Here is a 115,343-nt window from a genome sequence, read left to right on the forward strand (position 1 = left end):
GAAAGCCCCGGCCTTTTGGCCGGGGCTTTTGCGTTTGGGGCGGTCAGAGCATGTAAGGGGTCGTTTGAATAAAATGACTATCCATGAATGTGCGTCACCACCCCCTAAGAAAACATCCTGGACTTTGGTAGACGTTCTGGTTCGTCCTAAGAAAGCTTAATTTTAGTTTTTAACTAAATTGAACTTTTGCATTTGGGGCGGTCAGGTTATTTTTGGGGTTGCCTGAATAGAATGACTATCCATGAATGTGCGTCACCAACCAAACCCTCCAAGCAGAAATAATAAGTTGAGGGATTATGCTATGTACTCAAAGTGAGTGGCCTTGATAGCTTACAGCGTTGGGTACCCGTAATTGGGTTATTTTCTGCCTTCGAGATAAGCTTCTATGCCAGTGATGGAAAAAGATGAGCCATAAAAATCTATATTGTCTTCGCTCAGGATGAGCCTGTAACTGCGACTCAAGTTCATCAGGGAAACGAAGTAAGCGACAGAATATCCGAGAACACAAATGAACAGGTAATGTCACAGAGCGGTGGGGTTAATCAATCCATTTTAAGCATGACTGAGTCTGAAAGCCATGAAGCGGCTGCAAAACAAGTACCACATGAGTTGCTTAAAGAGCCTGTAATTAAAAAGAAAAACGCTGAACCACGCTCTTTGGTCAGGCAAAATGAAAATACTCAGCCCAGAGCCGTGACAATTAATCCACATGCAAGCATTGAGCAGCTCCTTCAAAAAGAAGAGGCGTTATTTTTTAAGTCTCGTCAGTTTGACACACAAACCGGTGCGCCGGTGAGACGATTCAAGACTCCGCAACTACACAGTGAGCATATGTCAGGTAAAAAAACTGTTTTATACACAAGTGGTGACAAGCGGCTTGTTCGTGGAAAGACAAATGTTATTTGTTTGATGAAACCATCACAAATGGTAAAAGCGGATATGCTGTTTTCTTCTGATAAGCGTTGTCGTGGCGAGAAGCCCAATAATGAGATTGTATTGAAGCAATCGCTCGATAAATATAGATAGTAATCTTGTCTGCTTTGTTACAAGTGTAGCTATCAGCATTCTACACTGTATCTGCTGGCGCAATTTATTGCATTCAGTTGGCGCACTTATACGAGTGACTGTAGAAAAGTTAGCGCATTTGCATCACAATGAATCCCCATTTTCCATGTTGTAAATTTTGCGTTTTTGTTTCCAGGTGGTTTGTAAATTGTTGACCATTCGGGTTTGTTGGGTTACCTTTTCTGGTGAATTTTTGAACTGCAATAAATAAGGATAATCCGATGAAATTAAAACTCAATAAAAAACCAATTAAAGCATTGTCTAAGAACCCGGCTTTTTTGCCTGCAGAAATGACCCCTGAAGTTGCAGGGGGCACAGGTATAACCACGTTACTGGGTTGCAATAATGAATCTGAAGAGTGCGGGAGAACGCAGTCCTGTGTCCGCCATTGTTTTTCTCCTGACGGTCATTAACAACAAGTGAACACGCTATTTGGCGTAGTTTACAGAGTAATATAATTCTTAAATCACCCGTGAAAAGCGGGTGTTTTTGATCTGTTGTTGCAGATAGGCATCAAAGCACATGCAGATGATGCGGATAAACAGATTACCCTTAGCCGTGACTTCAATACGTTGCTCGGTGAGGTCCACCAGGCCATCTTCAGCCAGGGGCTTGAGTGCCGTTAGCGCATCGGCAAAGTAGTCGTCAAAGTCGAGATCATGCTCAGCGGCAAAGGTCGCTTTGTCGAGCTCGAAGTGGCAAATAAGTTGCTTGATCGCGGCGGCACGAATTTCATCGTCGCGGGTGAGCTTGACGCCTTTATGAATGGCGCTATGGCGCTCAGTGACGGCCTGGTAGTAGGGCCTCAGATCTTTTTCATTCTGTAGAATGGCATTGCCGATCTGTGAGATAGACGATACGCCGAGACCGAGCAAGTCGCAGTTACCATGGGTGGTATAGCCCTGGAAGTTTCGGTGCAGGTGATTATGTCGTTGTGCCACAGCCAGCTCGTCATCGGTTTTGGCAAAATGGTCCATACCGATAAACTGGTAACCGGCATCGCTCATCTGTGTCAGTGTTTGCTTAAAGATCGCGAGCTTTTCTTTGGCGTTGGGCATATCGGCCTCTTTCAGCTTGCGCTGGGCGGCGAATCTGTCCGGCAGATGGGCATAGTTAAACACCGAAACCCGATCAGGGCCCAACTCAATGAGCTGCGCTATGGTATCGCGATAGGACTCAACGCTCTGATGAGGCAGGCCGTAAATCATGTCCATATTAATGGATTTAAAGCCCAGCTCGCGGGCTTGCTTTAAGAGCGACAGCACTTCTGCAATCTGTTGCGGGCGATTTACTGCGGCCTGTACCTGATCATTAAAATCCTGCACCCCGAATGACACCCGATTAAAGCCGAGCGTTTTCAGTGCTGGCAGCATGTCTTCGGCCAGTGATCTGGGGTCGATTTCAATGCCGCGCTGGGCAGCTGGTGTGAAGGTGAAGTGCTGCTCCAGCATGGTGACCAGGCGTGACATTTGCGCTGTGGTCAGAAAGGTGGGGGTGCCGCCTCCCAGGTGCAATTGCTCAACCTGATAAGCTTTAAAGAGCGGTGCCTGAGCGGCGATTTCCAGCTCCAGATGGTCGAGGTATACATCGGCCTTGGACTGATGTCGGGTAATAATCTTATTACAGCCACAGTAATAGCAAAGCTGGTGACAGAATGGGATATGAATATACAACGACAGTGCACGGGTGTCTGAGTGTGCGATGGCATCAACCAGATCGGCCTGAGTATAACCTGATTCAAGTGACAGGGCTGTTGGATAAGAGGTATATCTGGGGCCTGAGATATTGTATTTGTTGATGAGGGAGTCATCCCACTGAGGTAATTTAATCACGATCGCACTCTCTTTGCTATTGAGAAGGCTAGTGTAAGCAAAGTTGTGCGTTGGGGCGTTGATCTAAAGCAAAAGGAAGGGCAGGTAATGACGCTCACTGCCCCATCTTGTCGGGCCCTACAGCCTAAATTGGTCCACCAGGGTGTTCAGTTCACGGGCTATGTGGCTCAGTGCCTTGGCGTCCTGAGACACTTGCTGTGCCCCTTGCGCTGTTTCTGCGGCACTCTCACTGACATGGGTGACACTTTCAGATATTTGCATTGAGACCGTATTCTGCTCCTCTGATGCGCTGGCAATTTGTAAATTCATTTCGCGGATGGTGCTGATTGAGCCGCAAATTGCTTGTAACGTTGCGCCGGCATGTTCGGTTTGCTCCGCGGAGTTTTCCGCATGGTCAACATTGCGCTGCATATGCTCTACTGAGCGTTTTGCCTCGTTTTGTAAGCGCGAGATCATCGCCTGGATCTCTTCGGTACTTTGCTGCGTACGGCTGGCCAGGCTGCGTACTTCATCAGCCACCACGGCAAAGCCCCGACCTTGCTCGCCAGCCCGCGCGGCTTCGATCGCCGCATTGAGTGCCAGCAGATTGGTTTGGTCTGCAATACTGCGGATCACATCCAAAATGGAGCCGACCGACTCCGTTTCGTTTTCTAACTGGGTAATGGCCTCGCTGACTTGTTGAATACTGCCCACCAGTTCACTCATGGCTTCACGAGACGTTTGTACCACTTGGATCCCGGTCTGGGATTGCTGATCAGCTTCGGTAGCCGCGTCAGCAGCCAGTTGCGCGCTCTGCGTGATCTCATGTACGGTCGCACTCATTTGTTGCATCGCTGTGGCACTTTGGGTCAGCTGATCTTGCTGTTGATCGGTCTCACCTTTGGTTTTCTCAGTGATTGAAATCATGGCACCGGTCGTATCATTCAATGTGGTGGTAGCAGATTTGATTTTACTCACTATGTCTCGCAATGTGGTTGTCATTTCGGACATCGCCCGATATATGCCTGTGGTGTTCGTGGTCGCAAATTGATAACTGAGATCGCCTTTGGCGATAGCTTTGGCCAGTGCTTCGATTTCTCTTGGCTCACCGCCAATGGGCTCGCGTAGTAAATTGCTGACATACCAGCTCAGGAACGCGCCCGCGAATACCACCAACACCGATACTGTGGTAACCAGCATCACCGCCTGCTCACTGGTGCTTTGCGCTTGAGGGCCAAGCTCGTCCTGGCGGTTTTTAATATCTAGCTTAATCTCTTCCAGTGTATTAGCCACCTGAGGGCCTATGACATTGAGTTTTTGTGAGATTAATTGGTTACGTTGCAATATGGTCTGGTTCACGGCTTTGACGGCAGTAATGTAATCGAGTTTGTGCTGTAAGAACTCAACGAGCATGCCCTGAACCGGTTGCCATACAAATGCCCCGGCCTGTTCGTCTAGCAGAGCTGCCAGTTGGCTAAACTCCTCAATGGCGCGTTGGTAATCCTTGTCTGTGTTTGTCACCAGGAATTTGACCACGTATAAACGGCCGAGTAACAGCGTTTCCTGCAACCGGGCTGCTGCGAACAAGGCTTCATTATTGCTTTGTTGATGTGCATTGTTGATCACATCACTGAGTATGGTGCGCATTTGTACGCCTTTGACATCCAGCTGGTTGGTTACTATGTCATTGCGCTGAGCGTATAACTGCACAATCTGCTCGAATGCCCGCCGATATTCTTCAATGTCGCTTGCACTGTTAGTGAGTTGGCTCTGGTAACTGGTATCCGAGATACTTGCCTGGGCCTGATCCATGAGTTCCTTGAGCAAATCAAAACGCTCGTTAAATTCATTAATGTTGGTTGTGCTCTGCTCTTTCAGGTATTTGAGTGCGTTGAGGCGCACCATCAGTAAATTCGCCTGCAGACGGCCGCTTAAATTGGCATTGCGTGCCAATGTACGATATTCGACGAAGTTGTTATAACCGGTATTCAGTCCAAGGTAGGCAGAGATAGAAATCACCGTCATCAGAGCGATGAGGGCGCCAAATGAGTACGCAAGCATCTGCGCTAGTTTGAGGTTTTTAAACATAATTAAGCACTGATCCGCAAAGAGTCACCTTATAAGTGATCGTCTGCAACTGTGCATTAGTCAAGTTTTGGCAAGACAGAAATAGTGGGGAATGTGTATGCAGGCGGCCCGGGAGCCCGGGCCACTCAGACGCTACAGTTTAAATTGATTTACGGTGTTATTAAGTGCTTTTGCCAGACTATTCAGGTCACGGGCTTCATCGGCCAGCAAGTGTGCGTGGTTCGCTGTGCTATTGACCAGGTCATTAATGGCATTGAGGCTATTATTGATATCCTCAGCAACGACTGTTTGCTCTTCCGTTGAGGTCGCAATCTGGTGACTTTGATCTTGTACCGTACTGACCGACTCCGTGATATTACGCAGTGCATCCAGCACTTCCTGCGTTTGTCCTACAGACCCTTCTGCACGCTCCTGGCCCTGCTGCATCATCACAGAAGCTTGCTGAGCGATCTGTTGCAGGCGAGAGATCATATTACGGATATCATCTGTCGACTCCTGGGTACGACTGGCCAGGCTGCGTACTTCATCGGCTACCACGGCAAAGCCACGGCCTTGCTCACCCGCGCGGGCAGCTTCAATGGCGGCGTTGAGTGCCAGCAGGTTGGTTTGCTCTGCGATGCCATTGATCACGTCAATCACGGCCCCAATGTTGCTGGTTTCCTGTTCCAGACCGGCAACCACTTTGGCCGCCTCTCCAATGTGACCAGCTAGCTGAGTCATGACTTCTTGTGCCTGACCCGAGCGCGCAGCACCGTCATTGGTCATACTCTGAACCAGATCAGCAGCCCGGTTTGTTTCATGGGCATTACGGGAAATCTCGGTGACTGTGGCTGCCATCTCCGTGACAGCGGCGCTCACACTGTCAACTTGCTCTTTCTCTTGTTGGATCTCGTTGTTGGTGTTGGTCGACACATCCTGTAATTGGGACGCAGCACCACTAAGTTGCTGTGCTTGTGCAGCGGTGTCGAGCATCATACTACGTAGCTTGTCGATAAAGGTGTTCATGTGGTGAGCCAGCTGGCCGACTTCGTCCTGGCTGTTGATATCGATGCGACGCGTCAGATCCCCTTCACCTGAGGCAATATCCCGCATGGTATTGGTCAGCATGGTGATCGGCGCAGCAATCATTTGTGTGGCCCATAAAATCATGACAACAATAATGGCCAGAATAATGATCACAGCGGTCACTGTGCTCATAACGGCATCATTGACCGGTTCTTCAATCAGGCTGACGGGGATCAGCAATCCCAGGTGCCAATCCAGGATCGGTTTGTCGAGTTTGACGTTGTTGAATACCACATAGTAATCAACGCCTTTGAGGGTAACCATTGCAGCACCAGCACCTTCTGAACGCATTGCGCGATTGAGCTCAGTAAATCCTTCGGTATCTGCAAATTGTCTTTCCAGCGCTTCCAGGCCTTCTTTGCCATTCGCGCCCTCATCAGTAATAGAGAGTTTGTGTCCGGTTCGTTTGGACAGATGGACCACTTTATAATCGTGGTCGAGTAAGAAGCCGTAACCCTGACCATCAAACTGGATCTGCTCAACCAGTTCACTGATCTTGTTAATTTGCAGGTCAACACCCCCTACCGCAACCAGTTCGCGTTGGGCATTGTAGACAGGTTGCTGAACGACGGCAGAGACGGCACCCGTATTGATATCAACAGACACTGCACCGACATACAGACCACCATGACTCAGCGCATCCTGCCACCAGGGGCGCTTGTACGAGTAGTAAGGGCGGCCATCAGAGTAGTTTGAGGTACGCTCATTTTCTTTGAAGTATTCACCTGTGCGTGCTGATGCCATGAAGGCGGAAAGGATATTCTCATCGCTGGCTGAGATGCGGATAAAGTCCTGATTGACTTCCTGATAGCCAAGGTCGGCACTCAGCGGCTTTTCTCGCTGGGTGTAGTCGTCAAACCAATTAACATTATGCGGATTGGTAACAAAGGTCTCCACAATGGCACCGTAACGTGTAAAGAAAGATTCCATGGAGAGCTTCTCGGCATATAAATGACTTTCTGCTTCTCTTTCTATGCCCTCTCGGGAAAGCTGGGCAATGTGGTTAACGAAATACCCTGACGCAGCAACCAACAAAATAGAAATGGTACCGCCAATCAAAAAGAGGATTTTTTTTCTAAGGGATAAATTTTCAAGCATGCGTTTTTCTTTTTCTTGGGATCAGGCAAGCTTCAATCAAACCATATCTCATGCAAGAAGGCTACAAATTACGGTGGTTGATTGATAACACTTGACGAATAATCTTTACATCCCTAATCGGCAATAGGGACAGATACTTTAACTTTTAGCAATAAATCAGCCGTTTTTATTACTTCCTATGTCATCGCAGATTTTTGCCAGTACACAGTGCGCTGTTGCATGATGTACTGAGCTGATCAAACTACAGGATAATGATATGCACAATAAACTCGTTGTTGCCGGCGCGGGCTGGTTGGGAATGCCAGCGGCCGAAGCTGCGGCAGAGCAGGGATGGCAGGTACAGGCAACCCGGCGGCAGCCGCACAGCAGTGCCCTGTCTCGACAATTGGTTCATGATGGTACAAGACTGGTGCATGACGTATCGTTACAGCATGCTTTCTGGCTTTGTGCGATGCCACCGGGTGCGCGTCGTGAAGACAGCAACTATCTGGTGACATTAGAAGCGACGCTGGCGTTGGCGACTGAGCTGCAAATGCAGGGCTTTTTACTGTGCTCGAGTACCGGGGTGTATGCCGACGCTGATGGGGTTTATAGCGAGCAGGGAGCACTGGCTGCAACCGACTCACAGCGTCAACGCATTTTGCAGCAGGCAGAGCAGTTGGTGCTGTCCCATGGCGGCAAGGTGCTCAGACTGGCAGGCTTGGTCGGGCCAGGACGGGAACCAGGACAATTTATCGCTGGCAAGACCTTACGTAGCAGCAGTCAGGAGCTGGTTAATATGGTCCATCAGGCAGATGTGGTGTCGGCCATTATGTCAGTACTGACTCACTGGCCGCAGGCGAGAGCAATTTACAACGTATGCGCTCCGTCTCATCCGTTTAAGCAGGATTACTATCAGGCGCATTGCGCGCAGGCGGGCACCCAACCCCCAAGCTTTGCCAGTGATAACAGCAAAGCGCGGATCATTGACGGCGCGGCCATCAGTGAGTTGGGGTTTAGTTATCAGCACGCCATCTGAGCAGGTTCACTTCTTAAAGGTCAGGTGGCCGCCCAGACGATACTTACTGCCCGGTGAGATTAACCGGGCAAAGCTGACAATGCCGCCTTCAGACCAGGTTCTGCGGATCAGTTGTAAGCAGGGCTCTTCATGAAACATATTTAGCCACTGGCAAATATCCGGGCCGGGCATAATGGCCTCAACGGTATGGCGTGCCTCTGTCAGGGGGGCTATCTGGACCAGGTACTCATGAGGGGTGATTTGCGTGAAGTCCTGTTGCAGGTAGTCAGGTGCCAACAGAGGGTTAACGAAGCGCTCCTCGACTTGCAGAGGTTGTTCATTGTCATGATGCACCAGCACACTGCGGTACACCTGTGTGTCGATCTCAACACCCAGTGCAATGGCGATTGGGGCGATGGCCGCCATAGATTCAAGAGACAGGACCACACAAGTGTAGTCACCACCACGTTCTTTGACCTCATCGGCGATATTGCGGATTTCCAGCAAAGAAGACTGGGATTTGAATCTGGCGACAAAGGTACCCAGGCCCTGGCTGCGGGTCAGGATCCCGGCGTCGGTCAGTTCACTGAGTGCACGTCTGGCGGTCATGCGGCTTACCCTGAATTGCGCGGATAAGGCGTTTTCAGACGGAACTTGTTGATCTTCCTGCCAGATACCACTGCGGATCTGCGTGATGATATGTTGTTTTATTTGTGCAAATTTGGGTTGCGTTGTCACAATCTCATGCCATGGTTAGTAAAGTAAACCCAACTGTCGCGTCAGGCTGAGCGGACATAGCTCACTGATAAACATGGCACACCTCTATTGTATATACAAGTAATCTTGCTACACTCAAAGCAGCAAGTTAGAGATGAGGAATTGACTGGTGATGGAAGTAGATTTAGTGGTTCTGGACGTCAATCTGGCGACCATGGACCCGGATATTGAGCGCCCTTATGGGGCCATTGAGCATGGCGCGATGATGGTCAAAGATGGGGTAATCTGTTGGCTTGGCGCACAAGCTGAACTGCCGGAGTTTGATCCGGTGACCACGCCGACTATCTCAGCAAAAGGGGCTTGGATGACGCCGGGCCTGATTGATTGTCATACCCACATTTTGTTCGCCGGTTCACGCGCTCAGGAATTTGAGCAACGTCTTAATGGCGTGTCTTATCAGCAGATCGCACAGCAAGGCGGCGGCATTGCGACGACGATGAAGGCAACCCGTGCAGCGGATCATGAACACTTGTTTGTGGCCGGTAAAACGCGACTGAATGCCTTGCTGAGTGAGGGTGTCACCACAGTGGAAAGCAAATCGGGTTATGGCCTGGATTGTGCAAGCGAAATTAAGCTGCTGGAAGTCAACCGCATGCTGGATGAACATCACCCTATTAGTGTACAAAGTACGTTCCTGGGCGCCCATGCACTGCCGCCGGAATATCGTGATGACGCCGATGGCTACATCGATTTGGTGTGTGAGCAAATGTTACCTCAGGTAGCTGAACACTCTCTGGCTGATGCGGTCGACGCATTTTGTGAAAATGTCGGTTTCAGCAATGCGCAAACGCGCCGGGTGTTTGCCAAAGCCACTGAGCTGGGTTTAAAAGTGAAATGTCATGCTGAGCAACTGTCTAATCAGCACGGCAGTGAGCTGGTGGCTGAGTTTAATGGGTTGTCCGCCGACCACATTGAATATCTGGATGAAGCCGGTGTCAAAGCGATGGCCAAAGCGGGCACTGTCGGTGTAGTGCTGCCGGGCGCATTTTATTTTCTTCGTGAAACCCAATTACCCCCGATTGAGCTCCTGCGTCAGCATAATGTGCCGATTGCACTGGCCAGTGACTTTAACCCGGGAACCGCGCCACTGTGCTCATTACGTCTGATGTTGAATATGGCATGCACCTTGTTCCGTATGACACCGGAAGAAGCGTTGCTGGGCGTTACTCGCCATGGTGCCAAAGCATTGGGTCTGTCGGATCGGGGGGTGCTGAAAGTTGGCATGCGCGCCGATATGGTGCTGTGGCAGGTCGGTCATCCGGCTGAACTTAGTTATCAGTTTGGCGTAAATGACCTGTTAAATACCTGGATTTCGGGTAAACTTGTGCAATAGTAAGAATTTCACAATGGTCCGCCGATGACGAAAAAAGCGCTGCTAAAACATTGTAACAAAAGTATTATCTTACTTCTGGCTGTGTTTCCCTCTGCTCTAATGGCTGCTGTTGGGAGTGTGTCGGCGGCCTCCTTCTGGCAGGCTACAGGTCACCAATCCCCAATGCTGATGGCCTTTGTAGCAGGCGCACTGCTCAGTGCCAGCATCGGTGCGATTATGGCGAGTCAGCAGCCTTTGCATCGCATTGTGTATGCAACCACGACAGCGGTGGCGCTGGCTTTCCTTGCTGACACCGCACATCTTTTTTCCTATTTACTGGCCCCTCTGCTGGTATTACATATCTGGCTTGCGATCCGCTCTGAGCAACTCAGGTATCTAATCATCACTGGTGTGAGTGCCTGTGCCGCTGCTTTCGCACTGGCCGGCATATTGTTCTGGCAGCTGTCGCCCGGTTTACTGGTGCTGGCGCTGCTCCCGATGTTTTTAGCCGAGTTAACATTATCCAGAGCTTCTCTGGTACCGCCGCCCCCGGCGGGCAGTGAGGAAAGCAAAACGGCGGACATCCTCGAGTTGCCGGACAGAGCAGGGTTTCGCAGTGCGTTTTATGAGTTTCGTCAGCGTGACCCTAGTGAAGCCATGCTCGTCATGATCCGCCTGGAAGGCTTCCAGCAGGTGAATTTTCATCTCGGCCGGGAGTTTGGCGATCTCTTGTTAGCCCAGTCTGCCAATCGAGTTAAACAGCATTTGCAGCATCCGGATGTGATGCCAATCCCGCTTGGCAATGAAGTATCCCGGCTGGCCCACCTTGGCGGTTTGCATTTTGTGTTTGTGTGTAGCCTGGTTAATCAACATCACCTGCATGAACAGATGATCGGTGAAATCATTGAAAGCACTCTGAAACCCTTTAATGTGGGTAACTGCACCATTGAAGTGAAAGCGCGTGCCAGTTATGTGAACTGTGATGAAGAGCAGGGGCTGTTCGAGAACTTATTAACCTGTGCGTTTTTGGCGCTGGATAGCCAGCCTGACAGCCCGATAGCCCCTTATCAGCAGCAGATGCAGATCAACCGGCTGGAGCAACAGGCGCGTCTGGCCGAGTTGGCACACATAGATTTTCGTCAGGAACTGGAGTTGTATTTTCAACCTGTTGTACGTAACGAAGATGGTGATATTGAGTTCCTTGAGTTGCTGTTGCGCTGGCAACACCCCAAACAGGGGATCCTGGCGGCGGGTAAATTTATCGAAGACATTCGCATTGCAGGCCTGGCATTGCCCGTCGCTCAATATGTGATTGAGCGCGCTGCAGAGATCGCACTGGCATTGCGTATGGAAGGCATAGCTATGCCACTGAGCCTGAACCTGTTTGGACCAGAAATGTTGCACGAGGAATTTATCGAGTTTATCGACCACGTGTTACTGGAGCATCAGCTGAAGCCGGGTGATTTGATCATAGAGTGCCCTGCCAGTTTGTTTACCAGCCTCGAGCCTCAGGGCATTGCCATGGTATCGCGGTTGCGATCAATGGGACTGCGCTTGTGTATCGACAGCTTCGGTGAAACCCCGGTCACTTTGTCTAAATTGCCTCAGCTGACTGTAGATTATGTCAAGCTGGGCCGTTCACTGACCTCAGATCATGGCCATCAGGGCACCTTCAAGAGTGTGGTTCGTGGGATTGTGGAAATGCAGCAGATCCAGGAGTGTAAAGTGATTTGTGAAGGGGTGGAGTCCCCGGAGCAGCTTCAGTTCGTGAAAAGCCTTAATACATTTGCGGCGCAGGGGTATTATTTTGCCAGACCCCTGAGCAGTGTGGGCATGATCAGCTGGCTGAAACAATGGCGCTGGGAGCATCCGGAAGACACCCCAGAAACCTTTCAGCCAGACTCACATTAAGCGCCGGGTTTAGGCGCAGCCTGCAAGTAACTACAGACCAGGGAAGCCAGAACCTGACCGGCATCACTGATCCCTTGTTGCACACCTTGTGGGTGATGCTCGGGTGCCGCTTCGCACAAATGCAGATAACGCGCGCGTTCCTGACTCGCCGCTAAATGGACGAAGTGCTCGGCATCATTCACGGTAAAACCACAGTTGGTATACGCGCTCACTGGCATCTGAGATATCGCATCGACATCGACTTCAACACCCAGAGGCGCTTGTCCGGCAAAGCGATTCAGCCCGATCTGGCAGGCTTCAGTCAGTGTCAGTGTGCGGCGTACCAGGATATCCTGATAACTGGCGTAACTGAATCCCGCATTATCCAGTGCTGAGATAATGGTGTGGTTGTTTTTCTGTTCATGCATGCCAACCACGTGATAATCAGACAGATAGCTTTGATTGTGAGCATAACTGAAACCGTTACCAGAGTGGCGGCCTTCCAGCGCACGAAAATCGGCATGCGGGTCGAAGTTAATGGCATGACAAGCCTGCTGAGTACTCTGGGACAATGCCTGTAGCAGACCAAAGCAGTTATTGTGGCCACCACCAATTACGATGGGGGCCAGGCCTGCATCAAAGATGGCCTTCATGACAGTACTGACGCGTTCATCAAGTTGGCCGTTGAGCTCACGCAACTGAGCCAGTTGCTGCGGGTCCCGGTTATCCAGATCGGCGCCTTGCTGTTGCAAATCATCACATCGGACTTCACCTAACAGCAAGACATCGTCCGGGGTTAAAAAGCGATTACAAGGCAGGTTTAAGAAGCGTTGTAAAAATGCTTGCCAGCCCAGATGGGCACCGCCCCGGCCACAATTAGCCCGAGGTCCCAGATCCTCGTTAATGGCAACCAACACATACTTAATACCAAACTGCGCGGCATCGCGCAGCGCTTGGGTTAAATCATCTTTGGGTTGCAGGAAAGCCAGGGTTTGCCAGAAACGTTGTTCATTTTCACGGCTGTGACAATAGGCGGTAATGTCCGCTTCGGTGTATATATGAAGCCAGTGGTTACTCATAATTCAGGTCGATCTATGGGGTTGTGCCGGGCAAAGACGGGCTTTGCCCGGGGAGATTAGAATGCACTAGCGGTATTATTCGCTCTGTTCGTCGTCAACTTCTAGCTGTAGTTCTTCAGCAGAAATAATGATGCCAGTGGCATCCGCATACAGGTAGTCATCATCATAGAAAGATACGCCGGCAAAATTGACCGGGATACCTTGTTCACCGCCGCCATGGCTGTCGGCAGCGACGGGTATTGAGGCGATTGCCTGGATACCGAGATCACACTCTTCCAGTTCCTCAACATGGCGAACTGCACCATAGACCACAATACCCTGCCAGTTATTTTCCATTGCCAGCTCTGCAAGCTCAATATCGATGAGTGCCCGACGTGTGGAACCTCCGCCATCGACCAATAAGATTTGGCCAGTACCATCTTGCTGTAAAACCTGGTTGATCAGTTCATTATTCTCAAAGCACTTGAGTGTTTTGATACGGCCACTGAAGGCGCTTTGACCGCCAAAGTTGATAAACATCGGCTCTAATACATCAACCGCATCGGCAAAATGGTCACATAAGTCGGAAGTGCTGTAATCCATACGGGCGTCCTCGAAAATAACTGAATTCACAATCCAGTATACTCCCATTATGTAGGGGCGCAATGCTTTGAATCAACATACATAATTGTGTCACAAAAATGTCGTGGCAGTGTTATTTAGCTCTTCTATGCTGAATTTGTGAACAAATGTAAGCATGAGCTATGAAAGCACAGATCATCAAACTCGATACGGCGCTCTATTTCGCCCTTTATAAACCCGAGTGTAAGCCCTGGTTCAAAATGGTGATGTTGGCACTGTCAAAAAGCGGAAACGGCGGGCTCTATGTGATACTGGGTATCCTGAGTGCACTGTTTATGGGCTCGGTCGGGCAGCAGTTTGCCTTGTGTGCCGTGGTGGCATTTGCCATTGAGCGGCCGCTTTATCTCTATCTGAAAAACCGCATTGCGCGGGTCCGCCCCTGTGATTGCCTGGCTGTAAAAGCCATGCTTACGCCAAGTGATAAATTTAGTATGCCTTCTGGCCACAGTGCTGGTGCCTGGCTTTATGCCACGTGTCTGATGGAACATTTTCCGGCATTGGCGCTGCCGCTGATGATGTGGGCATCGGGCGTCTCTTTATCGAGAATTGTGGTCGGAGTGCATTATCCGATTGATGTCATTCTGGGTGCGGTGATAGGTAGCGGGTGTGCTGTGTTGGCGATAGGAGTTGTAGGGGAATTATGAAGATTTTATATGGCGTACAAGGGACTGGTAATGGTCATATTACCCGCGCCCGGGTGATGGCAGAGTGTTTTACGCGTTTGGGCGTTGATGTCGATTATGTGTTTTCTGGCCGCCCGGATGAGCGTTATTTTGATATGTCGGTGTTTGGAGACTACCAAACTCGTCGTGGGATCAGCTTTGCGACCCGTCATGGTCGACTACATTACCAGGGGACGCTTCAGCAATTACGTGTCGGACGCTTTGTGAAGGATGTACAACGCTTTGATATGCGAGGCTACGACATGGTCTTTAACGACTTTGAACCCGTGACGGCCTGGGCTGCACGCCGTGCCAAGGTACCTGTGGTTGCAATGAGTCATCAAAGTGCTTTCTTATCACCCAAAGTGCCCATCTTTGGCGGCAACTTTATGTTGCGTTCGCTCATTCGCTGGTTCGCGCCGGCAGACATTCACCTGGGTGTGCACTGGCAACCTTTCGCGGAAAACATCGTGCCGCCTTTTATTCCCTATCAGGTGGGGGATTTTGGCAATCAGTCTATTGCCAATAAAGTGCTGGTGTATCTGCCCTTTGAAGATTTGTCGCATATTGTCGAGTTACTCAAAGACTTTCCTGACCGGGAGTTTTACTGTTATCACCCGGATGCGCACGATACGTCACTGAATCATATTCATCTGCGTGCGCCGTCGCGAGAAGGATTTATTGCCGATTTAGCCAATGCATCCGGGGTGGTCGCCAATGCCGGATTTGAATTGTCCAGTGAAGCGCTTAAGTTTGGTAAAAAGCTGCTGTTAAAACCATTACAGGGTCAGTTTGAGCAACAAAGCAATGCCATGACCTTACAATCGCTGGGATTAGCCCAGGTAATGAATTACCTAAATTCAGAGGCGCTGGATGAATGGTTAGAATCACCGGGTGGACAGCAAATTAATTTCCCCAGTGATGCGACGCCGTTGGCGCTGTGGCTGACAAAGGGACAATGGCATAATGTCAATGAGTTACATGATACGCTCTGGCAAGCGGTGCTCAATAAAGCACCAAAGGCCGCTTAATTAATGTGCATTTAGTAATAAAGTCGTGCAAAAATAGCAAATAGTGCGCGGCGTTGCTGACGGAATAATCTATACTCTATTGCAGGTCTTGTAATAATTGGGTAACCGTATGGCATTTCTGGAAAATCTGACCATCAAGCGGCGCTTGCAGTTAAATGCGCTGGTGGTGGGTGTGGCTTTAGTCGTTATGCTGGCAGTGATCATGATCGAAGCCAGTACCATGCGTAAACTGAATGAAACCATTCAGTATGCTGAAGAGCTTGATATTCATGAGCTCTCAATGCGCAAACATGAAAAGAACTTTTTGTTCTATAAAGATACTGAGGCACTGGATTTATATGCCAAGGACTACAGCGAGCTGCAACGTAAAGCTGGCCTACTGGACGAGATATTTGCTGAGTTCGGTATCGACGACGGCAATTTACGAGAGTTCGAACGTCTTGCGCAAACCTACGTAGATGATTTCAATCACGTTGTTGAGTTACAACAAACCATAGGACTGCATCCAAAGGATGGTCTCTATGGCGCGCTTCGTAGCGCGGTCCACGAAGTAGAGACGATGCTCAAACAGCAATCACGTGATGACCTGCTGGTCAGTATGTTGATGCTCAGACGCGCAGAAAAAGACTTTATGCTGCGACTGGACCTGAAATACCTCAAAAAGTTTGACGATCAAATCAGCAAATTTGAGGGACAGGTCAAAGCGGCTGGCTTTGATGCGCAGTATGAGCGTCAGATCCAGACCCTGATAAAGCAATATCAAACGCGCTTCAGAAATTTAGTTGATGCACAGACCAAGCTTGGCCTGGACCTTCAAAGTGGTGCCCTGGGCAGCATGAAGAAGAGCGTTGAGCAAAGTGATGCAGTCGTCGCACGAATTGTCGATCAGGCAAAGCAAGCTGTCACAGAGAATACGCAAATGGCGCAGATGGCTGCCCTGATCATTTTTGTGGTGGCCTCTGTGGTAGTGATGCTGCTGGTGCTGTCGACCAGCCAGTCAATTATTCGTCCGGTTGAGCGGGTTTATCAGACCATAGAGCGGATCCGTCGTGAGAATAATTTACGCATCCCCATCGAACAGACGGGTAACGATGAAATTACTCTGATGACCAAAGACTTCAATAGTCTGATTGGCGACTTTAAAGAGTTGATTGGCGATGTAAACAGTGCGCTTGCGATCATCAATGATGCAACCCACCATTTATCGGATACCACAGCACAGACCAGTGCAGGTATGACTGAGCAGTTGCACGAGGCCGATATGGTGGCAACGGCGGCCACTGAGATGCAGGCCACGATCCAGGATATTTCGCACAATACCGAAGCGGCGGCAGACAAAGCCGAGTCAACCAACAAGAATGCACAGCTAGGGCGCTCTGAGGTGACTGCAACGATAGAGCACATTATGCAGCTGTCTGAATCGCTCGGTGGTGCATCCGACGTGGTGGGCCAGTTAGAACGCGATGGCGAAACGATAGGCTCGGTACTGGATGTGATCCGCGGTATCGCAGAGCAAACCAATCTGTTGGCACTGAATGCGGCGATTGAGGCGGCTCGTGCCGGTGAGCAAGGTCGAGGCTTTGCTGTGGTCGCGGATGAAGTGCGCTCGCTGGCGCAACGTACTCAGGATTCGACGCAGGAAATCGAAAGCATCATTTCAACCTTGCAACAGCGTACACGTGAAGTGGTTAATATCATGGAGCAGTGTCGTGAGCAGGGGAATGAAAGTGTGGCACAGGCGGAACGCGCAGGCGATTTGCTCGGAATGATCACCGAAGATGTGCAAACAATAATGGAAATGAGCACCCATATCGCCACCGCGATAGATGAGCAAAAACAGGTGGCCTCTGAAGTAAACAAAAATGTTGTGAAGATCCGAGACATTGCCCAGGTGGCGTCAGATCATGCCAGCAGCAATGCACAAAGCAGTGAAGAGCTCTCAGAGCAGGCGCGTAATTTATACGAGTCGGTGGAAAAATACCAGGTGTAGTGCCAACCCGGTTCACTGGGTTTGGTAAAAGAAAAGGCGACCACAGGTCGCCTTTTTTGTGTGTATCACAGTGGGTCAGGGCGTAAACTTAATGGGCACATCGTGGCGTGCGGCCACACGCTGCTGATAAAGTTGCCATAGCTCATCTTCTTGCTCACTGAGTTTTCGCAGGTATTGCCAGCTGAACAACCCCGAGTTATGACCGTCATCGAATACCAGTCTGACTGCATAATGGCCGACCGGCTCAATCTGGCTGATGGCTACATGCTGCTTATTGAGGACCAGTTGCTGTTGACCGGGACCATGTCCCTGGACCTCAGCTGACGGGGAGTGGACCCGTAAAAACTCGGCGCTGAGTGTGTGCGTCAGACCATCATCAAAGTACACATCAAGCTGACTCTGACGGGTGTGGTAATGCAGTTTGGTAACTTGATACATAGGCATAAAAAAGCCCGATCTGTGATCGGGCGGGATTCCGTTAAAGAATAAAGCGGCTCAGGTCTTCGTCCTGCACCAGCATATCTAAATGCTTGTCGACATAGGCGGCATCTATCGTCAGCGACTCACCGGCTTTATCGGAGGCATCGAAAGAGATCTCTTCCATTAGCTTTTCCATCACCGTGTGCAGACGACGGGCACCGATGTTCTCCGTTTTCTCATTCACCTGCCAGGCAGCCTGTGCAATGCGTTCGATGGCATCATCACTGAATGCGATGCTGACGCTTTCGGTGTCCATCAGCGCTTGTTGCTGCTCTGTGAGTGACGCATGTGGTTCAGTCAGAATGCGTTTGAAATCTTTTGCTGTAAGTGCTTCGAGCTCAACACGGATCGGTAAGCGACCTTGCAGCTCAGGGATAAGATCAGAAGGCTTAGCCATCTGGAATGCCCCCGAAGCGATAAACAGAATGTGGTCTGTTTTTACCATGCCATGCTTGGTGCTGACGGTCGAGCCTTCAATGAGTGGCAGCAGGTCGCGCTGAACCCCTTCACGGCTGACATCAGGTCCTGAGGCTTCGCCACGCTTACAGATTTTGTCGATTTCATCAATGAACACGATACCATTTTGCTCAACGGCAAAAATCGCCTGCTCTTTTAGCTCTTCCGGGTTGACCAACTTCGCGGCTTCTTCTTCAATCAACAGCTTGAAGGCTTCTTTGATTTTTAGCTTGCGGCTTTTCTTTTTGTCGCCTGACAAGTTCTGGAACATGCCCTGCAACTGATTGGTCATTTCTTCCATGCCTGGCGGTGCCATGATCTCAACCTGAGGTGCTGTTTCGGCGATGTCAATGTCGATCTCTTTGTCATCCAGCTGACCTTCACGCAGCTTCTTACGGAATACCTGACGTGTAGAGCTGTTATCACTCTGCTGAGTTTCGCCCCAGGCATCTTTGGCTGGTGGCAGCAGCGCATCTAGAATGCGTTCTTCAGCGGCTTCTTCGGCACGGTGTTTGTGCTTTTTGGTTTGCAGCTCGCGCGTCATTTTAAAAGACACTTCGACCAAATCGCGGATAATGGTTTCGACTTCTTTACCCACATAACCAACTTCGGTGAACTTAGTCGCTTCAACTTTGATGAATGGCGCGTTTGCCAGCTTAGCCAGGCGACGGGCGATTTCGGTCTTACCTACACCCGTTGGGCCAATCATCAGAATATTTTTGGGGGTGACTTCAGTACGCAGTTCTTCAGGAAGCTGCATACGACGCCAGCGGTTTCTGAGTGCGATGGCGACGGCTTTCTTTGCTTTGTCCTGACCAATAATATGCTGGTCCAGCTCATGGACGATTTCTCTTGGGGTCATTGCTGTCATGGCAATTCCTATTACAATTCTTCGATGGTTTGGAAATTGTTGGTAAAGACGCAGATATCACCTGCGATTTTAAGGCTCTTTTCCACAATTTCTCGGGCACTCAGGTCGGTGTTCTCAATCAGCGCAGTGGCTGCTGCCTGAGCAAAGTTACCACCACTGCCGATGGCGATTAGATCATGCTCTGGCTGAACAACGTCACCATTACCTGTGATGATCAATGATGCGGTTTCATCGGCAACGGCCAGCAAGGCTTCCAGTTTGCGCAGTGCTCTGTCGGTTCGCCAGTCTTTGGCCATTTCCACGGCCGCACGAGTCAGGTGGCCCTGGTGCATTTCCAGTTTGGTTTCAAAGCGTTCAAACAGGGTGAAGGCGTCGGCAGTGCCACCGGCAAAGCCTGCAAGTACCTTACCGTTGTAGAGGCGACGCACTTTTTTAGCGTTGCCTTTCATTACCGTATTGCCAAGTGATACCTGGCCATCTCCGCCAATTACGACTTTGTCGCCTCGGCGAACACTCACGATAGTTGTCATAGTATTCCTTAATCAGGAGGCACATGCCTCAAGTATAAAATCAATTAGGGTAGAGATAGGGACGATTTCACTAAGATCAAGTCCACTTCCAGATCCCGCAGCTGACGATGTTTATCCGCTCCAGCTTATTTTTATCGCTCTCAGCGCCCCGTTTAGTGTCATAGGGACCCAGACGCACCCGGTACCAGACACCATTAGAACCTTCAGTGCGGCGGATCTCGGCGATCAGCCCGGCAAACGCCATCCTGGCTTTCATTTGTTCTGCCTGCTTATAAGTTTTGAATGAGCCACATTGCATCTGATAGGGGCCCTGGCTCTCTATTTTCTTAACTTTGACTTTCACCTCATGATCTTTAATGTCTTTGATGAAGTCAGGCGGGCGTGGCAGATCTTTTTCGGCTTTCGGTTGCGCAGTTGTCTTTGCGGGCGCTGGGCTGACAGGCTGTGCTTCTGGTTCGCCGTGTTGCTTGATGTACCACAGGCCATAACCAAAGGCACCGATCAACACCAGTGTCAGCGCAGCAAAAAATTTTGGAAAGGGTTTGGCGGTCTTTCCTTTGGCGGTTTTTCTGCCGCCCGGCTTTTTATTTATATAGTCGTGTTGTGCCATAACGTTTTTTAATAGGTATCCATAGGGTCAACGTCAATACTCCAGCGCACCCGGTTGGCGAGTTTATGCTGGCCAATATAATCAGCCAGTTGCGCCAGGTATTGATGCAGTACTTTGCGTTGCGCTGCCTGAATATGCAATTGATATCGGTACTTTCCGGCCAGGCGTTCCATCGGCGCGGGGATCGGTCCGAGTAATTGTATACCAGGGTAGGGGGTGGCTGGAACCAGATCTGATAAAAACGCCATAACCAGCTGTGCGTTGGTGGCTTCCGCACGGATCAAAGCCAGGTGGCTGTAGGGAGGCATCTGGGTTTCCTCGCGTTCGCGCAATGCATAGCGGGCAAAATCCTGATAGCCGTTGTTGACCAGATCTTGTAACAAAGGATGCTCCGGGAAGTGGGTTTGCAACAGCACGGTACCGGCTTCACCGCTGCGCCCAGCCCGGCCAGCGACCTGGGTTATGAGCTGCGCCATGTGCTCCGTGGCGCGAAAGTCGCATGAATACAAGCCGCTGTCGACATCGAGGATCACCACCAGATTGACGTCTGCGAAGTGGTGCCCTTTGGCGAGCATCTGAGTGCCAATGAGCAATCGCGCACCGCCCTGATTAATTTCATCCAGCACGGTTTCGAGGCTGCCTTTACGACGGGTTGAATCCCGGTCTATACGGTGCACCGGAAAATCAGCAAATTGCTGGGATAAAAACTCTTCTAGTTGTTCTGTGCCATACCCGGTGGGCATGATCTGGGTGCTGCCACAGTCAGGGCATTGCACGGGCACAAACGCTTGTTCAGAGCAGTGGTGGCAGATCAGACGGCTAAGGGATTTATGATAGGTGGCGCTGGTACTGCAGCGGGTGCAGTTGCTCAGCCAGCCACATTCATGACAGATAAGCGTCGGGGCAAAGCCACGCCGATTGAGAAATACCATAACCTGTTGTCCGCGTGCCAGTGTGGCAGCCATGGTATCCAGACTGGTCTTGGCAAATCCGGATTGCTCGGCCTGGCCTTTCATATCAACCAACATAAAGCGGTTATCTTGCTGGGTTTGGGCTCGTTTGGTGAGTGGCAGCAGTTGATAGCGGTTTTGCAGGGCCTTTTGCAGGGTTTCCAGTGCCGGAGTAGCTGTACCGAGGATTAAAGGAATGCGGCCTTGTGCAGCACGGTAGGCCGCCAGATCACGAGCATGGTAGCGTAACCCGTCTTGTTGTTTGAACGAGCCGTCGTGTTCTTCATCGACCACTATCATGCCCAATGTCTGAAAGGGCAAAAAGATGGCTGAGCGGGTACCAATCACCAGCGCTGACTCTCCCAGCTCGGCGCGACGCCAGGTGTGTAAGCGTTCGTTGTCGGTGAGATTAGAGTGCCAAAGATCAATGGGCAATCCCTCGAAGCGGCGTTTAAAGCGGTTCACCGTTTGTGGCGTCAGCCCTATTTCTGGTACCAGCACAAGCGCCTGTTTGCCGCTGGCTAAGATGGCTTCGAGGCTTTGCAGGTACACTTCGGTTTTACCACTGCCTGTCACACCTTCGAGTAAAAAGGTGCGAAACCCGGTCTCACTGTTGATGGCACTGCAGGCAGTAGCCTGCTCTGGGTTGAGTCTGGGTTTACTACCGAGCTGCAAAGGTTTGGATTGCCAGTGCGTATCGGTGCGCAGCTCTTCCTGGATCAGTGCTTTTTCTAGCAAGGCTTTGATCTGTGCCTGCGAGAAGCCCAGCGTTTTGAGCTCACTGGCGGTGGCATCTCCGGCACTGCGCAGTTGCTCAAGCAATGCCAATTGTTTTTTTGCTCTGAGCTGAGTGGTTTCACGCCCGGCGGCTGTCAGCGTCAGTACCGGCACCTGGGTCTTATCAACTTGCTCGCCCTCGCGTAGTGCGCCTGGCAGGGCAGTAAATAAGGTTTCGCCCAGAGGGTGACAATAGTACTGGGCTCCGAAGCGCAAAAATCCAAGGTGCTCTGGCGACAGCACAGGGGCAGTATCCAGTACAGACTCAACGGCTTTTATTTTTTCTGCGGGCACATCGCTGTGAGACTTTAAGGCGACGACGATGGCAACACAGGCCCGGTTGGCAAATTTTACTCTGACCCGGCCGCCCACACAGGGCTGCTGTTGTGGCTCGAGGCGGTAATCAAAGGTTCTATGTAAAGGCACTTTTAAAGCGACTTCGGCGAAGCGCATGGAGACTCCGGCATCTGAATATCAAAGTTAAGGACTGGTGCCTGATTGCTATATAGGGTGCTAACAGAACACGGGCTCAGTATACCGTAACAGAGTAAAAATGCATGCCAGTGGTGGGGGAGTTTGGTGTGCTTGGCATATTTTGCGGCTACATTCCGAGATTGCGCAAAAAATAACAGTTAAATTGCATTTATTGCTTGTGGATCATTCCGATTGACCCTAAAATACGCGTCCACAATTTTTGTATAACTACGTATGGTGCCAGACTTCGGGTTTGGAGAGCGATACGGCCTTAACTAGAGGTGTCCTATGAAAGAAGGTATTCATCCTACGTACGAAACAATTACAGCAACTTGTTCGTGCGGTAACAAATTCGAGACTCGTTCAACACTATGTAAAGACATTCACCTGGACGTATGTTCTGCATGTCACCCGTTCTACACTGGTAAGCAGAAGATCCTAGACACAGGTGGTCGTGTTGACCGCTTCAACAAGCGCTTTGGCGCGCTTAGCAGCAAGAAGTAAGTTTTACTTTTGCTGTAGAAAAAGCACCTTCGGGTGCTTTTTTCGTTTCTGGAGCCTGCCACTTTCGATTTTTTGGTATGTCGTATTTTATTATGCTAAGTGGACGGATCAGTGCCGTTTGGTTAGTAAAGTTTCCAGTAATAGGTGACTATCGCCTGTAAATCTGTGTGCTATTGTGCTTGTCAAAACGCATCCATGTGGCAGTCTTATCACAGCGTAAATTTCCCCTGAATGACCATATTCACCTGATTAATATGCATAGCTATCCCTGCTAATGTCTCGCTTTTTGTTATCTAATGTCCGTTAAGTGTTGGTAAAATCCTGTATTTTTCGGCTAAAAGTCGGGAACTTGTTTTTTATTGTTGTTTTATTCATCTGATTTATATTCCGCATAAAAATGACGCTATTTTGAACTGAAAGTGACACTTATCGGATCATTTATTGTGAGTTAAGTTTGCCGAAAAGTAGCAAAAAAGTCGCTAAATATTGCTAACTTCCAACTATCTTTGCTTTAACAGGATAGACCTGATATGGCTTGAATTAATTTTTAAAAAAGGTATGGTTTAAACCAGTTAGCGAATTTTTATCTCACTCTCACTTTCAACTTCTTCGTAGGAAAAAATCGCGTCATGTCAGACTTTCGTGAACAAGCGTTACATTACCATGCCCACCCCGTTCCAGGAAAAATCAGCGTAGAGTTGACCAAGCCTGCAGAAACCGTCAAAGACTTAGCCCTGGCATATAGCCCGGGTGTTGCGGAGCCGGTTCGTGAAATCGCGGCCGATCCCAGCAATGCATACCGTTACACAGGCAAAGGTAACATGGTGGCTGTGATCAGTAATGGTACTGCTATTTTGGGATTAGGCAACCTGGGCCCTTTGGCATCCAAGCCAGTGATGGAAGGTAAAGCCTTGCTGTTTAAGCGCTTTGCTGGCCTGGATTCAATTGATATTGAAGTTAAGCACCGTACCACTGAAGACTTTATCAATACAGTTGCAAACATTGCCGATACCTTTGGCGGTATTAATCTGGAAGACATCAAAGCACCTGAGTGTTTTGAGATTGAGCGTGCGCTGATTGAGCGATGTGATGTGCCGGTGTTCCATGATGATCAGCACGGCACAGCGATTGTCACCGCTGCGGGTATGTTGAACGCGCTGGAGATCCAGGGCAAGAACATCCATGACGCCATTATCGTCTGTCTGGGAGCGGGTGCAGCTGCCATCGCATGTATGGAGCTTTTGATTAAGTGTGGCGCACAACGTGAACACATTTATATGCTTGACCGCAAAGGGGTTATTCATACTCGCCGTGATGATCTCAACGAATACAAGAAGTTGTTTGCCAATAACACGGACAAGCGCACGTTACAGGACGTGATCGAAGACGCTGACGTGTTTGTGGGTGTCTCTGGCCCGGATCTGTTGTCACCGGAAGATCTGAAGTTAATGGCTGATAAACCTGTGGTATTTGCCTGTTCTAACCCGGACCCTGAGATCAGCCCGGAAGTAGCACATGGTGCGCGTGATGATCTGATCATGGCAACGGGCCGCTCCGATTACCCTAATCAGGTGAACAATGTACTGTGTTTCCCATTCATCTTCCGGGGGGCGCTGGACGTGCGTGCTACGGCCATTAACGATGAAATGAAAATTGCAGCGGTAGAAGCAATCCGCAGCATTGCCAAAGAGCCGGTGCCTGCTGAAGTACTCAAAGCGGCGGATGTGGACAGCCTGGAGTTTGGTGAACATTACATTATTCCTAAGCCGATGGATCCGCGTTTGTTGCCGCGTATCGCCAGGGCCGTTGCTGAGGCTGCGGTAGAATCGGGTGTTGCACAAATTGAGATGCCAGAAAACTACATGGCCTAAGCCAGTTTGAGCAAAAAAAAGCCTCACAATGTGAGGCTTTTTTTATCGCTATATTTCACTGTCGCTGCCAGATTATTCTTCATTAATCTCTGGGATCTCCAGACCCATTTCCGTCATGATCTGACGGACTTCCGCCGGGATTTTTTCCGGATTGTCTTTGCGCAGATCTTCGTCACCAGGGAGTGGCTGGCCGGTAAAGGCATGCAGAAATGCCTCACACAGTAACTCACTGTTCGTCGCGTGGCGCAGGTTGTTGACCTGGCGACGGGTGCGCTCATCGGTTAGCACTTTCAGTACGTTGAGCGGGATAGAAACAGTAATCTTTTTTACCTGTTCTGATTTCTTACCGTGTTCTGCATAAGGGTGAATATATTCACCGTTCCATTTAGCCATAGTGATGTACTTGCCTCAGTGTTGTAGATGCAATGCGAATAAGACTGTGTACTGTGTATGGATCCAACCGTGACACGTAGGCTCTCTGTTGGCAATGTTGCACGTCATTTGCCATAGTTTAAGCTCAAATACTCAGTCTTATTAGCATAGAGTTCGCGTTGAGTGGCGAAATTTTATCGGTTTAAAAAAGATAGTCAAATACTAGTTATTTAGCCATTTAGCGGTATAAATGTTTTGACTTCTAACTTTTGTTCATCTAACCTTTTAGACGTCTAAACATCTAATTCATCCAGGTGACCTATGAGCCAAAGCAACAAGTCAACCATAGCGGTACGTACAGGCATAGATGCCGACAAGCATCATGGTGCGGTGGTGCCGCCGCTTTATCTGTCGACTACCTATTCTTTCGCGGATTTTGATAAGAAGCGTGATTACGATTATGGCCGTAGTGGTAACCCTAATCGCGATATTCTTGCGCAAACACTGGCGGAACTGGAAGGTGGCGCTAAGGGGATCATTACCGCAACAGGTATGGCTGCGGTTCATCTGGTGACTCAGTTACTGAATGCTGATGATACCTTAGTGATCCCACACGATTGTTATGGGGGCAGCTATCGCTTGTTTACCTCGCTGGAAAAGCGCGGTTTGCTCAAGGTAAAAGTACTGGATCTGACGCGCAGCGACAGCTTGCAGGAAATTTTGGCCATTAAACCTAAACTGGTCTGGATTGAAACACCGAGCAATCCTATTTTGCGCTTAACGGATATCCAGGCTGTTGTGGATGTCGCGGCACAGTGCGGTGCGCTGGTTGCCGCTGATAACACTTTCTTATCGCCGGCACTGCAAAACCCCATCGCATTTGGCGTCGACATCGTGGTGCATTCCACCACTAAGTATATCAATGGTCATTCGGATGTTGTGGGTGGCGCTGTGATTGCCAAAACCGAAGAGCTGGGTGATGAACTGGCCTGGTGGGCCAATAATATCGGCATCACGGGTGCGCCGTTTGACAGTTACCTGACTCTGCGCGGTTTGCGTACGCTCAATGTTCGCCTTAAACAGCATCAGGAAAATGCGCTGGCGATTGCACGTTACCTTGAGCAATCAGAGTTTGTTAGCCAGGTGTACTATCCCGGGCTGGAAAGCCACCCTCAGCACGCACTGGCGAAACAGCAGCAGCAAGGCTTCGGTGGCATGGTGAGTTTTGATATTAAAGGGGAACTGGCGGATGCCGCTAAGTTCCTGACCAGCGTGAAACAATTCTCCCTGGCAGAATCCCTGGGAGGCGTTGAAAGTTTGATCTGTCACCCGGCAACCATGACGCATGCCGGTATGGACCCGGCTGCACGGCTTGAGGCGGGTGTGGGTGACACACTGATCCGCATTTCGGTGGGGATTGAGGAAATCGACGATTTATTAGCAGACTTTGAGCAGGCATTTGCCGCGGTGAAGGCCGCGCAAGGCAACTCCAGTGACAATGCGAAAGCATTTAAGCTCTCGCCAGCACATACGGCATTGTGGTAGAAGAAATGACAAAAGCAGTACATAAATTCGGCGGGTCGAGTTTAAGCTCGGCTGCTCGCTATCAGGCGGTTGCCAATATCATCATTGGGCAGTGCCAGAGCGGTGACTGTATCGTGGTTTCGGCAGCAGGCAAAACCACCAATACTTTGGTTGCCTTGTGGCAGAGTTATCAGCAGCAGGACGAGCGGGCTTTTAGTGACATCTTGTTGCAAGTGGAAAACCATCAGTTGCAGCTGATTGATGAGCTATTTTCCGCAGCGCAGCAATCCTCGCTGGTTGCTGAATTACGGGATGAGCTGAGCAGCATCGGTCGTCAGGCACAGTCACGCCAGTTGCTCGAAGCCCCGTTGTTGGCGTTTGGTGAGATCTGGTCAGCGCGTTTACTGGCAGCTTTGTTGAACACCTTAAATATTGCTGCGCAGGATGTTGATGCGCGTACTTTGTTTACCCAGCATCAGGGACAACTGATGCACAGTCAAAATCGCAGTGCCTGCCATCAGGCACTTGATCAGGACAAAATTTATGTCGTGACTGGTTTTATTGCCGCGGATAGTGCAGGTAATACGGTCACACTGGGGCGTAACGGCAGTGATTATAGCGCCACATTATTAGCCAGCTATTTAGACGCGGCGTCTGTGTCTATCTGGACTGACACGCCAGGTGTTTTCAGTACGGATCCACGTAAAGTGGGTAATGCAATCAAGTACAGTAAAGTGTGCCGTGCGCAGGCTAATTTATTGGCACGGCTTGGCAACCCGGTTTTGCACGCAAAAACCCTGTCACCACTTAAAGAGACCGCCATTAAGCTCCAGGTACGCAGCAGTTTTGACCCTGACGTGCAGGGCACCGAAGTGGTCAAGCAAGGCTACAGTAAAGAAAAGCGCTTTGTGACCACCTTTGGCGATCTGGATTTATTGCGCGTTGATACCCTGGTTTCTGGCGAAGTCGGGGCGCTTAGTCAGCTGATCCAGCATGGCATCCATCACTTTAACCAAAACGGCGAAGATTACTTGCTGGTGCCCAGTGAGTTCACACATCAGGTTGTTTTGCGCCTGAGTGGCCGGGTCACCATCGTTGAATCGCATCTGCGTGGTTTTGCTGTGGTTGCACCTAGTCCGGACATTACACCGTTAGTGCGCCAGGCACAGGCGGTTCTGGATGAGCAGGCCGTGGTAGTGCGCTTTACTCACAGTGCCACAGACTATGCCTTATTCCTCACGGATCAGGCCATTGACAGTGATGTGTTGGCTATTTTGCACGATAAACTGGTGAATAAAGGACGTGAACTGGCGGTGATTATCGCCGGCCTGGGCAATGTTGGTGAGGTCTTCCTGAGCCAGTGTCAGCAACAGATTGCGCGCCTGCAGAGCCAGTTTGATCTGAAAGTGGTGGCATTGTTGCGCTCACAGAAAATGGTGTTCTGCCCGAGTGGCTTAACATTGTCGCAATGGCAGCAGCAGTGGCAAAGTGAAGCGCAGGATTACTCGCATGAAGAGCTGCTGGAGCGCATCAGTGAGCTGGATTACGAACACAAGGTGGTGATTGATATCACGGCCAGTGAGGCATTTAGCCAGCTTTACCCTGATTTTGCGGCCCATGATTGCCATTTGATCAGCGCCAATAAGTATGCCGGAACTGCACAGCATGACTGGTATCAGGCATTACGTATTCAATTACAAGAACGTAACTTGCTGTGGCGCTATAACACCAGCGTTGGAGCCGGACTGCCAGTCAATTTCGCGCTGGCCGATCTGCAAAATAGCGGCGACAGAGTGGTGCGCATTGAAGGGGTGTTTTCGGGCACTTTATCCTGGTTGTGCAGCAGTTTTGATGGCACTCGTCCTTTCTCTGAGCTGGTATTGGCGGCACAAGAGATGGGGTATACCGAGCCGGATCCCAGAGAAGACTTATCCGGTCGCGATATGCAGCGCAAGCTATTGATCCTGGCGCGCGAACTGGGTTTGCAGCTGGAGCTGGACGACATTGCCTTAGAGGCGCTGATGCCTGAGTCATTGGCTGAAGGCAGCTGGGAAGCCTTTTTAGCACGCAAAGATGAGTTAGATACGTTTTATCAGCAGCGTCAGGAAGCAGCCCAGGCCGCTGACAAAGTACTGAGGTATACCGGTGCTCTGGAGATTGACGCATCAGGAACAGTCCATGCCAAAGTGGGTATTGCGCAAGTTGCTCAGGGGAGCGCGATTGCCAATTTGACCCCGGGAGACAACATTTTTGTGATAACCACTCAGTGGTATGAACAAAACCCTTTGGTGATTCAAGGGCCGGGTGCGGGTAAAGAAGTCACCGCAGCGGGGATCCACTCCGACCTATACTGGTTAACACAACAGTTGAGATAATCTTAAAGAAAGACAAAAAGGCCGGTGATTGACACCGGCCTTTTTGCGTTGTGGCTATTAAAACAGCTCTTCTGTATCCGGGAGTTGCTCTTCAAACGGCGTACTGGAGCCCGTTTCAAGTACGTATTTTGTTGGGGTAGTGCCACGTTCAAAATATTCGAAACGGCTGGTATGGTCGTTGCGCTCACTCAATAGCCCGGTTTTTAAATCGATGCGCACAGACACCAGGCCCGGAGGCGGGTCAATCGGTGCAAGTGGCTCGTCTTTTAATGCTGCGCGCATAAACTGTACCCAGCCAGGTAGTGCTGACGTGGCACCCGCTTCGGCACCGACGACCTGTTGCTTGCCCAGATTGGCATTGTACGCTGCGCGGCCCAGTGACTTGCCCGGATCGTCAAACCCGACCCAGACTGTGGTGAGTACGTTGCGATTAAACCCGGTAAACCAGGTATCGACCGAGCTGTTGGTGGTGCCGGTTTTGCCGGCTAGATCTTTGCGCTTTAGCGCCTGTGCACGCCAGCCAGTGCCAGTCCAGCCGGTTTTGTGTTTCCAGCTGCCACCACCCCAGATCGCGCTTTTCATTGCGTCGGCGATTAAAAATGCATTACGTTCAGAGATGATCCGTGGTGCACAGGTGTACTGGTCGACTTCCCATTCTTCTTCACTACAGATGCTCAGTGGCTGAGCAGCTCCCAGAACATTGCCATAACTGTCAGTGAGTTTTTCAATAAAATAGGTCTCGACCAAGTGGCCGCCATTGGCAAAGGCACTCATACCGCGGGCCATTTCCAGCGGCGTCAGTGATGCACTGCCCAGAGCCAGCGATTCACTGCGGACAATGTCCTCGTTATTAAAACCAAACTTGAGAATATGGTCGGCAGCTGCGTTGAGGCCCATACCCCGTAGCAAGCGCACTGACACAACGTTTTTTGACTGAGCCAGGGCGCGGCGGATACGAATAGGGCCACTGTACACATCCGGGCTATTTTTCGGACGCCAGGCGACGCCCATGCTCTTATCCCAATGATTGATCGGGGCGTCGTTGATGATGGTCGACAACGTGTAGCCCGCTTCCAGTGCACCCGAGTAGATAAACGGCTTGATGTTTGAGCCAACCTGACGCTTAGCCTGAACGGCCCGATTGTACTGGCTTTGACGGAAGCTATAGCCGCCAACCAGGGCTTTAATGCGGCCACTTTGTGGGTCTAATGACACCAGCGCACTGGCAGGCTGAGGTAGCTGGCTGAGCAGCCAATTCTGGTCTTTGTTGCGTACCCAGATCTGCATACCTGGCGCGAGAATATCACTTGCTTGTTTCGGCGGTAATCCCTGACGGCGCTCTGTGATATATGCACGCGCCCATTTTAATCCGGACCAGGGCACAGTGACAGAGGCGCCGTCTTTGAGCAATACTGTGGCACTTTGCTCTTCAAGTGCCGTCACAACACCAGCTTGAAGCGGGTCTATTTCTTTGACACTGCGCAGCTTTTCCAGGATTTGAGTGGTCGACCAGGGGGCTTCCTCTGGTTGCCAGTATTGCGCTTGCGGGCCACGGAAGCCGTGTCGCATATCATAAGCGTGCAGGTTATCGATCAGGGCCTGCTGTGCAGCGGCCTGAACATCGGATTCGACTGTGGTATAAACCTTAAAACCGGAGTTGTAGGCTTGGTCTTCACCATAGGTTTTCACCATGTATGCACGAACCATTTCCGATATGTAAGGTGCATAGAGTTCTATTTCAGCGCCGTGTCGTTTAGCCGTGATCGGTGCCTGAGTGGCCTCGTTGTACTGGGCCTGAGAGATGTAGCTTTCAGTCAGCATCCTGCCCAACACAACGTTGCGGCGTAACTTGGCACGCTGCGGGTTACGGATTGGATTGAGTGCTGAAGGGGCTTTGGGCAGGCCAGCCAACATCGCCATTTGCGCCAGGCTCAGCTCGTGTAGTTCCTTGCCATAATACACCTGTGCGGCTGCCCCTATCCCAAAGGCACGATGACCTAGTTCTATTTTATTGAGATAAAGCTCAAGAATTTCATCTTTATTCAGTAATCGTTCGATGTGTAAGGCGATAAAGATTTCTTTCACTTTACGAATATAGGCCTTTTCCCGGGTCAGGAAGAAGTTTCGTGCCAACTGCATGGTGATGGTACTGGCACCTTGTTTTTTCTCTCCGGTGCTGACCAGGACGATAAATGACCGCACAATGCCGATCGGATCGATGCCAAAATGATCATAAAAGCGGTTGTCTTCGGTGGCCAGAAAAGCCTGGAGTAAAGGCTCTGGAATGTCATTAATTTTAACCGGAATACGGCGTTTCTCGCCAAACTGATTGATCAGTTTGCCGTCGCGGGTAAAGACCTGCATTGGGGTTTGCAGCTGTACATCTTTTAAAACCTTTACACTGGGAATGTCAGATTTGACATAGTAATAAAGGCCGAACAAGGTAAGCAGGCCCAGTGTCGTGCAAAGCAGTATAAGTTGTAGTAATCTTTTTAATAAATTCACGAATTTATCCCTAGCGAGACTCCCAATTACAATCGGACGCTGTTAGTATATCCTGATTAAAAAACGATTAATAATTTTTGCGTAAATTACTTTGTGCCTAATGAAGGTGCATGGGAGTGTGGCCGAAAGTTGGCAAGTAGTATAACGCTTTTCGCCAAACTGTACCTAAATGACTAAACTCTTAATTAACACTGTACAGAATTCTGGATACTTGGGCTAACGGCATGTTGCGTCAATTCTTAAAAAAACAAGCTCCAATGATGGTCGGGGTAGACATAGGCTCACACTGTGTAAAGGCAGTTTTGTTGGCCGAATCTAGTGCTGGGTTCCGGGTTGAGGCGGTTGCCATTGAACCTTTACCTAAAGGCGCAATGAAAGAGCGTGCTATTCAGGATATTGAAGCGGTCGGTAAAGTCATCAGTAAAATACGCAAGCGCTTGCCAAAAACCAGTCACTTTGCTGCTGTAGCTGTCTCCGGCCAAACGGTCATCACCAAAATGATTTTTATGGATGTGTCGTTAAGCGATGCTGAATTAGAATCACAAATCGCGATTGAAGCCGATAGCCTGATCCCTTACCCACTCGATGAGGTCAGTCTGGATTTCGAAAAGCTAACGGTGAATGAGGCGGACCCTTCCAAGGTCAATGTGTTGTTGTCTGCGGCCAGAACGGAAAGTGTACAGGCGCGTGTTAGTGCACTGGAAGAAGCAGGCTTAAAAGCGAAAGTCGTGGATGTTGAAAGCTACGCTCTAGCCCGTTCTGCTGAAGTTTTGTACGGACAGCTGCCCTCTGATGCTTACGATAAAGTCGTCGGGATCATTGATATTGGTGCCGTGGTGACTTTGGTGAGTGTCGTACAGTCCGGTAAAACGCTATACACCCGGGACCAGGTTTTTGGTGGAGAGCAGTACACCAATAGCATTGTGGCATATTACAACAAGAGTTTTGATCAGGCCGAATTGGCAAAAACCACCGGTGATTTGCCGCCGAATTATACCTTTGAAGTACTCGCGCCATTTCAGACCTCGTTGTTACAGCAGGTGCGTCGTGCGCTACAAATGTTTATGACGACCAGTGGCCAGGAGCAGGTCGACTACATTGTTTTGACCGGTGGAACTGCACAAGTGGAAGGGCTCGACCGTTTGCTTGTGGATGAGCTGGGTGTGCATGCGATTGTGGCGGATCCGTTTGCGAATATGGAAATAGCGCCTAAAGTGGATCGAGGTGTACTGAATAATCACAGAGCGCAGTTTGCCATCGCAACGGGGTTGGCACTGAGGAGCTTTTCATCATGCCACATATAAATTTACTGCCCTGGCGTGAGCAGCAACGGCAGGCTTCTCAACAAAAATTCCTGACCATACTGGGGGTCATCGTCGCTGCCAGCTTGGCGCTGATGTACGGCATTGGTGCATTTTATGACACCCTTAAAGAAGGGCAGGAAATCAAGAATCTTTATCTGTCCAGTGAGATTAAAAAGCTGGATAAGCGGATTGGGGAAATCCGCGGGTTGAACCAACAAAAAGAAAACCTGCAGCGTCGGATCCGATTGATTGAAGAGTTGCAGAGCAACCGTAATTTGGGCACGCAGATCATTGATGAGGTGACTCGCGTGGTACCTGCGGGCGTCTATCTGACCAGCCTGGAGCGACAAAAGAACATGATCAAAGTGATTGGTCGCAGTGAATCAAACAATCGCTTGTCACAAATGCTGCGGGCAGTTGAGTCGTCTTATTTGTTGCGTGATCCGTTACTTCAGGGGATTGTCGCTGGTGAGCGCGAAGAGCGTTTACTGAGTAACTTTACGATGAATTTTTACGTTAAAACGTTCGCTCAAATGGAGAAAGAACGCGCCGAGTTAGCTCAGACAACGCAGGCGGAGAACTAGGCCATGAAACTTGATTTGAAGTCGCTGCAGGAGATCGACTGGAACGAAATTGAACTGGATAACATCGGCGAGTGGCCGATGCCAGTGAAGGCCATTTGTTGTGCTGTGGTGGTGTTGATCATGCTGGTCGTAGGCTACAGCATGCTGGTCTCTGCGTCGGTGGCAAGCTTTGAACGGGCGGTTAAAAAAGAAGAAGAGTTGCGCACCAGCTACCGAGTCAAATACGGTCGGGCAAATAACCTGGAGTTATATCGACAGCAAATGCAGGACATGGAAGCGCAGTTTTCTCAATTATTAAGAAAACTGCCAACCTCGAATGAAACCCCGGGATTGCTCGATGACTTAACGTATGTTGGCACGTCCAGTGGCCTGACGTTTCTAAAAATAGGCTGGCTGCCAGAGATTAAAAAAGAGTTTTATACGGAACTGCCAATTAATCTTGAAGTGGTGGGGACGTATCACGAGTTTGGTGAGTTTGTCAGCAAGGTGGCGCAGTTGCCGCGTATTGTGAGTTTGCATGATTTTCGTATCGAGGGTGCAGGCAATAATCAGTTGGTGTTTAGCGTGGTAGCAAAAACCTACCGCTACGAACAGGAGACTGAAGAATGAGGCGTCTGCTGGTTTTGTTTGCGATGATTGCACTGACAGGGTGTAACGATAACACCGCAGAACAAAAAGAGTTTATTGACCGGGTGCAGGCGAATGCCACCCCGAGCATAGACCCTATGCCCGAAATGGCGCGGTTTGAGCATTTCCCCTATAGTGCGGCTCAGCTACGTAGTCCTTTTGTTGCCCCACAACCGGAAGTCATTGAAAGTCGTCTGGTGCAGGTTAAAAACTGTCTTCACCCAGATCCGAATCGTCCCAGAGATCCGCTAGAAAAATACGCGCTGGACAACCTGATGATGAAAGGCACGATCACGCGTGGCGAGACGGTATGGGCGTTGATCAGAGCTGGCGAGCAAGGTTTGTTCAGAATAAAGAAAAATGAATACATGGGTTTGTATCACGGTAAAGTGGTGAGCGTACAAGCCGACCATCTGGAACTGATGGAGCTGATCCCGGACGGAACGGGGTGTTGGAAAGAGCGCCTGAGCAAAGTCGAAATGGTGGAAGCCGAGGACGTCGGTGCCAGTGAAGAATAAAAAAGGTGAAAATATGATTGCGCGCGACGGGATCAAACACGTTGTGAAAACTCTGATGGGTGGCATTTTAATGGGCACAGCGATGCTCGCCCAGGCAATGCCAATGCTGTACGATGTGCGTTATAACCCGGTGCCGACCGGAGAAACCGAGCTACAGCTTGTGTTTGACGAAAAGCTGGCGATTGAACCCAAAGTGCAGGTGTTGAATGAACCAGCACGCATTGAGTTGTTTTTCCCGGATGCAGAATTCGAAGAAAGCCTGGAACTGCTCAAAGTGAACCAAGCCGGGATCGAGCAGATCAAGAGCAGGATGGAGCAGGGTGGATTTGTGCTGAGTGTTGAAATGTCTGCGCTCAAACTCTACCGCACTGAGGTTAAGAACAACCTGGTTTATATCAAAGTCTCAGATCAACCAATTCCGGTTTCTAGCGAGGATGCACAACCTGATGCGCTGCACAGCGAGATGAATCGGATCCAGAATATTGACTTCCGTCGCACAGATAAAGGCGCCGCTCAGATCCTGGCCTTTCTGGACTCCAATCAGGCGGCGATTGATGTGCAGGAGCGAGGCGGACAGATTTACGCAGACTTTCATCATATTGCCATCCCAGACGAGTTATTATATGAGCTGGATGTTGTTGATTTTGGCACCATTGTGAGTACGGTTGAAACCTTCCGTGAAGAGGGAAAAAGCCGTTTGGTGATCAAACCTAATGGCGCTTTTAAGTTCAATTATCAGCAACTAGACAACATTTTTACCCTGACAGTAGAGAAAGACGACCAGGAATTTTCGTATGCGGATACGAAAAATTATCAGGGACAGCCGATCACATTGAACTTTCAGGACATCCCGATCCGTTCTGTGTTGCAGATAATCGCCGATACTAACAACTTTAACCTGGTCACCAGTGATTCGGTGACGGGCAACATTACCTTACGCCTGGATGGTGTCCCCTGGGATCAGGCGCTGGACGTGGTGTTACGGGTGAAAGGGCTTGATAAACGCATGGAAGGGGCTATTTTGATGGTGGCGCCGTCTGAAGAGCTGGCTGCCAGAGAAGCAAAAGAGTTGCAGGCAAAACGTCAGGTCGAAGAGCTGGAACCTTTATATAGTGAATACATTCAGCTTAATTACGCTAAAGCAGAAGAATTCGCTGATTTACTTAAAACGGATGAAAACTCCATCATCAGCCTGCGTGGCAGTGTCTCTGTGGATAAGCGGACCAATACTCTGCTGATTAAGGACACCTCGCGTAGCATTGAAAACGTCAGACGTATGGTCGAGACGCTGGATGTGCCAGTGAAGCAGGTCCGTATTGAATCGCGTATGGTGACGGTGTCAGATAATATCCAGGAAGACTTGGGGATCCGCTGGGGGTTCAGTGATCAGCAGGGAACCGATGCTATTTCTGGTACGCTGGAAGCAACCAATAAGTTATCGGGTGGCACCATCCCTGATTTGACTGAACGGTTAAATGTGAATTTGCCGGTACAAAACCCGGCGGGTAGTCTGGGCATGCACATTGCCAAGTTGTCAGACGGTACTTTGATTGACCTGGAGTTGTCTGCCTTAGAGCAAGAAAACAAAGGTGAGATCATCGCAACACCCAGCATTACGACTGCAAACCAGAAAACGGCGCGCATCGAGCAAGGTACCGAGATACCTTACGTGGAGTCGGCTTCCAGTGGTGCATCGACCGTTCAGTTTAAAAAAGCGGTGCTGAGTTTAGAGGTGACACCGCAAATTACGCCGGATAATAAAATTATTTTGGATCTGGTCATAACCCAGGACACACGGGGTGATACAGTACAAACAGCCAATGGCCCGGCTGTGGCGATAAATACACAAAGGATCCAGACTCAGGTCTTGGTCGAGAATGGTCAGACGGTGGTGTTAGGGGGCATTTATCAGCAGGAAATGACCAATGCGGTGAGCAAGGTGCCTGTACTGGGAGATGTACCCTACTTAGGTGTCCTATTTAGGAACACACGAGAAATCAATGAAAAGAGAGAGTTATTGATTTTTGTGACACCTAAGATCATGCATGATTCACTGTAGTCAGACTAAAATAACAATAATGGGCGTGAAAGTTGCCTTTTGACTTGAAATCACGCATTGATTGCTGAGATAATCCCCTCCTTAATTTTGGGGCCAGGTCGTTAGGCGGGGTTTTATTTCAAATTTTAGAGTTCGTTTGTACTAAAAAGATATGGCTGAGAAACGTAATATATTTCTGGTAGGCCCAATGGGGGCTGGTAAGAGCACGATTGGTCGTCACATTGCGGACCAATTACATCTGGAGTTCTTCGATTCAGATCAAGAAATCGAGCGCCGCACTGGTGCTGATATCTCCTGGGTGTTCGATATTGAAGGGGAAGAAGGGTTTCGTCGTCGCGAAGAGACCGTGATTTCTGATCTTACCGAAAAGCAAGGCATCGTATTGGCTACTGGCGGCGGCTCGGTCATCAGTAAAGAGGTACGTAACAAACTATCTGCTCGTGGTATTGTGGTTTATCTTGAAACCCCAATTGAGAAGCAAGTAGCACGTACCCAGCGCGATAAGCGTCGTCCTTTGCTACAAACAGAAGAAGATTCACGCGACGTATTAGTGCGTCTGGCAGATGAACGTGAACCACTCTATAAAGAAGTGGCGGATCACGTTGTACGCACAGATGAACAAAGCGCCAAAGTGGTTGCTAATCAAATCATTGAGAAGTTAGATTTCTAAACATGTAGGCTAGATAGGAGGTGACGGCACATGCTTGAATTAACAGTAGATTTAAACGAGCGTAGCTATCCTATCTATATTGGCCAAGATCTTCTTACCGATCAGGGGCGGTTATTGCAGCATATTGGCAATGCGCGCCCCGTCATCATCAGCAACGAGACTGTTGCGCCTTTGTATCTGGATACATTACTCACGCAGTTAGAGGGCAAAGCGCCGCTTCATTTTTGCATCCCTGATGGGGAGCAATACAAATCTCTGGAGTGGTTTGAGCGTATTAACGCATTTTTGCTTGAGCACAACTGTGGTCGGGATACCTGTCTGATTGCTTTAGGGGGTGGTGTTGTTGGTGATTTGACCGGCTTCGTTGCTGCTTGCTATCAGCGTGGTGTGCCATTTATTCAGATCCCGACAACCTTACTGTCTCAAGTAGATTCGTCGGTTGGTGGCAAAACAGCCGTCAATCATCCTTTAGGTAAAAATATGATAGGTGCTTTCTATCAGCCTAAAGCGGTGTTTATTGATACCAATACACTGAAGAGTTTGCCGCCACGCGAATTCGCGGCGGGCATGGCTGAAGTGATTAAGTACGGCCTGATTTACGACAAAGATTTTCTGACACTACTTGAAGACAATGGCAATGCCTTGCACGAGTTGGACACCGGCTTGTTAATGCAAGTGATCCATCGCTGCTGTGCCATCAAGGCCGAAATTGTCGCGCAAGATGAGAAAGAAGCAGGATTGCGTGCGCTGTTGAATCTGGGGCATACATTTGGCCATGCCATTGAAGCGCAGATGGGTTATGGCGTATGGCTTCACGGTGAAGCGGTCGCTGCGGGTATGATGTTAGCGGCCCGTCTGGCACAACTTAGAGGCGCGTTGACAGAGCATGAAGTCGCACGTATCGCGGCATTGCTAGAAATGTATCAACTGCCAGTTGCACCGCCCACATCGATGACAACGGCACAGTTTATCTCTCACATGCGTAAAGATAAGAAAAATAAACAAGGTAAGATCCGCTTTATCGTACCTATCAGTCTGGGCGAGTGCCAGCTGGTTGATGACGTATCTGATGACACCTTAGGCCAGCTAATAGGGCACTGATGCAGTCGCAAATCTTACCGAGTCGTGCCGCTCTGGTCGACCGGATTGCAATGCAGTTTGAGTATGGACAAAACCTGATCTGCCTGGTTGGCAACTCAGGGCTAGGCAAAAGTTACCTGGCTGAGTCTTTCATCACAGACAAGTACCCTGACTTTAGCAAAGCCTTTGTTAAGTTGGGCGCACACACTAAAGACACAGAGCTGGTTCAGCAGCTGTTAGAAAATAGCTTTCGTGCACCGCTGGTCGATCATAAGCTGTCCTTAAGTGAGAATTTCTTCGTTCTGTATAATGAGCAACCTTGTGGTCCGTGCCTCTGGGTCATTGATGGTGCACGTCACCTGAGTGATGAACTGATCCAGGAGCTTCAGCTGCTGGCTAAAAAGGCCCCGGACACTTTATATATCCTGGTAACAGGACAGGCCCCTAAGATATTACCTGAAGCGCTGGATATTCATCTGGAGCCCCTGTCATTAATGGAAAGTCGCCGTCTGATGGCGATGTTTTTTACAGAGCTGCCACCTTCAGAAGACCCGATATTTAGTACTTTTTTGAGTGAAGCGGGCGGTAACCCCAGCATTTTGCTTGAATGGCAGCAAAACCAGCATCAATTGACACTGAAATCCAAACAAACGATGAGTAGCCGGCAATGGAAAGGCTTTTTGGGTGCCTTTGTTGTGATTACGGCCTTGTTCCTGGTTGCGCTGTTTTATCAAAAAGATTTGGCCGATTTATTACGTCTGCAACAGGATGTTGGTGTAACCTCGGTTGAGGTATTGCCTGAACCGACTGTGTTGACAGCGCAAGAGGCGCTCTCGGATGAAACCGCGCAGCCTGTCGCTGAGACATTGGCAGAACAATCACAGAGCAGCGACATTCAGGTTCCATTGCAGCATGATGTGCAATCTATACTCGGCGCGTTAACCTTGGGCCAGATTGCTGTGAACGAGCGTCAAATCGAAGCCAGTGAAGAAGATGCTGAACACATTGACGAGTCTGACAGAGATGTACAAGGTGAACCCAATGCGTCGGCAGCGGTCGCACAAGTGCTGACGCAACCAGATATTCAGAGCGGCGATGCTGAGCAAACAGACATGAATGAACAGGTTGAAACACCACAGCCCAACATCATAGCGGAACCTCAGGTGCAACCGGATCCGGTTTCAGGCTTATCAGACAATGCCTGGTTTTTAGCACAAGACAGTAATGCCTGGACTATTCAACTGCTGGCTGTGACTGATGAGTCCGTGGCACGGCGATATATCGAGCAACATAAGTTGTCGCAGATCCGAACCGCTCAGGTTATGCGCGCAGGCAAGGCGTGGTGGTTTGTTACCCTGGCGCCATTTGCAACCTTAGATGACGCGAAACAGGCCCGGACTGAATTACCTGAAGCCGTATTAGCGGGGCAGCCATTTTTTAAACGTATCGTGCAAATTAAGCAACAAATCCAACAGTCACAAACGCAAAAATAGTGTAGAATCGCGCTACTTTGGGGTAACTAGTCAGATCATGCAAAAAAAGACCAGAGCTTTCTTAAAATGGGCAGGTGGAAAATATGCCTTGGTGGAAGAAATTACCAAGCGCTTGCAAGCCGCAAATGAAGAGGCCGAAACTCTGGTGGAGCCCTTTGTTGGGGCTGGTTCTGTCTTTCTCAATAGTCATTTTAAGCACTATATACTCAATGACATTAATGCGGACCTGATTAACCTGTACAAAGAGCTGCAACGCACTCCGGACGAGTTTATTAGTGATGCCAGAAAGTTGTTTGTTGATCTGAATAATCATCCCGATGCTTATTATGCTTACCGTCAGCAGTTTAATGAAAGCGTTGATGTTTATGAGCGGGCGATTCTGTTTTTGTACATGAACCGGCATGGCTACAATGGGCTTTGTCGCTATAACCTGAAGGGCATTTTTAACGTGCCCTTTGGTAAGTACAAGCGTCCTTACTTTCCGGAAAATGAGCTGTACTTTTTTTCAGAAAAAGCACAACAGGCAACCTTTACCTGTTTGAGTTATGAGCAGGTCTTTAGGCGTATTCCTAAAAAGGCTGTTGTGTATTGTGATCCGCCCTATGTGCCGTTGAGTAAAACCGCCTCATTCACAGCTTATGCCAAAGGGGGTTTTAACTTTGACGATCAGGCGCAGCTTGCTAACCTGGCAGAAAAGGCCGCTTTTGAACAGCAAACCCCCGTCCTGATATCCAACCATGATACGGTGCTCACGCGCAAGATCTACAGCCAGGCTCACCTGGATGTGATCCAGGTAAAAAGAACCATTAGTCCTAAAGGCTCAGGCCGTAACCGGGTTGATGAGCTGATGGCCTTATATCACGAATAATCGCATGGAATGGCTGGCATGTTACAATACAATGGCATTAACAAACCAGGCTAAGGCGATAACCAGTGCGATAACAAAACACACGGCCAACAAGGCAAAAGGCCAAAAGTGTTTTTGGCTGAAATCGACACGATATTTAGCGTGGCTTTGCACACCAAACATCGCAGCAAGTACACTTTGAATAAGTATAAAGAATCGTTCTGTCACGGCATCCTGGCTCCTATGTGCAACGAGATACCTAACAGTATAGTGTATGAATACCAACTCGCCTTAAAGACTTGCCCGATGAAAGGCGTCATTAAGCGTGTTGGTATCAATTAGAATTGCGAAAATTGACTCGACGTTTGCTCGTCACCCGAGCCAAGTAGTAGTTCCAGTAGATCAAGGTAGTGAAACTGCGCATTACTACTGCCGCCAGTTAACCAGGCATACCAACTAGTGTGTGACTCCAGCTTACATAAATTTGAGGGTGCGTTGTGGCTCACCTGAGTAGTAGAGCACTGACACATCTCATTTTTTGCGACTAAGTCATCGTCACCGCTGAATGAGACCACGCCAGCAGACAAGACTAAAGCAGCTGTAAGCAAAAGCGTCCGTGTTTTAAGCCGACTTAACATAACCATATCCCCAGTGAATAGTTATCTATAAATAGTACACTATGTATGTTTATTAAACAATCGCTTTGTCCTGCAAAAATGGCAGCTGCTCGCAAATTGTCAGTGTCCAACAATCAGGTGTTTTTAGCGTTCAGATGAGTTACAGTAGCCGCTGACATTTTGTTTCAGGGGGTAGTATGTCGCAGAACAATAATAATTCTGAGTTCTTAATTGCACCATCTATTTTGTCTGCCGATTTTGCAAGGTTGGGTGAAGACGTTGCCAGGGTGTTAGATGCTGGCGCAGATGTCGTGCACTTCGATGTGATGGATAATCATTATGTCCCGAATCTGACGTTTGGCCCGATGATCTGTGAGGCACTGCGCAATTATGGCATTACCGCCCCAATTGATGTGCACCTGATGATCAAACCCGTGGATAGTCTGATCCCGGAGTTTGCAAAAGCGGGTGCAGATATCATTACTTTCCATCCTGAAGCCAGTGAACATATAGATCGCAGTCTGGGTTTGATTAAGGAATACGGCTGTGAGGCTGGATTGGTACTTAATCCGGCAACGCCATTACATTATCTGGATTATGTAATGGATAAAGTGGATCAAATCTTACTTATGTCTGTCAATCCCGGCTTTGGCGGTCAGAGCTTTATCCCGCAGACGCTGGATAAGTTGCGCCAGGTACGCGAGCGCATAGATGCCAGTGGTCGTAAAATCCGCCTGGAGGTGGACGGTGGCATTAAAGTCGACAATATAGCTGAAGTAGCTGCTGCGGGGGCCGATATGTTTGTCGCAGGCTCGGCGATTTTCAATCAACCAGACTACCGGACGGTCATTGATGCGATGCGTTCTGAGCTCGCTAAGGTGGGCTAATGCGCTACCAGGGTATTTTATTTGATCTCGATGGCACGCTGGTCGACAGTGCGCATGACTTGTATATGGCGCTCAATTTGACGTTAACTGAAGTGGCTTTTCCTGTGGTGAGTCGCGCTCAGGTACTGACCTGGGTCGGCAACGGCATCGATGTACTAGTGCAGCGTGGTTTAAGCGGCAGTCATGATGTTAACGCTGAGCTACCGCCGCGTGTGGTCGCTGAGGCGCAGACCCGTTTTGCCGGACATTATAGAGCGCTGGTCGGGCAATACTCTTTGCTTTACGCCAATGTTGAAACGGTACTGGCCGCATTCAGTCACGTGCCCAAGGCCGTCGTAACCAACAAGAGCCGTGAGTTTACAGTACAGCTCCTCGATAACCTCAACCTCAGCCAGCATTTTGATGTTGTGGTGTGTGGTGATGACGGTCAGAAAAAGCCGGCTGCGGAGCCGCTTTTGTCAGCCTGTCAGCAACTTAATATCGAGCCACACACGGCCATCATGGTCGGCGATTCAAAAAGCGATATTTTGGCCGCTCAGGCTGCTGAAATACCTGTGATTGCACTCAAATATGGGTACAATCAAGGACTGGATCTGGCCCAGTTTAATCCACAGTACCTCTGTGAGGGCTTCTTGGATATAATCCCCATTTTAAATCAACCTTAAATCAAACTAGGAGTAAGGGAACACAATGACTAAACCAGTAGTGTTAAGTGGCATTCAGCCAACCGGTGGTATGACAATAGGCAATTATGTGGGTGCCATTAACCAGTGGCTTAAGCTACAGGAAGATCATGATTGTTTCTTTATGCTGGTTGATTTGCACGCCATCACCATTCGTCAGGAGCCAAATGTCCTGCGTGATCGCGTTTTAGATGGGGTTGCTTTGTATGCCGCGTGTGGCATTGACCCAGAAAAGTCAGCGTTGTTTGTGCAATCACAGGTACCAGAGCATGCGCAGTTAAGCTGGGTACTGAACTGCTATGCACAAATGGGCGAACTTAACCGCATGACCCAGTTTAAAGACAAGTCAGCGAAAAACACCAACAATGTGAACGTCGGTTTGTTTGCGTATCCGGTATTGCAAGCAGCAGATATTCTGCTTTATCAAGCTGATCAGGTCCCGGTGGGTGAAGATCAGAAGCAGCACCTTGAGCTGACTCGTGATATCGCGACACGTTTTAACAATCTGTATGGTGATGTGTTCAAAGTACCTGAGCCGTATATCCCTGAGTTGGGTGCCCGGGTGATGAGCTTGCAGGATCCATTGAAGAAAATGTCTAAGTCGGACGATAATCCAAATGCCTATATTATGCTGCTGGATGAGCCGAAAAAGATTGAGAAGAAATTGAAAAAAGCGGTGACGGATTCAGACGAACAAGCGCGTATTTACTTTGACCGGGATGAGAAGCCAGGCGTATCTAACCTGCTGACACTATTGTCAGTGGCGACCAAGCGTGATGTGGCCGATCTGGTACCTGAGTATGAAGATAAAATGTATGGTCATCTGAAAAAAGACACTGCGGATGCCGTGGTGGCTATGCTGGAGCCTATACAGGCGCGTTTCAAAGAGATCCGTGAAGATCAGGCGTTGCTGGATCAGATCATGCGCTCTGGTGCAGAAAAAGCAGGTGCTCGTGCAGAGAAAACACTAAAAGCGGCATACGATGCGCTGGGCTTTATCCCGCGTCCGTAATCAGTCAGGTCGCAACGACAAAAAAGCCAGCTTATACGCTGGCTTTTTGCTGCATGGAGGTCACATACTGCGACCGCACCAGACAATTCTACCCGCAATACCATGCTGTTGGGCATTTTCGGCGTGGATTTGCCAGGCCGGGTAGTCCGGATTGTCACTCACTACACTGATATGATCCCGTTGTTGTTGCAGACGTTTGGCCATCAGACCATCTTCGGTCTGCAGTACATAAACGCCGCGCTTATTCGCGTCACGCTGACTCAAATCAACCAGTACCATGTCGCCATGCTGCAAGGTTGGCAGCATACTGTCGCCCCGGATAGTGACAAACGCCAGCTGCTCACCGTGCACGCCCAGTTGCGTGCTGAGCCAGCGCTTATTCAGGGCAAACTGCTCTGTGATGTCTTCACTGCCATTTATGCTACCAAAACCCGCGCTGGCCTCGACATCCAGTTTGGGCACCATCAGCATTTCCTGACTGCCCGTCATCGACGCGTGCTCTGCGGGTTGTTCACCGGTAAGCAGCCAATTTAGATCAATGCTGAACAGGCTGTATAAATGTTCCAAATAGGCAACGGATGGTCGGCTCAGGCCACGACAAATACGATAAATGTGTGACGGCGACTTGCCGGTGAGGATCGCAAACTGACGTTTGTTACCGGCGCTAAACTGGTCGATCAAAGTAATAAATCGGCGTGAAAATGCTGTGCTCATGACACCCCATACAGGTTACAACAAAGGAAAGGCCTCAGAGTACTTGCCAATTGCGATGCTGTACAGTCGTTGACACCTGATTGCTCAATGTCTGCTCATCCTGGCAGGCAGGAGTAACAAATTGCGACATTTTTAACCAGCTACATAACAGTTTGCGGGTCGCATGTTCCTATAATAATTTATTGCAGTCGACTTGATTGCGACAGCATATCACTCAGGAAAAGAGGAGAAGGAGCGATGAATTATGTGATTAAAAGGGCCTTAGTGCTGGGGATAGCACTGAGTCAATTAACCGCTTGCTCTGGTGGTAGCGGTGATAGTTCAGCACCGAAGGATACACCAGACTTGTTGACCATTTCAGCATATAGCGAAGGGGGTGGAGTGTTGGAGCCGGCAAGCCTTCAGGTTGGCAAGGGCAAAACTGCGGAGTTTGTTGCGAAACCACGGGCGGGTTATGAGCTGGTGGCGCTGAGCGGTTGCGGAGGTAAACGCACGGGGGTTGCTTATCGGGTAGAGCGGGTCGAGCAAAGTTGTCAAATACAGGCACGTTTTTCACCTATCCATTATCGTGTGGATGCGACCGTTAGTCAGGGTGGAAATGTGAACATCAGCACCCAGCAAATTGCGCATGGCAGTGCTGCCGGGTTCGTCTTTACACCGAACAGCGATCATATTCTGGAACGTGTTGGAGGATGCAGTGGTACGCTCGAACAGTTCAATTATCACATTTCCGAAGTGACCGGACCTTGCACTGTGAACGCGTTATTTTTACCTTATCTTCCTGATCCTGAAGCGCTCACACGGATCCGTTTACCGGTCGTCGTACATGTACTGAATAATGGTCATTTTGAACTCAGTGATGCGCAGATCTTATCTCAGTTACGGGCCACGAATTTGCATTTTCGCGGCAAAAATAACGCCGAAATTGAGACTATCCCCGATACCTATTCCCCTTTTGTTGCAGACACTGGGATCCAGTTTTATCTGGCTGACAAAGATCCGGATGGCCAGCCTCATTCGGGGATCGTGCGGGTCGATGCCACAACGAGTGTCTTTGCGCTGGAGGGCTACCCCTTTGCCCGCAGCGATGCGGGCGGATCGGATGCCTGGCCGACAGACCGTTACATTAATATCTGGGTGGGCATGTCACGTACCCGGTTCAATGAACCGGTTTTGGGTGGCAGAGCACATGTCCCGGGCAGTGCGCCTGAGCCTTATATTGGGGTGTCGGTAGAGCAGGGGCTGTTTGGGACCATTGCACCTCGAGAGCCGAATTATGGTCAGGGCAAAACGCTGACGCATGAGCTGGGTCACTTTCTGGGCTTAATTGGCCATACAAATCCTCCATGGAATGAGCAAAATACCCATCGCCACCTGACCTGTGATGGGCTGGCGCAGACGGACTGCCTGAATGCCGAGCTGACGATGAACTTTATGAATACCAATGTCTATGACAACAGGCAGAAGATGTTTTCACTGAGTCAGCGTCAGTTGATGCGTGCCTGGCTGGAAACGGGACCACTACAGGCTTTGTATCTGAATAACCCGCCTTAACGCTTCAGATATTGTCCGGGTGTGGTGCCGAAGAACTTTTTAAATGCGCTGTTGAATGCCGAGCTGGACTCAAACCCCAGTTGCAAAGCGATGGCTTGCTGGGTTTCTCCTGCGGTGAGCATTTCAACCGCACGCAGTGCTCTGAGCTTCTGCTTCCATTGACTAAAGCTCATCGCAAAGCTCTTGTGAAACAGGCGATTAAGGGTTCTGGCTGATGCACCCACCTGCTCTCCCCATTGTTCAAGAGTAAGTGCGCAGCCCGGGTTAGAATACAGTTCACTGACAATTGGCAGCAGGCGCTGGTCATCGGCTTTGGGAATGAAAAATGCACTGGTAGGTGCCAGCTCTAATCTGTCAATGAACACCTGGATAAAGCGTTCGGTCTTATCATCGAGCAAATAATCCTCAGGCCAAGTGCAGATAGTCAGGATCATTTCTTTCAGTAAAGCATCGACCACCAGGGTTTTCGCCTGATCGCCCAGGATGGCGGCATACTTTTCATCAATATAGACACTACGAAAATGCCCGCCATAACGACAAAAAGTTTCATGCTCCACGTTGGGTGGGATCCACAAAGCCTGTTGCGGTGGAATTACGAAGGTGCCTTGCGGTGTGAAAATGGTCATTACTGAGTCGCTGATATAGGTGATCTGTCCCCAGTGATGGCTATGGGGCCGCACATGCTCATTGGCAGGCATCGTGGTGGGCCGGGGGAAGATGGGTCTGCCCAGTACTTTGCGTTTGAATCGGCTGGAAACACTGCGCCAGGATGCATCTGTCCGATTTGATAAACTTTGTGTCATGATCTTCCATATTAGCCAGCGTGAACAGCTCATATACTAACCGGGCCTATAACGGCAATCAATGTGCTTAAGGACTGTGAATGAAAAACCCGACCCGACTTTTTGTGCCTTCGCCGATGAGCTTTATGGTGCTGGCGACCATTGTCATGGCAATGACGTTTTCTGCCTGGAATGCGCTGCTCAATAACTTTGCGATTGAACAGGCCGCGTTTACTGGCGCGCATATAGGTATGTTGCAATCACTGCGTGAAGTGCCAGGCTTCCTGGCCTTTACAGCGGTGTTTGTGCTGCTGGTGCTGAAGGAGCAAACCTTTGCCTTGATCAGTTTATGCTTGTTATCAATAGGCGTGGCACTGACGGGGTTTTTCCCCAGTGTGTATGGTTTGTACGCCACGACGGTATTGATGTCCATCGGCTTCCACTATTTTGAAACACTGAATCAATCGCTGAGCTTACAGTGGTTCAGTAAGGAAGAGGCGCCCGAGCAATTGGGCCGTTTACTGTCGATAAAATCTATGGCCTCTTTGGTGACCTTCGGGCTTATCTGGGTGGCATTTACCTGGTTGGCGACCGATTATGTGTGGGTGTACTTGCTATTTGGCGGGGCCGGGCTGGCACTGACCTTGTTTATGGCACTGACGCACCCGCAATTCCTTCAGCAGGCCACGCAGCATAAAAAGCTGATTTTAAGGAAGCAGTATAGTCTGTATTACGTCCTGACCTTTTTCTCCGGCGCCCGTCGACAGATCTTTATGGTGTTTGCTGGTTTTTTGATGGTGGAAAAGTTCGGCTTTGATGTCGCCGAAATCACGGCGTTGTATATGCTCAACCACCTAGTGAATATTTTCGTAGCCCCGAAAATTGGCCAGATGATCAGCAAGATTGGCGAGCAAAAGGCCCTGACGCTGGAGTACTCAGGTTTGGTCTTAGTCTTTATTGGCTATGCGCTGGTCGAGTCTGCGCAATTAGCAGCGGTATTATATTTGGTGGATCATATCTTCTTTGCGATGGCCATTGCACTTAAAACCTACTTTCAGAAAATCGCCCAGCCGGAGGATATTGCAGCCACAGCTGGCGTGAGTTTTACCATTAATCACATTGCGGCGGTGGTGATACCGGCCAGCTTTGGTATGGTGTGGCTGTATGACCAATCGCTGGTATTCTATTTTGGTGCGGCCCTGGCTGGGTGCTCTTTGATACTCAGCCAGTTCATTACGCCGCACCTGAAAAAAGTGGCTGCCTGATAAAAAAGCCGCCCGGTGCGGGCGGCTTTTAATGTGTGCTTTAAAGTGCCTTAAAGCGGATCGCGGTGCCGCCACTGGTGGCGAGCTTCAGCGTTAAGGTATCCTGTGCCGTGACAATCTGCTTTTGAATGCTCAGATCATAGGGGTTGTATTTCCACTCCGCCTTAGGGCCATCCTGATAGATCTGGGCTTCGAAACGCTGGCCTGGCTCAAGGAAGTCGAGCTTTATGTTAATGCTTCTTGCCTGCTCGTCGGTGATGGCACCTAAATACCAGTCATTACCCGAGTACTTACCGCGTTTGCGTTCTTTACGGGCAAAGACCACATAGTCGCCCACTTCACCTGCCAATGCGATACTGTGTTCCCAATCCGCCGGGACGTCTTTAATAAACTGGAAGGCCTGTGGTTTTGCCAAATAGTTTTCCGGCAGGTCCGCTGCCATTTGCACTGGGCTATACAGCACCACATATAGGGCCAGCTGTTTGGCCAGGGTCGTTTGTGGACGGTTGGTTTTGTCGCCCAGGCCGTTAAAGCCCATATCGAAAATACCCGGTGTAAAGTCCATCGGGCCAGACAACATCCGGGTATAGGCCAGCATGGTGGTATGCTCTGGTGGGTTGGGTGGTGTGCCCCAGGCATTGAATTCCTGGCCGCGTGCGCCTTCCCGGGTGAGCCAGTTAGGGTAAGTGCGGCGTAATCCCGTATCCTTGATTGGTTCATGGGTATTGATGCTGATCTTATGCTTGGCCGCCAGTTTCACGTTGTCCAGGTATTCATTGACCATAAATTGACCGTCGTGCCATTCGAATCGGGCGTGACCGCGCTCATCAATGCGCTTGATATTGCCACCATCGGCAACATAGCCGGTTTTAACCTGACGGACACCGGCTTTTTCGTAAAGGGCAAAGGCATCAGCCATCTGGTCGCGATAATTGCTGACATTGCCTGAAGTTTCGTGGTGACCGATCAGGCGGGCACCCACGTGTTCGCCATGTTTAGCAATGGCATCCAAGTCGAAATCCGGGTAGGCTTCTGTAAAGCTGAATACATCACCATTGAAGAACCAGTCGCCATCCCAGCCGGTATTCCAGCCTTCTACCAGTACACCATCGAAGCCATGCTCTGCTGCGAAACTCAAGTATTCTTTAGTGCGTGCTGTGGTCGCACCGTGTTTTTCACCACTGCCCCAGGTGTTTTTTCCGATGTGCATGCCCCACCAAATGCCGAGGTATTTACCTGGCTCTACCCAGGACACATCGCCTAATTTATTGGGCTCATTCAGATTTAGAATGAGGCGAGAGTTCAGTAAATCAGTCGCCTGGGCGCCTACCTGAATGGTGCGCCAGGGGGTTTTGAACTGGCCATTGGTCTTTACGGCAATGCCGTCAGACCAGGGCGTCAGATCGCTGATAAAGGTACCCGGGCGACGTTGGTTCAGGGTCATAGCAGCATAGTCAACCAGTGCGGCTTCGTGAATACTGACGTGCACACCATCTTTGTTTTTTAATGTGAATGGGGTGTGGACATGGGCTGCATCATGGAGTGCTGTGGTGTTATAGGTATATTCATAGCGGTTCCAGCCGCGGGCTGGGATCCACCAGGCTTGTGCCTTGTCACTGTCAGCGACAGCAAATTCAGTCAGTTCTCTGGTGATATAGCGGGCAGAATCCTGAGCTACTTCATAGCGGAAGCCGACACCGTCATCAAATGCCCGTATTCTCAGGGTATATTGTGTCTGCTTTGACTGACTGTCAGCCAGGGTAACAACCAGTTCATTGTGATGGTCGTGTACTTCTCGTGCCTCACCCCAGGGTTGCTGCCAGCGCTCATCTACGCCGTTGCGCTGGGTTTTGCTGATGATCAGTCCGTCGCGCAGCGAGGGGGCGCGGGCAAAATCGAACCCCAACTTTGAGGGGGCAATCACGGCTTGGTTATTAAACATGACCTGGTAGCTGGGCTGGGTATTGTCATCGCTGACTTGAAAGGTGAGCTTGCCGTCTGGTGAGCTGACACTGTATGTCGCAGCCTGTGTTGCAGTGGTAAATAAACCGGCTAAGAGTGTGACAGCAACGCCTGTTGCACTGAAGACTAATCGCATAAACTATCTCGGTTGCAAATGTGAGTGAATGTTTAGCTTACTGTTATCTTCGTCCGGGCATGAACTGTCTGCATACGTATTCACTTTGAAAATGCGATGAATGGAAACTAACGGTCGTCCGGTCTACATCTGTGGCCTATACTAAATCGAGACCGCAAGGAGCTTTTAGGCAATGACTCAATTAAAACATATTCTTAGTATCACTTTAGCTGCCGTTACTCTGATCTCTGCCTGTGCCACTGCCGCTGAGCAGCTCACTGTTCAGGTGCGGGACAAAGAGGGAAAGGTATTGCCCGGCGCGGCCGTATGGCTCAGCGGTAAAGGGCTTGCTGCTGATCAGGCGGTCCTCACACGCAGCTATAAAATGGGCCAGAAAAACCGCGCATTTACGCCACATTTACTGATTGTGCCAAAACAGGCAGAAGTGTCATTCCCTAACTATGACTCTATTTTGCATCATGTGTACTCCTTCTCTCCCGCCAAGCGTTTTGAGTTTAAATTGTATCGGGATCAACCACAGGCCCTGACGTTTTCTGCGACCGGGGCTGTGGAGTTGGGCTGCAACATTCATGACTGGATGCTGGGTTACATTCTGGTTGTTGACTCTACGCATTTTGCCGTAACAGATACTCAGGGCATCGCACGCATTTCAATACCTGCGGCGCAGCACAATGACGTGACGTTAAAAGTCTGGCACGAGGGGTTTATGGACTTAGATAGTCCGGAAAGTCATGCATTATCCGCCGTCAAGTCGGGTGAACAACTGAATATTCAGTTGCAGCAGTCCCTTGGTATGCTCCAGGAAGATTTCAGTGATGAGTTTGATGATTATGAATAAACAACTTCAAAAGCTGGGGCTGATTGGGCTGAGTGTTGTGGGCATCAGCACTGCACAGGCACAGGACTTTCAGTACAAAGGTGCAATTCAGGCAAGTTGGCAAAATAGCAGTGAATATGCAGCCTGGTATAACCGTGGCGTGGCGGTAAATCGCTTTGGTGCCGACTCTGAGCGACTCAACTTGAGTCGTGCCGTACTGGATATACGCACTGAACTGGGCAGCAAATGGTCTTTGCTAGCCAGTGCCCAATATGTTCCCGATCCGGATAGTAAATTCGGGTTTACTGAATTATTTGCACAGTACCATACCCTGAACAAAGGGCCCCGCCAGTGGCAAGCGCGGCTTGGGGGGTTTTACCCACGCATGTCTCTGGAAAATCCTGATATTGGCTGGTCGTCTCCTTATAATTATAGCTATAGCGCGATAAATTCCTGGCTGGGTGAGGAGATCCGTACTTTTGGTACGGAGGTGAGCTATAAGCACAGTGACAGCCGACTGCCACGTCGACAACGAACAGGTCACAATTGGGAGTTGCTGGGGGCTGTGTATAAAGGGAATGATCCGGCAGGCACTTTACTGGCCTGGCGTGGTTGGGCAATACATGACAGGCAAAGTGTGTTTAATGAAGCCATCCCTTTTGCGCCAATCAACGCACTACAGGCACCACCCCTGGCTAAGCAATCCTGGCGAACTGAGCCTTTTACTGAGGTCGATGGCCGGTTTGGGTATTACCTCGGCGCACACTGGGATTATCGGAAGCGTCACACGCTGAGGCTGTATTGGTATGATAATAACGGTGACCCAAGTGTATTGAACTATCAGACCGGGCAATATGCCTGGGATACTAAGTTTTACAGTGCGGCTTATCGTTTTAAGATCACCCGGGCCACGCATCTGGTCATGCAGGCGATGGCTGGCAATACGGCAATGGGGATCAGACGCGGCATTGATAACGACTTCAGCAGCCAGTTTATTTTATTAACCCATAAATGGCAGGATTATCGAGTGAGTGGTCGGGTGGAGCAATTCGACGTCAAAGATCGCGACTTTTGGGATTTCGATCCAAACACCAGTGAAGGGGGCGCGATAACCGTAACAGGTCGCTGGCAGATCTCTGAGCGCTGGCATGTTGGTATGGAGTTTCAGTATCTGGAATCTAAGGTCGCAAATCGAGCCGATTTTAATTTACCGACGCGTCAGATAGAGCAGCTGTGGCGTGTGAGTGGAGCGCTACGTTTTTAAGGTGCAGCACTCACACCCGGTCGGGTTAGTCACATAAACGGTTCAATCCGTTGAGTGCAGCGACCCGATATGCTTCGGCCATGGTCGGGTAGTTAAAGGTGGTATTGACGAAGTACTCAACATTATTGCCTTTGCCCTTTTGTTCCATGATGGCCTGACCAATGTGAATGATCTCAGAGGCCCGCTCGCCAAAACAGTGTATTCCGAGGATCTCTTTGCTTTCAGCGTGAAACAGTAGCTTCAGTGAGCCGACTTCAGTCCCCGTGATCTGCGAGCGTGCCAGGTGTTTGAATTGTGCTCGGCCCACTTCGTATGGGATTTTGGCGGCCGTCAGCTGTTGCTCGGTTTTGCCCACTGAACTCATTTCCGGAATGGTGTAAATACCCGTTGGAATGTCAGTGATCAGGCGATCATCGCACTTACCGTGTACAATCGCATGCGCCGCAATACGGCCCTGATCAAAGGCGGCGCTGGCCAGACTGGGGTAACCAATTACGTCACCTACGGCGTATACATTGCCTATTTCTGTCTGGTAATGCTCATTGACTTTGAGCTGGCCGCGGCTGTCTGCTTTGAGGCCAATGGCATCCAGATTGAGTGAGTCGGTATTACCAGTTCTTCCGTTGGCCCATAAAATACAGTCTGCTTTAACCTTTTTGCCCGATTGAAGGTGCAGCACAACGCCCGTGTCCAGGGTTTCAACCTTGGCAAACTCTTCATTGTGTCGGATCACGATGCCACTGTTCCAGAAGTGGTAGCTCAGCGCATCAGAGATTTCATCATCCATGAACGACAGCAGCCGATCGCGGGTATTGATGAGGTCGACTTTGGCACCTAAGCCCTTAAATATAGACGCGTACTCACAGCCAATGACCCCGGCACCGTAAACCAGTACACGCTGTGGGTTGTGCGTTAAATCTAATATCGTATCACTGTCATAGACACGTGGATGAGCAAAATCGACGCCGGGTGGACGATACGGGCGAGAACCCGTCGCAATGACGATGGTCTGCGCAGTCAGCAGTTCCTGTGACCCGTCATGATGTTGGACCCGGATTGTGTGTGCATCGACAAAAGTTGCATCGCCCTGATAGAGGTGGATGCGGTTGCGGTCGTAGAAGCTTGAGCGCAGGCTTGACTGTTTGCTGATCACATTACTGGCATGATGCAAAATATCCTGAAACGTCAGGCGTTGTGGGCGTTCGCTAAACCGAAACAGTGGATTCGATTTGTACTCAATCAAACGGCTGACAGAGTGACGCAGTGCTTTGGAAGGGATAGTTCCCCAATGCACGCAGCCACCCCCGACATCTTTTTGTCGTTCAATTACGGCGACTTTACGATTGCTTTTAGAGAGATTCATGGCAGCCCCTTCACCGCCGGGGCCTGTACCAATGATGATCGCATCATACTGATATGATGCGCTTTGACTGGGGTTTTTTGTGGCGGTTTTTTTACTCACGGCCTCACCTTACATAATGACTTGTGAGGCCGTTATTGGGTTAGCTGGTGGCGCCCTTTAACAACCTCGAGTTTAATGCCAGCCATGCCTGTTTTTGCGCTTCCCAGGCCTGTTCCAGTTCTTGATACTGTTTTAACAGGGCCGATTGCTCACATTGTTCGCGCATGGCATGCTTTTTCGTTTCCAGTACCTGCTTTTGCACGGCACAGAAATGCTGAAGCTTTTTCAGCAGTAAATCATACTCTTGTTGTAACAATGTAAGCTTATCCTGCGCCAAAGGCAATTTCGCCAGAGTAACTTTAGTCTTATTCAATAAGGTTTCTGCTTTGGCTTTTTCGATCCGTTCAATGGGCGTCCGTTTCAGCTTGCTGGCCAGGCCCAGATAAGACAGACCCCGTATCATCCACTTGGTTGGATCATAATGGTACCAGCGGATGCCATTGCGATAATCGCTGGCAAAGATGTGGTGGAAATTGTGATAGCCTTCACCGTAGGTGAGTAGTGCCAGAAATCCGTTGTCTCGTGCGGTGTTTTTTTCGGTGTAAGGGCGTTTTCCCCAGATGTGTGCCAGGGAGTTGATAAAGAAAGTAAAGTGCTGGCTGAGCACGAGCCGTAATACGCCGGCTAATAGCAGCATACCCAGGATGTCGCCCAGCATCAGGCCGAGCAGCAATGGAATGCCGATATTAGTAAGTAGTACCAGCTTCAGGTAGTGCTTGTGTTGCCACATCACGATTTTGTTGCGTTGCAGGTCGCGGGCATTGCTGTAGTCACCGTAGTTATCTCCCTGGTAGTCTCTGAGCATCCAGCCGATGTGGCTGTACCAGAAACCTCGTGTTGCGGCATAGGGATCTTTGATTGGGTCGTCGACCTGACCATGGTGAATGCGGTGGTCACTGCTCCAGTGCAGCGCGCTGTTTTGTAGCGCAAAGGCGCCACCCAGGGCAAAGAAAACCTGAACAACAGGATGAACATCATAAGCTTTATGAGCCCACAGGCGATGATAGCCTGCTGTGATTGACATACCGGCGTAAAACATACACCCAACAAACGCAATCCAGTGTGTTGCGCTGTATCCATATTCGAACCCATACCAGGGGACTAATGTTATGGCAGCAAGAAAGGACAGACTAAAGAACAAGACATTAGTCCACAATAAAGGCGGTTTTTTCATTTTTTAAATCTCAGCGTACACTTGTACGCTAAAATAGTATTTCAAACTTGCGTCGTCAAGTATTAGACTCCCACTATTGTCGATCTGAGCTAATAAATTATAGGAATTGCGTCCATGTCAGGTGTTCGTGCCCAGCAAAAACAAAAAACGCGCCAGGCGTTGATAGAGGCAGCGTTTAATCAGCTCAGTGCTGAGCATAGCTTTACCAACCTCAGTTTACGTGAAGTTGCCCGTGAGGCGGGGATCGCGCCGACCTCCTTTTATCGCCACTTTAAAGACATGAATGAGCTGGGGCTGACGATGGTGGATGAAGCCGGCCTGACCTTGCGTCAGCTGATGCGTCAGGCTCGACGTAGAATTGCCAAGGGGGGCGGGAGTGTGATCCACACTTCAGTACTCACCTTTATGGAATTCATAGAAACTTCCAGCAACCAGTTTCGATTGTTGCTACGCGAGCGCTCTGGCACGTCACCGGCGTTCAGGGCGGCAGTCGCCAGAGAGATCAAACATTTCATCATGGAGTTGTCTCATTATCTGGAGACCGAAACGCCTTGTGATGCCAATCATGCCTACATGCAGGCGGAGGCGATGGTGACCTTGGTGTTTAGCTCCGGCGCAGAGGCCCTCGATCAGGATGCACAGCAGCGAGCAGAGTTGACCGAGCGGTTGATCTGGCAACTCAGATATATTGTTAAAGGGGCGTCGGGTTATCAAAAAGAAAGTCAGATACAGGCGATCACCAAGGCATCAGCTCAGTAGCCTGATCCGGCTTTATGGCATGATACAATCAGATTTAAACCGCTTTAATACGACATCACAAGGATAGCGCAGTATGCTACTTATGATAGACAATTATGATTCTTTTACGTTCAATTTAGTGCAATATTTTCAACGCCTTGACCAGGAGGTTGTGGTGCATCGTAATGATGCGCTGTCGATCTCTGACATTCGTGCACTCAACCCGGATCATATTGTGATTTCTCCTGGCCCTTGTTCGCCTAATGAAGCGGGTGTATCCCTGTCGGTCGTTGAGGCTTTTCAGGGGCAAATTCCCATTTTGGGTATTTGCCTGGGGCACCAAACTATTGCACAGGCTCTGGGGGCACGCGTCGTACGTGCCAGGCAAGTCATGCATGGTAAAACCTCAACGCTGGTGCATAATCAGCGGGGCTCATTTAACGGGTTACCCGCGCGCTTTGAGGTGTGTCGGTATCATTCTTTGGTCGTGCAACAAGCGAGTTTGCCAGACGCTCTTGAGGTGACAGCCTGGACGCAAAATAGCTCGGGTGAACTAGATGAAATCATGGGCTTATGCCATACTGAGCGGGCGTTGGAAGGTGTTCAATTTCACCCAGAGGCCATTCTGACTGAGCATGGTCTGCGGCTACTTGATAACTTTATAAGTCGCTTCTAACCTTAGAAAAGTAACCCCCGACAATACCGGAAAAGAACATAATTGATGACTGATGACATTAGGCAACTTAGGATCGCACAAGCGCTGGCAGAGCGTGCCCATGATGTACTAATTAGCCATAACTTTGCGCAGCAGCAGATTGGCTATATTCATACCTTTGATATGAATTTTGGCGAGCGGATACCACAACGAACTATGCTTGAGGTAGAGCTTGCTGCGGCCGCCAAACGTCAGGAGCGCAGTACCAGTCATCATAAATACATTGCCAAAGCCAGCACCCACCTGCATCAGGTCATCGAAACCGCCATTAATACCCAGCTGGAAGATTTAGATACGATTTATCATGAAGTGGTGGGTATTCAGGAGGCAGTGCCAACGGTGTTAGACATTTTGGCTGTGAAGTCGGCATCGGTTGGGCGCCTGGAGCCATTGGTCAATGACTTGTCCTGGATGGGGCGGGATCTGGTGTCTTTGGTGAACCTCCCTCAATATCGTAAAAAAAGCGCGAAAGGCACTGCGGTAAAGGTGGATACACCGGCACTGGCGTTACGATACCTTGGTCTGGAAAATTTGCAAATGGTGATCCCCACATTTGCCGTGCGCCATTGGATGCCGCATTCAACCGAACCTTTTCCATTATTAAAGCGAAAGTTGCGTGATATGAGTATGGCAACCTCCATAGCAGCTAAAACCCTGGCCCCGCTGTATGGCGTAAAAGAGCAGCATGCGTTTACGCTGGGAATGTTGTTGGATGTCGGCAAAATTGCCCTGACGCGATTATATTTGCGTACCTTTGAACGGGTCTGGCAAGGCAAAGTAAAGATTGCCCGTGACAAAAAACAAAAAGATTTGCATACCGCTCTGGTTGGTCTGGAGCCTGATCCCCTGTTCCTGCGTAATTTACTGCTGGAGCACTCCGCTACCGTGTCTCAGTATCTGATTGAACGGATGGAGTTTCGTTACTTGCCGTTTAATGCCGCGATAGAAGAGTTTGCGCAAAGCTATCTGCCAAAGGCGAATAATCATGCTGCCGATCAATTACCACTCACTCAAGTGGTGCGCAAAGCGTATTGCTATGCACAGTATCAGGTCTTAAAAGACACCCATTTATTGGAAGCCGATGAAGCCAAAGATTGGCTTGCCTTCAATCAACTCACCCGCGAAGAGCAAGATCTGCTGTCAAAAACAGCACTGCAAAGCCTACAATTGACTATCCTGTAAAAAAAGCCACACTTTTTTCCCGCTTATTCATTCATCTTAGGTAAGCGGGGGATCTCAGTAAACACCTTGAAGTTATAGGGGCGTTAATTTTAAGCGCCTTAATAGTTATTCACTGAGAATGAAATTATATACTAATCCCTTGAATATAAAGGGCTAGCACGGTGTTTAATATGAGACAAATGCGCTTTTTTTTGAAATAATGAGCGTATGAATTTTGCACCAATTGGGAAAAATTCAGGTCTTTTACATCGCTGTCGCTGAGATTTCATGTATCACTGCCTGCCCCGGTTGAGTGCTGTACTCACCAAAATGAGGAATCAAAATGACTATCAATCGTGAACTTTTCGATCAGGTAATGGTGCCTAACTATTCACCTTCTGCAGTAATCCCGGTTAAGGGTGAAGGTGCGCGCGTATGGGACCAAAATGACAAAGAATACATCGATTTCGCGGGCGGTATCGCAGTAAATTGTCTGGGTCACTGTCACCCGGCACTGGTTGCAGCGCTGAAAGAGCAGGGCGAGAAAATCTGGCACCTGTCTAACGTAATGACCAATGAGCCGGCACTTCGCCTGGCGAAAAAACTGACTGATGCGACCTTCGCAGACAAAGTTTATTTTGCAAACTCTGGTGCAGAAGCAAACGAAGCAGCATTAAAACTGGCGCGCCGTTGGGCTTTGGACAAATTCGGTGAGCAAAAATCACAAATCATCGCATTCAATAAAGGCTTCCATGGCCGCACTTTCTTCACTGTGACTGTCGGCGGCCAGGCTGCATACTCTGATGGTTTCGGTCCTAAGCCGGGCGATGTTGTACACAGTGACTACAATGATTTGGCTGCTCTGGAAGCGCTGATCTCAGACAGCACTTGTGCCGTTATGATGGAGCCATTACAAGGTGAAGGCGGGATCATTTCTCCAGAAGCAGACTTTGTGAAGGGTGTACGTGCACTGTGTGACAAGCACAACGCATTGTTGATCTTCGATGAAGTACAAACGGGTGTTGGCCGTACTGGTGATCTATATGCTTATCAGGGACTGGGTGTAACGCCTGACATCCTGACGACAGCTAAAGCGCTTGGCGGTGGTTTCCCGATTGGTGCAATGATCACAACTGCTGAGATTGCAGAGCACCTTAAAATTGGTACGCACGGTTCAACCTATGGCGGTAACCCGCTGGCATGTGCAGTTGCAGAAGCTGCGCTGGACACGGTAAATACACCAGAAGTGCTCAATGGCGTGAAAGAAAAAGAAGCCTTATTCCGTGAGCTATTAAACGACATCAACGAGAAGCACCAGGTATTCAGCGAGATCCGTGGTAAAGGTTTGCTACTGGGCGGCGTACTGAACGACAAGTATCAGGGCAAAGCAAAAGAGTTCCTGGTTGAAGGTATTAATCAAGGCGTCATGTCTTTGGTTGCCGGTGCCAACGTGGTGCGTTTCACGCCGTCTTTGGTTATTCCTGATGCGGATATCCGTGAAGGTATGGCACGCTTTGAAGCGGCTGTCGCGCGTGTGGTTGCAAACAACGCCTAATTTCAGTCGGTGACATGTGGGTCGCACCCGTGTGTGCGACTCAGCTATCTACATTTTTTGAGGAGTAAGCGGGCTCATGATGATCCTTCGCCCAATCCAGAAAAGCGATTATTCAGCGCTTTTGAACATTGCCCAGGAGTCGGGGCATGGCTTTACTTCATTGCCGGTCAATGAAGAATTGCTGCAAAACAAGATCGAACGTTCAGTTGCTTCATTTGCCAAAGAAACAGATGTGCCTTTTGATGAAGGCTACTTATTTGTACTTGAAGACAGTGAAACAGGCGAAGTCGTTGGCACCAGCGCCATCGAAGCCGCAGTGGGTCTTGATGATGCCTTCTATCACTACCACTTAAGTAAAGTGATCCACTCATCGCGGACTTTGAATGTTTACAAAGCAGTGGATATTCTAACCCTGTGTAATGACTACACCGGTGCCACTGAGTTGTGTACTTTATTCCTGCGCGATAAATACCGTCGTGGATTAAATGGCAAATTATTGTCAAAGTCACGCTTCATGTTTATCAATCAGCATCGTGACCGTTTTGCAGAAACGGTGATTGCTGAGATGCGTGGTGTCTCTGATGAAAATGGCGACAGTCCATTCTGGCAGTGGCTGGAAGAGCACTTTTTCTCGATGGATTTTCCAACCGCAGATTATCTGACAGGCATTGGTCAAAAAGTATTCATTGCTGAGTTGATGCCAAAGTACCCGATCTACGTCAACCTGCTTAGCAAAGAAGCGCAGTCTGTGGTCGGTGAAGTACATGACAACACCCGCCCGGCGATTGAATTACTTAAGAGCGAAGGCTTTACGTTCAATGGCTACGTTGATATTTTCGATGCCGGTCCAACCGTAGAGGCCAAAGTCGACAATATCCGTACCGTGCGTGAAGTGCGCAAGTATACAGTCCGCATTGATGATCAGGTCAAGATCGATGCAGAAGGTTCCCCCGTGATGATAGCTAATGATAAACTAGCGGGATATCGTGCGACGGCACTGACGTTAGCGCTACCAGAAAAAGCAACGGAAGTTGCCATCCCTGGTGCGGTAGCTAAGGCCCTTCAGATCGCTGACGGTGATACCGTTAGTATTGCAACTCTTTAATTGGGAAAGAATTATGACAACACACGCAGCACAGTTTATCAATGGTGAGTGGCGCTTAGGCGAAGGCGCAGCATTTGCGTCGGTAAACCCGGCTAATAACGAAGAGATCTGGCGTGCAAACGCGGCAACCGCAGCGCAAGTTGATAGCGCCGTTAAAGCCGCACGTGAAGCCTTCTATACCTGGAGCGAGCTGGCGTTTGAAGAGCGTCTTGCTGTGGTTAAGCGTTTTGCTGAGCTACTGAAAGAAAACAGTGAAGCCCTCGCTGTCGCCATTGCTCAGGAAACAGGTAAGCCATTGTGGGAAACGCGCACTGAAGCGGGTGCCATGGTCGGTAAAATTGCCATTTCTGAAAAAGCCTACCACGAGCGTACAGGTGTGGTTGAAAACCCAATGCCAGTGGGGCGCGCTGTTATTCGTCACAAAGCCCATGGTGTGGTTGCCGTTTTTGGCCCTTATAACTTCCCAGGTCACCTGCCTAACGGCCATATCGTGCCGGCATTGCTTGCAGGTAACACTGTGATCTTCAAGCCATCAGAGCTGACGCCTCATGTTGCAGAGCTGACATTGAAACTATGGGAGCAGGCAGGTCTGCCAAACGGCGTGGTTAACCTGGTACAGGGTGAAGTGGAAACGGGTAAAGCATTGGCGTCACACAAAGGCATCGATGGCTTGTTCTTCACTGGTTCTTCTCGTACCGGTCACCTGTTGCATGAACAGTATGCCGGTCAGCCTGGAAAAATTCTGGCCTTGGAAATGGGCGGTAACAACCCACTGATCGTGAAAGATGTCGCAGATACCAAAGCGGCCGTACATGACATCATCCAGTCTGCATTCATTTCAAGTGGTCAGCGTTGTACTTGTGCGCGCAAACTGTTCCTGCCTGAAGGTGAGCAGGGTGATGTGATCCTGGCGCAACTGCTTAAAGCGACTAAAGCGATTAAGATTGGTAACTATGATGCTGAAGATCAGCCGTTCATGGGCTCTATGATCTCTAACAATGCCGCTGCTGGTATGGTTGCAGCACAGCAACAGCTGGTTGAGCTTGGTGGTGAGATTCTGCTTGAGCTGACGCACACAGAAGGCACAGGTTTTGTAACACCTGGTATCATTGAATGTAGCAAAGTGACTGACTTCCCCGATGATGAGCACTTTGGTCCGTTGCTGAAGGTTTTCCGTTACAACGATTTTGATGCGGCGATTGAAAAGGCCAACGACACCAGCTTTGGTCTGTCTGCCGGTTTACTGGGTGACAATCAGGCGGATTACGAGCACTTCCTGCGTCGTAGCCGTGCTGGTATTGTTAACTGGAACCGCCCTATCACTGGTGCTTCGAGTGCAGCTCCGTTTGGTGGTATCGGTGCATCTGGTAACCACAGAGCAAGTGCCTACTATGCAGCAGACTACTGTGCATACCCTGTGGCTTCGGTAGAACTGGACAAAGTAACTTTGCCAGGTACCTTGAGTCCGGGCCTGACAATCGAGTAAAATCCTAAATGGTGAGACTCCCCTTTATTACTAAGGTGGATTACCGTTAGATTCTCACTCTTTAGTATTGGAAAAAGCAGCCTTGCGTAAAACTTGGCTGCTTTTTTGTTGGTCAGCAAATATCAAAAGTAGCAATCAAAACTAGTTTCTGCTTAAATCAATAGGAGATGTCATTGATACATTCAGGTGGGCAATATATGGTTTTAGATAAACAAGGATACGATGAGTTAGTCATGTACCTAACGCAACACTTAGCCTTGTTTGAGAAGCCGGGTGTGGTGAAAGCCAATGCACCTAAGGTGTTGGAGTTAATAGAAGATGTGATTGCTGAGCACGTGATCCGCCTCTGTGAGCAACAGACCGGATTGACGACCGAACAACGTAGCCTGATTGTCAGAGAAGTTGACGGCATCGTGTATGATTTGCAGGAAGTACTCTCCAGCGTCACTGAGCAACGCGTAACCGAAGAACAACGAGAATTTATTGAAGAATTTGCCGGGTTAGTGAAGAACCTGTTCGATAATGCAATTAACTGACGCTGTTTTGGCTGTCAGGAATTAAAGATAACACCGCCTTATGGCGGTGTTATTAGTTTTAGGAACTAGAGGAATAATAAACATGCAAGCAAGTGTGAAGTGGGTTGACGGCGATACTTTTATTGGGCGATCTCATTCTGGTCATAATGTGGTTTTTGATGCTGGTTCTGACAGTGCCGCACCCAGCCCGATGGAAATGGTGTTGATGTCAGCAGGTTGCTGCTCATCGGTGGATGTGGTGAGTATCCTGAAAAAAGCCAAACAGGATGTCAGTGATGTCACTGTGGAACTCACGGCAGAGCGTGCTGAGAGCGCACCTAGAGTATTTACAAAGATCAATCTACACTTTGTAGTAACTGGCAATAATGTGTCTGAAAAGCACCTGGCACGGGCCGTACAATTGTCTGCCGAGAAGTACTGTTCTGTGGCCTTAATGCTTGAAAAAGCAGTAGAAATTACCCATAGCCATGAGGTGGTTGAAAACAGCGCAAAATAGTGCTTTTTCGAGACGCTATTTTCGTATAAAATCCGCGAACTTTTATTTCTGCAGCGCAGATTTTCACGTTTTAAGGTGGGTCTATCGTGAACAAGCCCTTTGATAAAATTAAACTCCATGGCTTTAACAACTTAACTAAGAGTTTAAGCTTTAGTATCTATGATATTTGCTATGCAAAGACCGAGCAGCAGCGAAAAGAATATCTGGAATACATCGATGAACAGTACAGTGCAGATCGTCTGACCGACATTCTGCGTGATGTTGTCGATATCATTGGTGCCAATGTACTAAATATTGCGCGTCAGGATTATGACCCTCAGGGGGCGAGTGTCACCATCTTGGTATCAGAAGAGCCAGTAGAACAACAGACATTCGACAGCAATGAAGCGCCTGGTCCGTTGCCGGATTCGGTTGTTGCGCACCTGGATAAAAGCCATATCTGTGTGCACACCTATCCTGAAGCACATCCGCACGATGGCATTTGTACGTTCCGTGCCGATATCGAAGTATCGACCTGTGGCATTATTTCTCCGCTGAAGGCACTCAACTTCCTGATCCATAAGCTGGAGTCAGATGTTGTGACCATAGATTATCGTGTACGTGGTTTTACTCGTGACGTGAACGGCGTAAAACACTACATAGATCATGCGATCCACTCTATCCAGAATTATATGACGGAAGACACCAAAGAGGCGTATCACATGGTGGATGTGAATGTGTATCAGGAAAACCTGTTCCACACTAAGATGATGCTAAAAGAAACCGATCTGAATACCTATTTATTCGGCATCACAACGGATGATCTGAATACTGAAGAAGAAGAGCAGATCCGTGAGCGTCTGAATCGAGAAATACAGGAAGTATTTTACGGTCGCAACCTACCGGAATAATGACTTGATATTATTCGTTTGGAATATAAAAAAGGCGCTCATCGAGCGCCTTTTTTATTAGGCTTACAGATCGTATGTGAATGTCAGGCCAAATACCCGAGGCTCACCATACTGAACATAGTTTCTCGTCGTGTAGCCATCACGTGGATCATTACCAAAGTAAAACCCTCTGACGGGCACGTCACGATCGGCCAGATTACGTCCCCAGGCAGTCAATGACCATTGTTCACCGTAATAACTCACACTGGCATTGATCAGATTTTGGCTCGGAGCCTGCTCATTGTGGCTGTCCGAGAAGAAATAATCATCTTTCCCTTCCAGGCCCAGTGTGACCACCAGGTTTTCCAGAATGCTGTAGTCTGCTGCGAACGCATATTGATATTTGGGTGCCTGTGCTTGCTCACGGCCGTCGACGTTATCACCTGATGTGGTGATAAAGTCTTCAATTTTAGTGTCCAGATAACCCAGACTGTAGTTTAGCGTCAGCCTATCTGTGATGAGACGCTGGCCTTCGATTTCCAGACCGTAGTTTTCACCTTTACCTGCATTACTGATAAAGCCCGCAAATTGCACACCATCAATTTGCCATTGTTTAAGCTGCATGTCTTCGCGTTCCATATAGAAGGCGGTGACGGCAAGTGTGTGCTTTTTATCTTCAGATTGGCCTTTCACACCGAATTCAGCATTCCACAGGTACTCGGGTTCAAAAGAGAACGCTGAAGCGGGGATATTGAACCCTTCATCTTTCGCTTTTGCCAGTGCTTCACCATTGGCACCACCGACTTTATAGCCGCGGCTCAGGCTGGTGTAAACCATGGTACGTGGCACCACCTGATACTCCAGAGCCAGCTTACCACCCATCATAGTCTCATCCTGATCTATGGTGAAGCCGTTAGTATCTATGTATTCACTGTCATAGCGCTCAACTCGTAGCCCGGTGATCAAGCGGGTCTGTTCATTCAGGTGCGTGACTTTTTGGCCAAATAGCGCCTGGCTGGATACATCATAGCTGGAGCGAAAATCATTGTTTAGCCAGGTATATTGACGAGTCAGGTCAACGTCACGACGCTGTGCGTAGGCACCCACAACCCAGTCGCCTTGTTTGTCTTTGAGTTTTACTTCCAGACTGCCGCGTTCATGATCGCGCAGGTACTTGTCGAAGCTGACATAGTGATCTGGGTGTAATCCGGCGGCGCACAGCTGAGGTTGGGTTGCGTCATGGCAAGTCCAATCCTCATCGTAGCTATACTCAGTATCTGCTTGTAATCCTGTCCCCTGAACTTCTACATCAAAGGTGCTCAGACCCGTATACAGTGTACTGAGTGCAAAGGCATCACTGTTTTGCGTGTCTTTACCTGGCTGGTTGGCTACGCTATTACGCGTATTATCCAAAGTGAATCCATCGTAGCCGTTGTCAATATCAATGTGGTGCACAGCCAGATTTACAGCCAGTGTGTCTGTAAGCTGGCTGTTCAGTTTCAAACGTGCCAGTCGTTCCTGTTGGTCCTGAGTCGGCTTATTCAGATACAGGTTATCGACATATCCGTCTGAGCCTCGCTGATACAGACTGACACGAGCGGCCGTGTTGTCTGTTAATCCGGTACCCGCAGCCAGACCCGCTTCATAGCTGTTATAATTTCCTGCGCCGACGCGCAGTTTAAGGGCTGTATCTTGAGTGGGGGCATGAGATTGAAGATCGATGATGCCGCCCATCGCATCGGCGCCAAAGCGGGTGCCCTGAGGCCCACGATATAGGGTGACCTGATCAATATCGAATAGCAGCGCGCTGCCACCCAGGCCTGAGTAATTAATACCATCGACCAGCATACCAACACTGGGGGTGATTGGGTCGACAAACTGAGAGCGCAGGCCCACTCCGCGGATCTGTACAAAGCGGCCGCGTGATGCCCCTGCGGTAAAGTTAACATTGGCTGTGCTGTTCAGCAGCTCATCGAGGTAACTGGCACCGCGGTGGGTCATTTCTACTTCACCCATCACGCTTGCACTGGCACTCAGTGTTTGCAGAGATTCTGTTTGAAAGTCGCCGGTGACTTCAATGGTTTCAAGGGGCGTGGCTGTGCGTGATTCGTCAGCCACGGCTTGGTATGACAGGGCAGCCAACAGGCTGGTGCTAAGCAGAGAAAGTTTAAGCTTCATGTCTTATCTTGTTCCATTTTTGATTGCGCACAGTGTAGCAAAAGCCCGACCAGTTAACAGTTAATATGTGTTATAAATTCGGCAACTTAGTGAAGAGGAAAAGCCATGACATTTAAGCTTGATTTCAAAGTCAGGGATTACGAATGTGACTTACAGGGCATTGTGAATAACAGTGTTTATTTTAATTATCTGGAACATGCCAGGCATGAATTTTTGATAGCTAATGGCATCGATTTCGCTGCGCTGGCTGAACAAAAAATCAACCTGGTGGTGATCCGCTCTGAAATGAATTATAAAGACTCGTTGAAGCCAGGTGATGCTTTTTACGTTGAAGTTGAAACTCTGCGCATCAGTAAACTGAAGTTTGCGTTTGTTCAGCGCATTATCCGTGCCCAGGATGATAAACTCATGCTGGATGCCGTTGTCACTGGCACATCGGTGAATGAACGTGGGCGTCCGTTCCTACCTCAGGAAATTGATCAGCTTTTCGGCTGATTTTTTTACTAAAAAGGCAGAAAATTACAGATTTTTACTGCCTTTTCCATACCGCCTGACGTTATAATATTAATCATATTTTAAGCAGTTGGTTTACCATGAAAATTTCCATTCTTTTATGCCTAATGTGCGTAATATTGATGGCATGTTCCAGTACAGGGAAGGTAACCAGGGAACAGCTTAAGCACTCTCACTGGCAGTTAACTCAGGTTGATGGGCGCAGTGTTGCAGATGCTACTGCCATCGAAATCGAATTTCTTGATGCTTTACAGGTGGTTGGATTCTCGGGTTGTAATCGGTTTTTTGCTGAGGGCAATATAGAGTCTGATGTGCTCAAATTGGCTCAGTTAGGCATGACTCGCAAGTCGTGTGGCGATGAGCTGGATGCACAGGAAATGCAGTTTCTGGAGATGTTACAGCAGGGCGTGACCGTGACCATCCAGAATCGCAAGCTACACCTGCAAGGCCAGAAGACCTGGCAATTTAAAGCGCTGGACGCAGAGTCTTTGACTAACTAGGCGCGATTCAGTACACTTTTTCACAGTTCGTTACTTGTCGGAGTGCCCATCTGGGCTGAGATCGCAGTATTGCGGGATCCGTGGACCTGATCAGGTTAATGCCTGCGTAGGGAACAAGCTACCTAAGTTGGTATATCGTAAGATATCTAGGTTGCCAGCCATGTTGTGCCTGTGCCAACATGCTCCACTGAATGAAATCAGCACACAGTGTTTACTGCTGTGAGTTTGGTTTGGACCCTTCTCGCTCCCTTTGTGGAGTTCTGACAAGACACCTTAACTTAATAATGAGGCATGTCATGTCAAACAACAGTAGCAAGTTATCACGTCGTGAGTCGCGCGAAGCCGCGTCGGACTTTATTTATAATCTTACCGGACAACCCTTTCCCAATTCTGAGAAAGTCTATGTTGATGGCGAGCAGGCGGGTGTGCGTGTCGGAATGCGTGAAATTACCCTGAGCGATTCTTTTATTGGTGGTACCGAAGAAGATCCGATCTATGAGCAGAACGAGCCGGTTCGTGTTTATGATACATCGGGCCCTTATACTGACCCTGAATTTAAGCTGGATGTGCGCACTGGATTGCCGAAATTCCGCGAACAGTGGATTTTGGACCGGGATGATACCGAGGTGCTGGAGTCGGTCACCTCGCAATTTTCTCAGCAGCGTATGGCAGATGAAGGGTTAGACCATATTCGTTTTGAAAACTTGCCTAAAATACGCCGCGCTAAACCCGGGAAAAACGTTACGCAAATGCACTATGCGCGTCGTGGTATTGTGACCCCGGAAATGGAATATGTCGCGATCCGTGAAAATATGGGACGTGCTAAGATCCGTGAAGAGTTACTGGCGCAGCAGCACAAAGGCCAGTCTTTTGGTGCGGAGATCCCGGATTTCATTACCCCAGAGTTTGTTCGCTCTGAGATTGCTCGTGGTCGCGCCATCTTGCCAAACAACATCAATCACCCTGAAACAGAGCCAATGATTGTAGGTCGTAACTTCCTGGTGAAGGTGAATGCCAACATAGGTAACTCGTCGGTGACCTCTTCTATTGAAGAAGAAGTGGAAAAGCTGGTGTGGTCAACACGCTGGGGCGCAGATACGGTGATGGATCTGTCTACTGGACGTTATATTCATGAAACTCGTGAGTGGGTAGTGCGTAACTCTCCCGTGCCGATCGGTACGGTACCGATTTATCAGGCGCTTGAAAAAGTAAATGGCGTGGCTGAAGATCTGACCTGGGAGATTTTCCGCGATACTCTGATTGAGCAGGCAGAGCAGGGGGTGGATTACTTCACAATCCACGCGGGTGTACTGCTACGCTATGTACCCATGACAGCTAAGCGTGTCACCGGTATCGTGTCACGTGGTGGATCTATCATGGCGAAATGGTGTCTGGCGCACCATAAAGAAAACTTCCTGTACACGCACTTTGAAGACATTTGTGAAATCATGAAGCAGTACGATGTCTGTTTCTCTCTGGGTGATGGTTTACGCCCAGGGTCAATCGCCGACGCCAATGACGAAGCACAGCTGTCTGAGTTACGCACTTTAGGTGAGCTGACCACGATCGCCTGGAAACACGACGTACAAGTGTTTATTGAAGGTCCGGGCCATGTCCCTATGCACCTGATCAAAGAAAACATGGATGAGCAATTAAAGCACTGTCATGAAGCGCCTTTTTACACGCTTGGCCCACTGACCACAGATATTGCACCGGGTTATGATCATTTCACATCGGGTATCGGTGCGGCGCAAATTGCCTGGTACGGTACGGCGATGCTGTGTTACGTGACGCCGAAGGAACATCTGGGTCTGCCAAACAAAGAAGACGTGAAAGAAGGTTTGATCACTTACAAGATTGCGGCGCATGCAGCGGATCTGGCGAAAGGTCACCCTGGCGCACAAATTCGCGACAATGCCCTGTCTAAAGCACGTTTTGAGTTCCGCTGGCACGATCAGTTCAATCTGAGTCTGGACCCGGAACGCGCGTTGTCTTATCACGATGAAACACTGCCGCAGGAATCGGGTAAAGTCGCACATTTCTGCTCTATGTGTGGTCCTAAATTCTGCTCAATGAAGATCACTCAGGATGTACGTGACTATGCTAAACAACTGGAAGCTGAGGGCATAGATCCAAACAATGCAGGCGAAGCCATCGCGATAAAAATGATCGACGTGGAAGCCGAAATGAAAAATAAATCACGCGAGTTCAAAGAGACGGGCTCAGAGCTTTACCATAAAGCATTGTGATTGAAGACGGCGGGCCCAACCGGGTCCGCATGGAGGCAAGATGTCCCAGACAAATAAACCGCGCGTTGCCATCGTCGGTTTTGGCCTGATCGGTCGGGTGACTGCGCTGATGTTGGCCGAACACTATCACCTGAGTATCTTTGAACGTGACCCGGTCTCGGCGCCTTCCAGCGTCGGGACTTTAGCTGCGGCCATGCTCGCACCTATGGCTGAATCTGTGATTTGTGAGCAAGATCTGGCGGAGCTGGGCTTAGAAGCGATGACCCTATGGCCTGAGTTGCTGGCCAAACTTGATACGCCGGTATTTTTTCAGCAGCAAGGGACCGTGATTGTTGCACACCAGCAAGACAGGGGGGATTTACTGAGTTTTCAGCGTCGTCTTAAGCCTCTGGCTGGTCATCAGGCACAAAGCCTGGATGGCCGTGGCATTGGCGCGTTAGAGCCTGAGTTAGCTGGTCGATTTCATCAGGGGTTGTATTTACCCTGTGAAGGTCAACTCGATAATCTGGCGTTCTTTGCGGCGAGCCTCAGTACACTACAGAAAATGGGCGTGTGTTTTCATGAGGGGGCTGATGCACAGATCGAACAGGGCCGCGTAAATGATGAGGCGTTTGACTGGATCATCGATTGCCGCGGGTTAGACGCAAAAGCACAGAGCCCGGGGTTACGTGGCGTGCGGGGGGAAGTCGCACGCATTTATGCGCCTGAGGTGAACTTACAACGCCCAGTGCGTCTCATGCATCCGCGTTATCCACTCTATATTGCACCTAAGCCAAATCATGAATTTGTGATAGGTGCCACCGAAATTGAGTCTCAGGATCGGGGTGATATCACAGTACGTTCGACGCTGGAGTTGTTATCGGCGGCTTATACGGTGCACAGTGGTTTTGCTGAGGGGCGTGTGATGTCATTACGTGCAGGGTTACGCCCTGCATATAAAGACAATCGCCCACAAATCAGTGTTACAGACAATGTGATCCGAATTAATGGTCTGTATCGACACGGCTTTTTGCTGGCACCTGCTGTGGTGCAACAAGCGTTACAACAAGGGGTATTATGAATATTAATTACAATGGCCAGGCACTCACGTTGTCGCAGCCACACTCTCTGTTAGAGGTAATTGAAGCACAGGGGGCGAAAGCACCTTACGCGGTTGCACTCAACGGCCAGTTTGTACCGCGCAGTGGACTGGCGGAGCAGCGATTGCAAGAAGGTGACAGCATTGAGTTGTTATCGCCTATTCAGGGAGGCTGATGATGCAGACTGATACGCCTTTCACGGTTTATGGAGAGCAGTTTGACAGTCGATTGTTGATAGGCTCTGCACTTTATCCCTCGCCGGAAGTGATGCAGCAAAGTTTGCTGGCTTCTCAGGCACAAATCGTGACGGTTTCTTTACGGCGACAAAATTCTGTATCTGCCGGGGATGATTTCTGGCAATTGATCAAGGATACTGGTTTGCGGGTATTACCCAATACAGCCGGGTGTCACAGTGTCAAAGAAGTGGTGACGCTGGCGCAAATGTGCCGCGAAGTATTTGCCACTGACTGGATAAAGTTGGAACTCATCGGGGATGAATACAATTTACAGCCTGATCCGATCGCGTTGCTTGAAGCCACCGAGATTTTAATAAAGCAGGGGTTTAAAGTGCTGCCCTACTGCACCGATGACTTAGTGGTGTGTCAGCGCCTGGCGGATCTGGGCTGCGAAGTTTTGATGCCCTGGGGTGCCCCCATAGGTACTGGTAAAGGCTTACTTAATCCCTATAATTTGCAAACCATTCGTGAGCGTTTGCCCAATCATACTTTGATTGTCGATGCGGGGCTGGGCTTGCCATCTCATGCCGTTCAGGCGTTGGAGCTGGGCTATGATGCGGTGTTGCTCAATTCGGCTATTGCGGGTGCCGGGTGTCCGGTGACTATGGCCAGCGCCTTTCATCACGCGGTGGTTGCCGGGCGTGCTGCCTATGTGGCGCAGGCGATGCCTGAGAAAGAGGTGGCGGCACCTTCTACCCCAACTATGGGTATGCCTTTTTGGCATCAGAATTAAACACACGTTTACGTGTCGTGAAGACTGTGTGGCGTATTACACTTAATCTTACGCCCATGTTCAACAGAATAAGTAGGAGTAATTGTGGCTGAACTGGTATGGACCATTGCAGGGTCGGACTCGGGTGGGGGAGCAGGCATACAGGCTGATGTGAAAGCTATGCACAGCTTTGGTGTGCAAACCTGCACGGCCGTAACCGCACTGACGGCGCAAAATAGCCTCGCGGTAGAGGAAATTAACGCAGTGTCCAGTGAAGTGCTGGAATCTCAGTTGCTGGCGCTTGAGGCTGATCTAAAAGCGACCGTGATCAAGATTGGCATGCTGGCCAATAGTTCGCAGATCCAGCTGGTGGCAGAACACCTGGCCCAGTACAAAAGCCGTTGGGACAATCCACCTGTGATTGTGTTCGACCCGGTTGCCATTGCATCTAGTGGTGATGCGCTGACGGAAGAAGACACTCTGGATGCCCTGAAAAAGTACTTACTGCCATTGGTAGATGTGATCACACCCAATACTCAGGAAACGCAAGTATTGACTGGCGTATATCTGATTGGTCCGGATGCCGTCAGAGATGCTGCCCGTAAGCTGCGTGAATTTGGCGTCAAATCAGTGATCATTAAAGGGGGCCACTGGGATTACCCCAGCGGTTATTGTATCGATTATTGCTGGAGTGAGGGGGAAGAGTACTGGCTAGGTAACGAGGCGATACAAACACCACACAGTCATGGCACTGGTTGTAGCTTTGCATCCTCTGTTGCCGCGTGCCTGGCGAAAGGCTACCCGATCAAAGATGCGTTTATTCTGGCCAAAGCCTATATCAATCAAGGGCTGAAAGTGGCACAGCGCTTTGGTGAGGGCAGGGGTCCCCTGGCTCATGGCGGATTTCCAGAGAATATCTCAGACTTTCCTCAGGTGATAGAGCCTGGCAGCTGGCTGGGTGATGAACTGGAGTTTGCGGTTAGCGAAGAGTTTAACTTTGCTGCAGGCTTTGCACCGGTGGGAGAAGAACTGGGGCTCTATGCCGTCGTTGATTCAGTAGACTGGGTGGAAAAGTGTCTGGCTGAGGGCGTGAAAACCGTGCAACTCAGAATAAAACAGGCTGACGAGGCTACGCTGGAAGAAGACATCCAGTGTGCTATCACTCTGGGGGAAAAGTATCAGGGCCGGGTTTTTATAAACGACCATTGGGAGCTGGCCATTCGCCACGGGGCTTATGGTGTTCACCTTGGCCAGGAAGATTTGGATTCGGCCAATCTGGTTGCGATTCAGCAGGCGGGGCTACGCCTTGGGGTATCAACACATGGCTTTTACGAAATGCTCCGAGCCCATAACTACCGCCCCAGCTATCTAGCATTTGGGGCGATATACCCGACCACGACGAAAGACATGACAGGTCAAATCCAGGGGCTGGAGAAACTCAGGCATTTTGTGCCTCTGATGCGTGAGACTTACCCCACGGTGGCCATCGGGGGGATCGACCTGACTCGCGCTCCTCAGGTCGCTGCAACGGGTGTCGGGAGTGTCGCTGTAGTGCGTGCCATTACCGAGGCCAGTGACCCCAGGCAAGCGATTATTGACCTTAAACGGGCCACTGGCGAATCATGAGTACAGAGCTCAGTGACAAAGAGCGGCTGAGATACAGCCGCCACTTGCTGCTCAATGCGGTATCTGAAGCTGGCCAGATCCGGCTCAAAGATGCCCGAGTGGCCGTAATTGGGTGTGGTGGCCTGGGAAGCCCTGCGCTGTTTTACTTAGCGGCAAGCGGTGTTGGTCAGTTGACTTTTTGTGATGATGATGCGGTTGAATTATCGAATTTGCAAAGGCAGATATTGTATAAGATCAATCACATTGGTCAGTCAAAAGCAAAAGCAGCTGGGAAAGTCTTAGCGAGTCTGAATAATCAAATATCACTTATCCCGCTGTCATTGAAGCTCGACACGAGTAACATAGACACGGTGCTGCAAGACAGTGACTGGATCCTTGATTGCAGCGATAACTTCGCCACGCGCTACTTACTGAATCAGTATTGTCTGCGTGAGCGTAAAGTACTTATCTCTGGTGCAGCGCTGGGCACTCAGGGACAGTTTATGACTTTTGATTTCAGAACATCGTCTCCTTGCTATCATTGCGTCTTCCCTGAGTCGCCAGCGCCTAGCGAATTAAATTGTCAGAATGCCGGAGTCGTCAGCCCTTTACTTGGCATGATTGGCTCTATGCAGGCGATGAAAGCGGTCAGTTTGATTGTCTCTGGTGTACCAGACAAGGCGAGTGAGATGCTAGTGGTTGATGCGTTAAGTTTGCAGCAGAGGCAATTTGCACTGGAAAAAGATCCCGCCTGTACTGTGTGCTGCTAATCTTGTCATGTCACTGTGTTTTTGTGTTGTCGATTTATTCATCAATAAGGAAATGTTATGAAAATCACACTCTCTAAAAAGAAGCTCAAACAATTAAGCTCGCAAAGACGTGAGATAAACCCGCAGGAAACCCCTAAAGTTGCTGGTGGGGTGTCGGTACTTGCGCCTTGCTATACAGGTCCGGCTGGTTCGTGCGTCTGGTCTGTGTGTACGCTGATTGGATGTCCTTAACGCTCAGTTTAGCACCCATATCAGGGTACTCTGACACTAAAAAGCCCGCATGTGCGGGCTTTTTAGTGTCTTACCTGGGTGGGGTTAGTCACGAATGGTCGCGAATGGCGTGCCCATGCGGGTAACTGTTTCTGGCAACTGGTTTGCCAGGAAGTCCGCTTTATCTTCTCCCCAGGCCAGGATCACAGTTGAGCCCAGCTTAAAGCGACCCATTTCGTCGCCTTTTTTCAGCTTAACGGCGTTGTCACCCTCGGCCGGGTAATCCCAGCTGAAGACGTCTTTGCCTGCGGGTGGAGTCACAGTGCCTGCCCAGATGGTTTCAATGCTGGCGACTATGGTTGCGCCCACCAACACCATGGCAAGGGGACCGATTTCAGTGTCGAAGATGGCCACAACGCGTTCGTTACGTGCAAACAGGTTCGGGACGTTTTGTGCTGTCAAAGGGTTTACAGAGAACAGATCGCCAGGCACGTAGATCATCTTTTTAAGCGTACCATCAAGGGGCATATGAATACGGTGATAGTCTTTGGGTGCTAGGTAAATAGTGGCAAATTTACCACCCAGATACGGCGCTACGTCTGACTCTTTGCCACCCAGCAGGGTTTGCAGGCTGTAGTCATGACCCTTGGCCTGAATGATCTGACCATCTACCACATCGCCCAGCTGGCTGATGGCGCCGTCAACCGGGTGTGCCACGATGCTGGCTTCCTCAGCAAGCGGGCGGATCCCAGGCTTGAGCGGGCGAGTAAAGAATTCATTAAAGGTTTTATAGTGAGCTGGATCTTCATGCCGCGCTTCACTCATGTCTATCTTGTATTGTTTGATAAACAGTTTAATTAAGGTGGTTGTCAGTGCACCCGCTTCGGCTGCTGCCAGTTTTCCCACCAAACGTGATACGGCATGTTTGGGTAAAGCATATTGCAGGGCAATTTTTAGTTTATCCAAGTTCACTTTTATTATTCCTGAAAAAATTTTGAAGATAGTATCAAACTCTTGGCGCGCGCGCACCTGCACGGCCATCTGCCATTGACTCCAGAATGCGGTGATAGCTGTCGAAGCGCAGTTCGCTTATTTTGCCTTCGTCAACCGCTTCCAGGATCAGACAACCAGGATCGTTCAGATGTTTGCAGTCTCGAAAACGGCAGCCACCGATAAACTCTCGGAACTCTTTAAAGCACCAGGTCACGCGTTCTACTTCGAGATGCCACAGACCAAATTCACGGATCCCCGGGCTGTCTATCAGGTTACCGCCACTGGGTAAATGATGCAGTTTAGAGACGGTTGTGGTGTGCTGGCCCAGGCCACTGTTTTCAGACACTTCCTGGGTGAGGATGGCTGCATCAGGCAATACCGTATTGACCAGCGTTGACTTCCCGACCCCAGACTGACCAACGAAGATATTATTCTTATCTGTTAGCAGGGCTTTGAGCTCATCGATCCCTTGGCCTGTCTTGTTACTGACCAGTAAGACGCGGTAGCCTAAGTCGCGATAGATATCCAAGACTTCATCGACATAGTCGAGGCCTTCGTCATCGAGCAGATCGATTTTGTTGAGCAACAGAATTGGTTCAATGCCCATGTCTTCACAGGCGACCAGGTAACGGTCAATGATCTGTGGGGTAAATTCAGGCACCACGGCGGACACCATTAAAATCTGATCTACGTTGGCTGCTACTACCTTAACGCCATCATAAAAATCCGGACGGGTAAGCTGAGAGCGTCGAGGCTCGACGGCTTCTATAACGCCGGCCAAATCGCCTTCACTCACTTTGGCGCGACGGAAAATCACTTCGTCACCACACACTAAGCTGGTGACGGTACGGCGGATATTGCAGCGTAGCACGTCGCCATTTTCGCACTCGACATCGGCATGTTGCCCAAAGCGGCTGATCACCACTGCAGGTTCTGTGGGGCCCAGATTGTCTGTTTGCCAGCTAACCTGAGTGTCGGATTGTTGTTTCGCTTTATGCAAGCGTTTTTGATGATTGGCACTGATCCGTCTGGATTGGCCCTTACTGAGTTTTTTGCGTTTTGCCATATCTAATAAACTCGCGACACGATTTATTGCTATCGAGTGGTATACAGGCCAATCATGGACTATAACTCAATAAATTGCCCCGCTTTGTAAAAAAAAGCTTTTGGTCGAGTGATGAAGCTAATATGATATATCTAATTGCATTGGATCTAAAGGAAAGTACCGTTAGGTAGTGTATGTCTTTTCATGAATCAAACCTGATCTGGCTCGACTTAGAAATGACGGGTCTGGAACCTAAAACAGATAGGATCCTCGAAATTGCCACTGTGATCACAGACTGTGATCTTAACGTTCTGGCTGAGGGACCTGTAATTGCTATCCATCAAAGTGATGAATTACTTGATAATATGGATGAATGGTGCACAAACCAGCATGGCCGCTCAGGCCTTACTGCGCGTTGTAAGGCCAGTTCTCATTCTGAATCTGATGCAATCAAACAAACCTTGGACTTCCTGAAGCAATGGGTGCCGCCGGGCAAATCGCCTATGTGTGGTAATTCGATTGGCCAGGACCGTCGTTTCCTCAATAAATACATGCCTGAGCTGGAAGAATACTTCCACTACCGCAACCTGGACGTTAGCACGATTAAAGAGCTGGCACGTCGCTGGAAGCCTGAGCTGTTAAACGGGATCCACAAAAAGAGCTCTCACCTGGCTCTGGACGACATTAAAGACTCCATTATGGAGTTGAAGGTCTATCAGCAAAAATTCTTCAATCTTTAAAAAATTTAGAAAAAGTACTTGCAATGCTTTTTCTATCTTGTAGAATCCTGCCCCGCTCAAGACGGCAAACATTGTTTGTTGCTTGTGCGTGATGCGGCACTAGCTCAGCCGCTAAAACGTTAGACGCGACCTCAAGGTTGCGCCCAGCGGGAAACTAAGAGCTACATTATGATGCGGCACTAGCTCAGCTGGTAGAGCGCGACCTTGCCAAGGTCGAGGTCACGAGTTCGAACCTCGTGTGCCGCTCCAACACTTCTTCAGGTGTATAAACCAGATACTTTTTATGAAGCAGTACTAGCTCAGCTGCTAAAACGTTAGACGCGAACCTTCGCGCTCCAGCGTTTGAAACATGAGTAATCAGGAATGCGGCACTAGCTCAGCTGGTAGAGCGCGACCTTGCCAAGGTCGAGGTCACGAGTTCGAACCTCGTGTGCCGCTCCAACACTTCTTCAGGTGTATAAACCAGATACTTTTTATGAAGCAGTACTAGCTCAGCTGCTAAAACGTTAGACGCGAACCTTCGCGCTCCAGCGTTTGAAACATGAGTAATCAGGAATGCGGCACTAGCTCAGCTGGTAGAGCGCGACCTTGCCAAGGTCGAGGTCACGAGTTCGAACCTCGTGTGCCGCTCCAACACTTCTTCAGGTGTATAAACCAGATACTTTTTATGAAGCAGTACTAGCTCAGCTGCTAAAACGTTAGACGCGAACCTTCGCGCTCCAGCGTTTGAAACATGAGTAATCAGGAATGCGGCACTAGCTCAGCTGGTAGAGCGCGACCTTGCCAAGGTCGAGGTCACGAGTTCGAACCTCGTGTGCCGCTCCAACACTTCTTCAGGTGTATAAACCAGATACTTTTTATGAAGCAGTACTAGCTCAGCTGCTAAAACGTTAGACGCGAACCTTCGCGCTCCAGCGTTTGAAACATGAGTAATCAGGAATGCGGCACTAGCTCAGCTGGTAGAGCGCGACCTTGCCAAGGTCGAGGTCACGAGTTCGAACCTCGTGTGCCGCTCCAACCTACAATCAGTTTACTCGACTGACTAAATAACGAGTTTGTATTGGATTATATTTCCATACCCTGTGATGCGGCACTAGCTCAGCTGGTAGAGCGCGACCTTGCCAAGGTCGAGGTCACGAGTTCGAACCTCGTGTGCCGCTCCAACACTTCTTCAGGTGTATAAACTAGATACTTTCTATGAAGCGGCACTAGCTCAGCTGCTAAACGTTAGACGCGACCCGTCGCGCACCAGCGTTTAAATTCAATCGGGCAAATAATAAAGCGGCACTAGCTCAGCTGGTAGAGCGCGACCTTGCCAAGGTCGAGGTCACGAGTTCGAACCTCGTGTGCCGCTCCAACACTTCTTCAGGTGTATAAACCAGATACTTTTTATGAAGCAGTACTAGCTCAGCTGCTAAAACGTTAGACGCGAACCTTCGCGCTCCAGCGTTTGAAACATGAGTAATCAGGAATGCGGCACTAGCTCAGCTGGTAGAGCGCGACCTTGCCAAGGTCGAGGTCACGAGTTCGAACCTCGTGTGCCGCTCCAACACTTCTTCAGGTGTATAAACCAGATACTTTTTATGAAGCAGTACTAGCTCAGCTGCTAAAACGTTAGACGCGAACCTTCGCGCTCCAGCGTTTGAAACATGAGTAATCAGGAATGCGGCACTAGCTCAGCTGGTAGAGCGCGACCTTGCCAAGGTCGAGGTCACGAGTTCGAACCTCGTGTGCCGCTCCAACACTTCTTCAGGTGTATAAACCAGATACTTTTTATGAAGCAGTACTAGCTCAGCTGCTAAAACGTTAGACGCGAACCTTCGCGCTCCAGCGTTTGAAACATGAGTAATCAGGAATGCGGCACTAGCTCAGCTGGTAGAGCGCGACCTTGCCAAGGTCGAGGTCACGAGTTCGAACCTCGTGTGCCGCTCCAACACTTCTTCAGGTGTATAAACCAGATACTTTTTATGAAGCAGTACTAGCTCAGCTGCTAAAACGTTAGACGCGAACCTTCGCGCTCCAGCGTTTGAAACATGAGTAATCAGGAATGCGGCACTAGCTCAGCTGGTAGAGCGCGACCTTGCCAAGGTCGAGGTCACGAGTTCGAACCTCGTGTGCCGCTCCAACACTTCTTCAGGTGTATAAACCAGATACTTTTTATGAAGCAGTACTAGCTCAGCTGCTAAAACGTTAGACGCGAACCTTCGCGCTCCAGCGTTTGAAACATGAGTAATCAGGAATGCGGCACTAGCTCAGCTGGTAGAGCGCGACCTTGCCAAGGTCGAGGTCACGAGTTCGAACCTCGTGTGCCGCTCCAACTTTTCTCTCGTTTTCGACCTTCATTTTATCCTTATTTTCTCATTCTGACTTACTCACTCAACTTTAAATCTTATTCCACCAATTTTCAGAGATAAACTGATTGCTTATTTTTAGCACGACACGTAAAATACGCGCTCTTTCGGCCTAACTAACTTTAGTTCCTTGCCTTACCCCGACTGGCCGAAACGGGACAAGGCTATATTAACCGTAAGGAATATCCATGCGTCATTACGAAATCGTATTCATGGTTCACCCAGACCAAAGTGAGCAAGTACCTGGTATGATCGAGCGTTATACTGGTGCCATCACAGAAGCTGGCGGTAAAATCCACCGTCTAGAAGACTGGGGCCGTCGTCAACTGGCTTACCCAATCGAAAAGCTTCACAAAGCACACTATGTTCTGTTGAACGTTGAAGCACCTACTGAAGTAATCAGCGAGCTTGAAACTTCTTTCCGCTACAACGATGCAGTGCTTCGTAACCTGGTTATGCGTACTAAGAACGCTGTAACTGAAGCGTCTCCTCTTGCTAAAGAAGAGAAAAAAGAAGCAGCAACTGCTTAATCGTTTTTGATTCGGAATTGACCTGGTAGTTTGGTGAGCACTCAGCCTGAACTGTATACAAACCAGCTAGTATTATCTGGCACGGTCTGTAAGCCACCTAAGTACAGTCAAAGCCCCGCCGGCATCGCGCATTGTATTTTTGTTTTAGAACATAAATCTATGCAGGTAGAAGCCGACCTAAATCGTAACAGTTATGTACGTATTCAGGTGGTTGCCAGCGGACAGCAGTTCCGGACTCAACTAGAGCATTTATACGTTGGGCAGACCTTACAGGTACGCGGTTTTTTAAACCGACACGAAAGTCGCAGTGGCTTGAGTCAACTTGTATTACATGCACAACATATTGAAAGAATTAATTGAGGAAATTTACTCATGGCACGTTATTTCAGACGTCGTAAGTTCTGCCGTTTCAAAGCGGAAGGCGTACAACAAATCGATTACAAAGATCTGGCTACTCTTAAAAACTATGTAACTGAAAGTGGCAAAATCGTACCTAGCCGTATCACAGGTACTAGCGCTAAATACCAGCGTCAGCTAGCAACTGCTATCAAGCGTGCTCGCTACCTAGCCCTTCTTCCGTACACTGACTTACACAAGTAAGCAGCTGATTAACAGTTTTTAAAAGGTGTAGAGACATGCAAGTTATTCTACTAGACAAGATCGCAAACCTAGGTGGCCTAGGTGACCAGGTTTCAGTTAAATCTGGTTTCGCACGTAACTTCCTTTTCCCTAAGGGCAAGGCAGTTCCTGCAACTAAAGCTAACATCGAAACTTTCGAAGCACGTCGTGCTGAGCTTGAAGCGAAAATCGCTGAAGAGCTAACTGCTGCACAAGCGCGCGCTGAAAAACTAGAAGCACTTGCTGAAGTGACTCTGGTTTCTAAAGCGGGTGACGAAGGTAAGCTATTCGGTTCTATCGGTACTCGCGATATCGCCGACGCTATCACTGCAGTAGGTCTTGAAGTTGCTAAGTCAGAAGTTCGTCTGCCTACCGGTACTATCCGTGAGACAGGTGAGTTCGACGTAACTATCCAGCTTCACACTGACGTGACAACAGCTATCAAAGTAATCGTGATCGCTGAAGCTTAATTTTATTAAGCACCAACCGCGCGCATCTGTGCGCGGTTGTATTCCCAATCTCTGAAAGACAATAACAACTCCAATTTTCAGTGTGTGGATCTGATGATTATCGGGATCATCATGGAAGGTTTACAACACAAGTCGGAAAATTAATCCAAATCAAAACAACGGCGCTCGTAAACGGCTTATAGTCATTACGGGAACAATTGAAGCTTAAATTTAATGGTCTGACCTCACGGTTATTCTAGGGTAAATAGCCCGGCTGTTATAGACTGTAAGCGCGTTCCTGTTTTAGCTAATTCTGTTTTGTGATATTTTAGTTAACTGTTTTTATTACAGGCACTTTTTTTTATTGGTTAAATGTCATACAGTCTATTCAATGATTTATGACAGCGTTATCATTTAGGTGGGAAACCCAATATGCTTAAGACCTCCAGAATGCGTGGATTTACTTTGATAGAGCTGCTGATCGCCATTGCGATCGTCGCCATCCTGGCCAGTGTGGCATTGCCAAACTATGGTGAGTATGTGCGTGAAAGCAGACGACTGGATGCTCAACATTTGTTGTTGCAAACCAGTGCCACGTTGGAGCGCATTTATTCCCGCAATGGGGGTTATCCTAATACTGCAACGTTCGAGGGTCTGCCTGCTGCAGAGTACTACACGTTCAGCTATGAGGCGCGCAATAAGCCACAAGGTGCGAGCGGTGATTTTCGCAATATGGGCTATATTTTAAGAGCGACACCAGTGGCCGATGAAAGCCAGAACAGAGACGTGTGTGGCGTGCTGACTTTAGACCATTTGGGCAATCAGGGAGGCAACCTGAATGACTGTTGGTAAACATACTCAGCGCGGTGTAACGCTTATTGAATTGTTGGTGGTGTTGGCGATTATTGCCATTCTGGCTATGGTTGCAGCACCGTCTTTAGTAGGTCAGATTAAACAAGACCGGGTTAATACCACGGCAAACGAGTTAAGTAGTTTTTATCGTTTTGCACGCAGTGAAGCGGTAAAACGTGAAGTGCCGGTAAAGCTAGCACTGGAAAACAACGACTGGGTCATGAAGGTGGTTGAGCAAGGTCAGGAAGTGACCTTAAAGCGTTTTACGATTGATCATACTCAAGTGGCGGTGAACCTGGTCGACAGAACATTACGTTCAAGTGGTGAGTTGAGTGCATTTAGTAACATACTGATTTCAGATAACGATGCGACAACGAATGATGTACGTTTGTGCATTCTACACAGTGGGCAAAGTTGGTTGGGTAAGGCGACAGATAATTGCGCGTAGTAAAAGGTTTTTCATTGCTGGAAGTCATGGTGTCTATGGTCATCGCGGCCATTGCCTTGCTGGGGCTTGCCGCGGCGCAGATAAAAGCCATGCAGTTTGCACAGAATAGCTTTAACTACACCATTGCGCTGATCCACGGCCAGAATGCAATAGAACGGATCTGGCCAGATATTTGTCACTACCAAAGTGTCAATACCAGCCTGAATCCTGGTACGAATCCTACCGCGGCGGGATTGTACCCAAATGATCCGCGTTTCACTCTGACGCTACCCGACACGTTTAACCTTGATATGAGTGTGTCTGTCAGCTGGCATGACGAACGTATGACAGATACGGGGGTGGATCAAATTTCCCTACATGCCAGCTTTGTTAATGTTTGCTTATGAGTCGCTTGATGAACTGCCGCGGATTTACCCTGTTGGAGCTTTTGATAGCATTATCGATAGGGTTGTTTATGCTCGGTGGTATTGCAGTCGCCTATTCGACCATTCGCAGCACCATTGCTGTTAATCAGGAATTGGCACAAGCGCAGGAAGTGATCCGCTACACCAGTCAGCTTATGACCCGAAGTATCAAACAAACGGCTTCTACGCCCCAGGTCAGACTCAATGGTAGCGCATTAGAAGTTACTCAGGTCGCCAACACGCCGGCCTGTGATGGCAGTGTACCTGCGGTCACTTATACAGAAACTTTTTCTTTGCTTGACGGTTACTTGCTGTGTGATATCAGCTCGGATAACTTGCCTGCCCAACGTTTATTACGCGGCGTCAACGCCTTGAGCTTTTCCGTCAATGGCTTGATCACGTCGATCACGGTAACGCCAGTGGGCATTCCTGTGCAGTATGCAGCGGGGATCCAAATAGACGTAGCCGCGAGCCAGCAAGTGCTCGCGACAGCCAACTGGTGACACTATGATGATGCAGAGTATACGACAACGTGGATTTACCCTGATTAAAGTTATGCTACTGAGTTCAGTGGCCAGCGTGGTTGTGTTTGCTGCATTTAAAGATACCCTGGTACAAGAGCGCCTGAGTGGTAACTATCAAAAAGACCTCAATGCCCGTCTCCTGGCCGAAAAAGGGGTTATAGAGCGGGGTCAGGCACTTAAAGCCGCCATCACCAATAACGCCAATCTGACACTTGAGCAAGCAGTACAGCAGATAGGTGCGGGGCTGGGCACTGGCGAACTCGACGGGACAAGCTATGACGCACAGTTGTCAGTCAATGGAGACGAAGTGTCGATTGCCAGCCTGGGTCAGCGTTATGACGATCAGGCGCATGCGCGAATGGTTTCTTACTTTAAATACACGCCAGCCGAACGCAGCTCAGTGTTTCAAAATGCGGTAACCGGATGCAAAGGGGTTAATCTGGCTGGTAGTGGTCTGGTTGACAGCTATGACTCCACTGTGGGCAGTTATGAAGATACGCGCACCAGCAATGGTGATGTGAATACTGTGATTGGTGATGCCGATGTGGTACTGAATGGTCATTCACCCATTATGGGTGATGTAAAAGCATCGGGCATCTTGTATCTCAAAGGGTCTTCACCTGTCGTTGGCACTGTGCAATCGAATACCGGGATCGACATTTCTGCGGGCAGCGGGGTGCGGGTTGACGGAGATGTGCTCACTCAGGGGTTTGTTAAACACAATGGCGGTCAGATAACCGGGATACTGCGCGCAAACGGTGATGTGAGCATGAAGTGGGGCGCTGAGATCCTCAATCAAAATCAGGCTGAGCTAGATATCATGTATGGGGGAACGGGGAGTTTCCAGAGTAGTCATGTTCAGGACGGGCTGCATTACTCCGCTGATCGTTTTAACGTGAACCCTGAGGTTGAAGCGGTGCGTGTTTATGATCCAAGCTCGCCAGATTATGACCCTAATGACCCTGACAAAGAATGTGACCCGCTGGCTTTACCGCTCAATATGCCTTCAGTGATCGACAGCAATAATAACTACGCGGATTTTACGGTTGGTGCGCAGACCGACTATGTCTTCACGCCCAGTGAAGGCCGTTATATACGGGGTGGCAGCGGTACCTGGTCCTCGAGTCCTGCCGACATCTATTTGTTCCAGCATCTGACGCAAAATCATGGCCAGAGTAATACCAGCGAGTATGTCTTTGGCATGAAAAACATGAAGCTCACCAGTGATGGCACCATTACCATAGAAGGCGGAGACGTGATCTGGCTGGTTGATGGGGATCTCAAAATGACGGGCCACACCAGTATCACTATCAAAGCGGGCAGCAGCCTGGCCATTTTTGTCACCGGAAAAGTGGATTTTGGTGCGAGCGGAGTAGTGCTGACAGAGCAGGAAGGGTTGACTGACAGTGGTTTTCCAAGCCTGAGCATCTTCTCATCCTACTCAGGCCAGAATGGCATCACAATGCGAGGGGCCAGTTCAATGTACGCTGTCATATATGCGCCGGTGACCAGCATTGCTATGCGCGGCAGTGGCCAGTTTTATGGCACCATTCGTGGTGCAACCATAGATGCGACGGGCGGCAGTGGTGTGCACTTTGATGAAGCGCTGAAAAACTTCAATCTTGGCAATGGTGGCGTGATCACGCCGGCAAAACTGGAGTTTATGGGGTGGCGTTTTGAGTCTGGTGACGAGTACCAGACACCCGATGAAGAGGAAGATTAACCTGCCTGACAATTGTTTAGAAAAATTTTTCTCGCCTGTTTAAACCTTTTATTGTCCCACGCGCGTCTTATCCTCCAAACATCGCACCATTGGGTTACTTTCTTTATGGCACCTGATATGTCACGATGATGACTCGCAAGCGAAGGAATACTCTATGATAATCAATGCCAAAGAGGCATTTAACCCAGATACGATTGAGCTGTTAGTGCAGCGCGCTCAGCAAGGCGAGCAAGCTGCGTTTGAACAGCTCTATCAGCAGTGTTATCGCAGGGTGTATGGACTGTGTTTACGTTTGCTTGCTGATCAGGCCCATGCGGAAGATGCGACACAGGAGGTGTTTGTGCAGCTTTGGCACAAAATTGCCCAGTTTCAGGGCCAGTCAAAGTTCACTACCTGGCTGCATAGTGTCACATCGAATGTCGCGATCAGTTATTTACGTAAACAAAAAAACTGGCTGCAAAAAGTGGTTAGCCTCGAAGACAGTGGGATGGAACACGCCGAGATAATGCAATGCCAATCGCTCAATGGGCTCGACAAACTGATCCTACGATTGCCGGAGCGAGCGCGACTGGTGTTTGTTTTGCACGCGGTAGAAGGGTACCGCCATGAAGAAGTCGCCAATATGTTGAATATGGCGGTGGGCTCAAGTAAATCGCAGTTTCACCGGGCCAGGAAATTGCTACAGGAGTGGTATGACAATGAGTAAACCAACATTTGAGCAGTTTCTGAAACAACAGCTGCCGCGGCAGCAAGATCAGGACCAGCTGCCTGAACCACAAAGAGATTTGTGGCAGGGTATTGAAAAAGCTATCAATGTATCCAGCACAGAGGTTCCATCACGCAGTCCCTGGATAAAATTGGCGGGGGTCGCTGCCTGTGTATCGGCTGGTTTATTGAGCTGGCAGGTCATTATGACGCAGCCCAGGCAAGATACCATGACTCATATGAGCGCTTTTTTTGAGCAGAAGAAACAGACATTATTGGTTCAGTATGAGGCGCAACCCGCTTTGACGAAAGACTGGCAAGGACCACTGCAGGAACTGGAGGAAGCAGAGCAGGCGATTAAGCTGGCACTGATGAAAGATCCGGACAACGCAGCCCTGCTCAAGATGCTGGCACAGGTTTACCAGCAGCAGTTAGATTTAATCACTAAGGTACATCAGCCCCAGTGGCAACAGATTTAGGAGAGAAGCATGAAAGCAATCATTTTTGGACTGGCTACGCTGCCGCTGTTTGCCCTGGCGGGTGACAAGATTGACGAACAGATAGAAATACCGCTGGATGGCAAAGTCGTTATTGAAAGCCAGCGTGGTAAAGTGACAATTAAATCATGGGATAAGCCAAGCTTTCAGGTCAGTGGTGAACTGGACGAACTGGCCGAAGGTTATACGTTGGAAACGCAGGGCAATGTGACTGAGTTTATCGTTAAAATGCCACGTCGTAGTAAGAGCTGGAACAATCAGCGAGATGGTTCTCGGCTGACCATTTATATGCCAAGGCAAAGCGAGCTTAACTTTGAAGGGGTGAGTGTTGACGTGGATGTCAGTCATTTTGAGGCTGGTGTGGCCGTAACCACAGTCAACGGGGACATTGAGGCCAATGAGCTCAGCGGCAAGGTTGAACTGGAAACCGTAAATGGCGACATTGAAGGCAAAAAATTATCTGGCAATATTCGTTATGAAACGGTCAATGGTGATATCGAAGATATGGCATCAAATGGCAAGCTGCGTTTCAATGCGGTCAATGGCGGTATTGATAGTGTGACTCAGGCCACTGACATTCGCGTTGAAAACGTCAATGGAGAAGTCGATTTTGATATTGCCAGTCTGAAAGACTTACGCATGAGCACTGTGAATGGTGAAATCAGCGTGCGTTTGAGAGCGCTCGAAAAAAGCGCGAATATTCGCTTTGAGTCGGTTAGTGGAGATGTTGACTTTTACTTCCCGGCGGAGCTGTCTGCACGCTTTGACATTGATGCCCATGCAGGTGGACGGATCATCAATGAGCTTTCAACAGACAAAGAGAAGAAAGCCAAATATGGCCCATCCCGGGAACTTGAATTTGTGGTCAAAGAGGGGGATGTGGATGTGGAAATCGATACTGTCAGCGGACGCATTGCATTAAAGAAACTGTAATGCAGCGATGGGGGCGCGCAATGCGTCTCCTGTGGCCCACATTAGAGCGATAATCAAGATTCATTTCCACCCCAATTGCGTATACAATAACAGGTCTTTCCCTTAGTGTTTGTAGTGATATGGCGAAACCTGATCAACAAGTCGATACCCTAAAAGTCCCTCCCCACTCCATCGAGGCTGAACAGTCTGTACTTGGTGGACTTATGCTTGATAATCAGGCGTTTGATAGGGTGGCAGAGCTGGTCGTGGCACAGGACTTTTATACCCGCACCCATAAGTTGATATTTGAGGCAATGACTAAGCTGGTTGAAGTCAGTCAGCCAATTGACCTTATCACTATTTCAGAAAACCTCGAGAAGAATAACCAGTTAGAAACTGTGGGTGGCTTTGCGTATCTGGCTGAGATTGCAAAAAATACTCCCAGTGCCGCTAATATCGATGCTTATGCCAGCATAGTGCGAGAGCGAGCGGTGGTCCGTGAGATGATCACGGTTGCCAATGAAATTGCTGAGGCGGGTTTCAACCCGGAAGGACGCGACAGCCACGAACTACTGGATCTGGCGGAAAGTAAAGTATTCAAAATCGCTGAGCAACGCACTAAGAGTACCGAGGGCCCGCAGAGTATTCACAGTATTCTGGAAAAAACCGTGGATAAGATCGAAGAGCTTTACCAGTCACCGCAGGATGGTGTAACCGGGGTGAGCACGGGCTACTCTGATCTTGACCAGATGACCGCAGGCCTGCAACCGTCAGACCTGATCATAGTCGCGGCACGTCCGTCGATGGGTAAAACCACCTTTGCGATGAACCTGGCTGAACACGCTGCTATGACGCAGGATAAGCCAGTGCTTATTTACTCACTGGAGATGCCTTCAGAACAGATCATGATGAGGATGCTGGCCTCGCTGGGACGGATTAACCAGACTAAGGTCAGGACGGGTCAGCTGGATGATGATGATTGGGCACGCCTGTCATCAACAATGGGCTTGCTAATGGAAAAGGGTCAAATGTACATCGATGATGCCTCCGGTCTGACGCCGACCGATGTACGCTCCCGGGCCCGACGGATCGCGCGCGACCATGGCGGGATCAGCATGATCATGGTCGACTACTTGCAGTTAATGCGAGTCCCCAGTTTATCGGATAACCGGACCTTAGAAATCGCCGAAATTTCTCGTTCACTGAAGGCGTTGGCCAAAGAACTTCAGTGCCCGGTGATTGCCCTGTCTCAGCTTAACCGTACGCTGGAGCAGCGGGCAGATAAACGCCCGGTAAACTCAGACTTACGTGAATCAGGCTCCATCGAGCAGGATGCCGACTTAATCATGTTTATCTACCGGGATGAGGTATATAACGATGACAGCCCGGATAAAGGCGTTGCAGAAATTATTATCGGTAAACAGCGTAATGGTCCGATTGGTAAGGTTAGGTTAACCTTCCAGGGGCAATTCTCTCGGTTCGATAATTATGCCGGTCCGGCTGTGGATGACGAATACTAAAGTATTCGTCCTTTGTGACTAAATCGGCAGCCCGAATTAGGAGTATGTATGCGCCTGGCAACCGCCGAAATTAACCTCACGGCTTTAAGCTATAATTTAAAACAGATTAAGGTACTGGCACCTGGTACACGGGTTATGGCTGTGCTTAAGGCCAATGCCTATGGCCATGGTCTGGTTAAAATTGCACAGCACCTCAATGATGCAGATGCCTTTGCGGTCGCACGTATTGATGAAGCGCTGGCTTTGCGTGCCGGTGGCCTGACTAAACCAATCGTGTTACTTGAAGGCTTCTTCAACCGTGCCGATTTGCCTATTCTTATCGCCAATAACTTTGAAACCATTATTCATGATGAAAACCAGCTGCGGGCCATTGAGACCAGTCAACTGGACGCGCGTTTATCGGTTTGGCTCAAAGTAGACACAGGGATGCACCGCCTGGGCGTTGAGCCCGTGCAGTTTGAGGCATTTTATCAGCGCCTCAAAGCCTGCAACAACGTTGATCCCAAGATTAAGCTGATGACACATTTCTCCTGTGCGGATGATGTTCACAGCACACAAACACAGGTTCAGATTACCGCGTTTGAGCGTCTGGTAAAGAGTAAACCCGAAGCTAAATGTCTGGCCAATTCAGCAGGTGTAATAGGCTGGCCACAGTCACATGGCGACTGGATCCGGCCCGGTTTGATGATGTATGGGGTGTCACCTATGCTGGACCAGGTTGGCACTGAGCATGGCCTGAAGCCTGTGATGCGCCTGAAAACTCGGGTGATTGCCATCAAATCATTGGCAGCCGGAGAAAAGGTTGGGTACGGTGGCCGCTGGCAAAGTGACCAACAAACTCAGTTGGCTATTGTGGCTATGGGTTATGGGGATGGCTATCCGCGTAATGCGAGGGATGGGACACCCGTAGTCATAAGAGGTAAGCGCTATGGCATTGTTGGTGCTGTCTCTATGGATATGATCACGGTGGACATAGGCTGTAACCCGGATGACATTAGCGTTGGTGACGAGGTTGAAATGTGGGGCCCTGCGCTGCCTGTTGAAGAAGTGGCAGTGTGCGCAGGTACTATCCCCTATGAATTGCTATGCAATATCACTCCGCGGGTAAGCTATGATTACCTTGCTGAGGCAGACTGAGCGGACTGTCTATTCCAATAACTGGCCGTGCAAGGTCGCGACGATAGCACGGCTACCTGCATGATCTCTGTGTTCCCCGAGATAGATCCCCTGCCAGGTGCCTAATTGCAGGCGTCCCTGACTAACCGGGATTGTGACCTCACAACCCAGTGTACTCGACTTAATGTGAGCCGGCATGTCATCGTCCCCTTCGTAATCATGGCGATAGTAACTTTGCCGTTCGGGCACAAAGTGGTTGAAGTGACTTTCCATATCCATACGTACGGTGGGGTCGGCATTTTCATTGATGGTGAGACTGGCAGACGTATGCTGTATAAACAAATGCAACAAGCCTACTTTGTAGTAACCCAGCTGCGGTAGTTGGGTCAGGACCTCGTCATCAATCAAATGAAAGCCGCGTTGACGCGGCCTGAGTGTGATGTGTGTTTGATGCCAGCTCATAGCTTATCGAAACTCACCTCTATATTGGCGTTACCGTCATCTGACGTGAATGGCATGATGATCTTTGGACCTTCACACTTGTGGGTGATGGTGTGGCCAGGCCCGGACACCACGATGGGGGTGGCCATATCAAACTCATAGCCTTTCTCGCCCAGTAAATTTTTTGCGCCACCTGTGACCATGTTGGTGATTTCGCCAACCATATCAGTGACTTCTTCATTAATCTTTTCCGGGCGCTCACCCAGCATTCTTTCCATAATGGTCAGAGCCAGACCTTCATCAAAGCTGATAGAAAAGGAGCCTTTGGTCTGCGGGCCCACCATGCCAATCAACCCGGACACATCGCCGCGTGCCACCTCATCTTTTTTAATCTTAGGCTTACCAGGCGTTAGTTCTGTTTGTGCCATGGTGGCCAGTACATTCATCAGAGACGATAAAAAAGGGTTGATGAATTCTACATTCATATGCTTCTTCCCTAGGTTCCTACATTGTAACGGACGCTGAATTAAGTGTAGTGGGCTTTTTACTATGCTGCACTACTCATTACATTTTCCACAACGCCCGTGTGCTTCAATCGTTTGTGCTTTAACTAGAAAGCCATGCTCGGCAGCCAGGTTATTCAGTTCATGCGAAATGGAATTGGAATGCAGCTCTTGTACGTGACCACAGGAATCGCAGATCAATAATTGCACAGGGTGAATACAATCAAAGTGATGGCACAACATAAATGCATTCGTGCTTTCAATCTTATGGATAAACCCTAATTCTGAGAGAAAATCTAATGCGCGATACACAGTTGCTGGCTTAGCCCCGGATTCGGTCAGCTTGAGCTCTTCCAACAGGTCATAGGCGCCCACGCCGCCTTGTTTGGCAGCGAGTAAGCGAAAAACTTTCTCTCGGATAGGGGTAAAACGTGCCCCCCGATTGTCACAAACTTGCTTAGCTTTACTTACCAGTTGTTCTATATTCATGTTCTAAATCCTTACACTGCCATGCAATACTAACATATTCTTTTTAATAGTCTTGTATCGACAGGGATTTATTCATTATATTCTCAGGACGGGTAAAGTTGTGTTCAAGCCAATCCTGAAATGCCGCTTCAGGCATTGGCTGGCCGATCAGATAGCCCTGTCCAATGTTACACTTAAATTCCACCAGGCGGCTTAGCTGCTCGTGATCTTCTATGCCCTCTGCAATCACTTTGAGCCCCAGGCCATGCGCCATGGTAATGATATTTTTCACCAGATATGCTGATTCATTGCCAGCATGCATATCTGCGATGAAGCTCTGGTCAATTTTTAATACATCAAATGGGTATTGGCGCAGATAGTTTAACGAAGAATAGCCGGTACCAAAGTCATCCATTGAGATCAAAACCCCCATTTTTTGAAGCGTGTTAAGGGTGGCTTTAATGGTACTGTCGCCGCTTAACAGCAAGCCTTCGGTGATCTCCAGTTCCAGGGTGCCGGGTTGTAAGGCACAGTGGGCTATCAGGTGTTCCACATGGCTGAGTAATTCCGGATCGTTAAACTGGCGGGGTGATAAGTTGACCGCTAGACGCAATGACGCATTAAACTGCGTATGTATCTGCTGTAACGTACTGGCTGCTGAGTTTAAAACAAATTTACCCAAATCAATAATAAAGCCGGTTTGCTCCGCCAATGGAATAAACTCAGCAGGTGAGATTGGTCCCAGGGTTTCACTGTGCCAGCGTAATAATGCTTCAGCGCCGACGACTTTGCGTGCCTGAAGGTCAAGCTGGGGCTGGTAGTAGACTTCAAATTCCCCACGTTCTAGCGCGCCTTGCATGCTTTCTTCAAGCATCAGCCGTCGCTGTAGCGTATTACTCATACTTTCGGTAAACAAGCAATAGGTATTGCGACCTTGTTGCTTTGCATTATACATGGCTGAATCAGCTTTACGCAGCAGGTCGTTAGGGGTGTCTGCATCTTGAGGGAAAATCGCGATCCCCAGACTCAGCGAGATATTAAAAGCGCGACCGTCAATGTCAAATGGGGCATGAAAGAGTTTAACCAGCTTGGTTGCAATAGGATGGATATCTGCACTGGTTTTTAGATCGCCCAGCAAAATGATGAACTCATCGCCACCTAAACGGGCCACGGTGTCTTTTTCTCGCAGTGTTGATTTGAGTCGCTGTGCTGAGTGGATCAGGACCTTATCACCGACTTCATGTCCCATCGAGTCATTGACTTTTTTGAAGTCATCCAGGTCAATAAAGCCAACGCCAACCAGTGATTTGTCCCGCCTGGCATCGTGGATCAGTTGCTGGAGACGATCGAGAACCAAAAAACGATTGGGTAAGTCTGTCAGTGTGTCGTAAAAGGCGTGGTGAAGAATGATTTCTTCCTGACGCTTTTTATCGGTGATATTTCTTACTGCGACGACGAGGTAATCTGAACCTGGTAGTGCACTCAGTCGGGCTTCAAAATGTCGATTGCCATCGTCGAACGGTAGTGCGTATTCAATTTGAGTAAGCTGACCTGGCTTGTCAATGGCATGTATGGCACGGTTAAATGAACGTGCTGTCTGGCTAGGAAGCACATCCTGCATGGTTCTTCCCATGAACTCACTATCTGTGACAAACAGGTCACTTTTTTGACCGCAGTGATACTCCAAAATTGTCCCGTCTCTGTCAACCACGAAGAACAAGTCCGGTAGCGCAGCAAAGATACCTTCTAGTATTTCATGTTTACGTTTGGCCTGTGCTTCGGCCTGCTGCGTTTGTTTCCAACCATTCTGCAGGCTACGTGCCATCTTGTTTAAATTGTCGGCAAGGCGTTTAAATTCGCCGGTTCCTTTCGTTTCCAGCTTATCACTAAAATCAAAGCGGCTGACATGTTCACTGAGCAGCATTAGTTGCGTAACCGGGCGATGGATAAAGAGCCGCGTAAAGTACAACACCATGACCGTGAGCATCAGCGCAATAGCCAGAATGGCAGCGATTTTAATGTGACTATAATGGAGCAGCCGTGTTGCGTGCGGCTCAATAGAATATTCAGCATAGATAATTGCAGGTAACGTATTTGTGTGTTGTGTCCCGATGTCTTTTTGGTATCTAACGTAAGCTCTGAATAGGTACTGCTCTTTTGTATAGTGAATGCTGAAATAAGGCGGGGTCTGCGCATTTTGCTCGACTACTTCGCCTTGTCTAAGATTAGTTTTGCCGGGCGGCGGTGGCTGAATTGAACCACTACTATATAGGACGTCACTCTGCGTATTGAGCAGGGCCAGATATTTATACCCCTGGTCATGAGAAAACGCGCTTAAGGTACGCTGTACTTCTGTGTGTTCGTCTTCCGCAAAATGGTGATGTAATGTTAAGTTTAGAATTGATAAATCTTTTCTGATTGTGGCCTCGCTAAGTGACAGCAGGCTCTCTTTCTGCGTGTGATGATGCAGTTGTACTAACCCTGCGGCCAATAATGCTGCAAATACAAAGGCACCGAGCGTTAACCAGAACTTGAGATCTATGGAGTACAGTTTTGTCACCTGAACGTCTCACTTAGTGTATTTGTCGTAGCGAGTACAATTGCATTTTAATGTGCCTGGCTTAATCTAAAGCGGCACAGCTATCGCCACTGTCCTGACTTTAAGTGTAGTTGAAACGGGCAATTTGCTACCAGGATCCTCATTTTTATACTGCTTTTTAGATCTGAGCAGGCAGATGATAGATTTTCAATGGATCTAAAGCTTATCTATTTGGCCGACGTGCTGTTTATTGGTTAAGGTGAAGTTGTTGGCAAAAAATAACTAAAGGAGTGAATATGATCAGCCAAGATACAGAGACATTGAGTAAAAGTGCTCAACGGGTTCAGGATGCGATAAAATCTGCGGGATGCGAATTCAGGGTACTGGAATTGCCCGGCAGTACGCGCACGGCGGAAGAGTCGGCACACACCATAGGGTGTGAACTGGGACAAATTGTAAAATCACTGATTTTTAAAGGTAAAGAAAGCGGAAAACCGGTGTTGCTATTAGTCAGTGGCAGCAACCGGGTAAAAGAAAAGATAGTGGCAAAACATCTGGGAGAAAAGCTGGTAAAAGCCGACGCTGAATTTACCCGTGAGGTAACCGGGTTTGCCATTGGCGGTATTCCCCCCATCGGACACCTGAGCAACCCAATTACTTATATTGACGAGGACTTGCTGCAATACGAGACGATATGGGCTGCGGCTGGCACACCACACGCGGTGTTTTCGTTGCCAGCGGCTAAACTGGAGCCACTCACTCAGGGTACGGTGATTGCTGTAAAGGCCTGATAGTGAAGGGTGTTACCCGGTAAAGAGTTGCAGTGTGATCTGCACTTCGTCTGACTCAAACTCGGCGACGCCCTCATAGCCTTCGATATTGTAATTAAAGCTGAAAAAGCGACGCAACCACAGGTCATCCTGATTCTCTTTTAATACATCAATAGAAATATCCATCAGGCTTTCCGCGACATTCATCCCAACAGCAAACAAGGGATTGGCTGCCGCAGCTGCTACGGTGCGAGTGAGCTCGCCAAATGCCGTGGTTTTTCTGACTTTTGCCATGAGCTTAGCTGTACTGCGGATGTCACTGTCATCTTCCAATACGGCAATATGCGCATCCAGAAAACGGGGTATCTGACCGGCCCGATTACGATAAATCGTGTAACCAGCAGGGCCAAAGCTGATGGTGCCACCTTCACTGACTGGCATCACATTGAGTTCCATATTAAATGCATGATCCGCGACCCCGTCGCTTACTGCACTGAACACTTTGATCTCAAACTTGCGCTCGCTGAGTAGCTTTTCCACCAGGCCCAACGATTTAACGTGAATTGACATGATACGCAGTTCGACATCGGTAAACATTTGATTAGGCATGATTAAAGTCCTTTGGTATGCAATGGTATTAGCATACTTGGAACCAGATTGGGGCGCTATGGTTTTTGGTTGTAAGGTAAATTATTTGAGTATCAAAAAAGATTGAAGTTTATTACGAAGTACAATCTCGGAGGAAAAATGGTGGCCCCACCTGGACTTGAACCAGGGACCTACCGATTATGAGTCGGGTGCTCTAACCAACTGAGCTATAGGGCCATTTTCAAATTGTAGTGCTCAATAAATTCATCCATGAAGCGAGGTCCTGTCGGCGTCCTGCCTCCACCTCAACAAGCTGCGAAGCGATGCTTCGGTCTTGTTTCGCCCAACTGAGCTATAGGGCCATTTTCAAATTGTAGTGCTCAATAAATTCATCCATGAAGCGAGGTCCTGTCGGCGTCCTGCCTCCACCTCAACAAGCTGCGAAGCGATGCTTCGGTCTTGTTTCGCCCAACTGAGCTATAGGGCCATTTTCAAATTGTAGTGCTCAATAAATTCATCCATGAAGCGAGGTCCTGTCGGCGTCCTGCCTCCACCTCAACAAGCTGCGAAGCGATGCTTCGGTCTTGTTTCGCCCAACTGAGCTATAGGGCCATTTTCAAATTGTAGTGCTCAATAAATTCATCCATGAAGCGAGGTCCTGTCGGCGTCCTGCCTCCACCTCAACAAGCTGCGAAGCGATGCTTCGGTCTTGTTTCGCCCAACTGAGCTATAGGGCCATTTTCAAATTGTAGTGCTCAATAAATTCATCCATGAAGCGAGGTCCTGTCGGCGTCCTGCCTCCACCTCAACAAGCTGCGAAGCGATGCTTCGGTCTTGTTTCGCCCAACTGAGCTATAGGGCCATTTTCAAATTGTAGTGCTCAATAAATTCATCCATGAAGCGAGGTCCTGTCGGCGTCCTGCCTCCACCTCAACAAGCTGCGAAGCGATGCTTCGGTCTTGTTTCGCCCAACTGAGCTATAGGGCCATTTTCAAATTGTAGTGCTCAATAAATTCATCCATGAAGCGAGGTCCTGTCGGCGTCCTGCCTCCACCTCAACAAGCTGCGAAGCGATGCTTCGGTCTTGTTTCGCCCAACTGAGCTATAGGGCCATTTTCAAATTGTAGTGCTCAATAAATTCATCCATGAAGCGAGGTCCTGTCGGCGTCCTGCCTCCACCTCAACAAGCTGCGAAGCGATGCTTCGGTCTTGTTTCGCCCAACTGAGCTATAGGGCCATTTTCAAATTGTAGTGCTCAATAAATTCATCCATGAAGCGAGGTCCTGTCGGCGTCCTGCCTCCACCTCAACAAGCTGCGAAGCGATGCTTCGGTCTTGTTTCGCCCAACTGAGCTATAGGGCCATTTTCAAATTGTAGTGCTCAATAAATTCATCCATGAAGCGAGGTCCTGTCGGCGTCCTGCCTCCACCTCAACAAGCTGCGAAGCGGTGCTTCGGTCTTGTTTCGCCCAACTGAGCTATAGGGACACTTTCAAATTGTAGTGCTCAATAAATTGAGCGTACTTTTTAGCAGAGACCTAAAAAGCGCTGGCAGTATAAAAATTTTTAACAGGCTTGTCACTAGCAAAAGAGGAAAAAGTCGCACATATCTGATTCAATTGCTTAATAAAAAGCCAAACTAGTGTGCTAAGCCTGTTTCTTTATTCGGTTCGTCCGCTTTACATCTGTGAGTTAGATCCAGACATCGTTTTGTGCGGTGAGTGAGCTGTCGGCATCTCCGGTGTTGACGACTCCTTTGGGTTCGACAATCAATACCTGACACTCTTGCTCGGCATAGGGTTTGTGCTCTGCGCCCTTGGGCACAACCAGCATATCACCTTCTTTCAGATGCTCAGTGCGGTCCCGAAAGGCAATCTGCATCTCGCCGGAAAGCACGATGAACACTTCGTCGGTGTCGGGGTGATCGTGCCAGACAAATTCCCCCTGAAGTTTCACCAGTTTGAACTGATAGTCGTTCATTTCAGCAATGACTTTAGGAGTCCAGTGCTCTGAAAATAGTGCCAGCTTTTCGGCAAAATTGATCGTAGTGTGTGACATGGTATTTCCTTATGGTGACGGACATAAGAGAGAAGCCTTACCCGGCTGGATAAGGCCCAGAGATTAGTTGAGTCGTGAAACCACAAAATAGGGATTCAGATAGGACTCTTTTTGATTGTATAGCAGTGGGCTGCCATCCAGCTGGGTCACGGTTGCACCAGCGATCTTCGCTACTGCGTGTCCTGCACCGGTATCCCACTCACTGGTTGGGCCTAAACGCGGGTAGACATCAGCAGCACTTTCAGCGACCAGACACAGTTTTAATGAACTGCCTTTTGGCACCATGTTCACATCGTCAAACTGTGTGAGATACTCAGCTAAATCAGGCGATGGGTGAGAGCGTGAGCCAACCACCTGGATGGTGCCCTGGTTGGCTTTACGGGTGACTTTCAGCTCAATGCGTGCTTCGTCACACTCTTTAAAAGCGCCGATGCTGTTGGCGGCGAAGTAACTCACGTTCAGTGCCGGTGCATGGACCACGCCCATGACGGGTTCGCCATTTTCAATTAAAGCGATGTTGACCGTGAACTCACCGTTTTTCTTAATAAACTCCTTAGTGCCGTCGATGGGGTCGACCAGCCAGTAACGTTGCCAGGTCTGGCGTTCCTGCCAGCTGATCTCTGCGCTTTCCTCACTGAGGATCGGTAAATCCGGGGTAAGGGCTTTCAGGCCCGCTGTGATCACGTCATTAGCGGCTAAGTCGGCGTCGGTCACCGGGCTTTTGTCGTCTTTATACTCAACGTTAAAGTCTTTGGCATAGATGGTGAGGATCTTGTCTCCGGCGCGTCGTGCCAGATTCACTATTTCCTCGAGTAAGTCGGTGTCGTTCATGGTTTTTCCTTGGTACTACAGATGGATTATCTCGCGCTGTTGTAGATACGCTACCAGCTGTTGCACCGATTGGTCCAGACTATTTTCACCGGTATTAATGCGGATCTCCGGGTTTGTTGGTGGCTCATAGTCAGAGTCTATGCCAGTAAAGTGTTTGATCTCACCGGCACGGGCTTTTTTATATAACCCTTTTGGATCGCGTTGTTCACACACCTCCAGCGGTGTATCCAGATACACTTCAATAAACTCGGCGTCTTCAACCAGCTCACGAACCATGTCACGCTCAGCCTGGAAGGGTGAGATAAAGGCGGTGAGGACGATCAGGCCGGCATCGACCATGAGTTTACTCAATTCACCCACACGACGAATGTTTTCGACTCTATCTTCGTCGCTGAATCCGAGGTCTTTACACAGACCATGACGCACATTGTCACCATCGAGTAAATAAGTGTGGGCACCCAGTTGCTGCAGGGCACTCTCCAGTGCGTTGGCCACGGTGCTTTTACCCGAGCCAGAATAGCCAGTAAACCACAAAATAACCGGACGGTGGCCTTTTTGTTCGCTGCGATGTGTTTTATTCACGGCATAGTTATGCCAGACAATATTCGTATCCATAATTCCTATCCACTAAAACGGGAAAACTAACGGGATCAGCGTCAGCACAGTGATCGAGTAAATGATTGAAAGCGGCAGGCCGACGGTCACATAGTCTTTGATCCGGTAATTGCCTGCACTGTATACCATCAGATTAGTCTGATAGCCAAAAGGGGAAATAAAACTGGCCGATGCGCCAAAGGCGACTGCCATCACAAATGGCAGCGGGTTCACACCAAAACCAATCGCCAGTGCGTATGCCACGGGAAATGACAACGCAGCGGCTGCATTGTTGGTGATCAATTCAGTGAACACTACCGTCATCACAAAAATGGCGATAAAAGCACCATACGGACCAAAGTCGCCCAGGACATAAAACAGCGCATCGGAAATCTGCCCGGCTAAGCCGGTGTCTATCATCAGCTTCGCCAGACCAATCGCACTGCCGACAATGGCAAGCAATTCAATAGGAAAACGACGTTTCATTTCGCTGACTTTGATGGAGCCAAACAGCACCAGGCCAAGTAATAAAACCATCAGGCCTTTGACTAAAGGCACAACATCGAAGATACCCAGGCCGAGCACGGCAACAAAGGCAGCCATCACTTTATTCGATTGTGGCTGCGTTAAATGGGTTTGCAGATCCAGACCAGAGATATAAACAAATTCGCGTTTTAGATCCGGCAGCTGATAAAAATCTCCGCCAGGGGCGAGGATCAAAGAATCTCCTGCTTGTAGTTTGACCTGGCCCAGGCCACCGGGCAGACGGTCGTGACCACGACGAATGGCAATCACCGCGGCATGAAACTGTTCGCGAAAGCGGATCTCTTTGAGTGTTTTGCCTAGAAACTTAGACGACTGGCTGATCACGACTTCCACCAGGTGTTCGGCATCTTTTTCATGTTTGTCATGCACCACCTGCAAGCCATCGAAGCGGCGCAATAAAGGTACGGACTTGATGTCGCCAACAAACAGCAGTACATCACCCTGTTGTATTTCCTGTTGTGGTGTGACCGCACAAATACGGCGCTCGCCGCGGATGATCTCAGCGAGGAATAAGTCCCGCAGATCACGCAGGCCGTTTTCTTCAACTGTCCGGCCAATCAGTTTAGAGCCCGCGGTGACTTTGCCTTCCAGGTAAAAAGGCACAACTTCTTCTTCTTTACGGCCGTGATCGGGCAAAAACTTCAGTAATAAAATGATGGTAACCAGGCCCACACCCAGCGCGCCAATACCGACCAGCGTAAAGTCAAAAAAGCCCAAAGGTGCCATACCGGCCTCAATGGCGAAACCATTAACGATTAAATTGGTTGAGGTGCCGATCAGGGTCAGCGTCCCCCCCAGGATAGCGGTATAGGACAGTGGCAATAATAGCTTAGATGGAGAATGGGTTTTACTGTCTTTGATGGTACTGATCAAAGACGCCACCACGGCGGTGTTGTTGGTAAAAGACGATAAAAAGGCCGTGGATAATCCCAGTTTCATTACCGAGCGTGCCAGCGAGCCGTTGGCCAGTGAACGCGCCAGGTATTGTACCAGGGTGGTTTTTTCGATGGCGATAGATACCAGAACCAGCAAAACCAGGGTGATCAGCGACGGGTTCGCATAATTGACCAGCATGGTTTCCAGATCGATGAGCCCGGCCAGGTAAGCGCTGCTGATTGCGCCTACAAATAACCAGGCCGGGTTGAGCCGCGTGCCAAAAAGACACGCGACCAGCACGAGCATGATGCCTGTTAAGATGATCTGCTCTAGCAGCATAGATAACTCCCGTTAACAGGCATACAGCCGTTACTTCAGCTTGCTTAAATCAAGCGCTTGCCAGTGTGGGAAGTGCTTGCGAACCAGGGCATTCAGCTCCAGCTCAAATTCGCTGAACTGTTGCTTCTCACTGACTTGCTCATCCAGAATGGCATCGATCATGCCTGCGCCTACGGTCAGGTTGCTCAGACGGTCAATCAGGATAAAGGCACCCGTTTCGTGGTTATCACGATACACATCGGCAGCAATGGTTTCCGTCAGCTCAAGTGTAACGATTGCAATTTCGTTTAGTTGCAGGCTGTCAGCCTTGCCATGCTCCAGAGTATTGACGTCAATGGTGTGGTCAATCTGCTTCACGATGGCAGCTGTACTCTTCGCGCCCAGCTTGAAGTTGTACGTTTTGCCCAGCACCAGAGGCGCCTCGTGCATCCATACCAGCTTGGCCTGGATCAGGTTGGTTGCCTTAGTCGATGAGTCTGCCGGGACAATTACATCACCACGACTGACATCCACTTCGTCATTCAAAGTGATGGTCAGTGCCTGACCGGTTTCAGCTTGCTCTAGGTTACCGTCGAACGTCACCAGTTCTTTGATGGTGCTGGTTTTACCCGAAGGTAAAATCTTAACCGCCTGACCAACAGTTAGCGCGCCAGAAGTCAACGTGCCCTGAAAACCACGGAAGTCCAGATTAGGGCGTACTACATACTGCACCGGGAAGCGGGCTTCAAATGCACTGTTTGGTTCAGCTGCCGGAGAGTCTTCCAGTAGCGCCATCAGTGGCTGATCGGTGTAGTAAGGCGTGTGCTCAGAGCGAGTCACAACATTGTCACCTTTCAGGGCTGAAATTGGCACAAACTTGATGTCATTGACGTCCAGTTGCTCAGCAAACTTCAGATAATCGGCTTTGATTTTCTCGAACACGGCTTCATCAAAGTCAACGATGTCCATTTTGTTGATGGCCACAACAAATTGCTTGATACCCAGTGAGTCACAGATAAAGCTGTGGCGTTTGGTTTGGATCTGTACACCATAGCGGGCATCCACCAGAATAATCGCCAGATCACTGGTTGAAGCACCCGTTACCATGTTGCGGGTATACTGTTCGTGTCCCGGTGTATCAGCGATGATGAACTTGCGCTTCGCAGTTGAGAAATAGCGATACGCCACATCAATGGTGATCCCTTGTTCTCGCTCTGCCTGCAAACCATCAACCAGCAACGCCAGATCCAGCTCTTCACCAGCGTTACCCACTTTTTCATTGTCTTTGTGTAGCGCCGCCAACTGATCTTCATAGATTTGATGGCTGTCGTGCAGCAAGCGGCCGATCAGGGTGGATTTACCATCGTCTACACTGCCGCAGGTCATCATGCGTAACAGGCTTTTGTCCTGTTGGCGTGATAAGTAGGTTTCAATCCCCAGTTCTTTTACTTCATTTGCGGTAGACATTAGAAATACCCCTCACGTTTTTTCTTCTCCATTGACCCGGATGAGTCATGGTCGATGACCCGGCCTTCACGCTCGGAAGAGGTCGATAACAACATTTCTTCGATGATCCCGGTCAGGGTGTTTGCTTCTGACTCAACTGCACCGGTCAGCGGGTAGCAACCCAGTGTACGGAAGCGTACCGACTTCATTTCAGGCACTTCACCTTCTGCCAGCGGCATACGTTCGTCGTCGACCATGATTAACGTACCATCACGCTCAACCACAGGGCGCTTCTCTGCCAGATACAACGGCACGATCTCAATGTTCTCCTGGTAGATGTATTGCCAGATATCCAGCTCAGTCCAGTTTGACAGCGGGAATACACGGATACTTTCGCCCGGGTTCACCTGACCGTTGTAGGTATTCCACAGCTCAGGGCGCTGATTTTTAGGGTCCCAGCGATGGTGTTTGTCGCGGAAAGAATAGACACGTTCTTTCGCGCGCGATTTCTCTTCATCACGGCGCGCACCACCAAATGCGGCATCGAAGCCGTACTTGTTTAATGCCTGTTTAAGGCCCTGGGTTTTCATGATGTCGGTGTGCTTGGCTGAGCCGTGCGTGAATGGACCAACGCCCATTTCTAACCCTTCCGGGTTTTTATGCACAATCAGGTCAAAGTTATATTCTTTGGCCAGACGATCTCGAAACTCAATCATCTCGCGGAATTTCCAGTCCGTATCTACATGCAGCAGAGGGAAAGGGATCTTTGCCGGAAAAAACGCTTTACGTGCTAAGTGAAGGAGTACCGATGAGTCTTTACCGATGGAGTAAAGCATCACTGGGTTTTCAAACTCAGCAGCGACTTCGCGAATAATCTTTATACTTTCAGCCTCAAGTTGCTGAAGGTGAGTTAAAGCCATTGTCGTCGTCCTACTTAATACTAAAAATAAAGTGGTTCATGCGTCAGGCGATCTTAGCGAGCGGCTGAGCGTAACTTGCAATTTGTTCTGTTTTACCAAACCAGGCCAGTTCCTGATGCAATGCAGCGACCTCGCCAATGATCAGTAATGCCGGTGACTGGATATTATTGGCTTCGATTTGTGCTGCCAGCTGGCCAAGCTCAGTGGTCACAACACGCTGCGATTTGCGGGTGCCATTTTCGACGATGGCCACCGGCGTGTGTTCACTGCGGCCATGGGCGAGTAATTGGGCCTGAATATGTGGAGACTTAATGACCCCCATATAAATGGCCAGTGTTTGATTCGGTTTGGCCAGCGACTGCCAGTCCAGCTCCTGGCCCTCTTTTTTACAGTGTCCTGTGACAAACTGAATCGCCTGAGCGTGGTCTCGATGTGTAAGCGGAATACCTGCATAGGCACTGCATCCCGCAGCAGCTGTGATGCCCGGGACGATCTGATAGCGGATGTTAGCCGCAGCCAGTACCTGAACTTCTTCGCCACCCCGGCCATAAATGAACGGGTCACCGCCTTTGATACGGCATACCTTTTTACCTTGCTGGGCCAGCTCAACCAACATCTGATTGGTGTCTTCCTGTTTAACACTGTGGTGTCCGGCACGTTTACCGACACAGATGAGGTCGGCATCGCGTCTGACCAGTTCCATAATTTCATCGGACACCAGGTAGTCATACACCACAACATCAGCTTGTTGCATTAATTGCAGCGCTTTGAGCGTCAGTAGTTCCGGATCGCCCGGGCCTGCGCCTACGACATAGACTTCGCCTTGTGGCTCTGCGGTGTCGTCCAGCATGTCATGCAGCTGCTGTTGCGCACCTTGTGTGTCCCCGCTTTGTACTTTACTGACGACGTGTGAGTCGAATACTCGCTCCCAGAATTGACGGCGATCAGCAAAATGCTTAAAACGGCCTTTGACCTTGTCTCTGAATCCGCCAACCAGTTCAGCCAGTGGGCCAATATGCTGTGGGATCAGGGTTTCGAGTTTTTCCCTTAAGCGGCGCGCCAATACCGGCGCAGTGCCGGCACTGGAAATCGCAATTGTAATTGGGTTGCGGTCGACGATAGACGGGAAAATAAAGCTGCACTTTGGCTGGTCATCAACCACATTGACGAAAATATTGCGCGCATCCGCTGCATCGCGCACCTGCGCGTTGACGTCATCGTTGTCGGTGGCAGCAATAACCAGCGCCATGCTGTCAACGGCGTCGGCGCTAAAGTAGGCTGTTTTCAGGTGCAGTTCGCCTTCTTCAGACAACTGCATGAGTTCGTCACAGAATTCAGGGGCCAGTACAGTTACGTCGGCGCGTGCTTTCAGCAATGCGCGGATCTTTCTCAGAGCAACTTCACCGCCGCCGACGACCAGCACGGGTTTGTTGTCCAACTTGGTAAAGATAGGTAAGTACTGCACGCTGTTGCCCCTTAAACATCGTAAAACTTGATATAAGCCAACTCTGGCTTTTTCTAGAGTGGCAGAATATCCCGCGTACTGGCAGGGAAAAAATAACTTAAACCCAGTTTTTATAACTAAAAGTTATATCAAACGGAGCAAAAGGGCTTACCTCATATATATCAAGGGGTTTAGCGTGATAGCACACACTTGTTCACAGTTATAGCTATTGGTTATGAGTTATAATTTCCACAATTTCGCGTTTGCCGGGCGTTTTGGCACCCCTGTGAAGCGCTATGTTTGCTGTTTTCTGACCAGGTGACAGGGGCTGCTCAGTAACATTTGACCGATGTACACTCATAAAAGGTGCGGACAAATGTCCTGTGGTCCGGTAGGGCAAGCAGCTAACGTTGAGGTCCGACTCATATGATGCAGCTTGTCCACAGAGCAGGGTGCACTTAAAAGGAAACCAATATGAAAATGCAAGCCGTCGCACGCGAGGTGCTTGGATTAATGGATCTGACGTCGTTAAACGAGCAAGATAACGAGGCCAGCATCATTGCGTTGTTAGACAGCATTCGTCCGGAATTAGGGCTACCCGCAGCCGTATGTGTGTATCCCCAGTTTGTCGCGCTGTGCAAACAGGAATTAAGCCGCCGAGGCTGGACTGAGGTAAAGGTCGCGACTGTGACCAACTTTCCCTGTGGTAAGCATTCTTTGCAACAGGTGCTGACACAAACGAAAGAGGCGTTACAGGCCGGAGCCGATGAGATTGATCTGGTGATGCCTTATCTGCAGTTACAGGCGGGCGATCCGGATACGCCATGGCAATATGTGCGCTCCAGCAAACAGTTGTGTGGTACTCAGGCTAAGTTGAAAGTGATCATTGAATCCGGTGAACTTGAAAATACGCAACAAATCGCCCAGGCCAGCGATGTTGCGATTCTGGCCGGTGCCGACTTCATCAAAACCAGTACTGGTAAGGTGCCGGTGAACGCCACACTGGAGGCAACCAGAGTCATGCTGGAACGGATCCATGTGTCGGGTAAAGCGATTGGCTTTAAAGCTGCCGGTGGGGTTAAAAGCGTCGAGCAAGCAAGTAATTACTTACAACTTGCGAAAGAGATAATGGGTGATGACTGGCTGACTGCCGAGCATTTTCGGTTTGGTGCGTCGAGTTTATTGCAAGATGTCCATCGGCAACTGGACAGTGCAGACTAGCGGAGAGTAGCGTGAAGCATGAGCAGGCAGTAATACGTGACAGTGAGCGTGAAAAACTGCAGCTGGAGCATGGCGCTGCCAAATTGTTCATGCGCAGTTATGAGCGGCTGACGCACACGCCGATGCGCCACATCTGGCATAACCAACCTGCCAAACCTGATGTCAGCTGTTACCTGGCACAGTCGCGCCTAGATATTGAAGTAGCACACCTTTATGCCAGTGAAACGGAGGCCATGGCCGTGCTTGGCCGCCCTTTGTCACTAACCATGCAGCGCGAACTGGCGTTGATGGCACAGGCTCCGAGCGCGCAGCGGTTGGCTACCGGCCTTGCACGTCTACTCAAACAAAAGGCGGGCAAACATTACCACTCTCAGCGTGTCTGGCTGTTGATCCGCAATGCCAGTCCGATGTGGCACCGGGCTGATTTTGAAAGTGTGCTGGCGCATTTAGTGGTGCCAGATTCCCACCCTTTCGAGCAGATATGGCTGTTGTGTGACTTCTTCTATGGCGATCCTCTGCGCTTGTATTAACTGAGAAACTTATACAGCGCGAGGCTGAGTAAGGGTTTCACTTGGCTGAAATTGGCACAAATACCGCTTTGCGCATCTTTTACTCTTGTTTTCAGTTTGTTCGTCAGTATAATGGGCATCCACTTTGCAGGGGCGTAGTTCCAATTGGTAGAACAGCGGTCTCCAAAACCGATGGTTGCGGGTTCGAGTCCTGCCGCCCCTGCCACTCTTATAATCAGTCCAAATCTAAAATAATGGGTCTTATCATCACCGCTTATTTGTAAATTTGGATTGAAATGGATTAACCCTGTTTTTATGCAGGGTTGTTGTGTCTGTATTTAAGGTAAAAATAAATTATGAGCACTAATGTTGAAAACCCGTCTAGCTCGATGGACACGGTAAAGTGGATGTTGGCAGTCGTTTTACTGGCTGGCGCAGTTGTTGGTAACTACATGTATGCTGATATCTCAGTATTGACGCGCGCAATTGGCGTTGTGGTCGCTGTGGGTGCAGCATTGGGTATTGCCGCAACAACTGAGAAAGGGCGTACCTTTATCGCTTTTGCCAAAGAGTCTAGAATTGAGGTTCGCAAGGTAGTTTGGCCAACGCGTCAGGAAACAACACACACGACCTTTATCGTAATGGCTGCAACAGTAGTAATGGCACTGATCCTGTGGGGATTGGATGGCATTCTGTTTCGTGCAGTTGGCTATTTAACCGGTTTGGCCTCGTAACAGGTTAGCGTTTTAACTGGATTGGAGATCTGATCCCATGTCGGATGAGAACAAAGAAAAGAAATTACGTTGGTACGTAATTCAGGCGTTTTCAGGTTTTGAAAAGCGCGTCGCTCAAACAATTCTTGAGCACATTAAAATCGAAGGTCTGGAAGACTACTTCGGTGAAGTACTAGTCCCAACTGAAGAAGTTGTGGAAATGCGTGCCGGACAAAAACGTAAGTCTGAACGTAAATTCTTCCCGGGCTATGTGTTAGTTGAAATGGTGATGGATGATGCATCCTGGCACCTGGTAAACAGCACACCACGCGTGATGGGCTTTGTTGGTGGTACGTCAGATCGTCCAGCACCAATCAGCAAAAAAGAAGCAGATCGGATCCTTAACCGTCTGCAGGAAAATGCAGAAGCACCTAAGCCGGCAACCTTGTTTGAGCCTGGCGAAGTGGTCCGTGTTATTGATGGTCCATTTGCTGACTTTAACGGTGTTGTGGAAGAGGTTGATTACGAGAAGAGCCGCCTGAAAGTGTCAGTGCTGATCTTTGGTCGTTCTACGCCGGTTGACCTGGAGTTTGGACAGGTTGAACAAGATAAGTAATTTTGTTGTTTAAAACAGCAAAAGTTATTGCCAAAGGCCGCTGGTTAATCTATAATCAGCGGCCTTTTTGTATGTCATTACTATGACGCACAAAAAGACAGTTTTTTAATTGGGAAGCCGTCTGAGTACGCGTCCTCGCGCGCACAAGGCTAAGACCCACATAACGAGGTATTATCATGGCTAAAAAAGTTGAAGCTTTAATCAAGCTACAAGTTGCTGCTGGTATGGCTAATCCTAGTCCTCCAGTAGGTCCTGCACTAGGTCAACACGGTGTAAACATCATGGAATTCTGTAAAGCGTTCAACGCACGTACAGAGTCTATCGAGAAAGGCGCACCGGTTCCTGTAATCATTTCTGTTTACAACGACCGTTCTTTCACTTTCGACATGAAAACTCCACCTGCTTCTTACCTTCTTAAGAAAGCAGCTGGTATCAAGTCTGGTTCTGGCCGTCCTAACACTGAGAAAGTGGGTACTGTTACTCGCGCTCAGCTTGAAGAGATCGTTGAGACTAAACGTCCGGATCTTACTGCTGCTGATATGGACGCAGCTGTACGCACGATCGCAGGTTCTGCACGTGCAATGGGCTTGAACGTAGAGGGGTAATTGAGAATGGCTAAATTAACTAAGCGTATGCGTACTATCCGCGAAAAAGTGGATGTTACTAAAGAATACGAAATCAACGAAGCTGTTGCTCTTCTTAAAGAACTGGCTACTGCTAAGTTCGTTGAAAGTGTAGACGTTGCTGTAAACCTGGGTATCGATGCTCGTAAATCTGACCAAAACGTACGTGGTGCAACTGTACTACCTCACGGTACTGGTCGTGAAGTACGCGTAGCGGTATTCACTCAAGGTGCAAACGCTGACGCAGCAAAAGAAGCTGGCGCTGATCTGGTAGGCATGGAAGACCTTGCTGAACAGGTTAAGAAAGGCGAAATGAACTTCGACGTAGTTGTTGCTTCTCCGGATGCAATGCGCGTTGTTGGTCAACTAGGTCAAATCCTAGGTCCACGTGGCCTTATGCCTAACCCTAAGACTGGTACTGTTACACCTAACGTTGCAGAAGCAGTTAAAAACGCGAAAGCGGGTCAGGTTCGCTACCGTAACGACAAAAACGGCATCATCCACACCACTATTGGTAAAGTTGATTTCGACGCGAACCAGCTTCAGGAAAACCTGGAAGCACTTATCGTTGCGCTTAAGAAGGCTAAGCCTTCACAAGCAAAAGGTACTTACGTGAAGAAAGTAAGCATCTCAACGACTATGGGCGCGGGTGTTGCTGTAGACCAAGCTACTCTAAACACGCAAGTGGCTTAATTTAGAGATAAGCGTTTACATGGCGTAAAAATTAGACTATAATTTTGCGCCATTTCGTTGAGAGCTGAGCTCAAAACGAAGCAAAGAATTCGGGTTGAAGCGCATAATTTCGGCACTTTGCAGACTTTATAGTCTACAATGATCCGATAAATTGCGTTTCCGTCCAAGACCGTAGGTGTAACCTAGTTACTTAATTCCCTACGTAGACGGTGTGAATCCCAGCTAGATTTTCCTAATCTTCTGGTTCTCGCCGTAAAAAGCAGCTCACAGTCGTAAGACGATGAGTAAAGTAGAACTGGGACATGTTCCCATCATAACCAGGAGTAACACCCATGGCTTTAAATCTTCAAGACAAAAAAGCAATTGTTGCTGAAGTCAACGAAGCTGCCAAAGGTGCTCTGTCTGCAGTTGTTGCAGATTCTCGTGGTGTAACAGTAGATGCGATCACTGCACTTCGTAAAGAAGCTCGTGAAGCAGGCGTATGGATGAAAGTTGTCCGTAACACCCTAGCTAAGCGCGCTGTAGAAGGTACTGACTATGAGTGCCTTAACGAATCGCTAGTGGGCCCAAGCCTAATCGCTTTCTCTTCAGAGCATCCAGGTGCTGCAGCTCGTATCTTCGCTGATTTCGCGAAGAAGAACGAGTTGTTCGAACTGAAAGCGGCTGCATTTGAAGGCAATGTTGTAGACGTAGACATGCTAGCTAAGCTGCCTACTTACGACGAAGCTGTTGCACGCCTAATGAGCGCTATGAAAGAAGCGTCAGCTGGTAAATTGTGTAAAACAATTGAAGCTGTACGTGTTCAGAAAGCTGAAGCAGCTGCTTAATTGCACGCTTCTTACTTTCACAAATAAATTTTTAGAACCCCATGGTTCGTGATTAATTAGGAAACTTAAAATGTCTGTAACTAAAGACCAAATCCTTGACGCGATTGCTGAAATGTCAGTAATGGAAGTTGTTGAACTAGTTGAAGCAATGGAAGAAAAATTCGGTGTAACTGCAGCTGCTGCTGTTGTTGCTGCTGGTCCTGCTGAAGCTGCTGAAGAGAAGACTGAGTTCGACGTAATCCTAGCTGGCGCTGGCGGTAACAAAGTTGCTGCTATCAAAGCTGTACGTGGTGCAACTGGTCTTGGCCTTAAAGAAGCAAAAGCTCTTGTTGAGTCTGCTCCTGCGCCAATCAAAGAAGCTGTTTCTAAAGAAGAAGCTGAAGCACTTAAGAAAGATCTTGAAGAAGCTGGTGCTGAAGTTGAGATCAAGTAATCTGGCATTTGCTAGGTTCGCTGCCTGAGCAATCAGGCAAGGGCTGGTGATTATTTAATCACCGGCCCTTTTGCGCTATAGAGCGACGCTTTCCTGTTGCGCAATAAATTCCTATGTTTTTCTTATTTTTCAATCTGTTAGAAGTATTTTGAAAGTGAGTGACTCATAGGACGACAATTAGATGTTGTTATCATGGCTTAGATGCCAATGAAGTCTGTTCTCCATGAACAGGTTGGGTCAAAGATCAGCAAGCTGAGGAACCCCATGGCTTACTCTTATTCTGAAAAGAAACGTATCCGTAAGGATTTTGGTAAACGTCCACAAGTTTTGGACATACCTTTCCTTTTGCAAACGCAGTTGGAATCGTTCAAAAAGTTCATTACACCGGACGCGGATGGTGATACCGGACTGGAAGCGGCATTCCGTTCTGTGTTCCCGATCAAAAGCTACTCGGGCAATTCTGAGCTTCAATACGTTAGCTATCGTATTGGAGAGCCAGTATTCGATGTAAAAGAATGTCAAATTCGCGGTGTGACTTTTTCTGCTCCACTTCGCGTAAAACTTCGTCTTGTGCTAATGGACAAAGAAGCACCAGGCACAGTTAAAGACATTAAAGAGCAAGAAGTTTACATGGGCGAAATCCCGCTCATGACTGACACAGGTACTTTTGTTATCAATGGTACTGAACGTGTTATCGTTTCTCAGCTACACCGTTCACCTGGTGTATTCTTTGATAACGACCGTGGTAAATCACATTCGTCGGGTAAAGTACTATATAACGCACGCGTGATCCCTTACCGTGGTTCGTGGTTAGACTTTGAATTCGATGTAAAAGATAACCTGTTTGTACGTATCGACCGTCGTCGTAAACTGCCTGCGTCAATCATTCTACGTGCCCTTGAATTCTCAACAGAAGAAATTCTTGGCATGTTCTTCGAAACGACTGCGTTCGAAGTGACTAACGGCAAAGTGATGATGGAATTGGTACCATCTCGACTACGTGGTGAAACCGCTGCTTTTGATATCAAAGATGCAGACGGTGAAGTCCTGGTTGAGCAGGGTCGCCGTATCACAGCCCGTCATATAAAAACAATCGAGAAAAAGGGCATTGACCAGTTAGAAGTACCGCATGAGTACATCATTGGTCGTGTGGTTGCGAGAAACTACATCGATGAATCAACTGGCGAGATCATTGCTGAAGCGAATGCTGAGCTGTCTCTGGAGTTGATGGCCGAGCTGGTTAAAGCAGGTCACACAAAAATCGACACCCTGTACATCAATGATGTAGACAGCGGTGCTTACATGTCAGAAACCGTTCGTATCGACAGCACGGCAAACCGTCTGGAAGCACTGGTAGAAATCTACCGCATGATGCGCCCGGGTGAGCCACCAACAAAAGAAGCAGCAGAAGCCTTATTCGACAATCTGTTCTTCTCTGACGAGCGTTATGACTTGTCAACGGTTGGTCGTATGAAGTTCAACAGCCGTGTTGGTTATGATACTGACACAGGTCCTGGCACGCTGAGCAAAGAAGACATTGTTAGCGTGATGAAGGTGTTGATCGACATCCGTAACGGTAAAGGCGATGTGGACGATATCGACCACTTAGGTAACCGTCGTATCCGTTCTGTAGGTGAAATGGCAGAAAACCAGTTCCGCGTTGGTTTAGTACGTGTTGAGCGTGCTGTACGTGAGCGTTTGAGCTTGGGTGATCTGGACAATGTAATGCCTCAGGATCTGATCAACGCTAAGCCAATTTCTGCTGCCGTTAAAGAATTCTTTGGTTCTTCACAGCTGTCTCAGTTTATGGACCAGAACAACCCGCTGTCAGAAGTAACGCACAAGCGTCGTATTTCTGCACTTGGTCCGGGTGGTCTGACTCGTGAGCGTGCTGGCTTCGAGGTTCGAGACGTTCACGTAACGCACTACGGTCGTGTTTGTCCAATCGAAACGCCTGAAGGTCCAAACATCGGTCTGATCAACTCATTGTCTACGTACGCACGTACCAACGATTATGGTTTCCTTGAAACCCCATATCGTAAAGTGGTTGACGGTGTAGTAACAGATGACGTTGATTACCTGTCTGCAATTGAAGAAGGTCAGTTCGTAATCGCACAGGCGAACACTAACCTGACTGAAGAAAACCAGTTTGCAGAAGAGCTGATCCCATGTCGTTATAAAGGTGAATCAACCTTTATGCCAAGCGACAGCATCCAGTATATGGATGTATCACCACAGCAGGTTATCTCTGTGGCAGCGGCACTTATCCCATTCCTTGAACACGATGATGCGAACCGTGCATTGATGGGATCGAACATGCAACGTCAGGCTGTACCAACACTGCGCGCAGACAAGCCGCTGGTAGGTACAGGTATTGAACGTACGCTGGCAAAAGACTCTGGTGTAACCATTGTTGCTAAGCGTGGCGGTGTGGTGAAGTATGCAGATGCAAGCCGTATCGTTGTTAACGTGAACGAAGAAGAGCGCGTACCTGGTGAAGCGGGTATCGACATCTACAACCTGACGAAATACACCCGTTCTAACCAGAACACCTGTATCAACCAAAAACCAACTTGTATGGTTGGTGAGCCGGTTGTACGTGGTGACGTTCTGGCGGATGGTCCTTCGACTGACCTGGGCGACCTGGCTCTTGGTCAAAACCTGCGCGTGGCATTCATGCCGTGGAATGGTTACAACTTCGAGGATTCAATCCTACTTTCAGAGCGTGTAGTTCAGGAAGATCGTCTAACTACGATCCACATCCAGGAACTCCAGTGTATTGCGCGTGATACTAAGCTTGGTCCAGAAGAGATCACAGCGGACATCCCGAACGTGGGTGAGTCTGCACTAGGCAAGCTGGACGAATCAGGTGTTGTGTACATCGGTGCTGAAGTAAAAGGCGGCGATATCCTGGTTGGTAAAGTAACGCCGAAAGGTGAAACGCAACTGACGCCTGAAGAAAAGCTACTACGTGCTATCTTCGGTGAAAAAGCGTCTGACGTGAAAGACAGCTCGCTTCGTGTACCTAACTCTGTATCTGGTACGGTTATCGACGTTCAAGTCTTTACCCGTGATGGTGTAGAGAAAGACAAGCGTGCACTGGAAGTTGAAGACATGCAGCTTCGCGAAGCGAAGAAAGACTTCAACGAAGAGTTCCGTATCCTTGAAGGCGGTATTCTGACTCGTGCGCGTGACCTGCTTGTACGTGCTGGTCTGAGCGAAGACAAGATCGCAGACCTCAACGCTGAAAAGCTACTAACGCAAAGCCTGGCTGACGAAGAGCAGCAAGCTGAACTAGAGCAACTGGCTGCGCAGTACGACGAGCTGAAAGCGGAATACGATAAGAAGTTTGAAAACAAACGTCGCAAGATCACCCAAGGTGATGATCTGGCGCCGGGCGTACTGAAGATCGTTAAGGTTTACCTGGCTGTTAAGCGTCGCATCCAACCGGGTGATAAGATGGCGGGTCGTCACGGTAACAAGGGTGTTATCTCTACTATCGTGCCTGTTGAAGACATGCCTTACGATGAAAAAGGTCGTACGGTAGACATCGTTCTTAACCCGCTGGGTGTACCATCGCGGATGAACATCGGTCAGATCCTTGAAACTCACATGGGTCTTGCTGCACGTGGTATTGGTGAGCGCATTGAAGACATGATGAAAGAGCAACGTGAACTTCACGAAATGCGCGATTTCATCAAGCAAGCCTACGAAATCGGTGATTGCCGTCAGAAAGTTGATATTGCTAACTTCTCTGATGATGAGATCCGTCGTCTGGCACACAACCTTAAAGGTGGTCTGCCAATCGCAACGCCAGCATTTGACGGTGCACGCGAAGCTGAAATCAAAGACATGCTAGAGCTGGGTGGTTATCCAAGAAGTGGTCAGGTAACGCTATATGATGGTCGTACTGGTGATGCATTTGAGCGTCAGGTAACAGTTGGCTACATGTACATGCTGAAACTGAACCACCTTGTTGATGACAAGATGCACGCACGTTCTACTGGTTCTTACAGCCTGGTTACTCAGCAGCCGCTGGGTGGTAAGGCACAGTTCGGTGGTCAGCGTTTCGGTGAGATGGAGGTATGGGCACTTGAAGCATACGGTGCTGCCTACACGCTACAGGAAATGTTGACAGTTAAGTCGGATGACGTAAACGGTCGTACTAAGATGTATAAGAACATCGTAGACGGCAACCATAAGATGGAACCGGGCATGCCGGAATCATTCAACGTATTGTTGAAAGAGATCCGCTCGCTGGGTATCAACATCGAATTGGAAGAAAGTTGATCCGCCGGGCCGCATAAGCGGCCCAGACCGGACTGAAAAGAATGAAGGGGCGAGCCCAGGCTTGCCCTCAAGATTAACTCCGACAGGAGAGCTAAGGTGAAAGACTTACTTAAGTTTCTGAAGCAACAAAATAAGACCGAAGAATTCGATGCAATTCGTATTGGTCTTGCTTCGCCGGACATGGTGCGTTCATGGTCTTACGGTGAGGTAAAGAAACCTGAGACAATTAACTACCGTACTTTCAAGCCTGAGCGTGACGGCTTATTCTGTGCCCGTATCTTCGGCCCAGTAAAAGATTATGAGTGTTTGTGTGGTAAGTACAAGCGCTTAAAGCACCGTGGTGTGATCTGTGAGAAGTGTGGCGTTGAAGTTACACTGACTAAAGTACGCCGTGACCGTATGGGTCACATCGAGCTGGCTAGCCCAGTTGCACACATTTGGTTCCTTAAATCATTGCCGTCTCGTATCGGTCTGATGCTGGACATGACGCTTCGTGATATCGAGCGTGTACTTTACTTCGAATCATTCGTAGTAACTGAACCTGGCATGACAACGCTTGAGCGTGGTCAGCTATTAGGTGAAGAAGAGTACCTGGATGCACTGGAAGAGCACGGTGATGAATTCGAAGCGAAGATGGGTGCCGAAGCGGTACTTGATCTGCTACGTGATTTGGATCTGGGTCAGCTAATCGCTGAAATGCGTGAAGAGCTGCCAACTATCAACTCTGAAACTAAGCGTAAGAAAATTACTAAGCGTCTTAAGTTGATGGAAGCATTCCACCAGTCAGGTAACAACCCTGAGTGGATGGTAATGAGCGTATTACCAGTTCTGCCGCCTGATCTACGTCCACTTGTACCACTGGATGGTGGTCGTTTTGCGACATCTGATCTGAACGATTTATATCGTCGTGTTATCAACCGTAATAACCGTCTTAAGCGTCTACTTGACCTAGCGGCACCAGACATCATCGTACGTAACGAAAAGCGTATGTTGCAAGAAGCGGTTGATGCGCTACTAGATAACGGTCGTCGTGGCCGTGCGATCACTGGTTCTAACAAGCGTCCTCTGAAGTCGCTTGCAGACATGATCAAAGGTAAGCAAGGTCGTTTCCGTCAAAACCTACTAGGTAAGCGTGTAGACTACTCTGGCCGTTCTGTAATCACAGTTGGTCCTACACTGAAACTGCATCAGTGTGGTCTGCCTAAGAAAATGGCACTTGAGCTATTCAAGCCATTCATCTACGGCAAACTAGAGCGCCGCGGCATGGCGACTACCATCAAAGCTGCGAAGAAGATGGTAGAGCGCGAAGTACCAGAGGTTTGGGACGTACTTGACGAAGTGATCCGTGAGCACCCGGTTCTACTGAACCGTGCACCAACACTTCACAGACTAGGTATCCAGGCGTTTGAACCGGTACTAATCGAAGGTAAAGCAATCCACCTGCACCCGCTAGTGTGTGCGGCGTATAACGCTGACTTCGATGGTGACCAAATGGCGGTACACGTACCGTTGACACTGGAAGCACAGCTTGAAGCTCGTGCGCTAATGATGTCGACCAACAACATCCTGTCTCCTGCGAACGGTGAGCCAATCATCGTACCTTCACAGGACGTTGTATTGGGTCTGTACTACATGACGCGT

General features: G+C 49.2%; 107 protein-coding genes, 13 tRNA genes and 1 riboswitch (1 of these 121 running past the window's edge). Of the genes, 84 read left to right on the forward strand and 36 right to left on the reverse strand.

Annotation, left to right across the window (positions count from 1 at the left end; genetic code table 11):
• Window positions 1-519 precede the first annotated feature (519 nt).
• Window positions 520-1,026, forward strand: coding sequence for a hypothetical protein (locus PRUB_RS07585; RefSeq protein WP_010386172.1), 507 nt, complete (start codon window positions 520-522; stop codon window positions 1,024-1,026).
• A 260-nt stretch (window positions 1,027-1,286) separates the two neighbouring features.
• Window positions 1,287-1,478, forward strand: a complete 192-nt coding sequence (locus tag PRUB_RS07590; RefSeq protein ID WP_155946217.1) for a hypothetical protein — start codon at window positions 1,287-1,289, stop codon at window positions 1,476-1,478.
• Between the two features lie 48 nt (window positions 1,479-1,526).
• Here the strand turns inward: PRUB_RS07590 and hemN are convergent, their stop codons facing one another.
• The 3 genes from hemN to PRUB_RS07605 form a co-directional block, all read right to left on the reverse strand.
• The gene (hemN, locus tag PRUB_RS07595) at window positions 1,527-2,897 is read right to left on the reverse strand and encodes an oxygen-independent coproporphyrinogen III oxidase (protein WP_010386176.1); all 1,371 of its coding nucleotides are present in this window, start codon (window positions 2,895-2,897) and stop codon (window positions 1,527-1,529) included.
• A gap of 117 nt (window positions 2,898-3,014) precedes the next feature.
• Window positions 3,015-4,964, reverse strand: a complete 1,950-nt coding sequence (locus PRUB_RS07600) for a methyl-accepting chemotaxis protein (RefSeq protein ID WP_010386177.1) — start codon at window positions 4,962-4,964, stop codon at window positions 3,015-3,017.
• A gap of 132 nt (window positions 4,965-5,096) precedes the next feature.
• Window positions 5,097-7,127 (reverse strand): methyl-accepting chemotaxis protein, encoded by a 2,031-nt coding sequence (locus PRUB_RS07605; RefSeq protein WP_010386178.1) that lies wholly within the window; start codon window positions 7,125-7,127, stop codon window positions 5,097-5,099.
• Window positions 7,128-7,383: 256 nt separating this feature from the next.
• Here PRUB_RS07605 and PRUB_RS07610 point away from each other — a divergent pair, with 256 nt between their 5' ends.
• On the forward strand, window positions 7,384-8,145 hold the full coding sequence (locus PRUB_RS07610; RefSeq protein ID WP_010386179.1) for a Rossmann-fold NAD(P)-binding domain-containing protein: 762 nt from the start codon (window positions 7,384-7,386) through the stop codon (window positions 8,143-8,145).
• 6 nt (window positions 8,146-8,151) lie between these two features.
• On the opposite strand, the gene hutC is transcribed toward PRUB_RS07610, so the two are convergent.
• Complete coding sequence (hutC, locus tag PRUB_RS07615) at window positions 8,152-8,862, reverse strand: histidine utilization repressor (protein ID WP_010386180.1); 711 nt, start codon at window positions 8,860-8,862, stop codon at window positions 8,152-8,154.
• A 151-nt stretch (window positions 8,863-9,013) separates the two neighbouring features.
• Between hutC and hutI the strand changes: the two genes are divergently transcribed.
• Both hutI and PRUB_RS07625 read left to right on the forward strand, forming a co-directional pair.
• The gene (hutI, locus tag PRUB_RS07620; RefSeq protein ID WP_010386181.1) at window positions 9,014-10,234 is read left to right on the forward strand and encodes an imidazolonepropionase; all 1,221 of its coding nucleotides are present in this window, start codon (window positions 9,014-9,016) and stop codon (window positions 10,232-10,234) included.
• A 24-nt stretch (window positions 10,235-10,258) separates the two neighbouring features.
• Window positions 10,259-12,124, forward strand: a complete 1,866-nt coding sequence (locus PRUB_RS07625; RefSeq protein WP_010386182.1) for a GGDEF domain-containing phosphodiesterase — start codon at window positions 10,259-10,261, stop codon at window positions 12,122-12,124.
• Here PRUB_RS07625 and PRUB_RS07630 read toward each other — a convergent pair.
• A complete protein-coding gene (locus tag PRUB_RS07630) occupies window positions 12,121-13,182 on the reverse strand; it encodes a formimidoylglutamase (protein ID WP_010386183.1) in 1,062 nt (353 codons plus the stop codon). The two genes, PRUB_RS07625 and PRUB_RS07630, sit on opposite strands and share 4 nt — an antisense overlap.
• A gap of 75 nt (window positions 13,183-13,257) precedes the next feature.
• Window positions 13,258-13,764 carry a ribonuclease E activity regulator RraA gene (gene rraA, locus PRUB_RS07635; RefSeq protein WP_010386184.1) on the reverse strand — a complete coding sequence of 169 codons (507 nt, stop codon included), beginning with the start codon at window positions 13,762-13,764 and terminating at the stop codon, window positions 13,258-13,260.
• Between the two features lie 161 nt (window positions 13,765-13,925).
• Here rraA and PRUB_RS07640 point away from each other — a divergent pair, with 161 nt between their 5' ends.
• The 3 genes from PRUB_RS07640 to PRUB_RS07650 all read left to right on the forward strand — a co-directional run bounded on the left by PRUB_RS07640 (window position 13,926) and on the right by PRUB_RS07650 (window position 17,486).
• Window positions 13,926-14,447 (forward strand): phosphatase PAP2 family protein, encoded by a 522-nt coding sequence (locus PRUB_RS07640; RefSeq protein ID WP_010386185.1) that lies wholly within the window; start codon window positions 13,926-13,928, stop codon window positions 14,445-14,447.
• Complete coding sequence (locus PRUB_RS07645; RefSeq protein ID WP_010386186.1) at window positions 14,444-15,496, forward strand: MJ1255/VC2487 family glycosyltransferase; 1,053 nt, start codon at window positions 14,444-14,446, stop codon at window positions 15,494-15,496. Before PRUB_RS07640 ends, PRUB_RS07645 begins: the two co-directional genes overlap by 4 nt.
• A gap of 109 nt (window positions 15,497-15,605) precedes the next feature.
• On the forward strand, window positions 15,606-17,486 hold the full coding sequence (locus tag PRUB_RS07650) for a methyl-accepting chemotaxis protein (RefSeq protein WP_010386187.1): 1,881 nt from the start codon (window positions 15,606-15,608) through the stop codon (window positions 17,484-17,486).
• Window positions 17,487-17,561: 75 nt separating this feature from the next.
• On the opposite strand, the gene PRUB_RS07655 is transcribed toward PRUB_RS07650, so the two are convergent.
• The 5 genes from PRUB_RS07655 to priA form a co-directional block, all read right to left on the reverse strand.
• A complete protein-coding gene (locus tag PRUB_RS07655; protein WP_010386188.1) occupies window positions 17,562-17,924 on the reverse strand; it encodes a gamma-butyrobetaine hydroxylase family protein in 363 nt (120 codons plus the stop codon).
• 40 nt (window positions 17,925-17,964) lie between these two features.
• Window positions 17,965-19,293 (reverse strand): HslU--HslV peptidase ATPase subunit, encoded by a 1,329-nt coding sequence (gene hslU, locus PRUB_RS07660; protein WP_010386189.1) that lies wholly within the window; start codon window positions 19,291-19,293, stop codon window positions 17,965-17,967.
• A gap of 11 nt (window positions 19,294-19,304) precedes the next feature.
• Complete coding sequence (hslV, locus tag PRUB_RS07665) at window positions 19,305-19,823, reverse strand: ATP-dependent protease subunit HslV (RefSeq protein ID WP_010386191.1); 519 nt, start codon at window positions 19,821-19,823, stop codon at window positions 19,305-19,307.
• 76 nt (window positions 19,824-19,899) lie between these two features.
• Window positions 19,900-20,433, reverse strand: a complete 534-nt coding sequence (locus tag PRUB_RS07670; RefSeq protein WP_010386193.1) for an SPOR domain-containing protein — start codon at window positions 20,431-20,433, stop codon at window positions 19,900-19,902.
• Between the two features lie 8 nt (window positions 20,434-20,441).
• Entirely contained in the window at window positions 20,442-22,613 is a 2,172-nt protein-coding gene (gene priA / locus PRUB_RS07675) for a primosomal protein N' (protein ID WP_010386195.1), read from the reverse strand.
• Between the two features lie 309 nt (window positions 22,614-22,922).
• Here priA and rpmE point away from each other — a divergent pair, with 309 nt between their 5' ends.
• A complete protein-coding gene (rpmE, locus tag PRUB_RS07680) occupies window positions 22,923-23,138 on the forward strand; it encodes a 50S ribosomal protein L31 (RefSeq protein WP_010386197.1) in 216 nt (71 codons plus the stop codon).
• Window positions 23,139-23,767: 629 nt separating this feature from the next.
• Window positions 23,768-25,009: a malic enzyme-like NAD(P)-binding protein gene (locus PRUB_RS07685; protein ID WP_010386198.1), complete on the forward strand. Its 1,242-nt coding sequence runs from the start codon at window positions 23,768-23,770 to the stop codon at window positions 25,007-25,009.
• A 72-nt stretch (window positions 25,010-25,081) separates the two neighbouring features.
• On the opposite strand, the gene metJ is transcribed toward PRUB_RS07685, so the two are convergent.
• Complete coding sequence (metJ, locus tag PRUB_RS07690) at window positions 25,082-25,402, reverse strand: met regulon transcriptional regulator MetJ (protein WP_010386199.1); 321 nt, start codon at window positions 25,400-25,402, stop codon at window positions 25,082-25,084.
• 300 nt (window positions 25,403-25,702) lie between these two features.
• Between metJ and metB the strand changes: the two genes are divergently transcribed.
• Window positions 25,703-26,926: a cystathionine gamma-synthase gene (metB, locus tag PRUB_RS07695; protein ID WP_010386200.1), complete on the forward strand. Its 1,224-nt coding sequence runs from the start codon at window positions 25,703-25,705 to the stop codon at window positions 26,924-26,926.
• 5 nt (window positions 26,927-26,931) lie between these two features.
• On the forward strand, window positions 26,932-29,280 hold the full coding sequence (gene metL / locus PRUB_RS07700) for a bifunctional aspartate kinase/homoserine dehydrogenase II (RefSeq protein ID WP_010386201.1): 2,349 nt from the start codon (window positions 26,932-26,934) through the stop codon (window positions 29,278-29,280).
• 57 nt (window positions 29,281-29,337) lie between these two features.
• Here metL and PRUB_RS07705 read toward each other — a convergent pair whose 3' ends face one another.
• On the reverse strand, window positions 29,338-31,785 hold the full coding sequence (locus tag PRUB_RS07705; RefSeq protein WP_010386202.1) for a penicillin-binding protein 1A: 2,448 nt from the start codon (window positions 31,783-31,785) through the stop codon (window positions 29,338-29,340).
• Window positions 31,786-32,009: 224 nt separating this feature from the next.
• Here PRUB_RS07705 and PRUB_RS07710 point away from each other — a divergent pair, with 224 nt between their 5' ends.
• The 9 genes from PRUB_RS07710 to PRUB_RS07750 all read left to right on the forward strand — a co-directional run bounded on the left by PRUB_RS07710 (window position 32,010) and on the right by PRUB_RS07750 (window position 40,988).
• Complete coding sequence (locus PRUB_RS07710; protein WP_010386203.1) at window positions 32,010-33,089, forward strand: pilus assembly protein PilM; 1,080 nt, start codon at window positions 32,010-32,012, stop codon at window positions 33,087-33,089.
• Window positions 33,077-33,673: a PilN domain-containing protein gene (locus tag PRUB_RS07715; protein WP_010386204.1), complete on the forward strand. Its 597-nt coding sequence runs from the start codon at window positions 33,077-33,079 to the stop codon at window positions 33,671-33,673. The genes PRUB_RS07710 and PRUB_RS07715 overlap by 13 nt, the downstream gene beginning before the upstream one ends.
• Before the next feature lie 3 nt (window positions 33,674-33,676).
• Window positions 33,677-34,282 carry a type IV pilus inner membrane component PilO gene (locus tag PRUB_RS07720; protein WP_010386206.1) on the forward strand — a complete coding sequence of 202 codons (606 nt, stop codon included), beginning with the start codon at window positions 33,677-33,679 and terminating at the stop codon, window positions 34,280-34,282.
• The gene (locus PRUB_RS07725) at window positions 34,279-34,818 is read left to right on the forward strand and encodes a pilus assembly protein PilP (RefSeq protein WP_010386207.1); all 540 of its coding nucleotides are present in this window, start codon (window positions 34,279-34,281) and stop codon (window positions 34,816-34,818) included. Before PRUB_RS07720 ends, PRUB_RS07725 begins: the two co-directional genes overlap by 4 nt.
• A 55-nt stretch (window positions 34,819-34,873) precedes the next feature.
• Window positions 34,874-36,877: a type IV pilus secretin PilQ gene (locus PRUB_RS07730; protein ID WP_422623984.1), complete on the forward strand. Its 2,004-nt coding sequence runs from the start codon at window positions 34,874-34,876 to the stop codon at window positions 36,875-36,877.
• 151 nt (window positions 36,878-37,028) lie between these two features.
• Complete coding sequence (gene aroK, locus PRUB_RS07735) at window positions 37,029-37,547, forward strand: shikimate kinase AroK (RefSeq protein ID WP_010386209.1); 519 nt, start codon at window positions 37,029-37,031, stop codon at window positions 37,545-37,547.
• A gap of 30 nt (window positions 37,548-37,577) precedes the next feature.
• Complete coding sequence (gene aroB / locus PRUB_RS07740) at window positions 37,578-38,648, forward strand: 3-dehydroquinate synthase (RefSeq protein ID WP_010386210.1); 1,071 nt, start codon at window positions 37,578-37,580, stop codon at window positions 38,646-38,648.
• Window positions 38,648-40,120 carry an SPOR domain-containing protein gene (locus PRUB_RS07745; protein WP_010386211.1) on the forward strand — a complete coding sequence of 491 codons (1,473 nt, stop codon included), beginning with the start codon at window positions 38,648-38,650 and terminating at the stop codon, window positions 40,118-40,120. Before aroB ends, PRUB_RS07745 begins: the two co-directional genes overlap by 1 nt.
• A 37-nt stretch (window positions 40,121-40,157) precedes the next feature.
• The gene (locus PRUB_RS07750; RefSeq protein WP_010386213.1) at window positions 40,158-40,988 is read left to right on the forward strand and encodes a Dam family site-specific DNA-(adenine-N6)-methyltransferase; all 831 of its coding nucleotides are present in this window, start codon (window positions 40,158-40,160) and stop codon (window positions 40,986-40,988) included.
• Between the two features lie 21 nt (window positions 40,989-41,009).
• On the opposite strand, the gene PRUB_RS07755 is transcribed toward PRUB_RS07750, so the two are convergent.
• Together PRUB_RS07755 and PRUB_RS07760 are read right to left on the reverse strand one after the other, a co-directional pair.
• A complete protein-coding gene (locus PRUB_RS07755; RefSeq protein ID WP_010386214.1) occupies window positions 41,010-41,195 on the reverse strand; it encodes a DUF2970 domain-containing protein in 186 nt (61 codons plus the stop codon).
• A 110-nt stretch (window positions 41,196-41,305) separates the two neighbouring features.
• Window positions 41,306-41,605, reverse strand: coding sequence for a hypothetical protein (locus PRUB_RS07760; RefSeq protein ID WP_010386215.1), 300 nt, complete (start codon window positions 41,603-41,605; stop codon window positions 41,306-41,308).
• A gap of 176 nt (window positions 41,606-41,781) precedes the next feature.
• Here PRUB_RS07760 and rpe point away from each other — a divergent pair, with 176 nt between their 5' ends.
• Genes rpe through trpS form a run of 3 tightly spaced genes read left to right on the forward strand, consistent with a single transcriptional unit; the run spans window position 41,782 to window position 44,166 of the window.
• The gene (gene rpe / locus PRUB_RS07765) at window positions 41,782-42,471 is read left to right on the forward strand and encodes a ribulose-phosphate 3-epimerase (protein ID WP_010386216.1); all 690 of its coding nucleotides are present in this window, start codon (window positions 41,782-41,784) and stop codon (window positions 42,469-42,471) included.
• The gene (locus tag PRUB_RS07770) at window positions 42,471-43,136 is read left to right on the forward strand and encodes an HAD family hydrolase (RefSeq protein ID WP_010386217.1); all 666 of its coding nucleotides are present in this window, start codon (window positions 42,471-42,473) and stop codon (window positions 43,134-43,136) included. The genes rpe and PRUB_RS07770 overlap by 1 nt, the downstream gene beginning before the upstream one ends.
• Window positions 43,137-43,161: 25 nt before the next feature.
• Window positions 43,162-44,166, forward strand: coding sequence for a tryptophan--tRNA ligase (gene trpS, locus PRUB_RS07775; protein ID WP_010386218.1), 1,005 nt, complete (start codon window positions 43,162-43,164; stop codon window positions 44,164-44,166).
• A gap of 60 nt (window positions 44,167-44,226) precedes the next feature.
• Here the strand turns inward: trpS and PRUB_RS07780 are convergent, their stop codons facing one another.
• Window positions 44,227-44,880, reverse strand: a complete 654-nt coding sequence (locus PRUB_RS07780; protein ID WP_010386219.1) for an XRE family transcriptional regulator — start codon at window positions 44,878-44,880, stop codon at window positions 44,227-44,229.
• A gap of 237 nt (window positions 44,881-45,117) precedes the next feature.
• Between PRUB_RS07780 and PRUB_RS07785 the strand changes: the two genes are divergently transcribed.
• A complete protein-coding gene (locus PRUB_RS07785) occupies window positions 45,118-46,434 on the forward strand; it encodes an InlB B-repeat-containing protein (protein WP_010386220.1) in 1,317 nt (438 codons plus the stop codon).
• On the opposite strand, the gene PRUB_RS07790 is transcribed toward PRUB_RS07785, so the two are convergent.
• Window positions 46,431-47,237 (reverse strand): AraC family transcriptional regulator, encoded by an 807-nt coding sequence (locus PRUB_RS07790; protein ID WP_010386222.1) that lies wholly within the window; start codon window positions 47,235-47,237, stop codon window positions 46,431-46,433. The genes PRUB_RS07785 and PRUB_RS07790 overlap by 4 nt on opposite strands.
• Window positions 47,238-47,317: 80 nt before the next feature.
• Here PRUB_RS07790 and PRUB_RS07795 point away from each other — a divergent pair, with 80 nt between their 5' ends.
• Complete coding sequence (locus PRUB_RS07795) at window positions 47,318-48,481, forward strand: MFS transporter (RefSeq protein ID WP_010386224.1); 1,164 nt, start codon at window positions 47,318-47,320, stop codon at window positions 48,479-48,481.
• A 40-nt stretch (window positions 48,482-48,521) separates the two neighbouring features.
• Here PRUB_RS07795 and PRUB_RS07800 read toward each other — a convergent pair whose 3' ends face one another.
• Window positions 48,522-50,579 carry a glycoside hydrolase family 97 protein gene (locus PRUB_RS07800; protein WP_010386226.1) on the reverse strand — a complete coding sequence of 686 codons (2,058 nt, stop codon included), beginning with the start codon at window positions 50,577-50,579 and terminating at the stop codon, window positions 48,522-48,524.
• A gap of 172 nt (window positions 50,580-50,751) precedes the next feature.
• Here PRUB_RS07800 and PRUB_RS07805 point away from each other — a divergent pair, with 172 nt between their 5' ends.
• On the forward strand, window positions 50,752-51,417 hold the full coding sequence (locus PRUB_RS07805) for a methylamine utilization protein (protein WP_010386228.1): 666 nt from the start codon (window positions 50,752-50,754) through the stop codon (window positions 51,415-51,417).
• On the forward strand, window positions 51,410-52,660 hold the full coding sequence (locus PRUB_RS07810) for a hypothetical protein (protein ID WP_040644552.1): 1,251 nt from the start codon (window positions 51,410-51,412) through the stop codon (window positions 52,658-52,660). Before PRUB_RS07805 ends, PRUB_RS07810 begins: the two co-directional genes overlap by 8 nt.
• A 25-nt stretch (window positions 52,661-52,685) precedes the next feature.
• On the opposite strand, the gene sthA is transcribed toward PRUB_RS07810, so the two are convergent.
• Window positions 52,686-54,122, reverse strand: a complete 1,437-nt coding sequence (sthA, locus tag PRUB_RS07815) for a Si-specific NAD(P)(+) transhydrogenase (protein ID WP_040644545.1) — start codon at window positions 54,120-54,122, stop codon at window positions 52,686-52,688.
• 40 nt (window positions 54,123-54,162) lie between these two features.
• Window positions 54,163-55,296 carry an acyl-CoA desaturase gene (locus PRUB_RS07820; protein WP_010386235.1) on the reverse strand — a complete coding sequence of 378 codons (1,134 nt, stop codon included), beginning with the start codon at window positions 55,294-55,296 and terminating at the stop codon, window positions 54,163-54,165.
• Between the two features lie 114 nt (window positions 55,297-55,410).
• Between PRUB_RS07820 and fabR the strand changes: the two genes are divergently transcribed.
• The 9 genes from fabR to speD all read left to right on the forward strand — a co-directional run bounded on the left by fabR (window position 55,411) and on the right by speD (window position 63,978).
• Window positions 55,411-56,055, forward strand: coding sequence for an HTH-type transcriptional repressor FabR (gene fabR / locus PRUB_RS07825; RefSeq protein WP_010386236.1), 645 nt, complete (start codon window positions 55,411-55,413; stop codon window positions 56,053-56,055).
• A gap of 73 nt (window positions 56,056-56,128) precedes the next feature.
• The gene (locus PRUB_RS07830; protein WP_010386237.1) at window positions 56,129-56,710 is read left to right on the forward strand and encodes an anthranilate synthase component II; all 582 of its coding nucleotides are present in this window, start codon (window positions 56,129-56,131) and stop codon (window positions 56,708-56,710) included.
• A 45-nt stretch (window positions 56,711-56,755) separates the two neighbouring features.
• Window positions 56,756-57,931, forward strand: coding sequence for an HDOD domain-containing protein (locus tag PRUB_RS07835; protein ID WP_010386238.1), 1,176 nt, complete (start codon window positions 56,756-56,758; stop codon window positions 57,929-57,931).
• A gap of 322 nt (window positions 57,932-58,253) precedes the next feature.
• Window positions 58,254-59,465 carry an aspartate aminotransferase family protein gene (locus PRUB_RS07840; protein WP_010386239.1) on the forward strand — a complete coding sequence of 404 codons (1,212 nt, stop codon included), beginning with the start codon at window positions 58,254-58,256 and terminating at the stop codon, window positions 59,463-59,465.
• Window positions 59,466-59,541: 76 nt separating this feature from the next.
• A complete protein-coding gene (gene astA, locus PRUB_RS07845) occupies window positions 59,542-60,570 on the forward strand; it encodes an arginine N-succinyltransferase (protein WP_010386240.1) in 1,029 nt (342 codons plus the stop codon).
• 13 nt (window positions 60,571-60,583) lie between these two features.
• On the forward strand, window positions 60,584-62,056 hold the full coding sequence (gene astD, locus PRUB_RS07850; RefSeq protein ID WP_010386241.1) for a succinylglutamate-semialdehyde dehydrogenase: 1,473 nt from the start codon (window positions 60,584-60,586) through the stop codon (window positions 62,054-62,056).
• Between the two features lie 197 nt (window positions 62,057-62,253).
• On the forward strand, window positions 62,254-62,592 hold the full coding sequence (locus tag PRUB_RS07855) for a DUF3802 family protein (RefSeq protein WP_010386242.1): 339 nt from the start codon (window positions 62,254-62,256) through the stop codon (window positions 62,590-62,592).
• Between the two features lie 82 nt (window positions 62,593-62,674).
• A complete protein-coding gene (locus tag PRUB_RS07860; RefSeq protein ID WP_010386243.1) occupies window positions 62,675-63,088 on the forward strand; it encodes an OsmC family protein in 414 nt (137 codons plus the stop codon).
• Between the two features lie 86 nt (window positions 63,089-63,174).
• A complete protein-coding gene (speD, locus tag PRUB_RS07865) occupies window positions 63,175-63,978 on the forward strand; it encodes an adenosylmethionine decarboxylase (protein ID WP_010386245.1) in 804 nt (267 codons plus the stop codon).
• A gap of 63 nt (window positions 63,979-64,041) precedes the next feature.
• Here the strand turns inward: speD and PRUB_RS07870 are convergent, their stop codons facing one another.
• Window positions 64,042-66,135 carry a TonB-dependent receptor gene (locus PRUB_RS07870; RefSeq protein ID WP_010386247.1) on the reverse strand — a complete coding sequence of 698 codons (2,094 nt, stop codon included), beginning with the start codon at window positions 66,133-66,135 and terminating at the stop codon, window positions 64,042-64,044.
• Between the two features lie 105 nt (window positions 66,136-66,240).
• Between PRUB_RS07870 and PRUB_RS07875 the strand changes: the two genes are divergently transcribed.
• The 9 genes from PRUB_RS07875 to PRUB_RS07915 all read left to right on the forward strand — a co-directional run bounded on the left by PRUB_RS07875 (window position 66,241) and on the right by PRUB_RS07915 (window position 74,030).
• Complete coding sequence (locus PRUB_RS07875; protein WP_010386249.1) at window positions 66,241-66,630, forward strand: acyl-CoA thioesterase; 390 nt, start codon at window positions 66,241-66,243, stop codon at window positions 66,628-66,630.
• A 140-nt stretch (window positions 66,631-66,770) separates the two neighbouring features.
• Window positions 66,771-67,148, forward strand: a complete 378-nt coding sequence (locus tag PRUB_RS07880) for an META domain-containing protein (protein WP_010386250.1) — start codon at window positions 66,771-66,773, stop codon at window positions 67,146-67,148.
• A 28-nt stretch (window positions 67,149-67,176) separates the two neighbouring features.
• Window positions 67,177-67,278, forward strand: a riboswitch (TPP riboswitch).
• 166 nt (window positions 67,279-67,444) lie between these two features.
• Window positions 67,445-69,397: a phosphomethylpyrimidine synthase ThiC gene (gene thiC / locus PRUB_RS07885; protein ID WP_010386251.1), complete on the forward strand. Its 1,953-nt coding sequence runs from the start codon at window positions 67,445-67,447 to the stop codon at window positions 69,395-69,397.
• Between the two features lie 40 nt (window positions 69,398-69,437).
• Window positions 69,438-70,457, forward strand: a complete 1,020-nt coding sequence (locus PRUB_RS07890; RefSeq protein ID WP_010386252.1) for an FAD-dependent oxidoreductase — start codon at window positions 69,438-69,440, stop codon at window positions 70,455-70,457.
• Entirely contained in the window at window positions 70,454-70,651 is a 198-nt protein-coding gene (gene thiS, locus PRUB_RS07895; protein WP_010386253.1) for a sulfur carrier protein ThiS, read from the forward strand. The genes PRUB_RS07890 and thiS overlap by 4 nt, the downstream gene beginning before the upstream one ends.
• A gap of 2 nt (window positions 70,652-70,653) precedes the next feature.
• The gene (locus PRUB_RS07900; RefSeq protein ID WP_040644547.1) at window positions 70,654-71,445 is read left to right on the forward strand and encodes a thiazole synthase; all 792 of its coding nucleotides are present in this window, start codon (window positions 70,654-70,656) and stop codon (window positions 71,443-71,445) included.
• Between the two features lie 84 nt (window positions 71,446-71,529).
• Entirely contained in the window at window positions 71,530-73,050 is a 1,521-nt protein-coding gene (gene thiE / locus PRUB_RS07905) for a thiamine phosphate synthase (RefSeq protein WP_010386255.1), read from the forward strand.
• Window positions 73,047-73,799, forward strand: coding sequence for a HesA/MoeB/ThiF family protein (locus PRUB_RS07910; protein ID WP_010386256.1), 753 nt, complete (start codon window positions 73,047-73,049; stop codon window positions 73,797-73,799). Before thiE ends, PRUB_RS07910 begins: the two co-directional genes overlap by 4 nt.
• Window positions 73,800-73,856: 57 nt before the next feature.
• On the forward strand, window positions 73,857-74,030 hold the full coding sequence (locus PRUB_RS07915; protein WP_155946218.1) for a hypothetical protein: 174 nt from the start codon (window positions 73,857-73,859) through the stop codon (window positions 74,028-74,030).
• Between the two features lie 84 nt (window positions 74,031-74,114).
• Here PRUB_RS07915 and asd read toward each other — a convergent pair whose 3' ends face one another.
• Together asd and rsgA are read right to left on the reverse strand one after the other, a co-directional pair.
• A complete protein-coding gene (asd, locus tag PRUB_RS07920) occupies window positions 74,115-74,981 on the reverse strand; it encodes an archaetidylserine decarboxylase (RefSeq protein ID WP_040644553.1) in 867 nt (288 codons plus the stop codon).
• A gap of 34 nt (window positions 74,982-75,015) precedes the next feature.
• On the reverse strand, window positions 75,016-76,068 hold the full coding sequence (gene rsgA, locus PRUB_RS07925; RefSeq protein WP_010386259.1) for a small ribosomal subunit biogenesis GTPase RsgA: 1,053 nt from the start codon (window positions 76,066-76,068) through the stop codon (window positions 75,016-75,018).
• A 173-nt stretch (window positions 76,069-76,241) separates the two neighbouring features.
• Between rsgA and orn the strand changes: the two genes are divergently transcribed.
• The 26 genes from orn to alr all read left to right on the forward strand — a co-directional run bounded on the left by orn (window position 76,242) and on the right by alr (window position 89,457).
• On the forward strand, window positions 76,242-76,787 hold the full coding sequence (orn, locus tag PRUB_RS07930) for an oligoribonuclease (protein ID WP_010386260.1): 546 nt from the start codon (window positions 76,242-76,244) through the stop codon (window positions 76,785-76,787).
• 365 nt (window positions 76,788-77,152) lie between these two features.
• Window positions 77,153-77,228 (forward strand) — tRNA-Gly (locus PRUB_RS26835).
• Window positions 77,229-77,344: 116 nt separating this feature from the next.
• Window positions 77,345-77,420, forward strand: a tRNA-Gly gene (locus PRUB_RS26675).
• 116 nt (window positions 77,421-77,536) lie between these two features.
• A tRNA-Gly gene (locus PRUB_RS26740) sits at window positions 77,537-77,612 on the forward strand.
• Between the two features lie 116 nt (window positions 77,613-77,728).
• Window positions 77,729-77,804 (forward strand) — tRNA-Gly (locus PRUB_RS07950).
• A 70-nt stretch (window positions 77,805-77,874) separates the two neighbouring features.
• Window positions 77,875-77,950 (forward strand) — tRNA-Gly (locus PRUB_RS07955).
• Between the two features lie 118 nt (window positions 77,951-78,068).
• A tRNA-Gly gene (locus PRUB_RS07960) sits at window positions 78,069-78,144 on the forward strand.
• A gap of 116 nt (window positions 78,145-78,260) precedes the next feature.
• Window positions 78,261-78,336, forward strand: a tRNA-Gly gene (locus tag PRUB_RS07965).
• A 116-nt stretch (window positions 78,337-78,452) separates the two neighbouring features.
• A tRNA-Gly gene (locus tag PRUB_RS07970) sits at window positions 78,453-78,528 on the forward strand.
• 116 nt (window positions 78,529-78,644) lie between these two features.
• Window positions 78,645-78,720 (forward strand) — tRNA-Gly (locus PRUB_RS07975).
• A gap of 116 nt (window positions 78,721-78,836) precedes the next feature.
• Window positions 78,837-78,912, forward strand: a tRNA-Gly gene (locus PRUB_RS07980).
• A 116-nt stretch (window positions 78,913-79,028) separates the two neighbouring features.
• A tRNA-Gly gene (locus PRUB_RS07985) sits at window positions 79,029-79,104 on the forward strand.
• Between the two features lie 222 nt (window positions 79,105-79,326).
• Window positions 79,327-79,668 carry a 30S ribosomal protein S6 gene (rpsF, locus tag PRUB_RS07990; protein ID WP_010386261.1) on the forward strand — a complete coding sequence of 114 codons (342 nt, stop codon included), beginning with the start codon at window positions 79,327-79,329 and terminating at the stop codon, window positions 79,666-79,668.
• 30 nt (window positions 79,669-79,698) lie between these two features.
• Window positions 79,699-80,028 carry a primosomal replication protein N gene (priB, locus tag PRUB_RS07995; protein ID WP_040645535.1) on the forward strand — a complete coding sequence of 110 codons (330 nt, stop codon included), beginning with the start codon at window positions 79,699-79,701 and terminating at the stop codon, window positions 80,026-80,028.
• Between the two features lie 12 nt (window positions 80,029-80,040).
• Window positions 80,041-80,268, forward strand: a complete 228-nt coding sequence (rpsR, locus tag PRUB_RS08000) for a 30S ribosomal protein S18 (protein ID WP_010386263.1) — start codon at window positions 80,041-80,043, stop codon at window positions 80,266-80,268.
• Window positions 80,269-80,303: 35 nt separating this feature from the next.
• Entirely contained in the window at window positions 80,304-80,756 is a 453-nt protein-coding gene (gene rplI, locus PRUB_RS08005) for a 50S ribosomal protein L9 (protein WP_010386264.1), read from the forward strand.
• Between the two features lie 411 nt (window positions 80,757-81,167).
• Window positions 81,168-81,587: a type IV pilin protein gene (locus PRUB_RS08010; protein ID WP_010386265.1), complete on the forward strand. Its 420-nt coding sequence runs from the start codon at window positions 81,168-81,170 to the stop codon at window positions 81,585-81,587.
• The gene (locus tag PRUB_RS08015; protein ID WP_010386267.1) at window positions 81,574-82,035 is read left to right on the forward strand and encodes a pilus assembly FimT family protein; all 462 of its coding nucleotides are present in this window, start codon (window positions 81,574-81,576) and stop codon (window positions 82,033-82,035) included. The genes PRUB_RS08010 and PRUB_RS08015 overlap by 14 nt, the downstream gene beginning before the upstream one ends.
• Window positions 82,026-82,421, forward strand: coding sequence for a type IV pilus modification PilV family protein (locus PRUB_RS08020; RefSeq protein WP_010386268.1), 396 nt, complete (start codon window positions 82,026-82,028; stop codon window positions 82,419-82,421). The genes PRUB_RS08015 and PRUB_RS08020 overlap by 10 nt, the downstream gene beginning before the upstream one ends.
• An 8-nt stretch (window positions 82,422-82,429) precedes the next feature.
• The gene (locus PRUB_RS08025) at window positions 82,430-82,942 is read left to right on the forward strand and encodes a PilW family protein (protein ID WP_010386269.1); all 513 of its coding nucleotides are present in this window, start codon (window positions 82,430-82,432) and stop codon (window positions 82,940-82,942) included.
• 4 nt (window positions 82,943-82,946) lie between these two features.
• Window positions 82,947-84,686: a DUF7305 domain-containing protein gene (locus PRUB_RS08030; protein ID WP_010386270.1), complete on the forward strand. Its 1,740-nt coding sequence runs from the start codon at window positions 82,947-82,949 to the stop codon at window positions 84,684-84,686.
• Between the two features lie 154 nt (window positions 84,687-84,840).
• The gene (locus PRUB_RS08035) at window positions 84,841-85,392 is read left to right on the forward strand and encodes an RNA polymerase sigma factor (protein WP_010386271.1); all 552 of its coding nucleotides are present in this window, start codon (window positions 84,841-84,843) and stop codon (window positions 85,390-85,392) included.
• On the forward strand, window positions 85,385-85,870 hold the full coding sequence (locus tag PRUB_RS08040) for a hypothetical protein (RefSeq protein WP_010386272.1): 486 nt from the start codon (window positions 85,385-85,387) through the stop codon (window positions 85,868-85,870). Before PRUB_RS08035 ends, PRUB_RS08040 begins: the two co-directional genes overlap by 8 nt.
• Window positions 85,871-85,879: 9 nt before the next feature.
• A complete protein-coding gene (locus tag PRUB_RS08045) occupies window positions 85,880-86,821 on the forward strand; it encodes a DUF4097 family beta strand repeat-containing protein (RefSeq protein ID WP_010386274.1) in 942 nt (313 codons plus the stop codon).
• A gap of 119 nt (window positions 86,822-86,940) precedes the next feature.
• Window positions 86,941-88,320 carry a replicative DNA helicase gene (dnaB, locus tag PRUB_RS08050; protein WP_010386275.1) on the forward strand — a complete coding sequence of 460 codons (1,380 nt, stop codon included), beginning with the start codon at window positions 86,941-86,943 and terminating at the stop codon, window positions 88,318-88,320.
• Between the two features lie 48 nt (window positions 88,321-88,368).
• Complete coding sequence (gene alr, locus PRUB_RS08055; protein ID WP_010386276.1) at window positions 88,369-89,457, forward strand: alanine racemase; 1,089 nt, start codon at window positions 88,369-88,371, stop codon at window positions 89,455-89,457.
• A 9-nt stretch (window positions 89,458-89,466) separates the two neighbouring features.
• Here the strand turns inward: alr and PRUB_RS08060 are convergent, their stop codons facing one another.
• From PRUB_RS08060 to PRUB_RS08075, 4 genes are all read right to left on the reverse strand, one after another.
• Window positions 89,467-89,898 carry a secondary thiamine-phosphate synthase enzyme YjbQ gene (locus tag PRUB_RS08060; protein WP_010386277.1) on the reverse strand — a complete coding sequence of 144 codons (432 nt, stop codon included), beginning with the start codon at window positions 89,896-89,898 and terminating at the stop codon, window positions 89,467-89,469.
• Entirely contained in the window at window positions 89,895-90,362 is a 468-nt protein-coding gene (locus PRUB_RS08065; protein WP_010386278.1) for a chemotaxis protein CheX, read from the reverse strand. The genes PRUB_RS08060 and PRUB_RS08065 overlap by 4 nt, the downstream gene beginning before the upstream one ends.
• A 72-nt stretch (window positions 90,363-90,434) precedes the next feature.
• The gene (locus PRUB_RS08070; protein WP_010386279.1) at window positions 90,435-90,869 is read right to left on the reverse strand and encodes a transcriptional repressor; all 435 of its coding nucleotides are present in this window, start codon (window positions 90,867-90,869) and stop codon (window positions 90,435-90,437) included.
• Window positions 90,870-90,912: 43 nt separating this feature from the next.
• The gene (locus tag PRUB_RS08075) at window positions 90,913-93,408 is read right to left on the reverse strand and encodes a putative bifunctional diguanylate cyclase/phosphodiesterase (protein WP_010386280.1); all 2,496 of its coding nucleotides are present in this window, start codon (window positions 93,406-93,408) and stop codon (window positions 90,913-90,915) included.
• A 275-nt stretch (window positions 93,409-93,683) separates the two neighbouring features.
• On the opposite strand from PRUB_RS08075, the gene PRUB_RS08080 reads away from it, so the two are divergent.
• Window positions 93,684-94,178, forward strand: a complete 495-nt coding sequence (locus PRUB_RS08080) for a YbaK/EbsC family protein (RefSeq protein ID WP_010386282.1) — start codon at window positions 93,684-93,686, stop codon at window positions 94,176-94,178.
• Window positions 94,179-94,190: 12 nt separating this feature from the next.
• Here PRUB_RS08080 and PRUB_RS08085 read toward each other — a convergent pair whose 3' ends face one another.
• The 9 genes from PRUB_RS08085 to cysG all read right to left on the reverse strand — a co-directional run bounded on the left by PRUB_RS08085 (window position 94,191) and on the right by cysG (window position 103,798).
• Window positions 94,191-94,766, reverse strand: coding sequence for a hypothetical protein (locus PRUB_RS08085; protein ID WP_010386283.1), 576 nt, complete (start codon window positions 94,764-94,766; stop codon window positions 94,191-94,193).
• 139 nt (window positions 94,767-94,905) lie between these two features.
• A tRNA-Ile gene (locus PRUB_RS08090) sits at window positions 94,906-94,982 on the reverse strand.
• A gap of 1,454 nt (window positions 94,983-96,436) precedes the next feature.
• The gene (locus tag PRUB_RS08095) at window positions 96,437-96,802 is read right to left on the reverse strand and encodes a cupin domain-containing protein (protein ID WP_010387337.1); all 366 of its coding nucleotides are present in this window, start codon (window positions 96,800-96,802) and stop codon (window positions 96,437-96,439) included.
• Between the two features lie 63 nt (window positions 96,803-96,865).
• Window positions 96,866-97,633: a 3'(2'),5'-bisphosphate nucleotidase CysQ gene (gene cysQ, locus PRUB_RS08100; protein WP_010387336.1), complete on the reverse strand. Its 768-nt coding sequence runs from the start codon at window positions 97,631-97,633 to the stop codon at window positions 96,866-96,868.
• A gap of 15 nt (window positions 97,634-97,648) precedes the next feature.
• Entirely contained in the window at window positions 97,649-98,248 is a 600-nt protein-coding gene (cysC, locus tag PRUB_RS08105; protein WP_010387334.1) for an adenylyl-sulfate kinase, read from the reverse strand.
• Between the two features lie 12 nt (window positions 98,249-98,260).
• Window positions 98,261-99,985, reverse strand: a complete 1,725-nt coding sequence (locus tag PRUB_RS08110; protein WP_081694378.1) for an SLC13 family permease — start codon at window positions 99,983-99,985, stop codon at window positions 98,261-98,263.
• Between the two features lie 33 nt (window positions 99,986-100,018).
• Complete coding sequence (cysN, locus tag PRUB_RS08115; protein ID WP_010387329.1) at window positions 100,019-101,434, reverse strand: sulfate adenylyltransferase subunit CysN; 1,416 nt, start codon at window positions 101,432-101,434, stop codon at window positions 100,019-100,021.
• The gene (cysD, locus tag PRUB_RS08120; RefSeq protein WP_010387327.1) at window positions 101,434-102,333 is read right to left on the reverse strand and encodes a sulfate adenylyltransferase subunit CysD; all 900 of its coding nucleotides are present in this window, start codon (window positions 102,331-102,333) and stop codon (window positions 101,434-101,436) included. Before cysD ends, cysN begins: the two co-directional genes overlap by 1 nt.
• A gap of 43 nt (window positions 102,334-102,376) precedes the next feature.
• Window positions 102,377-103,798, reverse strand: coding sequence for a siroheme synthase CysG (cysG, locus tag PRUB_RS08125; protein ID WP_010387326.1), 1,422 nt, complete (start codon window positions 103,796-103,798; stop codon window positions 102,377-102,379).
• 453 nt (window positions 103,799-104,251) lie between these two features.
• On the opposite strand from cysG, the gene deoC reads away from it, so the two are divergent.
• The 11 genes from deoC to rpoC all read left to right on the forward strand — a co-directional run.
• Window positions 104,252-104,998, forward strand: a complete 747-nt coding sequence (gene deoC / locus PRUB_RS08130; protein ID WP_010387325.1) for a deoxyribose-phosphate aldolase — start codon at window positions 104,252-104,254, stop codon at window positions 104,996-104,998.
• Window positions 104,999-105,087: 89 nt separating this feature from the next.
• Entirely contained in the window at window positions 105,088-105,528 is a 441-nt protein-coding gene (locus PRUB_RS08135; RefSeq protein ID WP_052026473.1) for a hypothetical protein, read from the forward strand.
• 128 nt (window positions 105,529-105,656) lie between these two features.
• Window positions 105,657-105,733: transfer RNA gene (locus tag PRUB_RS08140), tRNA-Trp, on the forward strand.
• 130 nt (window positions 105,734-105,863) lie between these two features.
• Window positions 105,864-106,241 (forward strand): preprotein translocase subunit SecE, encoded by a 378-nt coding sequence (gene secE, locus PRUB_RS08145; RefSeq protein WP_010387322.1) that lies wholly within the window; start codon window positions 105,864-105,866, stop codon window positions 106,239-106,241.
• A gap of 37 nt (window positions 106,242-106,278) precedes the next feature.
• A complete protein-coding gene (nusG, locus tag PRUB_RS08150; protein WP_010387321.1) occupies window positions 106,279-106,836 on the forward strand; it encodes a transcription termination/antitermination protein NusG in 558 nt (185 codons plus the stop codon).
• A 176-nt stretch (window positions 106,837-107,012) separates the two neighbouring features.
• On the forward strand, window positions 107,013-107,441 hold the full coding sequence (gene rplK, locus PRUB_RS08155; protein ID WP_010387320.1) for a 50S ribosomal protein L11: 429 nt from the start codon (window positions 107,013-107,015) through the stop codon (window positions 107,439-107,441).
• 6 nt (window positions 107,442-107,447) lie between these two features.
• Window positions 107,448-108,152, forward strand: a complete 705-nt coding sequence (gene rplA / locus PRUB_RS08160; RefSeq protein WP_010387319.1) for a 50S ribosomal protein L1 — start codon at window positions 107,448-107,450, stop codon at window positions 108,150-108,152.
• Window positions 108,153-108,484: 332 nt separating this feature from the next.
• A complete protein-coding gene (gene rplJ / locus PRUB_RS08165) occupies window positions 108,485-108,979 on the forward strand; it encodes a 50S ribosomal protein L10 (RefSeq protein WP_010387318.1) in 495 nt (164 codons plus the stop codon).
• Window positions 108,980-109,049: 70 nt separating this feature from the next.
• A complete protein-coding gene (rplL, locus tag PRUB_RS08170; protein ID WP_023400585.1) occupies window positions 109,050-109,412 on the forward strand; it encodes a 50S ribosomal protein L7/L12 in 363 nt (120 codons plus the stop codon).
• Between the two features lie 264 nt (window positions 109,413-109,676).
• Window positions 109,677-113,702 (forward strand): DNA-directed RNA polymerase subunit beta, encoded by a 4,026-nt coding sequence (gene rpoB, locus PRUB_RS08175; RefSeq protein WP_010387312.1) that lies wholly within the window; start codon window positions 109,677-109,679, stop codon window positions 113,700-113,702.
• A 96-nt stretch (window positions 113,703-113,798) separates the two neighbouring features.
• Window positions 113,799-115,343, forward strand: partial view of a DNA-directed RNA polymerase subunit beta' gene (gene rpoC, locus PRUB_RS08180; RefSeq protein WP_010387310.1) — the start only. Its footprint extends 2,637 nt past the window's final position; the window shows 1,545 of its 4,182 coding nt (coding positions 1-1,545); the start codon lies at window positions 113,799-113,801; its stop codon lies off the right edge, out of view.

The sequence above is a fragment of the Pseudoalteromonas rubra genome (assembly GCF_000238295.3).
GTDB lineage: Bacteria > Pseudomonadota > Gammaproteobacteria > Enterobacterales > Alteromonadaceae > Pseudoalteromonas > Pseudoalteromonas rubra.

Bases quoted from the DNA above. Each gene is read 5' to 3' on its own strand.
- rplL (WP_023400585.1), top strand. From the start codon at position 109,050: ATGTCTGTAACTAAAGACCAAATCCTTGACGCGATTGCTGAAATGTCA.
- PRUB_RS08010 (WP_010386265.1), top strand. From the start codon at position 81,168: ATGCTTAAGACCTCCAGAATGCGTGGATTTACTTTGATAGAGCTGCTG.
- PRUB_RS08045 (WP_010386274.1), top strand. From the start codon at position 85,880: ATGAAAGCAATCATTTTTGGACTGGCTACGCTGCCGCTGTTTGCCCTG.
- metL (WP_010386201.1), top strand. From the start codon at position 26,932: ATGACAAAAGCAGTACATAAATTCGGCGGGTCGAGTTTAAGCTCGGCT.
- orn (WP_010386260.1), top strand. From the start codon at position 76,242: ATGTCTTTTCATGAATCAAACCTGATCTGGCTCGACTTAGAAATGACG.
- PRUB_RS07880 (WP_010386250.1), top strand. From the start codon at position 66,771: ATGGCATGTTCCAGTACAGGGAAGGTAACCAGGGAACAGCTTAAGCAC.
- PRUB_RS07670 (WP_010386193.1), bottom strand. From the start codon at position 20,433: ATGGCACAACACGACTATATAAATAAAAAGCCGGGCGGCAGAAAAACC.
- hslV (WP_010386191.1), bottom strand. From the start codon at position 19,823: ATGACAACTATCGTGAGTGTTCGCCGAGGCGACAAAGTCGTAATTGGC.
- PRUB_RS07890 (WP_010386252.1), top strand. From the start codon at position 69,438: ATGTCCCAGACAAATAAACCGCGCGTTGCCATCGTCGGTTTTGGCCTG.
- PRUB_RS07600 (WP_010386177.1), bottom strand. From the start codon at position 4,964: ATGTTTAAAAACCTCAAACTAGCGCAGATGCTTGCGTACTCATTTGGC.
- PRUB_RS08060 (WP_010386277.1), bottom strand. From the start codon at position 89,898: ATGAGCTGGCATCAAACACACATCACACTCAGGCCGCGTCAACGCGGC.
- PRUB_RS07860 (WP_010386243.1), top strand. From the start codon at position 62,675: ATGCAAGCAAGTGTGAAGTGGGTTGACGGCGATACTTTTATTGGGCGA.
- rplI (WP_010386264.1), top strand. From the start codon at position 80,304: ATGCAAGTTATTCTACTAGACAAGATCGCAAACCTAGGTGGCCTAGGT.
- PRUB_RS07585 (WP_010386172.1), top strand. From the start codon at position 520: ATGTCACAGAGCGGTGGGGTTAATCAATCCATTTTAAGCATGACTGAG.
- cysN (WP_010387329.1), bottom strand. From the start codon at position 101,434: ATGTCTACCGCAAATGAAGTAAAAGAACTGGGGATTGAAACCTACTTA.
- cysD (WP_010387327.1), bottom strand. From the start codon at position 102,333: ATGGCTTTAACTCACCTTCAGCAACTTGAGGCTGAAAGTATAAAGATT.
- PRUB_RS08035 (WP_010386271.1), top strand. From the start codon at position 84,841: ATGATAATCAATGCCAAAGAGGCATTTAACCCAGATACGATTGAGCTG.
- PRUB_RS07795 (WP_010386224.1), top strand. From the start codon at position 47,318: ATGAAAAACCCGACCCGACTTTTTGTGCCTTCGCCGATGAGCTTTATG.
- PRUB_RS07870 (WP_010386247.1), bottom strand. From the start codon at position 66,135: ATGAAGCTTAAACTTTCTCTGCTTAGCACCAGCCTGTTGGCTGCCCTG.
- PRUB_RS07640 (WP_010386185.1), top strand. From the start codon at position 13,926: ATGAAAGCACAGATCATCAAACTCGATACGGCGCTCTATTTCGCCCTT.
- PRUB_RS07730 (WP_422623984.1), top strand. From the start codon at position 34,874: ATGGGTGGCATTTTAATGGGCACAGCGATGCTCGCCCAGGCAATGCCA.
- PRUB_RS08070 (WP_010386279.1), bottom strand. From the start codon at position 90,869: ATGAATATAGAACAACTGGTAAGTAAAGCTAAGCAAGTTTGTGACAAT.
- metB (WP_010386200.1), top strand. From the start codon at position 25,703: ATGAGCCAAAGCAACAAGTCAACCATAGCGGTACGTACAGGCATAGAT.
- cysQ (WP_010387336.1), bottom strand. From the start codon at position 97,633: ATGAACGACACCGACTTACTCGAGGAAATAGTGAATCTGGCACGACGC.
- PRUB_RS07910 (WP_010386256.1), top strand. From the start codon at position 73,047: ATGAGTACAGAGCTCAGTGACAAAGAGCGGCTGAGATACAGCCGCCAC.
- rplK (WP_010387320.1), top strand. From the start codon at position 107,013: ATGGCTAAAAAAGTTGAAGCTTTAATCAAGCTACAAGTTGCTGCTGGT.
- PRUB_RS07790 (WP_010386222.1), bottom strand. From the start codon at position 47,237: ATGACACAAAGTTTATCAAATCGGACAGATGCATCCTGGCGCAGTGTT.
- rpsF (WP_010386261.1), top strand. From the start codon at position 79,327: ATGCGTCATTACGAAATCGTATTCATGGTTCACCCAGACCAAAGTGAG.
- PRUB_RS07655 (WP_010386188.1), bottom strand. From the start codon at position 17,924: ATGTATCAAGTTACCAAACTGCATTACCACACCCGTCAGAGTCAGCTT.
- metJ (WP_010386199.1), bottom strand. From the start codon at position 25,402: ATGGCTAAATGGAACGGTGAATATATTCACCCTTATGCAGAACACGGT.
- PRUB_RS07650 (WP_010386187.1), top strand. From the start codon at position 15,606: ATGGCATTTCTGGAAAATCTGACCATCAAGCGGCGCTTGCAGTTAAAT.
- astD (WP_010386241.1), top strand. From the start codon at position 60,584: ATGACAACACACGCAGCACAGTTTATCAATGGTGAGTGGCGCTTAGGC.
- PRUB_RS07835 (WP_010386238.1), top strand. From the start codon at position 56,756: ATGACTGATGACATTAGGCAACTTAGGATCGCACAAGCGCTGGCAGAG.
- PRUB_RS07840 (WP_010386239.1), top strand. From the start codon at position 58,254: ATGACTATCAATCGTGAACTTTTCGATCAGGTAATGGTGCCTAACTAT.
- fabR (WP_010386236.1), top strand. From the start codon at position 55,411: ATGTCAGGTGTTCGTGCCCAGCAAAAACAAAAAACGCGCCAGGCGTTG.
- PRUB_RS07805 (WP_010386228.1), top strand. From the start codon at position 50,752: ATGACTCAATTAAAACATATTCTTAGTATCACTTTAGCTGCCGTTACT.
- PRUB_RS07875 (WP_010386249.1), top strand. From the start codon at position 66,241: ATGACATTTAAGCTTGATTTCAAAGTCAGGGATTACGAATGTGACTTA.
- PRUB_RS08065 (WP_010386278.1), bottom strand. From the start codon at position 90,362: ATGAATGTAGAATTCATCAACCCTTTTTTATCGTCTCTGATGAATGTA.
- PRUB_RS07590 (WP_155946217.1), top strand. From the start codon at position 1,287: ATGAAATTAAAACTCAATAAAAAACCAATTAAAGCATTGTCTAAGAAC.
- rraA (WP_010386184.1), bottom strand. From the start codon at position 13,764: ATGGATTACAGCACTTCCGACTTATGTGACCATTTTGCCGATGCGGTT.
- PRUB_RS08085 (WP_010386283.1), bottom strand. From the start codon at position 94,766: ATGCCTAATCAAATGTTTACCGATGTCGAACTGCGTATCATGTCAATT.
- PRUB_RS07810 (WP_040644552.1), top strand. From the start codon at position 51,410: ATGAATAAACAACTTCAAAAGCTGGGGCTGATTGGGCTGAGTGTTGTG.
- PRUB_RS07715 (WP_010386204.1), top strand. From the start codon at position 33,077: ATGCCACATATAAATTTACTGCCCTGGCGTGAGCAGCAACGGCAGGCT.
- PRUB_RS07710 (WP_010386203.1), top strand. From the start codon at position 32,010: ATGTTGCGTCAATTCTTAAAAAAACAAGCTCCAATGATGGTCGGGGTA.
- priA (WP_010386195.1), bottom strand. From the start codon at position 22,613: ATGCGCTTCGCCGAAGTCGCTTTAAAAGTGCCTTTACATAGAACCTTT.
- rpmE (WP_010386197.1), top strand. From the start codon at position 22,923: ATGAAAGAAGGTATTCATCCTACGTACGAAACAATTACAGCAACTTGT.
- PRUB_RS08030 (WP_010386270.1), top strand. From the start codon at position 82,947: ATGATGATGCAGAGTATACGACAACGTGGATTTACCCTGATTAAAGTT.
- deoC (WP_010387325.1), top strand. From the start codon at position 104,252: ATGAAAATGCAAGCCGTCGCACGCGAGGTGCTTGGATTAATGGATCTG.
- PRUB_RS08015 (WP_010386267.1), top strand. From the start codon at position 81,574: ATGACTGTTGGTAAACATACTCAGCGCGGTGTAACGCTTATTGAATTG.
- PRUB_RS08040 (WP_010386272.1), top strand. From the start codon at position 85,385: ATGAGTAAACCAACATTTGAGCAGTTTCTGAAACAACAGCTGCCGCGG.
- thiC (WP_010386251.1), top strand. From the start codon at position 67,445: ATGTCAAACAACAGTAGCAAGTTATCACGTCGTGAGTCGCGCGAAGCC.
- rpsR (WP_010386263.1), top strand. From the start codon at position 80,041: ATGGCACGTTATTTCAGACGTCGTAAGTTCTGCCGTTTCAAAGCGGAA.
- alr (WP_010386276.1), top strand. From the start codon at position 88,369: ATGCGCCTGGCAACCGCCGAAATTAACCTCACGGCTTTAAGCTATAAT.
- rpe (WP_010386216.1), top strand. From the start codon at position 41,782: ATGTCGCAGAACAATAATAATTCTGAGTTCTTAATTGCACCATCTATT.
- PRUB_RS07855 (WP_010386242.1), top strand. From the start codon at position 62,254: ATGGTTTTAGATAAACAAGGATACGATGAGTTAGTCATGTACCTAACG.
- nusG (WP_010387321.1), top strand. From the start codon at position 106,279: ATGTCGGATGAGAACAAAGAAAAGAAATTACGTTGGTACGTAATTCAG.
- PRUB_RS07605 (WP_010386178.1), bottom strand. From the start codon at position 7,127: ATGCTTGAAAATTTATCCCTTAGAAAAAAAATCCTCTTTTTGATTGGC.
- PRUB_RS07630 (WP_010386183.1), bottom strand. From the start codon at position 13,182: ATGAGTAACCACTGGCTTCATATATACACCGAAGCGGACATTACCGCC.
- PRUB_RS07900 (WP_040644547.1), top strand. From the start codon at position 70,654: ATGCAGACTGATACGCCTTTCACGGTTTATGGAGAGCAGTTTGACAGT.
- rplJ (WP_010387318.1), top strand. From the start codon at position 108,485: ATGGCTTTAAATCTTCAAGACAAAAAAGCAATTGTTGCTGAAGTCAAC.
- PRUB_RS07780 (WP_010386219.1), bottom strand. From the start codon at position 44,880: ATGAGCACAGCATTTTCACGCCGATTTATTACTTTGATCGACCAGTTT.
- thiS (WP_010386253.1), top strand. From the start codon at position 70,454: ATGAATATTAATTACAATGGCCAGGCACTCACGTTGTCGCAGCCACAC.
- PRUB_RS07625 (WP_010386182.1), top strand. From the start codon at position 10,259: ATGACGAAAAAAGCGCTGCTAAAACATTGTAACAAAAGTATTATCTTA.
- PRUB_RS07800 (WP_010386226.1), bottom strand. From the start codon at position 50,579: ATGCGATTAGTCTTCAGTGCAACAGGCGTTGCTGTCACACTCTTAGCC.
- rpoB (WP_010387312.1), top strand. From the start codon at position 109,677: ATGGCTTACTCTTATTCTGAAAAGAAACGTATCCGTAAGGATTTTGGT.
- trpS (WP_010386218.1), top strand. From the start codon at position 43,162: ATGACTAAACCAGTAGTGTTAAGTGGCATTCAGCCAACCGGTGGTATG.
- PRUB_RS07610 (WP_010386179.1), top strand. From the start codon at position 7,384: ATGCACAATAAACTCGTTGTTGCCGGCGCGGGCTGGTTGGGAATGCCA.
- PRUB_RS07770 (WP_010386217.1), top strand. From the start codon at position 42,471: ATGCGCTACCAGGGTATTTTATTTGATCTCGATGGCACGCTGGTCGAC.
- PRUB_RS08135 (WP_052026473.1), top strand. From the start codon at position 105,088: ATGCGCAGTTATGAGCGGCTGACGCACACGCCGATGCGCCACATCTGG.
- astA (WP_010386240.1), top strand. From the start codon at position 59,542: ATGATGATCCTTCGCCCAATCCAGAAAAGCGATTATTCAGCGCTTTTG.
- PRUB_RS08025 (WP_010386269.1), top strand. From the start codon at position 82,430: ATGAACTGCCGCGGATTTACCCTGTTGGAGCTTTTGATAGCATTATCG.
- PRUB_RS07785 (WP_010386220.1), top strand. From the start codon at position 45,118: ATGAATTATGTGATTAAAAGGGCCTTAGTGCTGGGGATAGCACTGAGT.
- hslU (WP_010386189.1), bottom strand. From the start codon at position 19,293: ATGACAGCAATGACCCCAAGAGAAATCGTCCATGAGCTGGACCAGCAT.
- PRUB_RS08080 (WP_010386282.1), top strand. From the start codon at position 93,684: ATGATCAGCCAAGATACAGAGACATTGAGTAAAAGTGCTCAACGGGTT.
- PRUB_RS07745 (WP_010386211.1), top strand. From the start codon at position 38,648: ATGCAGTCGCAAATCTTACCGAGTCGTGCCGCTCTGGTCGACCGGATT.
- PRUB_RS07915 (WP_155946218.1), top strand. From the start codon at position 73,857: ATGAAAATCACACTCTCTAAAAAGAAGCTCAAACAATTAAGCTCGCAA.
- cysC (WP_010387334.1), bottom strand. From the start codon at position 98,248: ATGGATACGAATATTGTCTGGCATAACTATGCCGTGAATAAAACACAT.
- PRUB_RS07750 (WP_010386213.1), top strand. From the start codon at position 40,158: ATGCAAAAAAAGACCAGAGCTTTCTTAAAATGGGCAGGTGGAAAATAT.
- PRUB_RS07760 (WP_010386215.1), bottom strand. From the start codon at position 41,605: ATGTTAAGTCGGCTTAAAACACGGACGCTTTTGCTTACAGCTGCTTTA.
- aroK (WP_010386209.1), top strand. From the start codon at position 37,029: ATGGCTGAGAAACGTAATATATTTCTGGTAGGCCCAATGGGGGCTGGT.
- hutI (WP_010386181.1), top strand. From the start codon at position 9,014: ATGGAAGTAGATTTAGTGGTTCTGGACGTCAATCTGGCGACCATGGAC.
- rsgA (WP_010386259.1), bottom strand. From the start codon at position 76,068: ATGGCAAAACGCAAAAAACTCAGTAAGGGCCAATCCAGACGGATCAGT.
- aroB (WP_010386210.1), top strand. From the start codon at position 37,578: ATGCTTGAATTAACAGTAGATTTAAACGAGCGTAGCTATCCTATCTAT.
- secE (WP_010387322.1), top strand. From the start codon at position 105,864: ATGAGCACTAATGTTGAAAACCCGTCTAGCTCGATGGACACGGTAAAG.
- PRUB_RS07685 (WP_010386198.1), top strand. From the start codon at position 23,768: ATGTCAGACTTTCGTGAACAAGCGTTACATTACCATGCCCACCCCGTT.
- PRUB_RS08095 (WP_010387337.1), bottom strand. From the start codon at position 96,802: ATGTCACACACTACGATCAATTTTGCCGAAAAGCTGGCACTATTTTCA.
- PRUB_RS07725 (WP_010386207.1), top strand. From the start codon at position 34,279: ATGAGGCGTCTGCTGGTTTTGTTTGCGATGATTGCACTGACAGGGTGT.
- PRUB_RS07820 (WP_010386235.1), bottom strand. From the start codon at position 55,296: ATGAAAAAACCGCCTTTATTGTGGACTAATGTCTTGTTCTTTAGTCTG.
- rplA (WP_010387319.1), top strand. From the start codon at position 107,448: ATGGCTAAATTAACTAAGCGTATGCGTACTATCCGCGAAAAAGTGGAT.
- PRUB_RS07720 (WP_010386206.1), top strand. From the start codon at position 33,677: ATGAAACTTGATTTGAAGTCGCTGCAGGAGATCGACTGGAACGAAATT.
- PRUB_RS07645 (WP_010386186.1), top strand. From the start codon at position 14,444: ATGAAGATTTTATATGGCGTACAAGGGACTGGTAATGGTCATATTACC.
- dnaB (WP_010386275.1), top strand. From the start codon at position 86,941: ATGGCGAAACCTGATCAACAAGTCGATACCCTAAAAGTCCCTCCCCAC.
- PRUB_RS07830 (WP_010386237.1), top strand. From the start codon at position 56,129: ATGCTACTTATGATAGACAATTATGATTCTTTTACGTTCAATTTAGTG.